Source organism: Peptoanaerobacter stomatis (assembly GCF_000238095.2).
GTDB classification, from domain to species: domain Bacteria; phylum Bacillota; class Clostridia; order Peptostreptococcales; family Filifactoraceae; genus Peptoanaerobacter; species Peptoanaerobacter stomatis_A.
Genome location: NZ_JH815225.1, coordinates 1,465,160 through 1,580,502, shown reverse-complemented (window position 1 = coordinate 1,580,502; position 115,343 = coordinate 1,465,160). Strand labels below are relative to the sequence as shown.

Here is a 115,343-nt window from a genome sequence, read left to right as displayed (position 1 = left end):
ATTTTTTTTAAATTTTTGCCGTTATAGTCTATGGAGTATAATGGTTGACCGCTTACATCGGTAGTTGTAGGTCTGTAAAATATATTATTTTCTGCAAGTACAATTGAACTTGCATTTTTTGCAAGTAATTTTGTTTCTTTGTTTTTCATATTTATTTTGTAAAAATCAGTTTCATATTCTCCTTCGTGATTTTCGTCAAAAGGATATACAGTTACATATATGTATTCATCTCTTACAGCACATATATTCGGATTATTTTTAAACTCTTTTATGGAGATTTTCTTTTTTGTGCTTATATCGAATTGCATAATTTTTTTATTATAGGAATAATATATCTTTTCGTCATTCAAGACGTAATCAAGGATTTCCTGTGAATACGGAATAGAAACAACAGGCTTTGAGTTTCCTTCTACATATAAGTTGAGTCCTTTTTTTGTAGTGTATGATATAGTGTATTTGCCTTTTTTTGTTTTGCAATCAGGATAAATTTTGGAGTACTTGGCGGCTGCATTTGAAGAAGTGGAGCTTAAGATTGTAAGTATAAGCGTAAACAATAACATAAGTTTAAATTTTTTCATAAAATATTCCTCCTTTTCATTTTAAATTTGTAAATCGTTTGCTAAATTTATTTTATCATTTTAAATGGAGCATGTAAAGATTTTCACAGTTTAATTTGTCAAAATTTGCCCTAAAATCGTGTATTTACTTCGTTAGACTTCGTAGAGCTTTCGCTTGTGTAACTACAGTACACGCACTCAAGTTCCACTTGTCCGCCTCGTTCTACACGTTTTATAGAACAAATTTTACTCAAGCGTAATCAAGTATTATAAAAATTAACAATTTATATTGTTTTAATATTAAATTGTTTAGTTTCAATTTATTAAAAATAATTTCTAATTTACATTTATTAGAGAAAGTATAAGTCTCCTTGACGAGTATCTCTCTTTTTAAGTTCTTTATCTATACCGTTTAATACATATCTTTTGTTCAATATCCATTTCGGAGCTATGAGTTCATCTTTTGCACCATCTCCTGTAAGACGGTGTATGACTATGTCATCTCTCAGGTTTTCGATAATATCACATATGAAGGATATATATTCATCTGCATTCATAATATAAAACGGATTTTTTCTATAATAAATCTCTAAATCTGTGTCTTTTAATATATTCAGTTGACTTATTTTTATGCCCCATATATCTTTTGTGTTAAGATATTTATAAGTTTGCATCATTTTGTTTTTGTCTTCTGTGGGGAGTCCTACTATTGTATGTACAACAGTTTTAATATTAAGTTCATTCAATTTTGTGAGTGCATTTTCAAATGTATTGAGATTATAACCACGCCTTATAAAGTTTGCAGTGTCTTCGTGTATGCTTTGTAATCCTACTTCTACAAATAAATATGTATTCTTGTTGAAATAATCAAGCACTTTAAGTACATCATCACCTAAACAATCGGCTCTTGTTGCGACAGATAGGCCTACGACGTCCGGATTGGTTAGTGCAAAGTTATATAATTTCGTAAGTTCATCTGCGTTTTTGTATGTATTGGTAAAGTTTTGAAAATATGCTATATATTTGCAATTTTGCCATTTGTTTGATAATAGTTTTATCTGTTCATCGATTTGTATTTGTATATCTGTGTTAAAATTGGTAAATTCACCTGAACCGTTTTTGGAGCAAAATATGCAACCTCTTGTGTCAATTTTGCCATCTCTTGTCGGACAGGTAAAGCCTCCGTCAAGTGAAAGTTTGATTATTTTTTGTGAAAAATGTTTTTTTAATTCAAAGTTTATATTGTTGTATCGTTTATCATTTACTATCATAAATATCCTTTTCAAAGATTAATTATAATACTATTATTTAAATATAAATATTTTTTAATATATTTAAGAATATTTTAATTTATATCAAAAATTAATAGAATAATGGATATTATTGTTTTTAAGAATTTATTAGATAAATAAAATTAAGTATATTTAAAGTAAATAATTTATATAAATGTATCCATTAATTGAATATATTTTAGTATTATATTATTTTTTAATAAAATTATGTATAAGCTATATAATCATATAAAATTAATATTATAGTCTACCATATAAAAAATACAAAAAACTCCCTATTATAAGGGAGTTATATCCATTGGTTTGTAAAAAGTCCTTCATAAACTTTTTTTTCTTCAAATACATTTTCGCCTATTATTTGTGCCATCCGTGTTAAAAACTCTTCGTCTTCTTGAGAAAATCTGTTTTTTTCAGGTGAATCTATATCTAAAACTCCCCATATTTTACAGTCTTTTTTAAGTGGCAAAACTATCTCACTTTTACTGTCAGAGTCGCACGCAATATGTCCTTCAAAACTGTGTACATCAGATACACGCTGAACGGCATTATCTCTAACGGCTTTACCACATACGCCTTCAGATATTTTTATATTGCTGCAAGCCATTTTGCCTTGGAATGGACCTAAGTATAAATTGTTCCAAGTTTCGTCTAATATATAAAATCCTGCCCAATTAAGTCTGTCCATATATTGATATATAACTGCCGACAGATTTGATAATTTGCTTATAAATCTGTCATCACTATTTGCGATAGATTTTATAGATAATTCTAATAACAAATAATCTTGCATAATACTCCTCCTTTTGTACATTTTTCTATAATACTATTATACAACAACATATGCTGAATTTTTAGTTTTTATTATGTTACAATTTTTAGCTTTGGATTTTTGATGTATTAATATTATTGATTATTCATTTTTAAAATCGGAATTTATTTTCCTATACAAAATTGTGAGAATATGGTATCAAGTAAGCTTTCGCTGACGCTTTCTCCTGTTATCTCTCCCAAATATTGCAGTGCGTCTTTGTAGTCAGTTTCTACTATATCAAGCTCCACATCATTTAATATGGCTGTTTTTGCATCTTTAAGGCTGGATATGGTATTTTGTATAAGTGCATAATGTCTTGAATTTGTGAGTATTACAGAGTTTGTATTTTCATCTTCATATGTTATTGCCATAGAATATATTTTCTCTTTTAATTGCTCTATGCCTTCTTTTTTTTCTGCGGATATGTTCATAATATTGTTTTTATCAATAAAATCAGGTATATGATTTATATTGAGTTTGCTATCCAAATCGGATTTGTTTATCAGTACGATATATTGTTTTTGCTGTAATTTTTCTATAAGATTTATATCATCGTTTGATATTTCAGTTGAATTGTCAAGCATGAGTAAAATTATGTCGGCATTTTCTATTGATGATATTGAACGCTCAACGCCTATTTTTTCAACTACATCTGATGTATCTCTTATTCCTGCTGTATCTACCAAATTTACACATAGACCGTTTATGCTTAAGCTTTCTTGTATTATATCTCTTGTTGTGCCGGCTATATCGGTAACTATGGCTCTGTTTTCTTCCAAGAGTTCGTTTAACAAGGATGATTTTCCTACGTTAGGTCTGCCGATAATTGCTATATTTATTCCGTCAGATATTATTTTTCCGTCCTTGTATGTTTTTTCGAGCTTTTGGAGATTTTCCACGCAATAATCCAAATCTACTGTCAGCTCTTGTCTTGTGACTTCGGGTACGTCTTCTTCAGGAAAATCTATGGCGACTGTTATTTGTGCGAGAGATTTTTTCAAGGTGTTATCTATATCGAAAATGCGTTTTGATAATTTGCCTTGTAATTGTTTTTGTGCATTTTCAAATGCTTTTGAAGATTTTGCATTTATTATATCAATAACTGACTCCGCCTGAGACAAATCTATTCTTCCGTTTAAAAATGCTCTTTTTGTAAACTCTCCGTTTTCTGCAAGTCTTGCACCGCTTGTGAGTATTATGGATATTATTTCTTCAACACTTTTTTTACCGCCGTGACAGTTTATCTCGACAACATCTTCGCAGGTAAATGTGTGTGGAGCGTTCATATAACAAGCCATTACTTCATCTATTATCTTTTCGTTATGTACTATATGACCGTAAATTAATTTTCTCGGATTTTGTGACAGGCTGTTTTTGGCGATTTTAGGTGTAAAAATCTTCTCACCTATATTAACAGCGTCTTTTCCGCTTATTCTTATTATATTTATGCTTGCTGTACCGCTCGCTGTTGCAGGGGCAACTATAGTGTCGAATGTGTACATGGCTATCCTTTCTGTTTTATAAATTTGATTTTATATTTATTTAGCTTGAATATCTAAATAAATATATTTATAAGTTGATATTTTTTAATTAGATAGATTGTTATTGCATTATGAAAAAATTAAATCTGGAATATTTTTATTGAATTAAGTTTTATATATTTTATGATATTTTAAAATAAGTTTAGTATAATATAGAATTTGTTATAGATTTGTTATAAATGTTTTAGCATTGTCAAGATCTTTTGCGCTTGGATGTCCTTTTGCAATTCCGCCTATGAGCTTGAAAGGACCGAAGGTGTCGTATCCTTTACAACAAAATGTATCTGTTATGTTCATACCTTTATCTTTTATAATTTTTTCTAATTTTGAAGTATTTTTTTTGTTAATTACACCACAGGTATAGACTATAAATATTTTTTGATTTTTATTAAAGCAAATGGTTTGTGCCAATTTCAGTATGTCTTTGCTCAAACTTTGGTAGTATATGCCTGACGCAAAGCCTATATATTCATAAGAGGAAAAATCTTGTTCTTTTGCTTGTGTGATTGTAAAAATGTCTATTTCTCTTGCTTTTGCCATTTCATCAACGACTTTTTTTGTGTTGCCATGATGTGTTGAATGGCATATTATAGCTATATTACTCATAATAAGCCCACTTTCTTTGATTTGTTAAGTGTCTGAATATTCATTTTTATACTAAACCTTTTTAAAATAAAATATAGAAATGCCGGCATATTTAAAAAATATATTAAATTGAGCAATGTATATTTAATTAGGCATTAGTATAATTTTTTTATTTTAAAGCTTGATATATTAATAAAATTTATTGAAAATTATATTCTAAGCTATGATTTTTATTACAAGCGGTATTGTTGCTATTGAAAGCACTGTGGACATAAATACATATTTTGATGCGAGCATAATGTCGGAGTCATATTCTGTCGCCATTGATACGCATAGTGTTGCACCTGGCATAGCCATAGTTATTATAATCACATGCAATATCATCTTGTCTGATATTATAGGTGAAAGTATGAAGAAAAACAACACCGGTATTATAATCATTCTTAGGATTGAGAAAATATATATTTTTATGTCTTTTACAACATCTTTCACAGGAATATCCGCAAGTGATACACCTATTACTATCATTGACAGAGGTACTGTTATATTTCCTACTTGTTCGCAGACATCTTTCAACATATTAGGAAGAGTAAAACCTGAAAAATATAGTATTGTGCAGATTACAGATGTAACTATACCGGGGTTTAATATCTTTTTTATGGAGATTTTTTCGGCTTTTTTGTGCTTACTCATAAAATATGTTCCGACCGAAAACATAAACAGAGTGTTTGCTATGCTTAATACAGCAGCATAAAATAAGGCTTCATCTCCAAGCATACTTTGAATAATTGGAAAACCTATGAAGATATTGTTGTTAAAAACTGTACAAAATCTGTAAACTCCGTCTTCCAAATCGTCTGCTTTGAACGCTTTTGATATAAATTTTGCTATAAGTGTCAAAGATCCGTACATACAAAAACCTAATAATAAAATCTGTACAATTTGAAATTTGCCTATTTGTGCACCTGTGCTTAACATAGACGTTATAATCATACAAGGCAAAGTAAAGTTAAGTATAAGCACTGAAAAACCCTTGTTATATATATCGTTTAATATGTTCTTTTTTCTGCCTATATAACCGAGCAATGTTAAAAATAAAAGCATTATAAGTTTGTTAATTACTATATTTATATCCAATTTTTTCACCTTTCCATAGGGAATTACTTTTCATATATTAATCGCTGATAGAATAATAGATAATTTGTATAAAAAATTTATAAACGGTGTTATTAAATTTATACCATTATAATTAAAAATCTATTGAATTTTACTATCATTTGTAAGTTTTTCAAAATATGGTAAATATTTTTCTCTAATTACGCTTGTGTCAGAAAGATAATCTATAAGACTGTGTTTTTTACTTGAAAATACTAAGAAGAAAAATATTATAGGAAGTTTTAACAGGATATATTTTCCTGCTACTTCTCTAACAAAAGTTGTTGAAAAGTCCATATATTCTTTTTTTTCGGGTACAACTTTAATATTTGTAAGTATTTTACCTATGGTATAGCCGTTTGTAATATATACAGATATGAAGTTGTAAAGTACGAATAATATTATCCACATCATATTATTTAATACATAGCCTAAGGTAAATATGTTTGAATAATCAATTATGTTTTTTATTCCGCAGACTAAAAAATAGTCTATCAAAAATGCAAGACCTCTTATCCAAAAACCTGCATACATATTGTTTTTTATATAAATATCTGAGGGTGAGGATTCATCTTGCGCAAATGAAGGGACGGTTTCTTTTACGCCTGTGCTGTTGTATTCTTCATGGTTTTCGTCTTTGTATTCGCTATAAAACTCGTCTACTTTTTTATCCATATCTTGTTTGTTAAAATTTATATTTGTTAAGTTTTCTTCAGTTTCGTCTTCGAGCTTTGTGTTTGCTATGGCAGATTTTTCAAGTATTATAGTATTTGCAGTTTCATCGACCATATCTTTGGCGGTTAATGTTACAGTTTGATTTTTTGATGAATTTTCTTTGTTTGCCATATTTGCTTCATTATTTTCTATAAAATCTGTAACTTTGTCTGTATTTTTATTATTTTTGAATAACATTTTACATACCTCCGTAAAGGTACATAGGTCTGTTTTGATTAGTTGTTTGTAGATTTTTTACAGCATCGATGCTCTTTTGCATTTCTGATTTCATAAGATTGCTATAACTTACTCCTAATAGTGATAATAAACTGTCGATATTTTCTGTATATTCGTATTCTATTATTTTAGGATCGTCTAAGGCTAATGCGTCTATCATGTCATTCAATGCGTCTTCATAATATCCCATTTTGTCTACAAGTCCAAGCTCCAATGCCTGCTGTCCATCATATACTCTTCCGTCAGCTATAGTCTTTACGGTTTCTATAGGCATATTTCTTCCTTCAGATACAACTTTTACAAATCTTTCGTAAGAATTGTCTATCAATTTTTGAAATATTTCTCTATCTTGGTCGCTCATAGGTTTTGTAGATGAGCCGATGTCCTTAAATTCTCCTGATTTTACAACATCAGTTTTCACACCGTATTTTTCAAAAAGTCCTGAAAAATTCGTAGAGGACATTATGACACCTATAGAGCCTGTCATAGTTTCTGGCATTGCATATATTTTATCGGTGCTTGCAGATACATAGTATCCTCCGCTTGCCGCAAGTGAGCCCATAACTGTATAAAAAGGTATGTTTCTTTCGCTTTTTATCTGTTTAATCTTATCCGATATTTGAGCGGATTCATAAACTCCGCCTCCAGGTGTTTCAACATTTAGTATTACACCTTTTATATCTTCGTCATTTCTTATGTTTTCAAGGCTGTTCATAAGTTGTGAGTGTTTATCTCCAAGCTCTATAACATTATATATGCCAAGTACAGCTATTTTTGCCGATGAGTTTGTTCCTGAAATGATATTTTCCGTAATATCCGTCTTAGTCTTTGTAAATTGATTTAATTTATTTACTGTAAAATCTCTGAAGTTTTGCTTGATTATCGCTAAATTTACAGCAAGTATTATCACTGCTATAATTATTGCAATAAGTTTTTTAAAGTTCATATGATACCTCCTAAATTATTTGTGTACTTAATTTTATAACCGTTTATTCAAAATTTATTCATTAAACGGTAAATTATCTGTGCTTATACTAATATTTCACCAAATAGATACCATGTACAAATCCCTTAAAGCTATACTTTTGAGCATATCTTTTTTGAAAGGCATTATATCTTATTTTTCTCTTTTGCACCGTTATTTTATAGAAGTTTAGTATTATTCGGCAAATTTTAAAATCAAAAAAATGGTTATTTTTCAACATTTTAATTTGTTGATAATAACCACTTTTTATATTAATATTCATATACTTTTTGGTAATCGCCTGTATTTTTTTTCATAGAGTATTTTACATTTCCGCCCCACATAGCTGCGTCAAATGTACTGTCTACCACTACCCATGCACCGTTTATCAAAATTTCATTCCAAGCGTGATATCCGTCTACTCCTTTTGCATAACCTTTTACCAGTTTTGTTGGAACACCCAAGCTTCTTAGCATACCGGCTTCCAATGAGGAGTAGTCATAACATATGCCTTTATTTGTTTTGAATGTGTCGTTCAATACAGGGAAGTATCCGGGTTTTACTGTTTTTGCTTTATCGTAGTCATATTTTATATTTTTTATAATATAACCATAAACTCCATCCACATTTTTGAGAGAACTTGCCTTTGATATGGCGGGATCTGACGGTTTCCAATTTATTATTTGTATGGAATGGAGATATACATCATTATTATTGCTTATATTGGCATTTATGCTTTCTGATTTAAGTACAGAATACTTATTGCCTGATACATTTTCAAGCACACTGACTTTATATGAGCCTGAGCCTAATTGCAATGGATAATAATCCGGATTACCGTCATTTCTAAGTGCGTAAGAATATTTTTGTCCGTCCTTTTCTATTATCACTTTCAGGTTTTTGCCTGATGCACTGTGGCTCGCTCCGACAGCTCCTTTGGAGACTTTATCGGTGTGTATTTCGGCTGCATAAGCAATGTTTGCCAATGAAAAAAGCATTAATGATATAAATAAAATCGTAATTTTTTTCATATCAATACCTTCTTTAACATTTTATTATTAACGATTTGAATATTGTAAATAGGAAAATACAGATTATTCAAATCCATCATATCAATTAATATTTTGTACTGTCAAAGCTATATGAGTCTATTTTAATTTAAAATATGGTTGAGTATTATTTGAAATATTTTGATATTGTTTCAGGATTGACAGCATATTTTTTTGCTGTTTCTTCCGTAATCTTGCCTGAATTGTATAAATCTGCTATGGAGCTGTCCATATTTATCATACCTTGTGATTTTCCTGTTTGTATCATTGCATCTATTTGAGGTATCTTTCCTTCTCTTATAAGATTTTTAATAGCTGTATTTACAACCATAACTTCAAATGCAGCATGTCTGCCACCGTCTGTTGAAGGCAACAACTGTTGTGATACAACTCCGTTTAATACGGTTGAAAGCTGTACTCTTACTTGCTGTTGTTGCTCCGGAGGGAACACGTCTATTATTCTATCTACCGTTTTTGATGAACTTGTGGTATGAAGAGTGGATAATACCAAGTGACCTGTTTCAGCTGCTGTCATAGCTATAGACATGGTTTCAAAGTCTCTCATCTCTCCTATGAGTATTACATCAGGGGCTTGTCTTAATGCAGATCTTAGAGCCGAACTGTAACTTTTCGTGTCTATACCTATCTCTCTTTGGTCTACTATACTTTTTTCGTGTCGGAAAAGATATTCTATAGGATCTTCAAGAGTAAGTATATGACAAGAACGGCTTTGATTAATAAGTGTTATCATTGCTGATAAAGTAGTAGACTTACCTGAACCGGTAGGACCTGTTACCAGTATGAGTCCTCTTGTTTTTTTGCTTAAATCAAGTGCCTGCTGAGGTATTCCATAAGCATCTATATCTATATTTCCAAAAGCCAATACTCTTAAAACAGCGGCATACGAGCCTCTTTGTATATATGCCGACACACGAAATCTTCCTGCTCCTGCTAATGAAAAAGAAAAATCTTTTTCTCCGTTTGCTAAAAAGTCATCCATATGTTCTTTTTTCTTAAACATAGATGATACCATTTCTTCAGCGGTATCCGGTATAAGCACTTCATCTCCAACTGTTTCAAGATGTCCGCTTACTTTGAGAGTAGGTTTTATACCAACACTTATAAATATATCGGAAGCTTTTTTTTCTACAGCTAATCTTAATATATCTTCTAATGCTATCATTGGATGATTATCTCCTCTCCTTCACTAAATTCAGGGTTTGTATTGTATTCAAAACTTTCGGAAACTCTATTCCAATAAGATGTTTCATAGGGCTTTTTACCTTTTACTTGAGGGATTTTCAGGTCTATATAAAAGGCTCTTTGACCATCTTCTCCTAAGAAGTACACCCCTACATCTATATAGTTATTTTGTGCTATTTTTTGATTTTTGTCAATAGGTAAATTCAATGTTTTTCCATTTATCAATATTTCTCTGTCATCTGCCATATTTTTTGACAGTTCGTCTAATATATCGCTTTGGTCTATTTGAGAGTTATATGAGTATTTGTCTATCCTCTTTGCAATATTGTTGGCAAAGACTTGAGCTTTTGAGTCAAATTCGTAGTACTGTTTTGTCCATTTTAAATTTTTTTGTGATATTTTGTATGATGTATACACACTCATCATATTCATAACTCCGAACAGTACGACTGTAAGCACTATCAATATTACCAATATTGTGGCGCTTCCTTTGGAGTTTTTTTGTTTTTTATTTAATCTATTCATTATCATCTTCCTATTTTCAATTTATTGAGTAGATTTGTTGTAATTATTGTATTCTTTTTGTAGAGCTTATATTTGATATTTGAATATTTGATTCGTTTTTCATAATATAAGGTTTCAACCTTGTAAATTCTATGTCTATTTGATTAAGCCCGTCTTCTTTTTTTATGCTCATAGTCATAGTGTATAACTTGTTGTTTTCATTTGCTAAATCAAAATTTGAATCAAAATCAAGTTTATATGCACCGTCTTCGAACCTCATCTTAGAGAGCAGTGCATCTTCTGAGTTTTCTATGTCCTGACCTGCGGATATGAGCTCTATTATATTTTTGCTTATCCTTAGAGATTTATCTATTTCGTATGATTTTATGCTGAGATTTTTTGTGGCTAAGAACATTTGCAGTATATATATGCTGACTACGGACAGTATTGCTACTGATATAATCATCTCCGCTAATGTAAAGCCTTTATTTTTATTATTCAATATATACACCTCTTTTAGTTTAGATTTACAATGGTTTGCATATCATAATCCTGTCCATTTGCAGAAGTTGCAAACGAAATATTTAGTGTATTGTTTTGCAATTTTTCTATGTCAAATTTGTCTATTTTTGCTATTTCAAAACCTGAAGTATCTTCTAACTGTGTGCCTTTTTTGATATAGATTTCTCTTAGGGCATTATCTTTGTAGTATATAGCTGTTTGGTATGTGTCGCCTTCAAGCTTTTCTTCTAAAACTATTGCTTTTGACTGTGAGTCAAATATGCTGTCCACTATTTTGACATTATCTTTGTCGGCACTTCTCAATTTTGATTCTATATATGATGATGCCAAACGAAGATTGTCTTTTGCTGTGGTTTCGGCTTGTGTTTTTTCATATGATGTGGCAGTTACTACTACTAAGGTGTATGTTGATATACCGAAAACTATGAGCAGTAACATTACAAGCATAGTTTCAAGCCTTGTTTTTCCGTTAGACTTTTTATTCATTGCTCCACCTTTTCACAACTTTTATATCCGGTATCATATTGGATGCAGTCACTTGATAGTGATAAAAATATGCATCTTCGTTTACTATTAATCCGTAATTTTTCTTAAGGTAATCTACTGACGGAGGGAAACTGCCTTCCAAAGCATAACATTCCAAAGCAGATTTTCTAATCGCATCTTCTATGGCTGTATTTGTATCTTCCTGTCCGTTTTCCCAAAACTTATCTATACTTGATATATACATACTTATATATCCGATTACTATAATTGCAAGTAGAAGACCTATTTTTTTATATTTTTGTTTGCCTTCCATATAATATCTCCTTTTTTAATAAATAAGCTGATTCTTGATTAAAGTGATGATATTATACTGATAAGAGGTGTCATAACCGTAAATAATATAACACCTACAACTAATGATAATATTATTACAAGTGCAGGTTCTATTGATGATGTTACTTTATCCATAGTTTTTTCGACTTCCAATTTATAAACGCTTGCTACTTTTGTAAGAGAGCTTTCCAATTCTCCTGTCTTATATCCTATTGTAAGCATTTTTGTAAATAATGTAGGGAAAAGATTGACTTTGCTTATCTCTTGAGCTACATCTTCGCCTTCCAATATGTTTTTTTGAGCTTTTTTAAGAGCTGATGTTGCATATACTGATTCAATTGAACGGATATATACTTCAAGAGCGTCATCAAAACTGTATCCGCCTTTCATAAGCATTGACATACCTAAGGCAAATTTTTCTGAAAATATCTTCTTGTTGATTTCTCCTATAAACGGTGTGTTGTATCTCCATGCGTCTGATTTTGACTTTGTATAAAAATAAAGTGCAAATCCTAATATTACAAGTACGGCTACGATTATAAGTCCATAATTTCTAAGTGTCATCCCTACATTTATGAGCATATTAGTTGCTTGAGGCATACTTCCGCCTATACTTTGCAGGATATTGTTGAACATAGGTATAACTTTTATCACCAAAAAACCTATAACTATGAACATAAGCCCTGTCAGTATAATAGGGTATGTTATAGCATTTGAAACTTTTTGGTTAAGTCTTTCAAGCTCTTGATAATAATTGGACAGTCTTTCCAATTCTCCTTCTAAGTTTCCTGTATTATAGGCTATTTCTATCATGCCTACCATATACTTAGGAAATTCTTCGTGTTTTCTGATGGCTTCGTGAAGTCCTTCTCCCATGCTGACACTTTCTTTTATGTCTTCTGCGATTTTTTTAAGCACAGGGGTGCTCATCTCATCTGTGAATACCGACATTGCTTCATCAAGCGGTATGCCTGATTTAAATATCAAAGACAGCTGATAGCAAAATAGTGAAAGCTCACTATTTGTAAGCAAGTTACTCTTCATAAAACTAATTCACCTCATCAATATAGAATGTTTAAAAAAAATATTTTAAAAATAAATATTAACAATGTATTTAACATAAACTTTTTTATTAATACCCTAAAAAAATTATGAATAAACTCATAGTTGTAAATCTATTCCATATATAATCTTGAATAGGGTGCTACTTATAAATATATTTTTTGAACTATAATCTTTTATGGCATTTTCCCTATTTATTATTAGTGACTTTTGAGATAAGTCGTAGAGCTTGTCATCATCCTTAGATTTTATCCATATATTTTCAGTTGAACTTACATACAGATTTACTTGTTTTTGGGTTTCTATATAAAAATATTCATCATTCAAATCTTTTATTTCTTGTTTATTGTGTTTTGCAAGCAGTTTGTTTATTTTGGATTTGAGCATTTCTTCATCATATGATACTTCTATGTCAAATTGCTCTCTGTTCAAGAAACAGTTGCATAAGAATACGAGTATATCGTCCTTGCTTTTTGTCCAAGACATAATGTGATACATAAAATAACTGTCATCTGTTTTAAGATAGTCAGATACGGTTATATTTTTTTTAAGTATGAGATTTTTTAGGGCATCATCGCAAAATATTTTTGTTTTTGACACCAATATTTCTTTTACACGTTTAAATATAAGACAAAGACAAATCTCCATATGTCTTTTTGTAGTGTGCTGATATACTTCTTTGTGCATAAAATATCTTGCAAGCACATATTCTTCCAATGTAGACATATATTTTTCGTTTATATATATTCTAAGCTCCAAATTTATCTGTGTAACTCCGAAGGATTTTATTAGTCTTTCTATATCATATCTGCCGTTGGTAACACTTGTAAAGTATGAATCTCTGAGCAGATAATCCATTCTGTCGGCGTCTGTTTGAGAGCTTACAAGTGTTGCAATTATACTGAATATATTGGAAGATTCTTGATTTTTATATGATTTGGACATTACGTCAATCAATTTTTGTAAAAATGCTTTGCCATAAAGTTTTATTATTTTTTTATGGATATGTGTATTTTTATCTTTTATTATTGCCATAGTCCATGCTTCATGAGATTTGAGTGAAAATATTTTTTCAAATGTGTGGGAAAAAGCACCATGTCCTATATCGTGAAGCAGTGCGGCAACATAAGCTAATTGTTTGTCCTCTTTTTTTACTTTATATCCTTTTTCTTCTAATTTTACTGTGAAATGCTCAATGAGTTTTTTCATTACATGATAGGTGCCTATGGAGTGAGAAAATCTGGTATGTGTTGCAGTTGGAAATACGAGATATTCACAGCTTAATTGATGTATTCTGTGAAGTCTTTGAAATTCCGGACAATTAAGTATCTGTTTAATTTTATCGTCAAATTCTATATCGCCGTGTATTACATCTCTTATAATGAACGAACTCATTTAACCCTCCTAATTCAGATTATAAAACTCAATCAATATTCAAATTAATGTAAATATTATACGAATTTTTGTTTAATACTATTACCAAATTAAATATAGATATTTATAAAAGTATGAGCAATTTTGCTTATAAAAAAATTTTAGCCTATATTTAATATAAAAATCAATATTTTATTGTATGAAAAGATAAATTTTCATTTTATATACAGCGATAGTATTAAAGTATGAAATTAATATTTATAAAGTTACATAGTATCATACCATATGTGTTAAAAAAATTTAACAGTTTTTTTCATTTTATATATAAAAAACCTACATTCGATGCGATTAAAATGTAGGCTTTTTTGTCTGATATTTAATTTTTTTCTTCTTGGCTGATCATATAGGATAACACGAATAGAGAGTCGGTAAGGTTTACACTTTCTACCTTTATATCAGCATTTACTGTAAAATCTACCGGTGCAAAATTCCATATGCCCTTTATATTTGTTTTTTCTAATATGCGTGCTACTTTTTTTACAGCTTCTTTAGGTGTACATATTATTGCTATTTCAATATTGTTATCTTTTATGTAATCAGAGATTGTATCTATATCCAAAACATCAAGTGAGTGTATTTTCATTCCGATCAGTTTCGGATTTACGTCAAACAGTGCTTTTATGTCAAGTGCATATTTTTTGAATCCCGGATAATTTGCTATTGCCTGTCCGAGATTGCCGGCACCTATTATTATTGTTTTATAGCTCATATTCAGTCCGAGAATGTCACTTATTTCTTTAAACAACAATTCTACTTCATAACCTGAGCCTTGCTTGCCGAATCCGCCGAAATTATTTAAATCCTGTCTTATTTGAGATGCTGTAAAACCTGTTATTTCACTGAGTTCTCTTGAAGATACTTTTACAACTCCACGTTCCATTAATTCTATAAGATAACTATGATATTTAGGCAATCGCCTTATAACATTCATAGATATTTTTTTTTGATACATATAATCCTCCAAGATTAATAATTTATTAATATATGTAATTTATTAATTAAAAATTTAACTATTGTTATTATACTAAAACTTTAAAAAAAAATCAATTTTTATTATAAACGATTTCTTAATTTATTTTTGTTTTTATATAAATATTATTACTAAAATTTAAAAAAATGATATAATCTTGATATTATATAAAAAGTTTATTCAGGAGTTGCTTATGATTAGTTTAAAAGGAGAAAAAGAAACTGTAGATTTCGGAGAAAAAATATCAAGCTTGTTGAAAGACGGTGTTACTCTTGCACTTGTGGGAGATCTCGGAAGTGGTAAAACCACACTTTCAAAAGCTATAATACATTCACTCACAGGTATAGAGGATATTCCAAGTCCTACATTTAATATAGTCAATGAATATAATGCAAATGCAAAAACAATATATCACTTCGATTTTTACAGATTGGAAGAAGAAAGCGAATTGTACGGTATAGGTTTTGACGATTATCTCTCTAACAAAAAGGCTATAATAATAATAGAATGGGCAGATAAGTTTGAAAGTTCATTGTCGAAAAACTATTTAAAATTTAAATTTACCAAATATGATGATGCACGAGATGTTGAGATAATATCAGTCGGTAAGAAATATATGAGTATTGCAGATGAAATTGAAAATTTGTTGAAATAAAAAGTTGTAAATATCGTCATAAACGGAGATTGCAATGGAGAATATTTATTTAAAAAATAAACGTGCATCAAGAGGATTTGCACTTATAGATACAATTTTATCCATGATATGTATACTTATTTTGTCAATACCCATAATGCAGACTGTAAATGCCGTAAGACAAGATAAAATCAAGTATATACAAGCAAAAAGATTGATTGAAATAATGGAAGATGAAAAAGACTGCATACTCTCATTAAACAGCAATAGCGAGATAACGTCTTATAAAAACATAGACGAATATCAAGTAGAAACGAGTGTATCAGATAAACTATCGGAAAATATCTATAAATACCAAGTTGTAATCAAAAAAGAAGGTGTTATAAAATCGGATTTTTATATAATCAAGGTATATTATTGAATTAATGATTCAAATACTGAGAGTTAGTAAATAATACTAATATTGCCCCAAATAGATACCATGTTAAAATCCCTTAAAGTTATACTTTTGAGCATATCTTTTTTGAAAGACATTATATCTTATTTTTCTATTTTGCACCGTTATTTTATAGAAGTTTAGTATAATGGGTATTTTTGTTGTTAAGACTTTACAAAATCTTAATTTTTTGATTATAAGGAGAGACAGATGTGAAAAAAGTGATTGTATTAGTGATGTGTATTATAGCTGTTATTTTAAGTATTTATACATTGAGTAGAAAAGATATAAAATTGGGGATGTATGCTTATGGTACATTAGAAGATGGCAGTTATTCCTATGTTTTGCTTAAAGAAAATAATGAGTTTGAGTTTGTGAGAAACATAGCTACATCATATGTTCCAATCGGTAAGTATAAAGTAGAGGGAAATATATTGATACTTGATGGTATTAATGATTTATATAAATTTCAAATTGATGGAGATAAGCTGATTTTTTTAAGCTCAAATAAAGATACAGCACTGATTGATAAAGGTACGGTATTTGTGCTTGAGAAAAACTGACTTTTTAATATTATGTACAAGATAGAGAATTTAACTAAAAAATATGATGGCAATGTGATAATAGAGAACCTGACGCTAAATATAAAGAAAAATAAGATTAATTCGATAATAGGACGTTCAGGCATAGGTAAAACCACCTTGCTCAATATATTGTCAGGTTTGGACAAAGAATATTCAGGTGATATAAGTGATTTTCAAGGCAAAAAAATATCATTCATATTTCAAGATGATAGGTTGATAGACTATTTGAGCGTTTTTGACAATCTTAAATTGGTGCTTGATGATGAAAAAAATGCCTACGATATTATAACAACTGCCCTTGAAAAATGCGGTATTAAGGAATACAGCAACTATTATCCGACAAAACTAAGCGGAGGTATGCGTCAAAGAATCAATATATTAAGAGCCTTCATAGTAAAATCTGAAATAATGTTGCTTGACGAGCCTTTTAAATCTATAGATTTGAAACTAAAAGAAGATATAAAAAAATTTTTTGTTTCACTGCATAATGAGACAGGAAATACCTGTATATTGGTAGAGCATGATATAGATACGGTTATAGATATATCGGATAATATAAACCTGATGTCTGATGATAAATTCAAATTGAAAAAGCATTTTGATGATTTATCTGACAAAAAACGCATTGCACAAATGATTAGAGAAGATATATAAAAATTATTAAGACTTTATACAGTTTTATAGGAGATAAAATGCACGACATATGGAATCCATGGCATGGGTGTATTAAATATAGCGAAGGTTGTGACAACTGCTATATGTATTACCTTGATAAAAAAAGAGACAAAAAAGGTTCAGATATATACAAGGTAAAGACCAATTTCAACTATCCGCTACAAAAAAACAGAAACGGTCATTACAAAATAAAAAGTGGAGAGCTTATAAGATTGTGTTTGACATCCGATTTTTTCTTAGAAGAGGCGGACAAGTGGAGAGATGAAGTGTGGGAAATGATGCGTATTAGAAGTGATGTAAAGTTTTTGATACTCACAAAGAGAATACAAAGAGTGGAGCAATGCCTACCTCAATATTGGGGAAACGGATGGGAAAATATATTTTTAAATGTGACTTGTGAAAATCAAAAAAGAGCTGACGAAAGAGTTCCTATATTGTTGAAGTTGCCATTTAAACATAAGGGCATAGTATGTGCCCCGCTTTTAAGTGAAATAAATATAGAATCTTATTTAAAAACAGGAGATATAGAGCAGGTTGTCTGTGGTGGCGAAAACTATGACGGAGCAAGACCATGTGATTTTGATTGGGTAAAATCACTTAGAAATCAATGCGAAAAATATGATATAAATTTTTGCTTTATGGAAACCGGAACAGTTTTTATAAAAGATGGGAAAAGATATAATCTGCCGAGCAAAAAACTTCAAAGTCAAATGGCACATAAGTCAAATATGAATTACGAAGGAAAAGAAATAAAATATAAGTTAGTTGACGGCTTCGGCATAGAAATTCCGAGCGAATATCTGTATAAACCTCATTATAAAGAAAATTGCAAGTATTGCGGTAGCAGAAGTATATGCAATGGATGTTCAGATTGTAACGTATGTATCAGTCAATGATATACGACAAAAAAATATAGTAAAACCTTTTTTTTAAATTTAAAATGTGATATAATAAAACCATAAAACATTTATTTAGGAGGATATCATGAAAAAAGTTCTTGAAACAAAAAATGCACCTGGAGCAATCGGACCATATTCACAAGGAATGGCTTTTAGCGGAGAATTGGTTATAACTTCAGGTCAACTACCATTAGATCCTGCAACAGGAGAATTAAAAACAGATATAAAAGAGGCTACTAAACAAAGTCTTGAAAACTGCAAAGCTATATTGGAAGCAGCAGGAACATCAATGGATAAAGTTGTAAAAACAACAGTATTTTTAAGAGATATAAATGATTTTGCAGCTATGAATGAAGTATATGCTACATTCTTTACAAGCGAACCACCTGCAAGATCAGCCGTACAAGTTGCAAAACTTCCAAAAGACGGTATATTGGAAATAGAAGTTATGGCAGTTAAATAGATATAAACAAGTATTAAAATTCAATATTAATAATAAAAAAGTTTCTGCATTGTTTTGCTTTTGTAGAAACTTTTTAGCTTTTTAATCATATTCTAATACTTATATATTAAGAATGATATATAATTTATATTAGAAGTTCATAAATAGTATTTAATTGATTTACATAATACGAATGTTCGTGTTATTCAGCGGATATTTTTACATATTTTTATTATAGATTTGTAGATATAAAATAATTTATTAACTGTTCAATACAAAAATTTGAAGAGGAAAATTGAGATGAAATACGAATGGAAAAAAATTGAAAAAAATATCTACGGCGTTAAGCAAAAAGCGGAAGTAGTAGATGTTCCAAGTCAAAAATTTATAATGATACAAGGACAAGGCAATCCGAATATGGAAGACTTTTCAAACAGAGTGTCTGCACTTTATTCCCTTGCTTATGGTATAAAGATATTATTTAAGTCTATGATGAAAAATGAAGATGATGAAAAATGAAGATGATGAAAATATTACAGATTTTACTGTTTATCCTTTAGAAGGAATATGGGAAGAATGGGAAGAGGATAAAAAGGATAAGAGTAAGTTAAAATACAATATCATGATAAAACAGCCTGATTTTATAACACAGGATATATTTACGCAGGCATTACAAAATGTAAAAAAGAAAAAGCCGAATGTTTTATATGACGAAATAGTATTTGATGAATTAAAAGGTGGAAAAGCCCTTCAAATTTTACATGTAGGGAGTTATGATAACGAAGTAAAATCTTTTGAAAAAATGGATAAATTTGCAAGTGAAGCAGGATTAAAAAGAGTTTGTAATTCACATAAAGAAATATATTTAAGCAATAAAAACAGGACAGCTGAAGACAAGTTGAAAACAATATTGAGATATTTTGTAATATAGGAGGATATTTTACTATGCCAAGACCTACAACAAAAGATGATTTGATAAGCGCTGCAAGCGAAAATTATAAAAAACTTAATTTACTTATTTCAAATCTGACAGATGAAGAGTTAAATGCACCCTTTGATTTTTCAAAAGACGAAAAAAAGAAAGAGGCTCACTGGAAAAGAGATAAAAACCTTAGAGATATTTTAATTCATCTTTATGAATGGCATCAACTCATATTAAATTGGGTAAATGCAAATCAAAATGGCAAAGCAAAGCCATTTTTACCAAAGCCGTACAACTGGAAAAGCTATGGCGATATGAATGTGGAATTTTGGAAAAAACATCAGGATACTTCTTTAAAAGATGCAAAAGATATGCTGAATAAATCGCATAATGAAGTATTGGAATTGGCAAAAAAATTTACAAATGAAGAGTTGTTTTCAAAAGGTGTATATAAATGGACAGGCGGTACTACATTGGGTTCATACTTTGTGAGCAGTACATCAAGCCATTATGATTGGGCGATAAAAAAACTTAAAGCACATCAAAAGAATTGTAAAAACAAATAATACAGATAAATATATTATAAAATATTTAAACTTTGTATAGTTTGTTGTTTAAAAAACATGAATTTTTAAGTATAAGCTTATAGTGTGCTTGTAATTATACTATTATCTATTTAAAGTAGTATGTATTTTTTATATATGATTTGTTTTTTAGACTTCGTGATTGACCTAATTATTTTTAATTTTATATGGTTTTTAACAGGTTTTAGTATTAGTGTTGATTATAAGTATCAATTATCTGTAAATACTATATTTTTTATAATATAAATATTTTTATTTTAAGAATAATTTAAGAGGGAGGTTGTATAATTAAGACAATCAATAATTATAAGAAAGGATAACCGTTGAGATGCAAAAAATTAAAAGTATAACGATAAAAAAACCAACATTTCTAAAAAAGAAGCTATTGATGGCAATACCTTTCATGTGTGTAAAAGTGATTAAGATAAATTCAAAGACTTTTGAGAGATATGTCGAAAAAATAATATACAAAAGAAGATACAGTTACAGCTTTTAATAGGATTTTCATTTACCCCTTAAATGCTTTACAATATACTATTAGAAAAATACCACCTAAGAAGGTGGTATTTTTTTGTACAAATATTATTCAACAGTTATTTCTACACTGCTTTCCCATAAACCATGGATATTGCAGTAGCTTACAGCCACAAGTGTTCCGCTTTTTGGAAGTTTAACATTTGCTACTAAAGAAGGGGAAGTGAATATTTCCAATTCTCCGTTAGCAGAAAATTCGCTGTGAGCAAGTTCTACAGGTAATTTTCCACCTGAAGGAACGAATAATAGTTTTATCCAAGAGATATGGTGCTCCAATGTGTTAGGATGTGCTATTTCTTGACCGATACAGACTTTAACTTCTGCTACTTCTCCTGCTTTTACTGTTTGAGGAGCAGTTATAGCTGGAACGTGTTTTTCACCTTTCCAATCTCCTGTTTGAATTAATTGACCTAATACTGACATAGTAACCTCCTAAAAATATTATTTTCATATACAAAATTGTACAATATATTGTAGTATATATTATAATAAGCCAAATATCAACATATATGGTTATTTAAGTTAAAAATAAACCGGTAAACTTATATTATCAAATTAAAATCTCACAATTCATAAATATTTAAAAATTTTTATATAGCTTTTAATATTTATAATATATGCTCTATATTAATTCAATAAAAGATTTGTTCATCATAAATAGGTTTGACTTATTGTTTGTAAATACTCATTATAAAACATCTATACCCAATAAAAAAAGATTAAACACCATTTTTTTAAAAATATATAAAAAAAGTATAGATTTGTTTTTATATATTTTTAAATACACTCTTATTTATACTGTTTTTATAATGTATTTGATACTTCTATCTAAATTACACATAGATAATTTTTAAAGAACGGTATTAATTTTAATATAGATTTTGAACAGAAATGTATACAATCTAAAAATCAATGAGTGTAAGCTTGTAGATATGTGAATTGTATAGAAGTAAAGTCTGACAAAGTTGGGTAAATCTATAAAATTATCTTTATCTGAAAATATGAACTTGTATGATTATTTATATAAGTAACAAAATTAAAATTATCTGATCAAGTTTATATTATGTTTATTTTTTATGCTTTATCTTTTGAAATATCACTATTATTATAGTAATAACTATAAATAAACCTGTATAATTTATAAAAATATCTTTATAAGCACTTTTTGCAAGTGGCTCAACAAACTGAGTTGACCATACGGTAAAAAATGCACACGCTAAAGTAACTACATATACAATCACTGTTCTGAGAAATATATTTTTTATAGGCATATGTCTCGCCAGTTCATATGCAATAACACCAATAAGAACAATCAATGCTCTTGTGAGTTCATGCCAATTACCACTTGGATCATATCTAATTCCCTGAATAAGATATGCTATACTATTAACAATTGTTGTAATTGTATAGATAATACTGTAAATAAATACAGCCTCTTTTAGCCAGCTATTCCAGATTTTTTTCATAACCATCTCCATCAATATTTTCATAACGTCAATATCCAAACAGATATGAGCAATCTTATACATTAGTGCTTTTACAAATTGAAATTTATCTTACTTTTCCATAAATGCATAAATCGAATATATTGTTGTTCTTAATAACGGCTTTTTCCATTTTCCCTTCAAGTAAAAAGCCATTTCTTTCTAATACTTTTCTTGATGCGATATTTGGTTCATATACAAGTCCTGTAATATGAATAATGTCTAATGTTTCAAATGCAATTTCACAAATCTGTCTTACTGCTTCACTCATAATGCCTTTTGAATATACTTCCTGCAATAAATAATAACCAATTTCAGAATCCTTTCGATATACATCGTCTTTTTGTTCAACAGATATCGTTCCTACAATTTCACCATCAACAACAATCTCTCGAAAGACACCTTTTTTACCTTCGTTGTCTTTTACCATGTTTAACCACCACTCAGCAGATGCATTTGTATATGGATTAGGTAATCTATCAGATAAAAAACTTCTATCAATTGAATTACACATTTTTATCAACGCTTCTTTATCTTCAATTGACCACTTTCTTAATTCTATATTCATATCTATGTTCTCCTATAAATTAGAATTTACTTTCTTTGCAGATGGGGATTTGTTGTTATTAAAAAAATTTGTTATTTAATTAAGTCAAAGAAAAGCTGTTTTCTATTAATTTCATCACTTCGTTATCGGATAAAGTTTCATTCAAAACTACTGAAATCCAATGCTTGTGGTTCATATGGTATCCGGGATAAATTCCTCTTCTAAATCAATTTAATCCATAAATTTTCTATAATCACTTACTTAGCTCCCAAGGAACCGATAAAAATATCTTCGTTTTTAGATAACAAATTACCGTTTTGATCCAGAATTTCAATAAACTCATTCTTGTGCTGAATGCCATTATATTCTTTTGTTTCTGTTTTGAAAATTATTGTATATCCTTCTTTAAGTGCAATATCTGAAACAGAATAATACTGATATCCTGCAATAATATTTATTATCCAGCTTTCAGCGTCTCTGTTTTCTTGCAAGCTGATTTCTTTTTCTTCATTTACGGGTAGTTTACTGATTGTTGCATTATCCCAAGTGGGCTTCGTGTTTTCTTCAGTTTGAGGGATAATCCAAATATCTGCTTCGTTTACCTCGTTTACAAAAGTGACATTGATTTGTGGAATATATACCATGTTGTTATGAGAGTTTACATTTAAGGTTACATCATGGTCAGGCATAGTAAAAGTTAAGATATATCCATGTTTATCATCATAACTTTGTTTCAGCTCAATGTTCTCATCATCAAGATAGAAATTATAATCTGTGTCTGTACCAATCATAGTATAATATACTTTTACCTTATCTCCGTAGGCATATTCACTTTTTTTGCTTTCAAAACCATAAGAGTCAAAATTCAATTTATGTTTTTGTTTACCGCATCCGAATAAAAAAAACATCAATAGCATAACTGTTAATATCGGAATAATTTTATTAATTTGTTTCATGTAATCACCTCTAATTAATGAAGGGAATTTCTCTATCCAATTTCACAATTTAATGTTCATTAAGCCTTTATAGATTCACTCTATCCTTGCAACCTCAAATTTATTAATCTGTGAATCTTAAAAGATACCCATCTGGATCTTGTATTAAAAATTCTTTTTGAACAATATCTTCATCACCGCTACAATAATGGTTTATATTCATTTCTCTAAATGGTTTAATATGAAAGTCTAAAATTCGTTTATAAAGACCTTCTACATCAGAGACTTTCATTTCAAAATTAATTCCTCGACCATATGGATATTCAAGTTCGCCAACATTCCAATAACCATTATCTTGCTCAAACATCATTTGATTATCTTCCAATGAAAGAAAGATAAATTTATTTTCCGCTCGTTCATACTCAACTATAAAATTCAAAATATTCACATAAAACTCTTTAGTTTTCTCAATATCTGATACTACCAATTCCGGTATTAAAGAATTGAATTTCATAATATTCCTCCCACAAATTTTAATTTACTTTCTTTGCAGATATTTATATCATTACCTAATTAAAAGAACATATATTTTAATAAAAAATGAGATTTATTGCTATACTAAAATCTTATAGAATAATGGAAAATCATAATAGTTAATCTTTCTGATAAACTATTTATATTAAACTTATACAATTGTATAGGTTATCCATAGTTTTATCGGAGAATAGTATTAACTATTATTCTATAAATGTGTTTAAACAGGTCTTTATATTATCGCTCATTAACTATGAGTTCCAATACATCCGGTCTTGCATAATGGCCGATTGCATCATGCTCCATTTTACTTGTAATAGGTAAGTTCATATCCAATTTTGCAAAAATAATTTCTTCCTTATCCCATAACGGTTCTGTAACGTAATGTCCATAGGGGTCAATAATACAACTTCCGCCTCTGCATACTATTTCAGGTAATTGAGCTACAACGTCCTTTTCATTTATATCTAAAGGATACGAAGTTTTTCTTATAATCATATCAGCATTGATAAAATAGCATTTACCTTCAATTGCAATGTGTTGAATTGTTGCTTGCCATTCAGGGTTATCGTTTGTATTAGGAGAAATATAAATTGTAATGCCTTTTTTATATAAGGCCACCCGTGCAAGAGGCATATAACTTTCCCAACATATCAAACTTCCGATTGGTCCCCAAGGTGTTTCTGTGATGGGGAAATAATCCTTATTTGCATCACCCCAAACCATTCTTTCGGAACCTGTTGGTTTTAGTTTGCGATGTATTTTGTAAGAACCGTTCGGCTCAAATATTACATTGCTGTTATAGAGAGTTGCACTAATTGCATCTCTTTCAGAAAACCCGATGCTAATATATGCTTTTGATTTTTTGGCAGCTTCTGCAAGCTCTTTAAATTCGTCATCACCTGGAACTATGGAAGCATCATAATACCTTTTCCAGTCTTTTCTGCCTGCTTGCGTACGTTTACCAATGCTGAATCCAAAGTTCATCCCAACAGGATATCCGGGTATAAACAATTCCGGAAATACAATCAAGTCAGGATTGTGAACGGCAGATTCATTAATGTAATTTAATGCCTTTTTAAGTGATTCCGTTTTATTGAACAAAACAGGCTCAGCTTGAACCAATGCTATTTTACAAAAATTTTCAATTTCTTTCATTTTGATTATACTCCCACAATTTCAAATTTAGATATTAGCCAAAAGTAAAATTACACACATTGCTGTTAATATAATTGCACAAATAGTGCTTACAATATTTATATATTTTATCCAGTTTTCTCTTAAGAGTTTTTCCATAAACATAGAAAAAACAACTCCTATAATACCTCCGGATGTATTTGAAATAATGTCTGTAATATCACTTGCTCCAATAGCAAAAATATATTGTATTAACTCAAATATGAAGCTTGTAGCAAAAATAATCAAAAGTTTTTTTAGTATGGATTTTTCATCCATTAAAATATGTATAAACAGTCCATATGGAATAAATGCCAAGACATTTAAAACAATCTCACTTATATCCGCTTTACCATTTACTATAGCAGGCTGATTAAAAGGGATTAAGTTTATATTCCTTATTTGTGGTAATTCCTTAATAGAAAATTCTAACTTAAAAATAATTACCCATATCAATGCTATCAAGTAAAATATCATTAATATTAAGGTGATTTTTTTTGATTTCATTCAATCATCCCTCCCTTATATAATTGTAGTATATGTTATAATATTTTCTTTGTTAATAACTTTTATTATATATTTAATAATGAGTAAATAGCTTGATTGTATTAATTTTATCATAAATGTTGTATATAATCAATTTTTTGCCGGCTTACAGCTTTTGCTTTATATATCAAAAAGGTTTGAGCTTTCTTACATTTAATATTAAATTTTTTAATATGAAATAATATAAATTTAATATTAAATATGTTATAATCATATAGATTGATAATTCTTATTTACTAAAGTGCATTACAAGAGATAATATAAGTATTTTAATTAAGCTTTATTATAAGTTTTGACAGCAGGAAATATTTTACAAATTTAATATTTGAAATTGGAGAAGAATATGAATTACGAAGAAGCAATGGAGTATATAAAAAGCACATATAAATTCGGCAGTAATTATGGTACCGAGAGAACAAAAAAAATACTGGAGATTTTGGGAAATCCTCAAGATAAAATAAAATGTATACATATAGCCGGCACGAACGGCAAAGGCTCTATGAGTGCGATGACTGCAAAAATACTAATAAGTGCAGGATATAAAGTGGGTATGTATACATCGCCTTTCATAGAGGAATTTGAGGAAAGAATACAGATAAACGGAACAAATATCCAAAAAGACGATTTGGCAAAAGTAATTACAAGAGTGGAAAAAGCTGTAAATGAAGTATTGTCACTTGGATATGACAATCCTACAGAGTTTGAGATAATAACTTGTGCAATGTTTTTGTATTTTTGCGAGCAAGGTGTAGATTTTGCGGTGATAGAAGTGGGGCTTGGAGGCAGACAGGACTCTACAAATGTTATGATACCGATAGCTTGTGTGATAGCATCAATAAGTTTTGACCATATGCAAATATTGGGAGATACTTTGGAAAAAATCGCACTTGAAAAATCCGGAATAATAAAAGAAAATGTGCCTGTAATAATGTATCCACAAGAACAAGAAGCTTTAGACGTATTTAAACGAGTATGCGAAGAAAAAAATGCCAAGTTGATATTGGTAGATAGAAACTCCGTACAAGAAAAAGAAATCATAAAAAATTCCGCTATGCAGGAAATAATTGTAAAAACTCAAGATGACAGTTATGATATATCGTTAAATCTTCTCGGAGTACATCAAAAACTTAATTGTGCTACTGTGATAAATTTGATGGAAGTGCTTATATCGCAAGGTATAGATATAAAAAAGACAGATATATTGAAAGGACTTAGAGAAGTAAAATGGATAGGACGTCTGGAGATTATGAGAAGAGAGCCGATGGTAGTTTTGGACGGTGCGCATAACATAGACGGAATAACTAATCTTACAAACAGCATAAAAAAATATTTCAAATACGATAAAATGGTTTTGATACTTGGAATATTAGCAGATAAACAAGTAGATGACATGATAAAAATGCTGACACCTATTGCAAGTAAAATAATAGCCGTATCTCCGCACAGCGATAGAGCAAAAGGCGCCAAAGAGCTTGCCCAAATAATAAAAAATACAAATCCTAATTGTGAATATGAGGAAGACTATGCAAAGGCATATAAAAAAGCACTTTCTTATTGTGATAAAGACGATTTGCTTATGATAGCAGGTTCATTATATTTGATAGGCGATATGAGAAAAGTTGTAAAAAATAATATAGATTAATAAATTGCATAAAAAATGGATTTCAAAAGATCGAGTATATCTTTTAAAATCCATTTTTTGTTTTATGTAAATATAGTTTAATTAATACTAAAATCTTATAGAACAATGGAAGAACATAATAATTAATTTTTCTGGTAGACTATTTGTATCAATGTTATATAATTATACAAGGTATTCATAATTTTATTAGAAAAGAGTATAAATTTTAAAATATATAAGAATTTTATTTTAAGTAGACATAAATTTACTTAGCTAATAAATTCTTAAAAAATAATATCAATTATTCTATTAACGTTTAGTACGATGTCATTTTTTAGCAATCTTCTTTTTTATAATTGCAAAAACAAGATTTATTATGAGTAATGTAAAAAAACCTAAAAAGCTGATAATTGCCAAGTTTTTGTAATAATCATTATTTTTTGCAATTTTATCCATTAAATTTATAAAAAACAATACAACAAATCCTGATATAACGCTTTTTATCCAAAATAATTTTTTAAAATTCATAATAAAACCTCCATGCTGTTATCTAATTAAATATAGATATCTTTAAAATAGGGTTTAGTATAAAAAAATTATAAATGTATTTTATAGCTTATCCCATTTTATCCTAATATAGTATATAAGGTATACTAATGAACTTAAAGACCATGTAATCGGATATGCCCACGAAATTGTATCTATGCTTGGAAAAATAGGTACAACAATGTTAAGATATGTTACTCTGACTACGCACCAAAATGTGAGCATTATAAACATAGGCACATATGCTTTGCCAAGACCTCTAAGTATTCCGCTCATAATGTGCGAAAAAGCGAGTAAAAAAGCAAAACCTGCACATATTCTTGCCTTACTTACCCCAAAAAATATCACTCTTGCATCATTGCTGAAAAAAGTCATCAGATGAGGTATGAATATATAGACTATAAATCCCATTAATTCAGCTAACGACACTCCTGTAATTATTGCAAATTTTGCACCTTTTTTCATTCTTTCTATATTTCCGGCTCCCAAGTTCTGACTGATAAATGTAGAGATTGCAAGGGAAAAGCAAGTAATCGGTAAAAAAGTGAAGCCTGATATTTTTTCATAAGAGCCGTTTCCTGCTACAGCGTATTCTCCAAAATGATTGACATTGGATTGTACCACTACATTGGCAAGAGATATTATAGAGCCTTGTATTCCGGCAGGAATACCGTTTTTTAATATTTGTTTAAGATAAAATTTTTCTATCTTTATTTTTGAAAAATGCAATTTATAATCAGAGTTTACTTTCATCAGATAATTAATGCATAAAAAAGCACTGATAAATTGTGATGTAATAGTGGCAAAAGCTGCAGCACCTACACCATATCCCATAATACCTACGAGAAAATAATCAAGTATGATATTTGTAATAGATGCAATCATCAAAAATTTGAGAGGAGTAACACTGTCTCCAACAGATCTCAGTATACTCGATGACATATTATAAAGCACAAAAAACATGGAGCCCATAAAATATATTCTGAAATAAGTAATGGATTCAGGTAATACATTCGTAGGTGTATCCATCAATACCAATATGTAAGGCACAAAATAAATTCCAACTGCTGTCAGCACTATGCCGGTTATTAATGCAAAGCCTATACAAGTATGGATTGTTCTTTGCATTTTTTCTATATCTTTGTTACCGTAATACCTTGCAATAACAACGCCTGATCCTATGCTAAGCCCGTCAAAAAATCCTATCATCAACAGAATAAGTGCAGTAGATGAGCTTACTGCGGCAAGTGAGCTACTGCCAAGGTAGTTGCCGACTATTAAAGAGTCTACAATATTATATAATTGTTGAAATAAATTACCTATAAATATGGGTATTACAAAAAGTAAAATACCCTTACTTATAGGACCGTTTAATAATAAATCATTATTTTTTTGTATAAATTGTTTCATAAAATATCTCCTGAAGTTATTTTACAACTTATATATATTAAATTCAAGATATTTTATTATTTGGAAATTATGCTTACATTAAAATTCGCTTATAACAATACTATATCTTATAAACTATTAATATAAAATCCTATAAAAGCAGGATAATATATGCATTTATAGGATTTTATAGATTTGATATTTTATACTTTTATAATTTTAAGAAAGTTTTAAGCAACAATTGGCACAAAAATTATTTTAAGATAATATGCCGAATTTATAGCCTAAAGAGCTGTAATATTCTATTATCTGTGGCAAAGCGTCTACACTTTTTTGTTTTATGTCATGCATAAGAACAACTACTACTTTTGGACTTCCTCCGTACATAGCCATATCTTCTTTTATGTTGTCAAGTGCACCTTGTAAATCTCTTCTTGAGCCTTTTGCCTCGGCATCACCTGTGAGTACGTTCCAATCTATATTGTATATGTTTTGTTGTGCCAATGCTTCGTCTACAGGTGTAAGTCCTTTCCATGACATATGTCCTCCGGGATAACGAAATATCGTAGTTTTAAAGTCTTCGCCGAGGGATTTTCTTATTGCTTTCATATTTTGATCTATTTCAGCAAGTACGTTTTCTACGCTGCCAACTCTGTTCGGATAAAGGTTGGAATACTCATGAGTGTATGAATGCAAGCCTACAGCGTGTCCTTCTTTCATTTCTCTTTCCAGCAAAGGTTTTGCGTAATCCTGGTCGGCGCTTCTTCCTACTATGAAAAATGTTCCGTGTACCCCGTAATTTTTCAATGTGTCCAATACTATTGGAGTAAGAGATGATGAAGGTCCGTCATCAAATGTTAAAAATACAAGTTTGTCTGTACCTGTATAAGTTGACGGATTCAATATCCAGTTATTTACATCTTTACAGCTATATGCCCAAGCTTCAGCCTCATAGTTATGAGATGTACCGGGTTTTTGGGAAGTCGGATCTATTTGAGGCTCTTCTTTAGATTTTTCGTCGACCGCTTCACTATCTTGAGAATTTGAACTTTCGTCAGCTTTTGTTTTATCATTTTCGCCATTTTTTGAAACATCAGTTTCTACTTTAGTGTCATTTTTAGATGTTTTTTTGTTAGAGTTAAATGATTGTACAAATTTGACTGCAAGTAACAATGTTGCGATTATAACTGCTATAATTATTATTAATCGTGTATAAGATTGATTTTTTCTCTTTTTTTTGTAGTTTAAATTGCTCATAAAATACCTCTTTTAAATAAAATTGTAATGAAAGTGTGTGTATTTCTCATTATATCACTAAGCATTTAATATTTCTATATAAAAATATAATTTTTTATTATTTTTTCGGCTATTTTTAAACCGTCTATAGCACTGCTGACTATTCCGCCGGCATATCCGCCACCTTCTCCGCAAGGATATAGATTCGATATGCTTACGCTGTTTAAGTTATCCGGATTTCTTAGTATTCTGACCGGTGAAGAGGTTCTTGTTTCTACTCCGGTTAAAATTGCGTCTTTATCGGCAAATCCTTTTACTTTTTTATCCATGGCTATTATAGATTTTTTTATCGACTCTGTAAGTTCTTTTTTGTATATTTCATTTAAGTTGGATAATTTATAGCCTATTTCATATGTCGGTTTGACTTTTCCTATATGTGTGGAAACTGTATTATTTAGAAAATCTTCTATTCTTTGAACAGGAGCTTTATAGTTTCCTCCTCCTAAGATAAATGCTTTTCTTTCGCATTCTTTTTGAAAGTCAACTCCTCCTAATACATTACTGTTAAAGTCAGTTTCACGCACATTGACGAGTATGGCGCTGTTTGCATTTACTCCATCTCTTGCGTTATAGCTCATACCGTTTACAACTAATTCTTCTTTTGAAGAAGACGAAGGGATAACATATCCGCCTGGACACATACAAAATGTATATACGCTTCTATTTACTTCATTTAGGGCATTTGTCAGGAAGTATTCGCTCGAAGACAATTTTGGGTTGTTGTAATTCTCTTTATATTGTGCTTTATCTATATTTTCTTGTAAATGTTCAATTCTGAATCCTACCGCAAACGGCTTTTTAAGCATTGATATATTGTTTTTATAAAGCATACCAAATGTATCTCTTGCGCTGTGCCCTATTGCAAGAACTACCATGGATACATCTATATTTTCTCCGTTTATAACAGCTGATTTTATGATGTTATTTTCGATTATAAAATCTTCCAATTTGTTTTCAAATCTAACACTTGTGCCCAGCGAAGATATGGCATTTCGCATATTTTTAACCACATTTTTTAATATGTCGGTTCCTATATGGGGTTTTTGTTTATATAATATATTTTCATCAGCACCAAATTTATGGAATGTTTCCAATACTTCAAAGCCTCTTATATCTTTACTTCTTGAAGTGAGTTTGCCGTCTGAAAAAGTGCCTGCGCCTCCCTCTCCAAACTGTACATTGGAATTTTCGTTAATAATGCTTGTTTTCCAAAAGTTTTCGACATCTATGCTACGTTTATCTACATCTTTTCCACGCTCTATCAATATCGTTTTGTACCCATATAGGCTGAGTTTATAAGCACAGAATAAACCGGCAGGTCCACTGCCTACTACCAATATAGGCTTATCAATAGAGACACTGCCTTTTTTTAATATAGGGATATTTTGTTTTATATAAGGTTTTATATCAGCATCATCGAATATATGTTTATTTAATTTTTTTTCATCAGCATCTACTAAGACTTGGTATATAAAATGTATATTATCTCTTTTTCTTGCGTCCAATGACTCTTTTAATATCTTATAGTGTATATCTGTATTTTTCAGTTTTAATTTTTTTGCGATTTTATCCTTTATATTTGCTTCATCTTCATTTAAAGAGATTTTTATATTAGATACGGTAATCATTTTATCTCCTTGTTTTTATAAAATTAATATAGATTAAAAAATTTAAGTATTAATTATAATCGAATTTTTAATAAAAATAAAGACTATATATGATTGTGAATGTTTAAATTAACACAATATATAGTTTTAATATATTTTAATAATTATAGCATAAAAAAAGTATTAATAAAAATGTATAACAAAAATTAAAATTTTTTAAAATCTAAATTGTAATTTATTGATAAATGGTGTACAATTATAAAGGTAGTGTTATCTTATGAGAAAAGAATTTATTTGCTTAAAATTAATTGAATATTCGCTTTACACTAAATTTTATAGAAATGTTTAGATAAACTGCAATCGTTTTTAAGAATTAAAATAATTCTCATTTAAAAAAGAAAAATAGAATGACATACTTTTATAAAGACTGTGGTTATGTTATTTTTTCTGAAGATGAGATATACAAAAATTTGTAATAGCTCTTTTAAAAACATTGGTAAGTTATATGAAAATAGCACTTTTAATGTTTAGCGATATTAAAACTATAATTAACGTAAAGTTTAGTGAAAATGTTTTTTATAATATATCTTAATAGAAATTGAGTGATTATAATTAGTTAAAATTATAGCAAATAACTTATTTTAAACTTGTTTATAATTATATTTAATATATAAATGTTTTTTATTTTTATATTGTAGGAGGGGACAATGCAATTAACGACTTTTAGAGGGGGTATCCACCCTAAACACAACAAGTCTACTACTGAGCATAGTGCAATAGAGTATCTCGATGCACCGGATAAAGTGTATATACCTCTTATCCAAAACATCGGCGCTCCATGTAGCAGCTTGGTAAAGAAGAATGATATTGTAAAAGTGGGACAAAAAATAGGTGAACCACTCGGTTTTGTATCAGCGCCTATACACTCATCCGTTTCAGGAAAAGTTATAGACGTGAAAAAAATATTGGTTAATACAGGAGAAAAAGCTGACTGTGTAATAATAGAAAATGATAAAGAATACACAATTCACGAAGATATAAAACCATACGGAACAATAGAGGAATTGTCAAAAGAAAGACTTTTAGAGATAGTAAAAGAAATAGGTTTGGTTGGTATGGGGGGAGCAACATTCCCTACACATGTAAAACTTAATCCTCCGAAGGATAAGGTGGTAGATGCCATTATATTAAACGGAGCTGAATGTGAACCATATCTTACAGCAGACCACAGATTGATGCTTGAACAGACAAAAGATGTTGTAGACGGTCTGAGAGCCATACTTAAAATAACATCTGTAGAAAATGGTTACATAGGAATAGAAGATAACAAACCTGATTGCATAGAGGCGATAAAAAAAGAGGTTGAAAAATATCCGAATATAAAAGTTGTAACATTAAAAACAAAATATCCGCAAGGAGCGGAAAAACAACTTATAAACGTATGTACAGGTAGAGAAGTGCCATCAGGAGGATTGCCAGCGGATGCCGGAGCAATAGTTGATAATGTTGCAACAGCCGCACAGATAGCAAAATCTTTAAGAACAGGCTTACCTCTTATAGAAAGAATATGTACAGTAACAGGTGGAGCGATAGCAAATCCTAAAAATGTTATGTTTAAGATAGGAACTTTGTACAGCGATATAGTAGAGATGACAGGCGGATTTAAAGAAGAACCTGCAAAAGTTATAAGTGGTGGTCCAATGATGGGCGTTGCCTTAGCTAATATAAATGTACCTGCTAATAAAGGAACATCAGGCATACTATGTTTTACACAAAAAGAGGCTGAAATAGGTGAAACACAAAATTGTATAAGATGTGCAAAATGTGTAGGAGTTTGTCCGGCGGGATTAGAGCCTATTTATATAAGTGCACATACATTAAAAGATAATTTTGAAAAAGCGGAAGAATATAGAGCACTTGACTGTATAGAATGTGGTTCATGTTCTTTTATATGCCCTTCAAAACGTCCTTTACTGCAATCAATAAGAGTTGCTAAGAGAGAAATAATGGCAATGAGAAGAAAGGCGCAGGAAAAAGCCAAAGCAGAGGCAGAAAAAAATGCCAAGTAGCAAAGAATACTTGAATTTGTTTTAGAACAGTTGTCAGATTTGGAGGATATAAATTATCGCAAGATGATGGGAGAGTGTATTTTATACTATAAAGATAAAATTATAGGTGGAGTATATGATGACAGATTGCTTATAAAACAAACCGATAAGGCAAAAGAAATGATAAGAGATGTAGTATATGAATTACTATATACAAAAAGAAAAATAAAAATTAAAATCAGATACACAGGAGGGAACAATGGAAAATAAAGACTTAATAATATCTTCATCTCCCCATATAAGAAGTAACGAAACAGTTTCGTCAGTTATGAGAGATGTGATTATTGCTTTGCTTCCGGCTACCATTGCCAGTATATATTATTTTAGAGCAGGCGCTGCAATCAATATAATATCAGGTGTAGTGGGAGCTGTATTGGCAGAATATGTAATACAAAAACTTATGAAAAAACCTATTACAATAAAAGATTTATCTGCTGTTGTCACAGGATTATTATTAGCATTTAACGTACCGGCTTCAGCACCTTGGTGGCTTACGTTTGTAGGGGCGATATTTGCGATAGTAATTGCGAAACAACTGTTCGGTGGCTTAGGACATAACTTTGTAAATCCGGCGCTTATAGCAAGAGCGATGTTGCTTGCATCTTGGCCTGTACTTATGACATCTTGGACATTACCGTATACAAAATCACCTGATATGGTATCAACAGCTACACCGCTTGCATTTATAAAAAATGCTGCATCAGAAGGAGTGGTAAGAGCGGATTTAATGGATATGTTTTTAGGAAATATACCTGGAACAATAGGAGAAACAAGTGCAATACTTCTAATATTAGGTGGAATTTACTTAATGTACAGAGGAGTAATAACATATGTGATTCCTGTTACTTATATAGCTACAGTTGCAGTACTTACTTATGCTTTTTCAGGATTTGATTCATCAATGATATTATATAATATATTCGGCGGAGGCTTGATGCTCGGAGCGTTCTTTATGGCTACCGACTATGCGACATCGCCTATGACTGTAAAAGGACAAGTCATATATGCTTTCGGATGTGGTCTTTTGACATCTGTTATAAGATATTACGGTGGATATCCAGAAGGAGTATCTTATTCAATATTGCTTATGAACGTGGCAACACCTCTTATAGAAAGACAAGTAAGACCGAGAGTGTTTGGGGAGGTAAATAAAAAATGAAAAACGAAGTAATTAAATTCGGATTGATATTATTTATAATAACAGCGGTATCTACCGGAATAGTATCAACAATATACGGAATAACACAACCTATAATTGAAACACAAAAAATAGAAAAAGACAATAAAGCAAGACAAGAGATACTATCTGTTGCAAAATCTTTTGAAAAAATAGAAAAAGAATTTGGAGAAGATATAGTAGAAGTATATAAAGGAGTAGATGCTGATAACAAGACAGTCGGCTATACAATAAAAAATATATCAAAAGGATACGGCGGAGATATAGAAATAACTACAGGTATAACAGCAGACGGTAAGATAAGCGGAGTAAGCCTTGGAAGTATGTCAGAAACTCCGGGACTTGGAGCAAAATCAAAAGATCCTGCATTCATAGATCAATACAACGATAAAGATGCAAAACAGCTGAAAGTAATTAAAAATGCAGTGCCTAAAGATGATGAAATAGTTGCGATTGCAGGTGCAACAATAACATCAAATGCAGTCACAAAAGGTGTAAATCAATCTATAGAACTCTTTGAAAATGAGTTAAATAAATAGGAGGCTAAAATGGGATTTTTTAAAGCATTAAAAAATGGAATTATAGACGAAAATCCTACTTTCGTCCAAGTACTTGGTATGTGTCCGACGCTTGCCACAACAACATCAGCAATGAACGGACTCGGTATGGGATTATCGGCAACAGTCGTATTGGCGTTATCAAATTTGCTGACATCAATGCTTAGAAAGATAATACCTTCAAAAATAAGAATACCTATATTCGTAGTTGTTATAGCATCTTTCGTTACAGTTGTACAGTTTTGTTTAGAGGCTTTTGTACCTCCGCTATATGATGCACTCGGACTTTTTATACCACTTATAGTTGTTAACTGTATAATACTTGCAAGAGCTGAAGGCTTTGCATATAAAAATCCTCCTCTTGCATCATTCGGTGATGGTTTGGGAAACGGCTTAGGATTTACATTAGCGCTTTCAATATTAGGTGCAGTTAGAGAAATATTGGGAAACGGTTCAATATTTGGAATAGACATATTGGGAAAAATAGGATATCAACCGGCATTAATAATGATACTTCCACCGGGAGCATTCTTGGCACTTGGATTATTATTGGCAGGATTTAATAAAATTAAGAATAAAAAATAACCAATTGAAATATAAAAGGAGAATACGATGAAAAATATACTTTTGATACTCTTAATCTCCATACTTGTTGACAACTTTTGTATGTCGAAGTTTCTCGGTATATGCCCGTTCTTAGGCGTATCAAAAAAAGTTGAAACAGCAATAGGTATGGGTATGGCGGTTACATTCGTAATGGTATTGGCATCAATAATCACATGGCTTGTACAGTTATTATTGAACGCATTAGGTATACAGTTTACACAGACAATAGCTTTCATACTTGTAATAGCTGCACTTGTTCAATTCGTAGAGATGGTAATTCAAAAGACAAGTCCTACTCTATATCAATCATTGGGAGTTTATCTTCCTCTTATAACTACAAACTGTGCAGTGCTTGGGGTAGCTATACTTAACATACAAAATAATTATAACTTGATAGAAACTATATTCAACGGTTTAGGTGGAGCATTAGGCTTTACACTTGCGATAGTATTATTTGCAGGAATAAGAGAGAGATTGGAGCTGTCAGATATACCGAAAACATTTGAAGGTTTTCCGATAGCACTTATATCAGCATCACTTATGGCAATATCATTCCTCGGATTTAGTGGATTAGGAAAGTAGGTGTAATAGATGAGCGTAATAATAAATTCAGTAGTAAGTCTTTCAGTTATGGGATTTGCATTTGCGGCAGGACTTGCTATTGCATCAAAAAAATTTGCTGTTGAAGTAGATCCTAAAGAAGAGGCAATATTAGGAGTATTGCCGGGAGCAAACTGTGGAGGTTGCGGTTTTCCTGGTTGTGGAGGATTGGCAGCCGCTATAGCTTCAGGAAAAGCACCTGTAAATGGATGTCCTGTAGGTGGAGCAGCAGTAGCGGAAAAAGTTGCAGTTATAATGGGAGTTACAGCGGAATCAGGAGTTAGAAAAGTAGCAAATGTAGCTTGTAACGGTACTACTGAAAATGCAGTTCAAAAAGCAAAATATTTAGGGATAATAGATTGTAAAGCGGCAACAATAGCACAAAGCGGACAAAAAGGCTGTACATACGGTTGTATGGGATTTGGAACTTGTGTCAGAGCTTGTAAGTTTGATGCCATATATATAGGTACAGACGGAGTTGCACACGTAGATAGAGAAAAATGTGTTGCTTGCGGTAAATGTATAGAAGTTTGTCCAAAATCTATAATAGATTGGATACCTGAAAATCAACAAGTTTACATATTCTGTCGCTCAAGAGAAAAAGGAAAAGATGTAAAAGATGTATGTTCAGTAGGATGTATAGGCTGTCAACTATGTGTTAAGAGTTGCCCTTTTGGAGCCATGTCTTTTGACAACAACTTGCCTACTATAGATTATGACAAATGTAAACAATGTAATATATGTGTTCAAAAATGCCCTACACATGCAATAAAAGGTAAAGAAATAAAGAAAAAAGAACCTTTGAGTGTGAAACCGGCTGCACCGGATGATAAAAAAGAAACTGATAATAATCCTCCGGCAGAAGCAAAAAATGAACAGGTAAAAGAACAAAAAGAAGTGCAAGAAACAGCATAATATAAAAATACCAATATTAATCATAATAAGATTAGTATTGGTATTTTTATTATAGTATTTTTTAATAAAATTATGGATAACTTATATATTTATATAATATTAACTGAAAAAATTAATTATTATGATTTTCTGTTATCCTATAAGAATATAGTATTAATAGAAATTTAACAATTCATAAGTATTTTTTCAGCGACCAAATCACCGATTGTATCTGTTCCTACATATTTTAAAGAGCTGTCTTTGTTATGAGAAGAAATGCCTGCTCTATAGCCTTGTGCAAGTACACTGTATACAGCCTCATCTATATCGTCAGCCTCATCATTTAAGTTAAAGCCGTATCGAAGCATAAGGCCTGCTGATAATATGCTTGCCATAGGATTGACTATATTTTTGCCGGCTATATCATTTGCGGAGCCGTGAGTAGGGCCGCACATACAGTTATTTTCGCCGATGCTTGCATATGGTATAAGTCCTACAAAACCTGATAATATACCTGCTTCATCAGATATTATATCACCGAACATATTTTCTGATAATATTACATCAAACTCACATGCACGTCTTATGAGTTGCATAGTAGCCGTATCTATATACATACGTTCCACTGTTATGTCAGGGTTTTTCTTTGCATAATCATCGAATATCAATCTCCACAGCTTAGATGTAGCAAGCACATTGGCTTTATCCACCAAGGTTATTTTTTTTCTTCTGCGCCTTGCCATCTCAAACGCTCTTGATGTTATTCTGTCAATTTGCTTAAAATCGTAGTACATTAAATCAGTGGCAAATCTGTTATCGCCTTCTCCTGAGATTTTATGCTCACCTATATAAAGTCCTGCTGTCAATTCTCTTACTATAAGTATATCTACACCATCTTCTATGTATTCGCTTTTTAGCAAGGCTTGATTTGAAAGCCTCTTGTCTATTCTGATAGGTCTTAAATCTGTAAACAAGTCAAGTTCCGTTCTTATGTCAAACAATGCTTTTACAGGCTTTTTTTCTTCATCAAGGTCAAGAGTAGGGCTGCCTACAACTCCGAATAATATATTTTTACATTTTTTGCAGGCATCAAGAGTGCTGTCAGGCAGAGTTTTTTTATAAACCTTATATGCGCTTTCTCCCATTAAATATTCGTTAAAGTTAAATTTATGAGAATATTTTTTTTCGACAGCGTGTATAGCTTTTACAGCTTGATCTACAATTTCAGGGCCTACACCGTCACCCTTTATAAGTACAACATCTGTATTCATAAATAAATCTCCTTTATATAAATTTAAGATGGTTTGTTATAAATTAAAAATATAATGAAAAAATGAAATAATAGAATATTAAAAATGCAAAAATATAATTTTTGAATATATATATTGTTGTTCTTATTATTATATAATTCATAAAATATTAGAGCATATAATAGAATGTAAAAATACAATATAATAATATATATTTTACAAAATGAAATATGATTACATAATTCTATCATTTTTTTGTAAAAAATCAATAGCAGATGAAAAAAATATAAATACATTTGTTTAGATTTTAGACAAATGGAGTATTATAATTAATATAGAATTGGTATGGTTTTAAAAATATAATGCCATATGATGAGGAAGATATGTCAAGTATAGTTAAAAATTCGATTTTGAATCTGAATTTGCCTTATGAAATAGAATATGCGATATTAAATTTGGAAGATGAAGAATTACTCAAGAGCCAACAAGATTTTTTTGGCTTTTTGACAAATAGAAAAAATGACAACTTGATAACATCGCTCGAAAGCGATGATATAAACTCGAGAGTTTTTGCACAAAATGTGCTTGAAGATGCAAAGAGTATAATAGTCATATTGTTTCCCTATCTTACAGATGAGCACAGCAAAAACGGAAATCTATCTATGTATTGTATGGGCGTGGACTATCACATATCTGTGAGGGATATGCTTTGCGAGATTGTAAAATATATCAAAAACTTTCATAAAGATGCAGATTTTTATATTCAGTCTGATACAGGCACGTTAAATGAAAGATTTTTCGCATTTTATAGTGGGGTAGGTAGACTTGGTATAAACTCCATGATTTTTAGCGATATATACGGGAGCTATGTGAATATTGGGCTTATAGTGACAGACTTGCTTTTAGATGAGAAAAAATCCGAGAAAAAATATTGCGACAAATGTATGGCTTGTGTGAAAAGCTGTCCGGGAGGAGCTATAAATGGCGATTTTACTATAAACAGTTATAGATGTGCCTCATATATCACACAGAAAAAAGGAGAGTTAAACGAGCAGGAGCAGAGGATAATTAAAAAGAGCAAAAAAATTTTCGGATGTGATGTATGTCAAAATGTGTGTCATTTTAATAATAATGTAAAAACTATTCCTAAAAATTGTGATATAATTAAGACTATAAAAAATGAAGATATAGATGAGTTGTCAAACAAAAAATTCAAAGAAAAATATATTTTAAGAGCGTTTAATTTTAGAGGAAAATCTGTTATAAAGCGCAATTTGGATATTTTGAAAGATGATTGATACGCTTTTATATTAAAACCTAATAAAAGGAGTAAATTTTGAATAAATACAAGGCTATAATTGAAATCTTAAAAGAGATGTATCCGGATGCTACTTGTGAGCTCAATCACAATACACCTTATGAATTGCTTGTAGCAACAATACTGTCCGCTCAATCTACGGATAAGAGAGTAAACATAGTCACAAAAGACTTGTTCAAAGTGGCTGATACACCTGAAAAGATGGTGAAATTAGGCGAAGAAAAACTTAAAGAATATATAAGGACAATAGGTTTTTTTAATACAAAATCAAAAAATTTAATATCAATGTCGAGAGATTTGATACAAAAATATAATTCTGAAGTGCCAAAGACCATGGAGGAGTTAACATCACTTGCTGGAGTTGGTCGAAAGACTGCAAATGTAGTCATGAGCAACTGTTTCAAAGTGCCGGCGATTGCAGTCGATACGCACGTTTTCAGATTGGCACACAGATTAGGTTTTTCAGCTCAAGAAGATGTCTATAAAGTTGAGATGGATTTGCAAAAAAAGATTGCAAAAAAAGACTGGACTCTCGCACATCATATGCTTATATTTCATGGCAGATATACATGTAAAGCTAAAAATCCTCTATGTGAAGAGTGTAATCTCAAGGAATATTGTTTATATTATAAAAATCTACTTAAAAAGAAGAGTTAATTTTTAAATATATTAGGTTTTACACGAATTTAAAATGTTTTATAAGACTTTTTATAATTTTGGCTAAGTAAAAAATGAATATATAGTGATTTTATTTAAAATAATTGTAATATCAATTTGCTTAAATATATTTAACTTATTTTCGATTACTATATATATTAATTTTTTATATAAATTTTTTGTTATCATAATTTTTTATAATTTTTTAATCAGCAAGAAGGTGATAAAGTGAAAGAAAGAAAAAAAGTAAAGAAAAGATCCGTTTTTCCTAAAATAGCCATAGTATTTGCTGTTGTTCTGATGATTTTTTCAGGAGTTGTAGTATATGCAAATACACTGATGAATACAGGGAACATATACAATAATGTATTTATAAACGGAGTGAACGTGTCTAATCTTTCCGTTAATGAAGCCAAGTCTTTATTAGAAAATAATTTTAAATTTGGAACTCTTACACTTACAAATGAAGACAAACAGTGGGTGCAGGGATTGTCAGATGTAGGTTTTTCATATGATATAGATACGGCTGTGGAAAAAGCCTATGAAATAGGAAGAAAAGGCAATTTTTTGACAAATGCAATAAAAGTTATTACACTGAATTCAGGTGTGGAAGAATTTATTGAGCTTGAAACAAAAGAAGACTATACAAAGCTTGATGAATTTTATAATAAAGTTGCAAGTGAAGTCAACACAAATCCTATAAATGCAACTGTAAGTGCAGACGGAGGAAGTGTAAGCATAATCCCTTCACAAAATGGATATGTGGTGGATATAGAAAAATTAAAAGCTGATGTTGAAAATGCGGTAAAATCAAGTGAAGAAAAGACAGTAAAAGTGGCTATACCTGTAGCTGTAAAAAAGCCTTCAGTAAAAACAGAAGAATTATCATCAATAAACGGAATTATAGCTTCATATACTTCAAAATATTCTACAAGAGAGTCAGAGCGTTCATTTAACGTGGCGCTTGCCGCACAAAAGTTAAACGGACAGTTGCTTATGCCGGGAGAAGAAGTAAGCTTTCTTGGAGTTCTTGGAGATGTATCTACATCAAACGGATTTAGAGCAGCAAAAATTATAGTAAATAATGAATATCAGGACGGAGTCGGAGGCGGAGTATGCCAAGTGAGTTCCACTTTATATAATGCGCTTTTATTAGGCGGGATGGATATAACACAAAGGACAAACCACTCATTTCCGATAGGATATGTTCCGATAGGTAGAGATGCAACAGTTGCAACTTCAGGTCCGGACTTAAAATATAAAAACTCATATCCTTTCCCTGTATATATAAAAACATATGCAGACAGCGGAGTTATGGTTGCACAAATTTATGGTGATACTACAAGAAGTAAACATGTTGACATATATTCTGAAGTTACAAGCACAGTAGAGCCGACATTGGTATATAAAAATGACCCTAATTTACCAAAAGGAAAAGAAGAAATAGAAGATCCGGGACATACAGGATACACTTCGGTGACTTATAGAGTGGTTGACGGACAAAAAACAGTTATATCAAAAGACAGATATACTATGACACCGAAAATAATAAGAACAGGTACAGGACCTGAAGAGGTTAAACCTGCTGAAGATGCTACACAAGCAACAACAATAAATAATGTGAACACGCAACAAAATTCAAACGAAGCTCAAGAAGAACCGTCAATATTTTAAATAAAAAATACCCCTTGATTTTAAAAGGGGTATTTTTTATTTAAAATATTTTTACCAAGTTTGAAAATTTATAATATTGTTAAAAGTAAAGATATTTATACGATTTTCAAAAGTATAAAAATTATTTATTTATATAATTCATTATTTGGTTTGCAAGTGAATCAGCTATATATATTTGAGCTTCTTTTGTTCCTGCTCCTATATGGCAAGTTATGCTGAAATTATCCAATTTGAATAATTTGTTGTCTTTTGCAGGAGGTTCTTGTTCCATAACGTCAAAACCTGCACCTGCTAATTTTCCGGATGTAAGAGCATCATAAAGAGCTTCTTCATCAACTATACCGCCACGTCCTAAATTGAATAAGAAAGAACCGTCTTTCATAAGTGCAAATTGTTCTTTTCCTATCATATGTTTAGTTTCAGGAGTAAGTGGAGTGTGTATTGATACTATGTCAGCTACTTTTAGAACTTCGTCTAAAGGAAGTATTCTTGCACCTATTTTATCAGCTACTTCTTGTTTTAGGTAAGGGTCATAAGTTACGATTTCTTTTGCTCCGAATGCTAAGCATATTTCTGCAACTCTGAATCCTATTCTTCCAAGAGAAAGTATACCTACAGTTTTATTTTTTATTTCATTTCCAGTAAATCCTGTTTTATTCCAGTTTCCTGCTTTTACGAAATTGTTTGCGTTTCCTATTTTTCTAAGTACATTAAGCATAGTGCCTATTGCAAGTTCTGAAACTGCTGTTGTACTTCCATCAGGTACATTAAATACTGCTATTCCTTTGCTTTTTGCATATTCAACGTCTATGTGATTTAATCCTATACCAGCCATACCGATTGCTTTAAGTTTAACACCGGCATCTATCATAGCTTTTTGAACAGGTGTTTCTGCTCTTACTACAAGTATTTCATAATCTTTTACCATATCTGTTATTTCAGGGATAGATTTTCCGTATGCAAGTGTAACTTCTACACCGTTTTTTTCAAATACATCAATACCGGATTGGTTAAAAAGTTCAGTAACAAGACATTTCATAATATAAATCCTCCTTAAAAATTTTAATAGAAATTTTACAACTCATTATGTAATGATATTTTATGTTTATTGTAAAAACCTTTTCTCATATTATACTAAGTTTTATAAATTAAGTCAATATATTTTGCAATTATTCTTTCTTGTAAATTTACTTGAAATAACGATGAAATACAAGCAATATAAATAAAAGAAAGAGGTTTAAAACAAAGTATAAATAATATTAAATTTTGGTTCAATATATATTTTTGCAATATTTTATTCAAAAAATAAAAGTAATTACAGCGAGTATAAAATCTTTGCCATAATTACTTTTATGTGATTATCCTACCAGTTTATCCACTACATCTACCAAGTTTTCTATTTCAGGCTTGCTAAGTTGAGCGTCCACATGTACACTTTCTCCTTTGTGCTTAAGTGTTTCAGTTATAAGTGATGAGAATATTACAACAGGTAGACTTCTCAGTACAGGATTTTCTTTTATTTTTCTTGTTAGGGTATGTCCGTCCATTTGAGGCATTTCTATGTCAGTTATCAGGATATCCACTTCATCTTTAAAGTTTTCGCCTTTTCTTTCAAGCAAGTCTTCAAAATAATTCCATGCTTGTTGTCCGTCATTAAAGAATCTAAGTTGTGAAAAGCCTGCTTTTGTAAGTGCTTCAAATAATACTTTTCTTATTAATGGAGAGTCGTCTGAAAGTACAACTTTTAAGTTGCTTCTGTCTTTTTTTACTATTTTTTCTATACGTTCATCGTTTATTCCGGTTGCCGGTGCTATATCTGATACAACTTTTTCAAAGTCGAGCATCATTACGATTCTGTTGTCGAATGTTATGTTTCCTATAACGAGTGAACCTTTATCATCTATTATTGCATCCGGTTTTTGTATGTTTTTCCAAGGCACTCTTTGAATTCCTTTTACAAAATCTACGCAAAAAGCTACTTGATTTTGGTTGAATTCGCATAACAAAGTCGTAAATCTTGTCTTGTTTGTATGTTCTCCTGTCAAAACAAATTTCATATCTACAAGCGGAATTATAGCGCCTCTCACCATCGTAAGACCTATAACTGAAGCATTTGCTTTTGGAACGGGTGATATGTTGTCTACTTCCAATATTTCTTTTATCTTGATTACGTTTATGGCATAATCACCTTCGCCTACTCTAAATTCAAGTACCTCCGCTTCTCCTGTACCTGTTTCCAACAATATTTCTTTTTTTGTGCTCATCACAATATCCCCTTTATTAAAAATTAAATTTGAAAAACCTAATGCTCTACAATTATGCCGTCTTTGGATTTATTATGGATATTACCATTTGATTTTTGTCAAACATCTTTATAAGTCTTGAATTTATGTCTTCTATTTTAAGCTCGTTCAAGTAGTCGTAATATTCTAAAAGATTTTCATCTTTAAAGTATAGTGACAGATATATGTTTGCCAAACTTTCCACTGAGTCGAAAGTTTTTATAAAAGAGCCTAATTTTTGTTTTTTTACTCTTTCGAATTGTTCTTTTTCCGCTCCATATTTTTTAAAATTTTCTATCTCTTCAATTATTAAATTTTTTGTATTTTCTATATCTTTGCTTTCGCCTTCTATTGTTATATAACCGTAGTCTTTGGCTGATGTGTAATTGGCAGATAATTGTGAGAATATAAGTGAGCTGTTATATAATTTATCGTGCAATTTGGAGCCTTTTTTAAATATGAGCTGATTTATTATGTCCATTTCTATATCTTTTTTTATGCGAGGATAATCTTCGTTTATAGTGTCATTTTTTTCTTTGTATCCTATGCAAAACATAGGTATTGATACTTCCAATTCTTTTTGTATCTCTTTTTTAGCTGTTTCATCTGTTTCTTGTACTTGTATTCTTGTGATTTCACCCTCAAACATATTTGTATCTTTTACGGTATCTTTGATGATTTTCATAGTTTCTTGAATATCTACATCACCTACGACAAATAAAGCCATATTGGACGGAGAATAAAATGAATTATAGCAATCATACAATTCTTGTGGAGTTATCTTGTAGATGCTTTCAACAGTACCTGCTATGTCTATTGAGTTAGGGTGAGTTTTGTACATAGCTTTGAGACAATTAAAAAATAATTGCCAGTCGGGATTGTCGTCATACATTTTGATTTCTTGCGCTATTATACCTTTTTCTTTTTCTATGTTTTCATCTGTAAAATGAGGAGTTTGTACGTAGTGTATGAGGTGCTTTAAAGATTCTTTAAAACCTTGAGTTGCCGAAAATAAGTAGGCTGTCATATTGAAGTTGGTGTATGCATTGGCATCTGCACCGTATTTTGAAAACTCGTCAAATGCGTTGCTGTTATCCGGCATTTCAAACATTTTATGCTCTAAAAAGTGTGCAATTCCTTCGTTTACTCTGATTTGTTTTTTTGTGTGAGGACTTATAAATTCAAGGTCATTTGAGCCGTAATCAGTTGCAAATACGGCGTATTTTTTGCTAAAACCTTCCTTTTTCATTATGAATACTTGCAGATTGTTTGGAAGTTTTTCAGCATATATTTTTTCGTTTAAAATTTTATTTTCGTAAAACATATTTTCTCCGTTATAGTTAATACCGATATCTATTTAAAATATAATATATCGCAATAAAACATTATAAATTGATGTTAGTTTTATTTAATAATATATAATATTAAGCTGATTTTTTAATCAGACTATAATATAAGGTCGGTATTTGATTTATTCATTTTTAGTCAAGAAATATTCTAATTCGCTTTGGCATTTTTGTGCTACCTTTTGAATATCATCTTTGCCTACACGTTCAATTATCGCTATTATTTCATCTATTGTTCGAGGTGTGTCTGATAGACTTTGTGCATAGTAAAAATCTCCAAGTGCGGCAAGAGAGTCTGTAAGTGTAGTAAGTGCGTGTATATAATGTCTTTTTGCACTATCAAGCTCTATATCGGTAATTCTACCGTTTTTCATATCTTCTATCTGTTCATTTATTAGATTTATTGTCTTTTGTTTATTTTCGGGTTCTATTCCGGCAGTTATCATCATAGTGCCTTTTACTTTTTGTAAGGTTGAAGCTATGGAGTAACATAAAGAGTGTTTTTCTCTGACGTTTGCAAACAGTTTGGAAAAAGCACCTCCGCCTAAAATGTTTACGTATGTCACAAAATTGTAGTAATCTTCATCTTTTGGAGATATTCCAAATGTATAGCCCAGTACCAATTTACCTTGAGTGATGTCCATTTTTTCTTCTTTTTGTTTGAATTCTTTCTTTTGGTGTATTTTTTCCTTTTCTATTACGACTGGGTTAATTTTTATATCAAATATCTCTTTTATATAGCTTATCACCTTGTCTTTTTCGAACTGACCGGCGATTACAATGTCTATTGGAGATGTTTTTATAAATTCTTGATAGTATTCGTACAGATTTTTTTCGTCTATACTGTCAAGATCTTGTAAATATCCGTCTTGCCTTATAGAAAAAGGTTCATCTTCAAACATAAGCTCAGTAGCTTTATTAAAAGCATATTTTCCCTTGCTATTTATTTCAGCCTTTATATCTTCTGATAAGACTTGTTTTTCTATATCCACATACTGTTTGATAAAACTCTCATTTTCAACGTTTGGCATAAATATGATTTCTTTTAATAATTCTAAAGCGTCTTGTGTTATGTTCTCCGGTAAAAATCTGTCTGATACCAAAGACAGAGTGAATGATATTATATGTTTTTCGCCTATTTTTTCAACCGAAGCGGATACACTGCTGGAGTATAATTCCTGCATTTTAATATCAAGCTCTAATGGTGTCTTGTAAGTTTTTGTAGATGATTTTAAGACATAAGGAAGCAATGAATTTTTTGTAACTTCCTCTCTTTTTAAGGATCTTTTGAAGTATACTGTTACGACATTGGTTTTGAATTTGTCGTTTTCAATATACATCATATTTACGTTGTCATTGATTTTATATTTATATAGATTGTTCAAATTGTTCTCCTTGAAATTAAAGGTTCAGATTATTTTAAACAAAATTGTGCTATTTCATCCAATTTTGAATAGTTTTTCTTTATATACAGATAACCTATAAGTGCCTCAAAACCTGTGGCATAGTTATATTCCTGAACATTGGCATTTTTTGGAGGATTTGTGGCTGAGTTTCTACCTCTCAGCACAATATCCCACATATTTTCATCAATTATGTTGTTTTCTTTGAGAGTTTTTACCATATCTGCTTGTGCTTTGGCTTTGACGTATTTTGTTGAGAGTAGATGCAGTTTATTTACTTTTGAAAATTTATTTTTTGCAAGTACATAATTTCTGACATATATTTCCCATATGCAGTCGCCTATATATGCAAGTGCAAGCGTATTGATACAGTTTACATCATCTTGAGATAATGCAAGGTCTCCTATATTCTCGACCATTGTACCCCCTGTCTTGTGTCTTTTATTTCTATACCCATTTGTTTAAGTTCATCTCTTATTTCATCGGCTTTTGCAAAATCTTTTGATTTTTTTGCAATATTTCTTTGTTCTATCAATTCTTCTATTTTTGCGACATCGACATCTTCATCTGTTTTGTCCATAGCTATGTTGAGTACACCTGTAAGCTCGTTTAACATATCAAGAGTTTGTTGTACGAATACTTTTGATGAATCTATACTTACATTCGTATTTGCAAATTTTACGAGATCAAATATAGCAGTTATAGCATCTGCTGTGTTTAAATCGTCATTCATCTTATCTATGAAATTTGTCTTGCATTCTTGCAAATATACTACATTTTCTTTTTCCTGCTCGCTCATATCAGTTTTATCTATTTTTGTAAGAATAAAGTTCAGATTATTTTTGCAATTTTTTATTCTTTCCAATGAGTTTTTGGCTTGATTAAGCATATCTTTACTGTAATTTATCGGGCTTCTGTAATGTGCGGACAACATGAAGAATCTAAGTGTATCTCCGTCAAATTCTTTTAATACATCTCTAACTGTAAAGAAATTTCCAAGAGATTTACTCATTTTTTCGTTGTCAACATTTATATAACCGTTGTGCATCCAGTAATTTGCAAATGTGTGTGATGAGCGTGCCTCACTTTGTGCTATTTCGTTTTCGTGATGAGGGAAGATTAAATCTTGACCTCCGGAGTGTATATCTATACTTTCTCCCAAGTATTTGTTACTCATAACAGAGCATTCTATATGCCAACCCGGGCGACCTTGTCCCCAAGGTGAATCCCAACCTATTTCTCCCTCTTTTTTACCTTTCCAAAGAGCAAAATCTATAGGAGCTCTTTTTTCATCGTTTATCTCTATTCTTGCGCCTGATAGCAAATCGTCTATATTTTTGTGTGATAGCTTACCGTATTCTTTGAATTTTTTTACTTCAAAATAAACATCATTGCCAAGTACATATGCGAAACCTTTATCTATCAAATCTTGTATGAAATCAATTATCTCTTTTATGTTTTCTGTAACTCGTGGATGGACGGTTGCTTTTCTTATTCCGATTGCTTTTGCATCTTTGAAATACTCTTCTATATATTTGTCCGCTAACTGTATAGGAGTTATACCTTCTTCGTTAGCCTTGATAATTATTTTATCATCGACATCTGTAAAATTTTGCACAAAAGTAACTTCATATCCGATATATTCCAAATAATTTCTGAGTGTATCAAAAACTATGAAAGGTCTTGCGTTTCCTATATGAAAATAGTTGTAGACTGTAGGTCCGCAAGAGTACATCTTAACCTTGCCTTTTTCAAGTTCTTTGAATTCTTCTTTTTGTGAACTCATAGTGTTATAGATTTTCATAATTCCTCCAAGTCATAGCTGATACCGACTAAAAAATAGGCATTTATGTTATTTATAAATATATATAAATAATTAGCCATTGCTTAATCAGGTAACTATATAAAAAATTAAGTATGTAATTTATAAAACTAAAAAATATGTAACAGTTTTTATATATTATACCATAAAAGCGTATATTTTAACAAAAAATAATTTAATATAACAGAGTGATTATTAATAAAATATGAATATAATATGAATATAATAAATCATTATGGTGTTCATATTTTATAGGATAATAGTATTATTTAAATATTATTTTACATTATATTATTTTAAACAGGTTCAGGTATTGTATATTTGTTGTTTTGAAAAAAGTGTAATAAAGATATGTTTGTGATACAGTTTCAATCAGTTTAAAGTATAAAAGCTTTCGGCATTGATTGCAAACTATATAAGTATTCCGCAGTTCGGGCTTAAAACTTGTCCTGTGTATGACGAGGTATCTTCACTGCATAAAAATAAAATGGTTTTTGCAATTTCCTGAGGATAAGATACTTTATTCAAAGCGGATATTTCTTTAAGAGCGTTAATATCGTCATCGCTGAAATCGCTCATCATATCTGTCATAACCACACCCGGAGCTACAATGTTCACTCTTATATTGCTTGGTCCGAGCTCCTTTGCAAGAGCTTTTGAAAATGATATTATAGCACCTTTTGTTGCAGAATATATAGTTTCGCAAGATGAACCTGTAATCCCCCATATAGATGACAGTGTTACTATGCTACCATATTTTTGAGAAACCATATAAGGAGCTGCTAATTTGCAAGTATTTATGACACCTAAAACATTTATGTCAAAAGCAGTTTTTATTTCGTCAAAACTCATATCAGTTATCGTACCGTAAGGAGATACCGCGGCATTGCATATTAAAGCGTCTATATGTTTGTTACATCTTATAAAGTCTTCAAATACTTTTTGCATTTTATTGAAGTCGGATACGTCCGATTTGTATGGAAAGCATTGTTGTCCCATATTTTCTATTTTATTTTTAAGCTTGTTTGCACCGTCATCGCTTTTTAAGTATGTGAAACCGACATCATAGCCGTTTTGTGCGAATAGCAGTGCGGTTTCGTAGCCTATACCTCGAGAGCCGCCTGTAATTAATACTGATTTTGCCATAGTATCTCCTAAAAATTTAATTATTTTATAAAATTACAGTGAAAACCATAAAATAAATACATAAGTTGATAACGCTATAATAAATGTTGTATTCCAAGAAGTAGTGAAATCGTAAAATAAATATATAACTGATTAAACCTTTATATATGTAAGTAAAGAAAATATTAGAGAAAAAATTTAAAGCAAACACCTAAAAAGTGCTTGATTATATAAGCTACAAGCTTAACATATTTCATAGCCTTAACTTATATATTTTTATAATGATATTCATATTAAAATTATAGAAAAATATATTATGGTAAGCTTAATTTTTATTTCATTAAAACTTTTTCTATTTTCTTATATTTAATTTGGTTTTGTATTAAATAATATAATACCATTAAAATAACGATTTGAACAGATGAGTTAATTTTCCATTCTTTGTTTATTTTATATAATAATTACAGTGTCTATACTAAAGTGCCTTTTGAGGTACTTTGTACATCCATTCGCAGAGGAAAAGCGGAAGTATGATAACTTTGACGAACTGAGACCGACCATCAATGGGTTTGTAGAAAAAATCTTAGTACACGAACTAGATCGAAAAGGCAGTCAAACCGCCAATCAGAAAGTAGAAATCTACTTCAACTTTATCGGCAACTATGAACCGCCAAAAGAAGAATTATATGAAGAAGAAAAGCAGAAATTAACAGAGGAGGAAGAAAAAGAACGAGAAAGAAAAGACAGGCTTCATCAAAACTACCTCAAGCGTAAAGCAAACGGCAAGCAAAAAGAATATGAGGAAAGATATAAGGAGAAGAGGGAGCAACTCAAACAGGAGAAACTTAAAACGCTGAAAAAAGCGGAATACCACTAAATGAATATAAGAGGATAGCAAAAAATTGTCCTGCATAGATGTTTCCTCTCATTGACTACTATAAAATATAGTGATATAATTTATAGTGGTCTTTTTTTGGAGGAGAAAATATGTCAGCAATAGATTTGATTGTTTTAGGAATGATTAAAGAAAAAGAACAAAGTGCTTATGATTTACAAAAAAATGTTGAGTATCGAAATATTTCTAAATGGATCAAAGTAAGTACCCCATCCATTTATAAGAAAGTTGTTCAGTTGGAGGAAAAAGGATATATCAAGGGAAATGTGTCAAAAGAGGGGAATATGCCTGAAAAGTCGATCTATCATATCACAGAGAAAGGAAATAAATATTTTCTTGAGCTGATGAAAAAAATTTCTGCTCAAATGATAAATATATTTTTGGATTTTAATGCTGTCATCATCAATTTGGAAATGGTATCTCCGTTTGAACGAAAGGAACTGACAGAAAATATCGAGTGTCAAATCAGGGAATTTCAAAAAGCGGTATCAGGGTTGGAGGAAGAGAGGACAGATATTCCATTTACGGGCAAGACTATTCTAAAACAACAAGTATTATTATCAGAAGCATTGAATAAGTGGATTGAGAACTTTAGAGAATTGTATTTAGAGGAATAAAAAATGGCAAATAAAAATGAGGATAAAGAAATCCTGAAGGAATTAAGAGAAATAACAAAAACCAAAGAAAACTGGGGAGAAGTGATTGATGATGTTGCAAATAAACTAAATGAAAATCATTCTGTTATTGTAAAAGCAAAAATCTTGTGGCTTCTTGGAGAAATGGGATTAAATTATTCGAAGCAAGTAGAAGCATATATTATAGATATTGCCTTTTGTTTAGAGGACGAGCATCCAAAAATCAGGGAGCGTGCGGTTAATGCTTTAGGAAGAATAGGCAGAGCAGATAAAAACTTGATTATCCCTTATTTAGATAAAATAATGAAAATGAGAAAAGATCAAGCAGACGATGTTAGGCTTGCTTTTGTTTGGGCTTGTGAAAATATTGCAACCAACGCTCCTGAATTATTTTGCGAAAGAATGGATCTGTTTTATAAAATGATACAAGATAAATGCGTGCGAGTGCGGATAGAAGCACCGGAAATGTTTCGAGTAATGGGAAAGAGAAAACCGCAGTATATAAAACCTTATTTAGAAAAATTACAATGGTTTGCAGATAATGACACACACCCTGTTGTTCGTATTCATAGTGCCGGTGCAATACGGATTACCAAAAGAGCATTAAAGGAGAGTGAAGACAATGCCACAGATGACTAAAGGCGGAAAATATATTTTTGGTTGGTCGAGGATAAGAGTAAATGGAGAACTGATCTTTCCGAGAATGGCGGTAGATGAATATAAGCTAAAAGAAGAAAATCACATTTATATTGTTTCAGGAAGTAAGCGAACAGGAGGATTTTGTGTAATGACAGAACCCTTACTTTCCCATTCAAAACTCAAAAATGTTTTGGAAGAAAATCCAAGTTTAGCAGACAGAAGTTTGAGAGAGGGAGAGTTGATTACTTACAAAGGAAGAAAATACGGTTGGCTTGCACTAAATAAAAGTGCAGTATATCTTTCAGATGATTTGATGAAGATGTTAGAAATAAAAGTCGGGGATAAACTCTTAGCTATTCGTAGCAGTGATATTGCTTTTACAATGGGTGTAAAGGGAAGCTTGATAGAGAAAGCGAACGGCTATCGAGGAATTATTGAAGAATTTTGAGGAAGAAATTTACAAGTATATTGAAATAAAATGATATTTTTAAATGATGAAAAATAACAGGTTAATTTTAATAGAAAACTTTTTTTGATACGAGAGGTTTACGCCAAAGTTATGAAAAAAGAAGAGATTTTAAATGAATATATATGAAAAATTGAGACAGTATTTTGAGAATTTAATTGAAGAAAAAAATATACAAAATGATGATATATCAATTTATATAAAAGCTTTAGACAGTAAACAGGCTATAGGTAAGCCTAAAAGACAGGATTATCCGCTATTAAACGGCAAAGAAGTGCTTTTAGAAGCTAATTATAAAAACAGCTTGGGACAGGCATTTACAAGTGCAAGAATCAGTGTAAGTTTAAAACTTCAAGTTTATTGAAAAATAAAAAACCGTTAAACTCACATTATGGGTTTAACGGTTTTTGCATTATATTTTATTAGACCACTGCTTGCAATCTATAATATGGTCCACGAAATCTTCATAAAATTCAGGCTCATGGCATATAAGAAGTACAGTGCCTTTGTATTCTTTTAATGCACGCTTTAATTCATCTTTGGCATATATATCCAAGTGGTTTGTAGGCTCATCGAGTATCAGTACATTTGTAGGTTTGTTCATAAGTTTGCACAATCTTACTTTTGCTTGCTCTCCACCGCTTAACACCATGACTTTACTTTCTATATGTTTTGTTGTAAGACCGCATTTTGCGAGCATAGCTCTTATATCTCTTTGGTCAAGTGATGGAAAATCTTGCCATACTTCTTCTATGCAAGTGTTGTGATTGGCATCTTTTATTTCCTGTTCAAAATATCCTACTTCTAAAAATTCGCCTTTAGTCACAAAACCGCTTATAGGTTTTATAATTCCGAGCAAGCTTTTTATTAGAGTGGTTTTTCCAAGTCCGTTTGCACCGGTTATGGCTATTTTTTGATTTCTTTCCAATCTGAATTCTATCGGCTTTGAAAGTGGGGAGGTATAGCCTATTACAAGATTATTTGTTTCAAAAATCATCCTGCCGGATGTTCTTGCAGTTTTGAAGTTAAATTCCGGTTTCGGCTTTTCTTGTTCAAGCTCTATGATTTCCATTTTATCCAATTTTTTTTGCCTTGACATAGCCATATTTCTCGTGGAAATTCTTGCCTTATTTCTTGCGACAAAATCTTTTAAATCGGCAATTTCCTGTTGTTGTCTTTTATAAGCGGCTTCTATTTGTTGTTTTCTTGCCTCTCTTATTTTTAAAAATTCATCATAACTACAAGAATATCTGTCCAATTTTAAGTTTTCCATATTATATATCAGATTTATTACTTCAGTTAAAAACGGGATGTCATGTGAAATGAGTATAAACGCATTTTCATATTCAGTCAGATATCTTTTAAGCCATGCTATATGCTCAGCGTCAAGATAGTTTGTAGGCTCGTCTAAAAGCAGGATGTCCGGTTTTTCTAAAAGAAGTTTTGTGAGCAGAACTTTTGTTCTTTGCCCTCCGCTTAATTCATCTACTTTTCTGTCGAGACCTATATCAGCCAAACCAAGTCCTCTTGCAGCTTCTTCAACTTTGCTGTCTATTATATAAAAATCGTTGTGCTCGAGTATATCTTGTATTGTGCCTACTTCTTCAAGCATAGCAGTTACTTCATCTTCGCTTGCATCTCCCATTTTCATATAGTATTCGTTCATCTCTTGCTCCAAATCGAATAAGTATGAAAATGCTTTTTTTAGGGCATCTCTAATCGTGTCTGTAGGTTCTAAAACGCTGTGCTGGTCTAAATATCCTACTCTTACCCTTTTTGACCATTCCACTTTTCCTGCGTCAGGCTCCAATTTGCCTGTTATTATATTCATAAATGTGGACTTTCCTTCGCCATTTGCCCCGATAAGTCCTATGTGTTCGCCTTTTAACAATCTGAATGAAACATCGTCAAAAATGGCTCTGTCGCCAAATCCATGACTAAGATGTTCTACATTTAAAATGCTCAAATCTTCTCTCCTTAATTTTATAATTTATTAATGTTTAATATGACTGATTATTTTTTGAAAGGTGCTAATAATTTCAAAGATAACAATATATGATTTATGACTAAACAATTTATAAATAGAGTTATATATTATTGAATTTGCACAAAGCTATTTTTCTATTCATCTGTTTAAATTTAGTATAGAATCAAATATTAAAGTTTATAAACTTATCCAATAGCGGCTAATTATTTCTTCGCCGTCAATTATTTCGTTTTCCAATAAACCTCCGCTTTTCATTATAGTTCTTGCAGAGGCGATATTACTTTTGTCGCAAGTTATAAGGCATTTTTCTATTCCTAAGCTTTTACAAACATCAAGCGCCATAGACAGCATTTTTGTTGCGTAGCCTTTTCGTCTTTGAGATTTTCTGACGCTGTACCCTATATGACCGCCTTGCTTGAACAGAAAATCATTTAATCTGTGCCTTATGTCTATCATACCGACTATTTCATCATTTTCATCTACTGCGATAAATGTGCTTGCAGGCACCAAACCTTTTTTAACAGTATCTTCGCTTGAGTTTTGAAGTATTAATCTATACCATTCTTCAAAATTGTCAATTTTATCAAGACCTGCACTGCCATGTAAGACTTCGTTATTTGCTACAAATTCGGCTTTATAGTCTAAAATTTTGTTCTTATATTGTTCATTGGGTTTTATTAATTGTATATGCATATATATTCGTCCTTTATATAGTTATCTTATATTTATAGTTTAGCAATACTCATCATTTAAAAAATAATTGATGATTTTTTATAAGAATAATGAAATTCTATAATTAACCGTTTTTAAGTGGTTATTTAGCAGGTGTTTAGTATAATCACCATAAACTTTGATTCAATGGATTGTTATATGAAAGTAAAATATTTATAAACAATATAGTTTAACATGCTTTTAAGGATAAATATAAAAAATGGCTATTATTAACAAAATTATGTGTTTGCAATAGCCATTGTTATCAGTATTTATTTATACTTAAAATTAATTATATGAGTTTATTATGTCAAAACCTGTTGCTATAATGGATTTTTTGAAGGAGTTCCTGACTTTCTCGGATATATATCGGGTGTATCGCCTAATTTTTCAACTACTACAATATTGTGATGCAAATCACTGAAAGGTAGCTGTACTTCTTTTTTATCGATTATCTTACATTTCAGTTTTTTCATAGCATTTTGGCAGTTTTTTAGCTCATCGTCTACATTTTGCCCTTTAAGACATAGCAGATGACCGCCTTTTTTTAGAAATGGAGTACAGTATTCTGCAAGAGTGGACATATTTGCAACAGCTCTCGACATACATATATCGTAACTCTGTCTGAATTCTTTTTTATGTGCAAGTTCTTCCGCTCTTGAATGTATTGGAGTAATATTTTTTAAATTCAATTTTTCGATTAAATTTTGCAAAAATATTATTCTTTTGTTGAGAGAGTCGACCAATGTCATATCTATATCTTCTCTCAACAGCTTTACAGGTATTGATGGAAAACCGGCGCCTGTTCCTATATCTATTGATTTGGAATTGGGCTGTATATCAAAATATCCGAGTATACTTATACTGTCCAAGTAGTGCTTGATATAAATATCTTGTTTGTCAGTTATTGCGGTGAGATTTATATTTTTGTTGTATTCGAGCATATAGTCTGTGTATATCTCGAATTTTTCATAAATGTCATCGTTGTGAGATATATTCATAATATCAAGTGCTTCAAAGAAATTTTCTTTTTTCATTAAAATATACCTAATATTTTCTTTTTATAAAAAGGTGCAATATCTTTTGTAGCTTCTTTGCCGAATTTTGTACTGTATTCAAGTTGATCAAGGAACATATCTGTCAGAAACGGCCTTGCGATTTCTGATATTTTGGCAAATGTTGTATCTTTGTCGCCTGTAAAATCGGTGATTAACAAATAGCTGTTATCTCCGTTATGGCTTAAAAATCTTATATATGCACTGTTTATATTTTTTTGTGACTTGAAGTGATTTACAAGTGCATCTATCATATCTTTTGGATATAAATCTCCTTCTAATGATGATATTTCGACAGTTTCTCCTTCTTCTATATTTACAGTGCCATCGCTTTGAGCTTTTGAGCGATTTTCAAGGATATAGTTTATTAATTCGTCTGTTATTATTATATTGTCTGAGTCTCCATTTATTATGAAACCTTTGAATACAGTGGTTTTATCTAATATTACTCCGCTAATTTCATCAAAGTCTAGCAATACCTCTTCAAAGTCATATTTTTCCTTTGCGGATTTCATCTCCTGCATATTTGTAAAAACAGGCAGAAATGTTTCTTTGTTTTCTATTTTTTGCAATAGTGTAAAACCTTGCACTTTATCTTCAGCTTCTTTTGGTATATCAATAAGAGTGTATAAATATGTGTTTAACAATTCATTTATCAATGTATTTTGGTTGTCTTGTGAGTTTTCTGCAACCACATTTTTTATAGCGTATTCTAAAGCTTCATTAGAAAAACTGTCGCTTAAATCTTTTTTTCGTATCATAATTGTTAAGGTTATCCTTTCTTAAAGTATAGACATTGTATAAATACAAAACTGCTATACATTATATTTTACATAAAATATTAAAAAAAAGCAAATTTTATTTTTTATGATTTATACTGATATAATATTTAATGCTAATACTAAACTTCTATAAAATAAAAGTGCAAAAGGGAAAAATAAGATATAATGTCTTTCAAAAAAGATATGCTCAAAAGTATATAACTTTAAGGGATTTGAACATGGTATCTATTTGGGGTAATATTTAGTATAAGCACTTTTACAAATTATAAAATCTCTAAATTCAATTAGATAGAGGTATTGCCTGAAATAAAAAGAGATAGACATCTATCTATTGTATAGAATATCTATCTCTACCGTTTCTCTTTGCCTCGTATAATGCAGAGTCGGCTCTTTTTAAAAAGTGGTCGAATGATTCTCCTGGTTTAATTTTTGTTATACCTGCGCTTATACTCGTCTTTAAAATAGAATTGTCAACGTTTATATTTAATTTTCTAATATCAGACAATACATTTTCAATGATTTTTATAGTTTCGTCCATATCTTTGTATATTATTGCGGCGAACTCTTCTCCGCCCATTCTTGCAAACAAACCGTCAGATGAGATTGATGTGTTTATAGTGTTTGATACGGTGCGAAGAACTATATCTCCTGTATCGTGTCCATAGTTGTCGTTTACAGACTTGAAGTGGTCTATATCAAACATTACCATGCACATAGGATTTGTATTGTTTTTTAATACATCATTAACAGAATCGATGAAATAACGTCTGTTACATACACCTGTTAAATAATCGAAATTTGCCATTAAAAATAGACGTTCTTCATTTTGTTTATCAAGGGTTATGTCTTTTATAGTGGAATAAGAACCTGAATACATATTTTGCTCTATTACGGGAACCATTGTAAATTCCACATATTTAGTGTGACGCCTTTTGGACTGAAATTTTATCATAAAACGTACATATCCGTTTTTAATCATAGAAAACCAATGTTTTTTTATAGTGTCAAAATCAACATCAGCTTTTTTAAATAAAGAGCCTAAACATAAATTTTCTGCATTCAGCTCAAGTATATCATTTACAGCGGAATTATAATTTACAATAGTTTCTTCGTTATATGCAATGATAAAAGACTCATCAGGGTCTAAAGTAGAAATATTTACAGGTTTTTCCAGATTGCTTATTAAAAAACCGTCAACACCCATTTCAAAAAATGTAGCCAATTGTTTCTGAGTTGTATAAAACTTTTTCTCGGCTTCTTTTGCACTTGTAGTGTCATATCCCATAGCTACAAGGGCTATTATATCGCCATCATCGGAATATACAGGTTTTATAGTAACTTCAACATTTTTTATATTATCATTTATATCAGGGTAAGTAGCTTCAAATTTTACCTCTTCGCCCAAATATATAGATTCAATAGAAAACATAATTCTGTTTTGAAGCTCTATACTATGCGACCACAATGGAAGTTCCCAATAAGGAGTATCATAGATATTTACAGCTTCATCATGTATGAGATCAAGCATAGCTTTGTTGGCTACTTTTATTGACATTTGATTGTCCAATATCGCTATAAACTGGTCTGTCAGATTAAAGGTGTCTTTATATATCTCAAGCTCATTATCAAAGTTAAGATAAGTATCTATGACAATCTCTCCTTTCTTTATATATTTATATCTCATTGCGAACATAGTCTAAAAGTAAATATAAAAATATTGAATAAAGCATGTAGAATATATACTTTGATATATATCGGCGATTTAGCAGATTTTTAATAGTATTAAATCCAAATTTTCAATATGTAAAGAATAATGGATACCTTAAAATTATAGAATGAAATGCCAATTTTTTCAATATATTTTTGCTTAATTATGATAAAAAAAATTTGCAAGTTAAATGTTAAAAGAAAATTTATTGAATAAAAACTGTAATAAAAATTTATGTCGATTTTTATCTAAAATTATAGTATAGTGTTATAATCGGTATAGAAGATGAAAAGTTAAGACCGTATTAAATTAAAAAGAGGTGAGATGTTGAAAAGCAGCCTAAAATATAGGATGATAGTGATATATTTCATGCTCGTATTCATAGCTATGGTTATAGTGGGAGTCTTTATAAACAAAGAGTTTGAGCGCTATAACATGGATAATGTAAGGCGAGATATGGTAAACATAAACAAAAATATCATCGAAAATATGACTATACTTACACAAGATGATTTTATGGATCATAAAGAAGAATTGCAAAGAAGTATAACAGATATACCCATATCAAAAGTATATGAAATATCAATAATAGAGCCTAATTTTTTTGAAATATTGGCATCTACAAATTCAACTTATGATTCCCAAAATGCCTTGGATGTATTAGATAGAAATGTTATATTAAGTACAATATCTGAAAATGTTGTAGAAAAAGATATACAAGTAAAGCATACAAACAATATGTACAGCATAAAACATATGGCATTTGTAAACAAAGATAAAGACGGAAATATAAGGTATATCCTTTATGAAAGAAGAAGCCTCGATGATGTAGACAATATGCTCTCAAATGTAACCAATATAATAATAAGAGCCACATTGGTAGCGCTTTTAATAACCATAGTGCTTGGATATTTTGTTTCAAATTCAATAACAGTGCCTATAAAAAAATTGACACAGTCTGCTTTAATATTATCAAGAGGAGATTTTTCCAAAAAAGTTAAAGTTACATCAGATGATGAAATCGGTCAGCTTGGCAACACATTCAACTATCTTTCGCATAATTTGGAAGAAAAGATAAAGGCACTTTCATCAGAAAAAAGTAAGCTCAATGCAATAATATACCATATGCAAAACGGACTTGTTGCCATAGATAATTTTGGCAAAATAATACATTGTAATGCCAATTTTGAAGATATGATAGGCTTAAGCGGAACATATAAGCCTCTTGTGGGGCAAAATTATGATGAAGTTATAAAATTATGTACAAATGATTTGAATTTTTCTAAACTTATAAGAAATTACAGCAACAATAATATACAAGATATAGTCTTTGTGGTGAAAGACAAGTATTATAAAGCCCAATCAGCAGTATTTAAAGAAGAAAACGGAGCATTGGCAGGGATAATAGTAGTTTTTCAGGATATAACAGAAGCAAGAAGGCTTGAAGAATTGAGGCGTGAGTTTGTTGCAAATGTTTCTCATGAACTTAAAACTCCGATAACTTCAATTAAAAGCTATTCGGAAACATTGTTGGATGGAGCGCTTGATGACAAAGATACCGCTTATGAATTCTTGAATGTAATAAAAAATGAATCTGACAGAATGAATAAGATAATAAAAGATTTACTCCAATTATCTCATATAGATTACAAAAAAGAAAGCTGGGATATGACAAAAACAGATATAAATGCAATAGTAAAAGATTGCATAAATAAAATGAAGCTCCATGCAGATAAAAAAAATCAGCAGATAATAGATGAAACCTCCGGCAAATCTGTTATTGCAACAGTAGATAAGAGTAAATTGGAACAAGTTATAATAAATCTAATATCCAATGCGATAAAATATACGCAAGAATTTGGAGTTATACACTTATCCACATTGCTTGTTGATAACTATTGTGAAATAAGCGTAAAAGATAATGGTATAGGCATTCCGCAAAAAGACCTTCCATTCATATTTGACAGATTCTACAGAGTTGACAAGGGTAGGTCGAGAAGCCTTGGAGGAACTGGGCTTGGACTATCCATATGCTGTAGTATAATTGCTGAGCATAAAGGTGAAATTAAAGTAAAATCAGTACAAGGAAAAGGTAGCGAATTTATAGTGAGAATACCTGTGGATAACCTGTGAATAAAAAGTGAATAAGTTTAAATAATTGTACAAAAAATAAAAAAATTAATTGTAAAGAAAAAGAAATATATTTTATACTGAATAGATGTTATAATAAATTAAGAATTTTTATAGATAATATTTTGAAAAGGAGGAGATATGTTGAAAAAGAAATTGCTTTTTTTAGTGCTTTTATTGACATTTATTCTTCCTACATTTGCTTATGCTTCTAACGGAGAAGATAAAAAAAATGCAAAATTAACTGATTTTGAAATAACAAATCCAAAAGAAGAAGCTGCTATTGTACCGAGTGAGAACATAGTATTGACAGGCATTGGAGTAGAGAAAGATAAAATAGATATAGAAGTATATTCTGTAAAAAGGACACTACCTAAAGATAAAGAAAAAGAATCGGTAATCAAAAAACTGAACAACTCATATGTTGTAAATGTAGATGCTTTGAAAGTTTTTGCACAAGAAATAGAATTAAAAGAGGGCGAAAACTTTATAGCAATAACGGTTACAAGAGGTGGAAAGAAATATAATATTAACAAAACGGTAAACTATAACAAGAATATGGAATTAAATAAAATCATAAGACAACTTGAATATAAAGATTCGGTAAATTAAAGGAATTATTATGAAAAAGAACGTCGAAATGATCAAAACTTTGGTGCTGTGGATACTTTTTTTAAGTTCCATGGCACTTGTTATAATAAGATATAATTTAATAGGACATAACGCATATACGGAATCAAAAGCCGGCGTGTCATATGAGGTTGAAAACGAGAATATAACTCCGTCCAATATAATAATAAGAATCAACCAATATTATATGACACAGATATTAAGGGATAAAAATATTTATTATTCAGAGGCGAAAATAAGACTGATAAATGCGCTCTCACAGAAAAATTCTCTTAAAAATATAAAGGAAAGCGACTATACAAATGCGAAAAAACTTCCCAATATAGTGCTGTTATTTGACGCAATACCGGCTGATTATATAGAGAAAATAATAAATTTAAAAGGAACGTCAATATCTGATATAGGCTATATAAAGGAAATCTGTTTTTTACAGGATTCACAGTATGTGTACATCAAAACAACAGAAGATTTTTATGAATTGAAAGGCAAAAATAAAAATACTTTTGAAAGTGTAAAACAGCTATCATCAAAAAATTATACGAGATATTATCCTAAGTTTGAAAACATCAATGACAACGAAAATATATTATTGCCTCTTACTTTTGATATACAGATGAAGGTTGCATGTACAAAAAATATATTAGACGAAGTAAAAATAGCTGATATAGCTGAACATATACTTAAAGACAGGTTTGATTTTACATCATCTTTGATACAAAAAAACGGAGATTATTTTTACAGTTATAATAATGGTCAAGAAATACTTAGAATAACAAGTCAAGGCTTTATAGAGTATAAAAAAGAGGGAATGGAAAATATTCAGGCAGACCTGAAAATATCAACATATGCCATGTTTGAGTTTTTAAATTTGATAGGTATGAACCATAAAAATATAGTGATATCTTCGGTTGAAAAAATGGATAGAAATACAGGAACTATATATAAATTCGATATAAGACAGCAAAAAGATGATATAGAAGTATTTATGCAAGATGATGTATCGGATGGCTATATAGAAGTAAGTGGAGATACGGTTATAGCTGCAAAGCTGTATTTAAGGTATCCGGGTGAATATACAGGTGATGAAAAGATAATAATGGAGCCTGCAAAAGCCCTTAATGTACAAATAGAAGATATACAGGAGATTATGGGCATACAAGATGTTGAACAGGTTATAGCAAAAATACAAGATATAAGGCTTATTTATGCTATGAATACTGATGATAACCTTCAAGCGTCTTGGAGATACAGCATAGGAGAATATATATTTATTATAAACGCATTCACAGGAGATTTAATGAATTATGGAATGGTCAAAATCTAAGACATATCTTATAATAGCTTTTGTAATTACCAATATTGTTCTTCTGATAAGCATATATTTCAACAAATATTATGTCAATGATAATTTTGATAAAAAAAGCCTCATCAATCTATCCAAACTGCTTTCAAGCAAAAATATAACTTATGATGTCAGCTTGAATATACAGACAAGGAAGATGTCACCTATAGAGTTACAATACTCCACAATAAAAGATAAAAATACAAAAAAATTAACATCGAAGTATATAAATATGCTCAAAATTATAGACGATGTGTATATTGAGTTAAATTTGAAATCTGATATATCCTCTAATGATTATGAGAGTATGATGGAGTATTGTGAAAAATTTATTAAAGAAAATTTTGATGAAAAAAAATATAAGCTGAAAGAAACCTATAAAGAAGATAAGATGGCTATGCTTTATTATGAAGAATTATATGATAATATGTTTATTGAGCAGGGATATATAAAATTTATATTTTCAGGAGATGGTGATGTAGATATAAGCATAGTGAAAACAAAAAATATAAATAAAGTCGGTAAGCCGATAGAAATAATTTCAAATGCGGAAGCTATATCAAAGGTAATATCACAGATGAAGGTCGGAGATGAAATACAAGATATAGAAATAGGATATTCAAGACCTCAGGACTGGCAGGATATAGATACAAGGCAGATAAGGCTGATACCGTTTTGGAGAATAAAGCTAAAAGACGGAAATTTTTTGTATACGGAGGCTGTAAAAAACTAATTTAAAAATTGTTACGCTACAATACAATTATGACAAAAGAAGAATAAAACAGCTTGTTGATATAATTATAGGCTGCAAAAAAATAAAAATCTTAAGCTGATTTACAATAATATATAATACTAAAATTTTATTGAATAATAGATATTATTGTTTTTAAGAATTTGTCAGCTAAGTAAATTAAGTATATTTAAGGTAAATAACCTATATAAATCTATCCGTTAATCAAACGAATATTAATATAAACATATCATGGATTATGTGCTAAAAATGCTTGTTTTTTTGCAAGCATTTTTTATTGTGTAAAGAAAACCCCCCGCTATGCGGGGGAGTTCAAAAAAGGCTATGCCTATGAGTGGACAAAAAACTCCCTTTGATTAAAATAGAGTTACTTTGAGAAAATAACAAAATAAAATCAAAGGGAGGTCATTAAAATGAATGACAATAAGAGTTTATCACATACAAAGTAAACTTTTAAATATCATATAGTATTTGCACCAAAATATAGAAGAAAAGTATTCTATGGAGAAAAAAGAAGAGAGATAGGAATAATATTGAGGAAATTGTGTATAAAGTATTGACTGCTAAGTAGCTGTCCACTTAGAAATTGTTACTCTTACTACATCTAACTTTTCTGCTATTTCATTTAATTTCAGCCTTTGCGTTCTTAGTTAAACGGCGTAAATTCTTTTTTCTTCTCTTTTATCTTTTGTATTTTTTCTTGCTTCTTGTAGTTCTTTTAATTCTTCTTGTTTTATTTCATATGTTTTTCCCATTTTCATCACCACATACAATTATATCTTTTTATATTCCTTTTGTGTAGTTATTTAGTGGAAGTTTAGTATGAGGCTTTTTTGTTACGACTTTATTAATTTAGCAGAAAAAATTAATTTAAAAATTTGTTTGTAAAATCTATTCGTTTATGATAAAATTAAGAGTGCTGTTTTTAGGCATATTTTATTCATCTGATTTTATTCTTACGGTATTTGATAGCTTTTGGATTTGTAACTCAATTTATTTTAATATTAATGAGGATTTATAATTTGAAATTTAAACAATATCGATGTATTTTACAGTTGAATAAGATATGAATGTCTTATGATTTTTAGCAGGGGGTGAAATTATTGAAGACTGCTTTAATGGTAATAGAACTTATTATAAGTTTGGTTTTAATATTCAGCATAATGTTGCAATCAGGTAGAGATGCAGGTTTTTCAGGAGCGGTTTCAGGTATGTCTGACAATCTTTCCGGTAATAAGGCTAAAGGGCTTGATGATTTTTATAAAAAAGTGACTTCTGTTATGGCTGTACTGTTTATAATTATATCATTGGCGCTTACAGCGGTGCATTAAATATTGTTGTTTATAAAGCGAAAATAAAAATAGTCTTATTTTGAGATTTTAATTTTCGCTTGAGTTGTCCTGCTCTAAAGCAGGAGTGTACTTATGTATTTTCGGCTTTAAGTTTGTTTGACTGAGTGCCGGATTATTAAAATTTAATTTTTTAAGGAGTGTTTTGATGAGCAATTTATTGGTTATCGCTATAGCATCAGGACTTATAGCTCTTGTCTTTGCTTTATATCTATCAAGCTCTATTGACAAGGTAAGCGTAGGAAATGAGAGAATGAAAGAAATATCATCTTTCATACACGAAGGAGCTATGGCATTTTTGATTAGAGAATACAAGACTCTTGTAATCTTTATAGTGGTATTATTTGCAATATTATCATTCGGAATTAATATTTTAACAGGTCTATGCTTTTTGGTAGGAGCATCTTTCTCTACACTTGCGGGATTTTTCGGTATGAAAGTTGCTACAAAAGCTAATGTTAGAACTGCAAACGCTGCAAGAGAACATGGAATGTCAGGTGCTTTATCAGTGGCATTCTCAGGCGGAGCTGTTATGGGAATGTGCGTTGTAGGACTTGGAATGCTTGGAGTAAGTGCATTATTTTTAGCGATAGTTACAACAGGCAAAAATCCTTCTGAAACAGCAGAAATACTTACAGGATTCGGACTTGGAGCGTCTTCATTGGCGTTGTTTGGTCGTGTTGGCGGTGGTATATATACAAAAGCTGCTGACGTTGGTGCAGACCTTGTAGGTAAAGTAGAAGCAGGAATACCTGAAGATGATCCGAGAAACCCGGCTGTTATAGCTGACAACGTTGGAGATAACGTTGGGGACGTTGCAGGTATGGGAGCAGACCTTTTTGAATCATATGTAGGCTCAATAATATCAGCAATAGCACTTGGTGTAATAGCTACATCTCCATCAGGAGAGTTATATGGTATGAACGGGGTATATTTCCCTCTATTAATATCAGCAGCAGGTGTTGTAGCATCAATAGTAGGCTCAATGATAGTAAAATCAGCAAAAGTTGACGATCCAAGTAAAGCACTTAAAAACGGAACTTATGTAAGTGGTGTAGTAACTATAATAGCTGCATATTTCTTATCAAGTTCATTATTAGGAAACAATACAGGATTTATAGCAGTAGTTATAGGTATAGTAGTAGGAACAATAATAGGACAATTAACAGAGGTATATACATCTGATTCATATGCAAGTGTTAAAAAAATTGCACACGAATCAGAAACAGGACCTGCAACTACAATAATATCAGGTCTTGCTGTGGGTATGATGTCAACAATGTGGCCACTTCTTTTAATAGCAATATCTATTCTTATAACATATATGGTAGCAGGACTTTACGGAATAGCACTTGCATCTGTAGGTATGCTTGCAACTACAGGTATGACAGTTGCAGTTGACGCATACGGACCGATAGCAGATAATGCCGGTGGTATAGCAGAGATGTGCGAACTACCTAAAGAAGTAAGAGCAATAACAGACAAGTTGGATTCAGTAGGTAACACTACAGCAGCTATGGGTAAAGGCTTTGCAATAGGTTCAGCAGCACTTACAGCATTATCATTATTTGCTTCATATACAGCAGCTACAAAATTGGAAGTTATATCGCTTACACAACCGGCAGTAATCGCAGGTATGTTGATAGGTGGTATGTTACCATTCTTATTCTCAGCGCTTACAATGGAATCAGTAGGAAAAGCTGCGTTTGAGATGATAGAAGAAGTTCGTTCACAATTCAGAAACAATCCTGGAATAATGGCAGGTACTCAAAAACCTGATTATGCAAGATGCGTTGAAATATCAACTTCAGCTGCATTAAAACAAATGGTATTGCCTGGAGTAATAGCAGTTGTTTCACCGTTAGTAATAGGATTGTTGCTTGGAACTGAGGCACTTGGAGGAATGTTGTCAGGTGCACTTGTAAGTGGTGTTTTGATGGCTATAATGATGTCAAACTCAGGCGGTGCTTGGGATAATGCTAAAAAATATATAGAATCAGGCGCTCATGGCGGAAAAGGCTCAGATGCACATAAAGCTGCAGTAGTTGGAGATACAGTAGGGGATCCTTTCAAAGATACATCAGGTCCTTCAATAAACATATTGATAAAATTGATGACAATAGTATCATTGGTATTTGCGCCTATATTCTTACAATATGGCGGAATGATAATGAAAATGATGTAATCTTGGATTGAAATATTTACAATAAAAATATTTTAGTAAAATGAATTCATTTTTTAGGCTAAAATAATATATCTAAGACTATTTATTAATTTTAAAATACCATAGTGAAGTTATGCTTTGCTGTGGTATTTTTATAATATAAAAATAGAGTATAATTATACATTTTCTATTGCAATTTAACGGTTAAAGGTGTATTATATAGAAATCAGCGGTAATAATTATAGCATAAGCAATTTTCCTTATAATTACCGAATAAAAACATATGCACGAAAAGTTTAAATGCAAATATGTTTCTAATACAGATAGAGTTTACATATTTTTATAATGAGCATTGATGAATACAATTATTTATATAAAGAAAGGAGAGTATGAGCTCATCATACAAACTGTGAAATGTTAGATATAAAAAGAATAAAAAAAGACAAAGAAGAAATATTAAAGCTGATGGAAAAAAGAGGAGAAAGAGATTTTTCATTAGATGAAGTAATAGGATTAGACGATAGAAGAATAGAGCTTATCCAAGAAGTAGAGCAATTGAAAAATGAGCAAAACACAAAATCAAAACAAATACCTCAGTATAAAAAAGAAGGTAAAAATGTAGATGAGCTTATGAATGAGCTTAAAACCTTATCAGAGAAGATAAAACAATTAGATGAGCAAGTTAAATCTGTAGAAGATGAATTATATGTAAAAATGCTCAACATACCTAATGTTCCGAATAAAGACGTACCTGTAGGAGATACAGATGAAGATAATGTAGAAGTGAGGAAATTTATGGCGCCGCCAAGCTTTGCATTTGAACCTAAGGCTCACTGGGATATAGGTACAAACCTTGATATATTGGACTTCGAAAGAGCGGGAAAGATAACAGGAGCGAGATTTACATTATATAAAGGTTTAGGAGCGAGATTAGAGAGATCTTTAATAGCATTTTTCTTGGATACACATACAGAAAAACATGGATATACAGAAGTTATGCCACCATTTATGGCAAACAGAAACAGCTTTACAGGAACAGGACAGCTACCTAAATTTGAGGAAGATATGTTCAAGTTACAAGGTTTAGAGTATTTCTTGGTACCTACAGCAGAAGTGCCTGTAACTAACATTCACAGAGATGAAATATTGTCAGCAGACGATCTTACAATCAAATACTGTGCATATACTCCTTGTTTCAGAGCTGAAGCAGGTTCAGCAGGTAGAGATACGAGAGGTCTTATAAGACAACATCAGTTCAACAAAGTTGAGCTTGTAAAATTCACAAAACCGGAAGACTCTTATCAAGAGTTGGAAAAGCTTACAAGCGATGCAGAAGAAATATTAAGATTACTTCAAATTCCATATAGAGTAGTTAAAATATGCTCAGGAGATTTAGGATTTACAGCAGCGTTTAAATACGATATAGAAGTGTGGATGCCGAGCTACAACAAATATGTTGAAATATCATCTTGCTCAAACTTTGAAGATTTTCAAGCAAGAAGAGCAAATATAAAATTCAAGAGAGATAAGAGCTCAAAACCTGAATATGTTCATACTTTAAACGGCTCAGGTTTGGCTGTAGGAAGAACAGTTGCAGCTATATTGGAAAATTATCAAAATGCTGATGGTAGCGTAACAGTACCACAAATGTTGGTTAGATATATGGGAGTCAATAAAATTCAATAGTTTTTGACGAATTAAATAAAAAAATATACTTCTTAAAATATTTTTAGGAAGTATATTTTTTATACATTTAGCATTATTTTATAACATCTTTTTTAAATTTTGCCAATTCTTGAACATATTTCTTGCCCAAATCTGATAAAGGCATTCCTTTTCTTGAGATATAGCCTATACTCATATTATCATCTACATCTATAGGTACTGCTGTATATTGGTTTCCATTGAAATCTTCACAAATTATACCGCTACATAAAGTAAAGCCGTATATACCTATCATCAAATTTAAAAGAGTGGCTCTATCATTTGCCATTACTTTCCTTTTATAATTGTATGTGCTGAGAACTTCTTCCGATAAGTAAAATGAGCTGTTTTTTCCCTGATCGAATACAAGGCAAGGAAAATCTTGCAAATCTTCCATTTTTATGATAGTTTTACTTGCTAATGGATGTTTATTCCATACATAAGCGTATATTTTGCAATCAAATAATCTGTTGAAAACAAGTTTGTTTTGAACGAGTATTTTACTTAATATATCCTTGTTGAAGTCATTCATAAATATAACGCCTATCTCACTTCTGCCTATGCTTACATCCTCTATAACTTCATACGTTTTTGTTTCTCTTACTGCAAATTCATAGTCTTCCATATCATAGTGTTTGACAAGCTCTACAAATGCCTTTACAGCAAAAGTATAGTGTTGCATTGATACACTGAATTTTTTTTTGAATTTTTTGTCAACATATCTAAGCTCAAGCAAAGAATACTGATCTATAACCTGTCTTGCATATGACAAAAACTCTTCTCCCTCAGGAGTAACGATTATACCCCTGTTGCTTCTGTTGAATATCTTTATGCCAAGCTCCTCTTCAAGAGCTTTCACGGTTTCGGACATATTAGGCTGAGAGACGAACAGCTCCTTTGCAGCTTTATTCATAGAATTATATTTGGCTATGGTAATCACATATTTCAATTGTTGTAGAGTCATGCAATCCTCCTGATTTATCATATTGGAGATTTGAAAAAACATAATCTCGAATTAATTTGGTTTTATTAAAATATTGCCCCAAATACTAAAATATAAACAAAAGCATGATATTTTTCATATTATTGAAAGTAAAAACTTAAAAAATATTTAAAAGCTGATATAGGTTTTTCAACTATCAAATTAAAAATCTAAGCTCTTTATGTTTATTTATGAAATCAGATTTTAGTTTTTTTATCATATTTATTGATTTTAAGTAATTTTTAAAATCAATCTCGCCATTATTTTTCTGAAATTTTAATTCTTTTTCTTTTGTTAGTATTTTCATCCAGTCAGCAAGTATGGAGAAGTCAAGATTTTCATTTTTACTCCTAAGGTCCAATAAAGAATATACTTCGTCTACATTCAGGTCGAACATTTTTCTTTCAAAGTCAATCGGAGTAAAATAGTGGTTTAGTTTCTCTTTTCCGAATTCTTCTTCGAGTATTTCCCATTCATCAGATTTCAGCAATACAAAGCATAGTGTATCATTGCCAAGGCTCTCTATAAACCATCTGATTTCATATTTGGGCTTAATAAAATCGTTCAGATATTTTATCCTAGTATCTCTATCCATTTCTTCTTCGTAAGGAATTTGAGATTGTTCCTGTCCTTTTATAAGCAAAATATCATTGCCATAAGGCTGATTATTGTTAATTAATCGAATTTCCAACTTTTCTTCCATCATTTCATTAAAATACCTGATGATGTCCTCGTCATATTCTCTCCAGTCAATCCAAACTGTCTCTTTAGAGTACCAAAACTCCTCTAATGTCTCCGGGTTTTCTAAAAATGTTTTTACCTGCTTATAGACTTTATACATATATGTACCGCCTTTATTCTATATGTAGTATTTAAAAAGTAATAATGTAGTAAGCAAAATCTTAGTGGGAAAAAAATATACAAAAAAAGGCTGTTGCTATAGTTTTATAGTTTTTGCAACAACCCCTTTTTCATTTCAGTGCATCCATAAGGATGTAAATTTTATCGAATAGTTTTAATACTAAAAGTTAATAGAATAATGGATTTTCCTGTATTTAAGAATTTATTAGCTGAGTGAATTAAGTATATTTAAAATAAATAACTTACATAGATATATCTGATTAATTAAATATATGTTAGTATAAAATAAAAATGGTGCACCCGAGAGGCCGTAAACTCCATCGAATAGTTTAAGTATAAAATAAAAATGGTGCACCCAAACCGTACCAAGTTGTACACACACTTTTTAAATTTAGTAGATATATAACAGCATAAGAAAATATATAAAAATTTTTAAAAAATTATATAAATTTATTGAATTTTTTTAATAAAAGATATATAATTAATTACCCAAAGGGTAATAATATATTACAGAGGTAAGTTATGGATATTATTTACAAAGATGCCAAAACCGAAAAACTATGCACCAATCTTAAAGAAGCAACAAAAAAACTCAACAAAGATATAGCAATAAAACTAATGGCAACAATAAATTTTATTCAAAGTTCCTCAAATCTTAAAGATATTATATCATATCCACCCTATCATTTCCATAATTTAAGTGGAAAAAGAGAGGGCGAATTTGCAATAGATATAGGTGGAAGAAAAAGCGGATATAGACTAATATTAGAGCCATTAGATAAAAATGGTGAGAGATTTAAACCTTGTGATATAGATAAAGTAACTAATTCTGTAAAAATAATTTTAATTGTGGAGGTGAGCAATCACTATGAGTAGAGTAATAAAAAAATATGAAGATCTGATTGCATTTCATCCAGGTTATTATTTGGACGAGTTGATAGATAGTTTAGATATGACACAAGAAGAATTCGCAAGAAGAATTAAAATTAAAGCTAAAACTATTAGCGAAATTACAAACGGTAATCAAAATATGTCAATTGATGTAGCAAATAAAATATCTAATATGACAGGTACCGGTATAGACCTATGGTTAAATTTACAAAAAGAATATGATAAAAAAGTATTAGAGATAGAGCAGATAGAAGAACTAAAAAAAGAAGAAGAAATATTGAAAGACATAGATTATTCCTATTTTATAAAACTCTTTAAAATAGAAAAAAGCAAAGACACAACATATAAGATAAAAACAATAAGAGAAAAACTAAAAATTGGAAGCTTGACAGTTTTAAAAGAGGAAAACCTAGTTGTTAATTTTAGAAATCCGTCAGGTAAATTTGAAGATAAAAATATAATAAACTCAAATATACTACTACAAATAGCCAAAGAAAAAGCCAAAGATATAGAAGTATCTAAATTCAACAAAAAGAAATTGATATCATCATTAGATAAAATACGAATGATAAATTTAGAAGAGCCGGAACATTTCTATAAAAAACTATTAGCACTATTGAGCGAATGTGGGATAGCTCTAGTATTACTCCCACATCTCAAAAATTCAGGAATTAATGGAGCAGTAACAAAAATAAACAAAGATAAAATTATGCTACTCCTAACAGATAGGAACAAATATTCAGATATTTTTTGGTTTTCCCTATTTCACGAATTAGGACATATAGTAAACGGAGATTTTAAAATAAGTATCACTAATGACCATAAAGACGAATACGAACAAAAAGCCGATGAATTTGCAAGAGATAGACTAATAGACCAAAATAACTTCAAAGCATTTGTAATAAAACAAGATTTTACACAAAAGGCAATATTAGAATTTTCCAAAGATAATGGCATACAAGCAGGAATATTACTAGGAAGATTACAAAAAGAAAAATATATACAATATGGGTATTTAAATAATCTAAAAATTAAATATGAAGTATAGGACAATATCAAACATTCCTACAACATCAAGAGAGCCTAAGCTCTCTTTTTTCATGAAAACTATAACAATTTACTATCTATTCAAAATTCAATATATCATAAAATGTATTCTCACTAATAATTTCTAAGTCTTGCCCCTCTAGTATCAGCTTTTCCGCCTTTTTCTGCTTAGTGCTTTTTCCGTCCTTAATAGTAGAGCAATAATCATTATTTCCTAAAATAAGAAAATTAGTATTCTTAGTAACACTATTTTCACAACGACCGCCCAAATCAACAACAATTTGTCCAGCGTCAGCACGCACCATTTTTTCAAGTTTCCCGGTAAAACAAACATATTTATTAAAAAAGAAATTATCCTCGTCAAATTCTGTTTTTTCCGTCTTTAATTCTCTTAAATCCACAGACCATTTATTTTTAAATAGCTCTTTCAAATCTATATTATTATCTGCTATATGCTGTCTAACACTATCATATATACCTTTTGTTATCTCACAATCCCTAATAGCTCTATGATGATTAGTTAAATCTATATTCAAGAATTTAGCCACCCTTTTTAATCTATGATTAAATAAATCTGGATATATTTTTCTACATAACCTTAATACATCAACATAATTATTTGTAATATATTCATTATAGCAATTTTTATAATTATCATATAAAAAGTTAATATCAAAGTTTACATTATATCCTAACAATAATTCGTTTGATATAAAATTAGTAAATGCAGGAAGTACAGTTTTTATATCTGGGGAATTAGCCACCATTTCATTCGTAATACCTGTAAACTCTTCAATAAAACTATCAATTTCATACTTAGGTTTTACAAGCGTGTTATATGTATCTACTACTTTATTATCCCTTACCTTTAAAGCTCCTATTTCGATTATCTCATTGTATTTACAATCAAGCCCCGTAGTCTCTATATCCACAACAATATAATCTCTTGGCAAATCAATTAAAGATATACCCTTATTTTCCCTAATTGTTTTAGGTATTTTTTTAGAATTCGTTTTTCTAAAACCGTCTAAAGATAAATCGATTTCAAGCATGTACAAACCTCCCTCTAAAATTAATTTTACTTTAGCAAGATTATAAATGCAATGTGAAAAAATATCAAGAAATATAGATAAATTTTATAAAAAATATTTTTAGTTGACCAAACAAGACAAAAAACATACCCTAGTTTCAAAATAAAAATGAAACTAAAATATGCTTTTTTATGTAAAATGTCAACTCAATATATAATTAATAATGCGAAAGGCAAGAAAAACGCATAAATGTAAAAAATTTATGCGTTTTTTTGATTTCCTAAGTTGATAGAGCCTAAATCCTCGTATTTTTCCTTTGCTTTTTTTTCTAGCTCTAATTCTTTTCTTATTTCTTCCAATTCCTTGTCAATTTCTTTTTCTTGCGTAGCTGTTGCAAGCCTATGCAGGTATTTTTTGATGACTGCTCTATCGTCCTTTTCCAGCTCAAGAAAAGTTTGTATTATCTGCAAATCCAACTCATCAAGACTATATTCCAAAGCCAACTTATCTATATAGTCTCCTGCTGTTTCGACGAACATATCGCCGTTGCCGTCGATTAGCCATTCCTCTGACACACCAAAAGTTGAACATATTAATTTTAATAGCGATAATTTTTGGTCGGGTTTTGCTAATAAATTTAACTCTATATTTTTTATAACCGACCTACTAACCCCTAATTTTTCTCCAAATGCGTCTTGTGATAGACTAAAATATTTTCTTACCTGCTTTACTCTTTCAAAAGGTTCCATATCACACCTCCAATCATATTATATTTTATTCATATAACTAGTATATATACATTAAATGGATTAGTCAATACAAAAAAATATTAAAATTTGTATTTGCGGCTTGACAAGTACAAAAATTAAATATATAATGTTCACATAAGGACAATAAAGTGATAAAAAATGGTCTTATAAAACCAAATATAAAAATTTAGTTTACAACAAAAAGGAGCTGATATATGGAGACAATAGCATAGCAGATACAAAAAGAATAATATGACAAGAAGAGTTATAAAAATAGAATTTGTGGAGGTATGAAAATGGAGTTTAATGTAAATGTAGGATTGTCACAAAAAGAATTTGAGCTTATAGCTGATGCTGTAAGGGACAAGGTAAAGACTGAAAAAGTACAAAATGACGCTAATCTTTTATGCGACTATATGAATATATATGACAAAGCGTCAAGTGTTGCTACATTGCTTAAAATAAGCGAGTATGAAAAGGCAAAAAAAATGAATAATGATGAAGAAGATTATGAGGACGATTAATTTTACGCATTATAGATACTAAAAAATTTTTAATAAATTATAAAAATACTAACTACATGTATTATAACACTATAAGAATAAAACTAAAAGCAAAAAGGAGTTGAAAAGAAATGTATATTATTCAAATAGCAACAAATACGAGCAAAGAAGAAGAAATAAAGCAAGAGTTAGCAAAGATATTTGAAGAAGCAGAGCAGAAAAAACAAGAAAGAGTAACAATAATAGAAACAATAAACAGAAAAGATAAAAGGAGCATTATATCCATATATGTAAATATTGACATAAAAAATCATATAGAAAGCATAAAAAATATTAAAGCAGATGATAAAACTCAAATAATTATAGATAAATTAAAAGAGAACGCACCACCTGCAACATTAGAAAATATATTTAATTATTTAGTAAAATAAAAAACTATTTAATATATCTATCGGGGTTATCATTTCTCGCAATACAATATCCCTTGAAAGTCAAATATAGATATTCATTAGAAGCACCGCAATTTTGCCACATAACATAACCGCTATCGTGCAATTCTTGCATATATGTTTCTAGTTCAGAGCGTGTATAGTCAAAAGCATTAGGTATTTCCAAATATTTACTTTCATTTTCGTTATATTGATTACAAAAAGTTTCTAATATATGCCATGCACCATTAGAAAGATTATCAGGACGATTAATTTTATGCATTATAGATACCCCCAAATTTTTAACAAATATAAATAATACTAATTATAACATATAAAGGAGCTGAAAAGAAATGATAAAAAACAAAGAGCAGATACAAGAGCAAGAAAAAGAAGAGATAAAAGGATTGGCAGAAGATTTAAGCAAAGTAAGACTAGAAGAAGCAATAAACAAAATGACAGGAGAAGAAAGACAAAATTTACTATATCTAGTAAAAGGAATGCAATTCGCAAGGCTACAATCAAAGAGAGCATAGAAGCGGAGGGAGTATATGGACGAAGTAAATATACTACAAATACGAATAGATAGGAACACGTTAGAAACCAAAAGTAAAAAAATAGTAAACACAAGAAAACTAACAGAAGAGGAGCAATATAAAAAAAGCTATATGATAAATAACCTGTTAGGCAAATTCATAGAGCAGACAATAGACAAAGAAATAGAAGAAACACTACAAAGACTAAGAAGCTAAATAGATAGTATGGAGGTTTTAATAATGGATATAAAAGAAGTAATAATAAGCATAGATAAGATATATAGCAGATACATTAATTATCTTTAATACAAAGGAGATGATGAAATGGGAAAGAAGAAAGAGTCAACATATATAGGAGCATGGTTTAAGTTTTTTGAAGATCATAGAAAAGATGAAAAAGACACAAAGTTTATTATAGAAGACGACAAGGAAACATATTTAGTATATATGTACCACAAGGGATTGGAATATAGAACAATAATAAAAGCGACTGAAGAGCAGATACAAATATTTAAGAAAAATATAGATGAAGTAATCGGAGTAAAGAAAATGACTATAGAAGAGATAGAAGCAAGTAAAATACTTCAAATGCCAATATATCAGATGTAAGGAGGGATAACAATGCGATTGTTTAGACTATTCAAAATAAAGATAGCACTAAAAAGAGGATTTATCAATCTTATATCATAAAAAAGAAAGGAATATACTATGAAACTCAATAATTGCCAAGAGCTACTTATAAAAATGCAAGAAGTAATAGAAAAAATAGAAGAAATAAGTATAACAGAGATAGAAGTATTAGGAGCACGAATAGATAAATTTAAAAAAGCAACAAGAGCAGAAATACACATACACACCAGTTTATCAACAGCTTTATCAACAATAGAGCAGATAGCAAGAATATGGGGAGAGCATATACAAAAAGAAAATACAGAACATTATATAGAATATTCAATATTGATAGACGAACAAATCAAGATATTCATACTAGAAAAAAGAAGCAAAGACGTATACAAAGAACTACAAGAGCTAAGAGAAGAAAATATAAGGCTAAAGCAAGAGATAGAAGAAAGCAAGGCGAAGAAATGACAACAGAAGAAGTAAAAAAAGCAATCATAAACAAAGAGCAAGTAAGATATACAGACATAACATACACCGTACAAGCTCTGATATACAGATACAGAGGTAACAAGTGGAGAGTAACAGCAGAGCTACTAGATAAAAACAACAATAGCATATCAATAGCAGATATAAAAAAAATAGAAAAGAACGAAAAATGAAAAATAATAAATTATGTATAAAAAACAATTAAAAAAGAGGAGTTATAAAAATCCTCTTTTTTAAAATAGATTTTGTTGCCCATACAAAAATCTAATGAAATATAGATAATTTATTATATCATTTTTTTATATAAAAAGCAAGTAAAAAAGGCTAAAAATCGAGAAAAATAATACATTTTTGGGCTTGTATTATAGGTATTATCTTTTTAACCGTTAATCATAAACTATAAAAATATCTATATTAAAAATATATAAAAAAATAGAGGTAATAAAATTATGCGTAAGAATTATATAAGAGAAAAGAAAATATATTGTTCTAATGATTATATGGAAGTGGATATATACGCACTTAACGGTGAAAGTCGCGACAAAGGAGCGAAACGAAGTAAGAAAGTAAAAGTATCAGAGCCAAAGCAAAAAAATTTGAATGATAAAAACGCAAAAAGATATTTTACACAAAAAGTACATGCTAACTTTAAAGCAGATGATTTATATATCACATTGACATATACAAATAGCACATTACCCAAAACAATAGAAGAAGCAGAAAAGAATATACAAAACTATGTAAGAAGATTAAAAAGAGCAAGAAAAAAACAAGGGCTAGACGAGCTGAAATATATATCAGTAGTGGAGCATAAAAGCGAACAAGAGGGAGACGAAGAAAACATACGAGTACATCATCACATGATAATAAATAGCGGACTAGATAGAGATGTAGTCGAGGAGCTATGGAGACATAGAAAAAAGAAAGGAGAAAAAGAAAAGAAAATAGGATTGGTAAACGCAGTAAGATTACAAGAAGATTATGCAAGCGGTCTTACCGCAATATCAAAATATCTAGTAAAAGACAGCAGAGGGAAAAAACGTTGGACATGCTCAAAAAATCTAAAACAGCCCGTATGCAGAACAAACGACTTTAAATATACATTTAGGAAAATAGAACAGATAGCAAAACAACCTATTGATGTAGCATATTGGGAAAATCAATACAAAGGCTGGACTATAAAAGATAAGATAGGAGGCTATGAGGCAAGATATAACGAATATACAGGTTGGAGTATATATATAAAATTAAGAAGGAAGGAATAAAAATGACACACGCAATAAAAATTGAACAACAATATTTTGAAGCTGTAATTGCAAGAGATAAAACTTTTGAAATTAGATATAATGACAGAGATTATAATGTAGGAGACAAAATAGTATTAGAAGAAATAGACGAAAATAAAGAATATACAGGAAGAAGTGCAGTAGGATTTATAACATATTTAACTGATTTTATGCAACAAGAAGATTATGTAGTATTTAGTTTTAGTATATTTTGATTTTTATAGAAGAGTAATAGTAGCATGAACTAAAAATGGAGGTCATATAATGCCAAATATAGAAATAGTAAACGTAAATATAGACTTATCCACTATGCAAAACGGAGAACTACAAAAGAAATTTAACGAAGAGCTACAAGCAGTAATAAAAAGTTTTTTAGATAAAGATATACCAAGATCCGAGAAGCGAAGCATAGACATAAAAATAACTGCTGAAATGTTAGAGGGAGAAATAGCCCTAAACTCAACAATAGGTAGCAAGATACCAAAAAGAAAAACAAAAAGCACATATTTAACACTACAACAAACCGCATATAGTAGCAAATTTACAGTAAAAGAAAAGAGATTTTTCAAAGCGGAAATCAAAGGGCAAATAGGATTTGATGAATTATTTGGAGATGAAGAGTTTATAACAGAAGAAGACGAAGAAACTGTAGAAGAAGCAAGAGAAAGAGCAAAAAAAGTATATTATGCTACTGTAGAAAAAGACAAAAAATTATTAGGAATACATATATAAAAGGAAAATAGAATATGATAACAAACAGAGCCACAAAACAAGACTATATACAATTACAAAACAAAAAAAGTAATGCACAAGGTAGACATTTTGAAGACTATATAGAAAAAGCATGTAATATATACAGAGAAAAAGGCATAGCAAATATAAAAAAAGTACCCGAGCCATTCAGAGTAACAAAGCTATATCCAAACGGAACATTTACGGGAAGATTTATAGCCAAAGCAGAACCGGACTTCAAAGGCACATTAAAAAATGGACGTTCAATAGTATTTGAAGCAAAAATGACAAGCAAAGATAGAATAATGCAAAATGTACTAACAGACGCACAAGCAAGAGCATTAGAAAATCATAGCATACTGGGAGCATATACAGGAGTATGCGTAAACATACAAGACAGCTATTATTTTATACCTTATGGAATATGGGCTAATATGAAAGAAATATATGGAAGAAAATACCTAACAAGAACGGATATTGAGGTATACGAAGTAGATTTTAATTGTGCTGTAATGTTTCTAAACTATAAGAACAAGGAGTAAATGACATGAAACAATATAAAATCGACTGTTTCGCATATACTAGAAACGGTTGTAGAGCATTAATCGAAATGGATTGTGAAAATTGTAGCTTTTATGAAAAAGCCGAAAATGTACCGCCATTTGATGAAATGATAGAAGATGAAGAATATAGAGCAAGAGTAAATAACATGACATATAAAGATTATCTGGAGCAAGCCAAAAAGAATAATTGTATTTGAACATAATAATATTGGAGGTAATAACTATGGAAATACTAAGTATTATAAATCTTAAAGGCGGAGTAGCCAAAACAATATCAAGCATAAACATAGCCCATATACTAGCCACAGAGCACAACAAAAAAGTATTAATAATAGATAATGACAAACAAGGAAATACAAGCAAGATACTAAATAGATACAAGAGTAACAGCAGAGGAACAAATGAAATACTAACCATATCATACACACAAGAAAACATACTGGAGCTAATACAAAATACAGACTATGAAAACCTAGATATAATAACTGCCAACATGTCCCTATTAAATGCAAATCTACAAACAATATTAGACCAAACAAGACCACAGCATACAAGATTTAAGAAAGCATTAGAGCTGATAGAAAGTAAAAAAGAATATGACTACTGCATTATAGATAACGCACCTGACATAAATATATCCACTATAAACGCTCTAGCATGTAGCACAATTATATTAATACCCGTTATGATAGATGATTTTGCCCTAGACGGATTGAAAGAGTTAGAAGAGCAGATAGAAACAACAAAAAAAGAACTCAACGAAAAAATAAAATATACAGGAGTATTTATAACAAACTATGACAGAAGAAACGAAGCAGATATACAAGGAGCATTATTTTTAGAAAATCTTAACTACAATCTATTCAATACTAAGATAAGACATACTCTAAAGATGAAAGCAAGTACATTTGAAAGAAAAGCAATATTAGATTATTCAAATAGATGTAGTGCAAGCAAAGACTATAAAGAGCTGGTAAAAGAAATATTAAATATACAATAAGTTCAATATGGACTTACTAAAAATATAATAGAATAGGAGACTTTATATGTCAGCATTTAATCTAACAGATTTATTAAACAGCAGGATCAAAGAAGATATACAAAAACAAGACAGCGAAACAGAGTTCAAGTATATAGATATAAAAGACCTGATAGAAAGCAAAGAGAATTTTTACAAAACAAACAAATTAGAAGATATGAAAGAAAGCATTAGAATATTAGGAATAGAACAGCCTTTAAGAGTAGAAGAAGCAGACGCACAAGGCAAGTATAAAATCCTAGCAGGACATACAAGATACAAAGCAAGTGTAGAGCTATCAAAAGAAGATAGCAAATATAGTAAAATACCATGCTATATAAAGAAAAAACAAAGCGATTTATTATCAGAATTAACATTGATATTGACCAACTATACAGCAAGAGAGCCGAGCGAATACGAAAAAATGCAAGAGATACTAAGAATTGAAGAGCTGATAAAAGAATATAAGAAAAATAATAATATCAAAGGCAATACTAGAGATATATTATCAAATGTAATTAATATGTCAAACTCAAATATTGCACGATATAAAGCGATTAATAATAACCTAGATGTAAAACTACTTGAAGAATATAAAAATGAGAAAATAAGTACAAATTTAGCGTATGAGATTAGTATATTAGATAAAGATAATCAAGAAAAACTATATCACGATATACAAGAAAATAAAAACATAACCATACAAGATATAAAAAAAGTAAGAGAAAAAGCAGAACACAAAGAAAAAAATAAAAGTATAAAAGAAAATAAGAGCGTTAATATTTTACAAGATATTATTAATGAAGCAAAGAACAATATAAATATTATATTAGAAAACAATATTAATATAGATATTACAAATATACAAGAGCTGATTAATAAGCAACTAGACTATATGTATAATAGAATATCAAAAAAGGAGTTTATGGAATGAGAAAAATAAAATTCAGAGCTAAAAGAATAGATAACGGGAAATGGGCTTATGGTTTATTAGTTCCTATGTTTGGACAGTTAGGAATTATCAAAGCAAATGACGAAAATACTTTCTATGTAGTAGATACAAAAACCATAGGACAGTATACAGGTCTCAAAGACAGACGAAGAAAAGAAATATACGAGGGCGATATTTTAAAAGGAGTATATTTCTTTTCGGGTGCAGGTTGGTTCGACACGGGAGAGGGAGAGTATACCATAAATGCCAAAGTAATATATGAAGACGGTAAATTCACTTGTAATGGTTTTGATGTAGGAGATATATGCGATAGTGTAAAAGTAAGCAGAAATTAAAATAGGAGCATAACAAATTGGAAAATATACATGTAATTAAGTTATTAGAATACTATTCAAAAATAAATAAATATATTATTCTATGCGAAGAAGATATAAAAGCACTAGAGGAAATGTATTATTTACCGCAAAGCGTAGACGCAGGAGAAGCAAGAGCAGTAAACAAGATTAGTAATATAACGGAAAATCTAGCCTTGAATGTTCCGGAGCAAGTAAAAGAAGATATAGCAGAATTAAAAGCAGATATTCTATTGCATAAACAAGCAAAAGAATTTATAAAAAAATCATTGCAAAAACTAAACTACCAACAATATATGGTAATTAAAAAGTTTTACATCAACAAATACACATGGATAAAAATATCCAAAGAGCTTAATTACAGCGAAAGACAATGCAAGAACATCAGGCAAGACGCAATATCAAGTATAAAGAAAGATTTAGAAGCAATGAAAAAAGATTGCCCGTTATTTCCCTTTTTTTGTGATATTATAGGTATAAGGAAAAATTATTAAAGCCTCCAATTCTATTATATAAAAAGGGAATTCTAAAAAAATATTAGAGTTCCCTTTTGCATTGTACATAAGAGCAAAAGTAAAGGAGAACCAACATGATAGAAGTATTGCAATTTATATTTCAATCCCCGTTGCATTATATTGGAACATGTATACTATTAGCTATTATATTTCCAATAGTTAAGGTTGAGAACAAACAATGCTAACTAAACATTGCAAATGTGGAGCTAAGATACCACAAACACAAAAACAATGTTATAAATGTCAACAAAAAAGCAGAAAAGAAAGAGCAGAATATCATAGATTTTATGATAAAAACTGTAGGAAGAATACAGAAATCTATCACAGTAAAGAGTGGGAAACACTAACAAAGCTATGCAAAAACAAATTTAACGGTTTAGATATTTATGCATACTATAAATATAATAGAATAGTTAAAGGAACACTATCACATCATATCATAGAGATAGAAGAAGATATAAGCAAAGCATACGATATAAACAATCTTATATATCTATCAGAACAAAGTCATAGACTAATACACAAGATATATCGAAGCAATGAAGAAGCTAAAAGAAAATTACAAAAAGAATTAATTAAGTACGTCAATATTTGGGGTGCGGAGGGGCTATAAAAAAAGTTTTTAGGTTTTAGCTCCATACCGCATCCCCTATAAATTTGTCGAGAAAATGCCAGAAATGAAAAATCAAAAGCACTTGTTAAAACGCTAGGAGGTGGTAAACATAGCGGGTAGAGGGCGAAAATCGGTATCTATTTCTAAAGGGAAAATAGGCAAAGCAGAAATCAAGAGAAGATACGAAGAAGAAACAAAAATAAAACTCAACCGTGATAGTTTGGTAGCTCCTGAGTGGTTAAGTGATATGGCAAGAGAAGAATTTACACGAGTAGTAACGGAAGCAGAAGCTATAGGGCTATTAGATAATTTGGATTTGGCTTTTTTGGCGATATATGCGTATGCATATAGTAGCTACATAGAAATATCACAAAAAATCAATAGTAGCTATATCACTACTAAGAAAGTAAAAAAGGGAAAGACACAAACTACCGTAGAAATTATAAATCCTCTTATAGTTGCACAAGAAAAATATATAAAACAAATAATGCAATGCTCAACTAAGCTAGGTTTAGCAACAACGGATAGATTGAAATTAATAGTTCCGGTTAAAGAGGAAAAAGAAACTAATAAGTTTCTTAAATTTCTTAAATAAGGGAGGCGGGACAATGTAAAATATGCCTAAGAAAATAAAGGATAGAACTACTGAATATGCGAAACTTATAGTAAGTGGTTTAAAAATATGTGGTACTACTGAATATTTATGTTGCAAAAGGCACTTAGACGATTTACTAAAAAGCAAAACAAAAGACTTTGAATATAAATTTGATGTAGAAGAAGCAGAAAGACATATAGATATAGCCAACGAGCTTACAATTGCAGAGGGAACAGAGGCACAGAGGTTAGAGACGTACGGTTTCCAAAACTTTATTATAGGTAGTTTGCACGGTTGGAAGCAAAAGCGAAAGAACTTTAGACGCTACAGAGAAGCATATATACAGATAGGTAGACAGAACGGAAAATCATTCATAGCAGGAGAAACCGCAAATGATTTTGCAACTTTTATTAAATATGAGCTAGGCAAAATATATTGTACGGCTACAAAGCAAGAGCAAGCAAATATTGTTTGGGACGAGATTAAGAAGTTCATACAATCGGATATTAGCCTTGATGAACTGTATAAGATAAAGGAACATGAAAAAACTATAACAAGTCTTGTAACAGGCACAATAATAAAAGCTATAGGTAGAGATACAAAAAGTGCGGACGGGTTCAGAAGTATATTAGCTATAATAGACGAATACCACGCACATAAAAACAATCAAATGTATAAGTTAATGCTAGACGGTCAAGCCAATGTTGACGGTGCATTAACACTAGCTATAACAACAGCAGGTTTTAACCTTAATAGTCCTTGCTACAAGCAATACCAAATGTGTAAAAAAATACTAAATGGACTATTAACAAAAGATACTTTGTTAATATATATTACCGAAATGGACGAAGAAGATGACATATATGATTGGAAAAATTGGTTAAAATCTAATCCTATGCGATTATGGAACAAAGATAATACGCCAAATATGGATAAGGTAAAGATAGTTGCAGAAAAAGCAATAGACGCAAAAGAGAAGCAAGGCGAAGATTTGTTGAACTTCCTTACAAAAGACCTTAACAGGTGGGTGACGTATTATGGCGAGGGTTTAGTAGACCTTGAAAAATTGGCATTATGTAAAAGCAAATTAAAAATTCAAGATATGCAAGGAAAAAGAGCATATTTGGGAATAGACTTATCCAGCGGTGGTGACTTAACATCAATAGCATTGATATTTTATTTAGATGATATTGATAAATTTTACGTTTTTTCACATTCTTTTATGCCGGAGCTTAGACTTGCAGAACATGAAAAAACTGACGATGTACCTTACAGATTGTGGGCAAAAAAAGGCTTATTAACCTTAACAAGCGGAAATTATGGCATAAAAACAGACTACAAGGCTATAACGCAGTATCTAAAGAAAATAACAGAAGATTTAAACATAGAAATAATTGAAGTCGGATATGATAGCCACAATGCAAGTGCATATCTTGCGGATTTAGATTTTTTAGCTTGTGATTTAACGGAAGTTAAACAAAGTGCAAGGAGTTTGAACGACGCAACAATGGACTTTAGATTGTCAATTAAGGCATTACAAATGCTGTATGACGAGGATAACGAGCTTATGACGTGGAGTATAGGAAATGCTGTAACTACAAAAAATAGTTTTGGAGAAATAAAGGTAGAAAAAAACCAAGATGAAAACAGAATAGACGTTGTAGACGCTATAATCGACGCTTGGAAGATTATACTAATTGATATGAACAAAAATGGAGCAGACATAAACGAAAGTGTGGACGATTTCTTCGATATGTTAAATTCAATGAAAAAATAATAAGGGGGGTGATATTAAATTGGGAAGATTAGAAAAATTAAGTAATTTTGGTAAAATGGTAAGTCGTTTTTTTAATGAAACGGACACGGATAGCAACGTTAAAACTCTTAGTTTAAGCGAAATTAATGAGTTTTTTAATAAAAATTTTCAGGGTAATTTAGGAAGTGATTTAAGCGAAACGACTTATTTTACTTGTTTAAAAATATTATCGGAAACACTCGGAAAATTAAGCATACATCTAAAAGATAAGGAAAATAACAGAGTATATAAACACGATACTATAGATGTTTTAACTCTTAGAACAAATCAAAGTATGAACCCAAGTACGTTCAAAACGTTAATGGAGTTTAACCGCAATCACTATGGAAATGCTTATGCGTATATGAAACACGACAACAAGGGAAATTTAGTAGCCTTATACCCTCTTGACCCTCGAAGTGTTACAATTTGGGTAGATAATGCACAATTTTTCAATGATATACTTGATGAAAACTCAAAAATATACTATCAATATCAGAGCAATTCAAAGACATATTATCTAAAAAATGATGAAGTATTGCACATTAAAGGACTTACACAAGACGGTATAAGCGGAATGTGTATAAGAGAAATACTTGCAAGAACAATAAAAGGCAGTAAGGAAAGTCAAAAATACCTTAACAATCTTTATGAAAAAGGACTTACAAGCAAGGCAATACTGAAATATACAGGAGATTTGGACACAAGGAAGAAAAAAGAACTTCAAAGGCAGTTAATGGAGTTAGTACACGATGACAATGGCGATGTAATACCTGTACCTATCGGCTTTAATTTAGAGCCTTTAAATGTCAAATTAACAGACAGTCAATTTTTTGAGTTAAGGAAATATACATCATTACAAATAGCAAGTGCGTTTGGAATTAAACCAACTCAAATTAACGACTTCGATAAATCATCTTATGCTAATAGTGAAATGCAGAATTTGACTTTTTATATGGACACATTGCTATATATATTAACCATATATGAAGAAGAATTCAACTACAAGCTATTGACAAAGGAAGATAGACAAAAAGGCTATAAGTATGAATTTAATGTTGCTAAGATACTTCGTGGCGATTTGAAATCTCAGGCGGAGGCACTAACAACATATACTACAGGATCAATATACACCGTAAACGAGGCAAGAGAGCGAGCAGGAGTACCCAAAATTGACGGTGGAGATAAAATTATGGTTAATGGCTCGTATGTCGGCTTGGATAATTTGGGAATGGCTTATAAAAAGGAGTGATAAGGAAATATGAAGTTTTTGAAGATTAAAAACAGTGAAAATAAGGCAGAAATCTATATAAACGGAGATATTGTAGATGATAGTTGGAACTATAATTGGGACGATGACCCGAGTATTTATCCGCTGGACATCAAAAAGGCGTTAGATGACTACAAAGATAAAGATATTGACGTGCATATAAACAGTGGCGGAGGCGATGTATTCGCTGGTATAGGTATATCAAATATGTTAAAACAGCACAAAGGTAAGACTACAGCATATATAGACGGTATAGCTGGAAGTATAGCAAGTGTAATTGCGTTTGGATGTAACAAAATAGTAATGCCAAGTAATGCGTTTTTAATGGTGCATAAACCATATACATTTGCAATGGGTAATGCAAACGACTTGGCAAAGGTCATTGAAACGTTGGACACAATCCAACAAGGAATTGTAAATACTTACTTAGACCACACGAAAGAAGACTACAAATACGAAGACATCAATAAATTAGTAGATGATGAAACGTGGTTAACTGGAGATAAGGCAAGTGAGTATTTCGATATAATATTAATAGATAGTTTGAAAGTTGTAAATTGCACTTCAAACTTATATAAAAACTTCAAATCAGTACCAAAGGGAATATTTCAAGAAGAAACATCAAAAGAGGACGAAAATACAGTAGATTTGGAGTTGTTAAATAAAAAAATTGACTTAAGTTTAGCACTTTAAGTCTTTTTTTATACAATAAATCATTTAATTTTTAAAAATATTATTAAAAGAGAGGTAAAAATAATGAAAAGAAGTGTTGCATTAAGAAAAAAATTAGAAAATTTGAAAAATCAAATTAAGACGTTACAAGATGAAAACAAGATAACAGAGGCTCATAATATGTTAAACGAGCTAAACGAAGTCAAAAAAGAATTAGAAGTTACGGAAATGTTGGAAGAAGAAGAGAACAAAAGTATCCAAGATAATCAAGGTCTAAAGGCGGTAAATCAAAAAGTTGATAAAAGAATAATCTTCAATAAACTTGTACTCGGAAAAGAACTAACACAAGCAGAATTAGACTTCCAAAATCAAGTTGGAGCAACTGGACAGGTAGAAAGCGTAGACGCAAGGGGAGGATATTTAGTACCAGTAGAGCAAGCAGAAGAAATAAAGATATATATGAGAGGCTTGGGACAATTAAAAGACTATTGTAATGTAGTAAAAGTAACTTCAAAGACTGGTACAATGCCTATAGAAGTTGAGGGAGCGGAAGAACTTATTAACTTCGACGAAATATCCGAAATCAATCAATCTGATTTCAAATTTGCACAAGTTAAGTGGAATGTAGGAGATTATGGAGATATAGTGCCAATCTCAAATACACTACTTGACGATATAAACGTAGATTTAGTAGGATATGTAAAACATAAATTCGGAAGAAAAGCTACAAAGACAGAAAATAAAAAGATATTGGAAATAATAAAAGGCGTTTCAACAACTGTTACAGGCAAAGACCACAAGGCAATAACAACAGCCTTGAACACTAAGTTAAATAGTGCTATATCTGAACAAGCGGTTATATTGTGCAACCAAACATCATTTGACTTCCTTGACAACCTTGAAGATAAAAACGGCAGACCGATACTATCTGTTGACATACAAGATGAAACAAAGAGAAAATACAAAGGTAGAAAAATCATTGTAGTTGATGACGCAGATTTAACAGGCGGAGCAACAAAAGATTTCTATGTTGGCTCAATTGAAGAGCTTATTTCATTTTTTGATAGAGAACAAATAACTATGGCAATATCAAAAGAGGCAGGCTTTACAAAAAATGTAACATACATCAAAGTTATAGAAAGATTTGATGTTAAAAAAGTTGATGATAAAGCTATGGTAAAAGTTGCGATTACACCAACAGCGTAATTTTAAATGATGATAATTTAAGGGGTACTACTGATATTTGGTAGTATCCTTTTTTAAAGGTGGTTGAATTATGGATTTGGCAAGTATTAAAGAGTATTTAAGGGTTGACAATTCAAATCAAGATAACTATATAGACGTTTTGATAAAAATATCTGATGACTATATGGAAAATGCTATAGATAACTATAGAGAAAAAATGAAAGATGACAAATTCAAAATGAAATCGGAAATATGTCAAAAAGCTATAATTCAAGATATGTTTGACAATAGAACATTAATCAACAAAGATAGCGAAATGACATATATAATACGTTCTATGATTACACAATTACAAACATAAATGGAGAGTGATTAAATGAACATTACTTCAATGTTAAATAATACTGTAGATATATACGAATTTGTCTTAGAAAAAAACGAATTAAATGAGCATGAAAAAAAAGAAAAATATTTAAAAACTTGTTATTGCAACATTATTCCGATGAACTCTAAAGAAGTCAAATCAATAGCTGATACAAATGCGAATATTCAGACACATAAATTTAAATTTAGATATGACAGCGTATCGGACATAAAAAAAGACTGGATTTTTAAGTTTGAAAACAAGGTTTTTAGTGTAAGTAGCTGGGATATTGATTACAAAAATCGTGAATATATTGATGTATATACTTCGCTACGCCAAGAATAAGGAGAATATAATGGCTGATGATGGCTTAAACGTGGAGGAATTGACAGACTTTGCGAGGAATTTCATAGAAAGAACAAGCAGGCAATATCCTAACGAGGTCAAAAAATTTCTTAGAACAGAGGGAAATAAGTTAAAAAGGCGTATAAAATCTAACGCAAAAGGTAAATTTAACACAAAAACAGGAAATTATATGAGTGGGTTTAAACGTGGAAAGCCGTACAAATACAATTCAGACGAAGACGCTATAAGGGTTTATAATTCACAACCTCACGCACATTTATTAGAAAAAGGTCATAGAATTATAGATAAACATGGTAATGAACACGGTTTTAAACAAGGTGTTAATGTTGTTGACAGCACAAGCGGAGAGTTTAAGGACGAATTTGCAAGAGATATTGAAAATTGGGTTGATGATATGTTAAACAAAGGGATTGATTAAAAATGATTAGTCTTAAAGATATAATGTATGCTATAAATACTCTTATTTCTAATCATTTACAAATGGATGTAGATAGTAAAAACTTAGACGAAGTATTCGAAAGACCGAGCATAAGAACATCATTAGATGATGTGAGAACAAGTGCATTTATGCAGTCTATGAAAAAAAGAGAATTTACAATAAGAGTATACTATTTTCCAAGAGAAATTAAGAAAAATAAGATAGAAATACTTGAAATTACAGAGAAATTGGAAAGAATTTTTTTTGATAATATTTATATAAAAGATGATTTTTTTATATATATTGATGATGTGTTCTTCGAAACAGTGGACGGCGTGTTGGTCGCAACAATGAATTTCTTGACTATGGAAGAATTGCCAATCCCAAGCGAAGATGAATTCATAGAATATATGGAAGAATTAAGTATCTCATATATAAAATAAATATTTATGAAAGGAAGGTACAAAATGGGTTTACCAAAAATAGAAATAATCTTCAAACAAAAGGCTATTACAGCAATTAAAAGAAGTGCATTAGGCGTTGTAGCTTTGATTGTAAAAGATGATACTAACAAGACTTTTACAACAAGAGAATACAAGAACATCACTGATATTGTAGATGAAGAATATACAGCTGAAAACCTAAAGCTAATTAAGGACACATTTACATTTACTCCAGCAAAAGTCATTGTTGTTAGGATTGATTTAAACGGCAAAATAACAGACGCTTTAAAACTTATACAAAGTTTAAAAGTAAATTGGTTAGGACTTGCAAAGGGAATAAAATCAGAGCAACAAGAAGTGGCGACGTGGATAAAATCAATGGAAAAGATAGGAAAGACATTTAAGGCTATTGTATTTAACGCAGATACGACAGAGTGCAAGCATATAGTAAACTTTGCAACCGAAAAAGTAATATTCAAAGACGAAAGAGCGGAGCAAACAGGAGATAAATATATACCTACTTTGCTTGGACTATTTGCCGGATTGCCACTTACACGCAGTGGGACATATTATAATTGTTCTAATTTGGCTAAGGTATCACAAGTTGACAATGTAGATGAACTTATCGACAAGGGCAAATTGTTACTTATAAACGATGAGGGAGATGTAAGGATAGCAAGAGCTGTAAACTCTATATCAGAGCTTACACAAGATATTACGGAAGATATGAAAGATATCATAATTATAGAAAGTATGGATATGATGACAGAGGACATCAGAGAAACATTTAAAACTTGGATTGGTAAGTATAAAAACAAATACGAAAATCAAGTATTGTTCATATCTTCTGTAAATTCATATTTTAGGCAGCTTATGAAAGAGGATGTACTCGACAATGAATATCATAACCACGCTGATGTAGATGTAGACGCTCAAAGGTTGGCGTGGTTATCTGTAGGTAAGACAGAGGCGGAGCAGTGGGATATACAAAAAGTAAAAACTATGTCATTTAAAAAGACAGTGTTCCTACTTGGAGATATAAAGATATTAAATGCGGTGGAAGATTTCAAATTCCATATTAATTTATTTTAATAAGGAGCGATATAAATGAGTAAAGCGATGAACCATAATAAAATACTTCGTGGGAGTTATGGCAAGGTATGGATTGACGGAGAACTATTCGCAAATATAAAGAAATTTGAGGCAAAAGTCGAGGCTAAGTATGAAGATGTAGAGATAGCTGGACAACTCGGAAAAAAAAGAAGATATGTAGGATTTGAGGGTAAAGGAACAGCAACACTACACAAAATAGATAGTGCTATGGCTAAAAAACTAGCAGAGCAATTTAAAACGGGAGATGTAGTAGATAGTAAAATTATATGTGCTTTAGATGATCCAACGGCTTATGGAGCAGAAAGAGTAGAAATATTTGACGTAACATTTGATGAACTAATGTTAATGAGTTTTGAGCAAAAAAATATAATAGAGGAAGAAGTACCATTTGAATTTGGCGACTATAATTTTATAGATTTTATATAGAGGTGCATTATGGATAATAAAAGAATAACGCTTGATGACTTGCTAAGAAGAAAGGAGCAATCCCAAGATGACAAGCTAAAAATAGTATTTATACACTCAAATTATCTTAACGGAGATTTGGAAGTAAGAAAAATGAGGTCTATTGACTTAATGAAATCACTAGACAGATTAGAGGATATTAATTCGTCTGTGGAAAATCTTGAATTTTCTGTTAATTTGATATACAATCATTGCCCTTTATTCAAGGATAAGAGCTTGCAAGATGAGTATGAGTGCGTAGAACCAACGGACATAATATACAAGGTATTTGATGATAATATAGGAGAGATTGGAGAGTTAGCAAATTCCATAATGGGACTATATGGAATTAATGATAACGTGCAAAATAAACTAAAAAACTAATTATGCAAGATGACGACATGTTTATCTTGCATTTTTACGTGCAAAAAGGCTTTACATTAGATTATTTATTAAATCTATCAATGGTAGAAAAACTGTTTTTTAAAGCTAGTTTAGAACTTGAGCTTGAAAGACAAGAAAAATTAGGGGGTGTTATGATTGGCTAAGGCTATTAATGCTATTCTTAATTTAAAGGATAAATTCTCTAAACCAATCCAAAATGCCACAAAGCAGACGAAAGAAATGGAAAGGCGTACCAAACAGCTAAACAATAGTATTAAAAAAATGGGTTCGTCTTTAAAAAATGCTACTGTTAATGCTGTGAAATGGGGTGCAGTTGGTGCAGTAGCAGTAGGTACGAAGTTTTTAAAAGATAGTGTTGACGCATATAAAGAGAGCTTAGAGCAAGAAACAAAACTACAAGCGGTATTAATGAATACAAAGGGAATGACGCTTGAAAAAATAGAAGCTATAAAGGCATATACAGGAGAATTGCAAAAAGTCGGTGTAGTTGAAGATGATGTAATAACAGCAGGTACGCAACAGCTAGGGACATATCAGCTACAAGCTGAAACACTAAAGCAATTAATGCCGGGAATGGCAGACTTAATAGCACAAACTAAAGGATATAATGCTACAGCAGGAGACGCAGTAAGTGTAGGAAATATGCTAGGCAAAGTAATGGCAGGGCAAACTGGAGCATTAACAAGAGCAGGAATAATATTCAGCAAGGCAGAAGAAGAGGTATTGAAATTCGGTACTGAGCAGGAAAAAGCAACTACACTGGCAAAAGTATTACAAGCTAATGTAGGCGGTGTTAATAAGGCTCTTGCAGAAACAGACTATGGAAAGATAATACAAGCTAAAAATGCTTTTGGAGATATGCAAGAAGAAGTAGGAGCTAGAGTAATGCCTATACTTGGAAAAGTCGCAACATTTGTTGTTGAGAAATTACCAGTGATAGAAGCATTTGCGTACAAAACATTTGATGTAGTAGGGAAATTATATAATACTATAAGCCCTCAATTTGCTAATCTAAAGCAGACTTTGAGTATTGTTGCAGGTTTTATATTATCGACTATAGAAAAGTTAAAACAATGGTCACCAGTTCTTATACCCCTTATTTCTGCTATAGCGATATATAACGGTGTATTATTGACAGCTAAAGCAATAACAACGGCAGTAACATTTGCACAAACATTGTTTAATGCGGTATTAATGGCTAGTCCTTTTATTATGGTAATAGGTCTTATATCTGGCTTAGTTGCTTGGCTAATACATTTATATAATACTAATGAAAATGTTAGAAATGTAATAAATAATTTTTGGAATGCACTAAAAAAACTATTCCCGCCACTTGAAAAGTTAGAACAGATAGGACGAAAAGTAGTTGATACGTTCGGGTGGATAGCTGAAAAAGTACAAGGGGCTTTATCTTGGATAAAAGATTGGAATAATACCGATGTACAAAGTAAAGATTTTGATGTAAATGTAAATGGAAACTACAATACAAGCTCTAGTCCAAAAGTAAATAAAAATATTCCTAGACATGCATTAGGAACTAGATATTTTCAAGGCGGTATAACAAGCATTTCAGAGGGTGGAAGAAGCGAAACGGCAATACTTCCAAGTGGAACAAAAATACTATCACATAATGCAAGCGAAAGATTGGGAAATAACAATAATAGAGCCGTTGTAAATGTAACTATACAAGGCAATGTTATTGGTAATAGACAATATATGGAAGAAGTCGGACAATACGTTGGAAATAAAGTTATTTTAGCATTAGATAATATGTAAGGGGGACAATATGCAGATATATTTTTCGGCAAATAATAGAGAAGAAGTCATACAAATACCTGTAGTACCTTATCTTGATTTAATAGAATGCGAAACAAAAGACGAAGAATTCGAAACAGTAAACGGCGTTTTGTTGCTGATAGGCAAAAAAGGGCTTAGAACATTTTCTTTTTCTTCTTTTTTCCCTAATAAGTCATATTCATTTATAAGTGGGAATTACAAAAACGGAGAACATTATAAAAAATTCTTCGAAAAATGGAGAGATAAGAGTGTTCCGATTAGAGTAATTATCATTGACAAAGGTAAGGAAATGTTAAATATATCTTGTAGGTATGAGTTTAATGTCGGAATTAAAGACCGTGCAGGAGATATCCCATATTCTTTAAGTGTAAAAGAATATATTTTTGCAAAAGCTAAAGGGTTTGGTAAAAATGGATGATTATAAGATAATTCACATCAAGGACAGTAAAAAGAACGATATTACTGATTATATAGGTGCATTGACTTGGAAAGACAGCATTGACACTCTTGGAATGGAATTATCTTTTACAATGATAGATAGTCATACTGATAAGTATATGAACTGGACAAAAAAGGTCACGTTGGGAGATTTCATAGTGCTTTTGAACAAAAACAAGGAAAGATTTAGGGGTTTGATTGTGACTGAAAACTATAACATTAATACAAGGAACATAACAGCTTTTGACTTCGCTTTTTGGTTAAATAAATCTATGATTATAAAGCAATTTACAAAAATGAAGTCAGACAAGGCGATAATGGAGCTTTGTAAAGACTTTAATATCAAGGTTAGTGTAAAAGGTATGACATCTACCATTACTAAAATATATAAAAATTCGGTAATATCAGACATTATAAAAGATATAATTGAAAATGAAGAAAATACAACAGGTAAAAAATTTAGAATGGAAATGCGAAACGGAATTCTGACAATAGAGCCTTACAAGGAATTAATAGTACAGGCTTTATATAAACAAGCGGTCAATATAGGGCGTATAAATTCTTTAAATTACGCAAGTGATGTAAATATAAGTCGCAGTATTGAAAATATGCGTAATTCAATTTTAATTACTTCCGGCGATGAAAAAACTATAAATGTTATGGCTAAAAGTGAAGACAAAGCAAACATCAAAAAATACGGTCTATTAACTCACGTTGAAAGTGTAGACGATAAAAGCAAAGCTCAAGCATCAAATATAGCTAAAAATAAGCTAAAAGAACTTAATAAAATTGGCGAAGACATATCATTAACCTTGTTAGGCTCTGATGAACTTAGAGCAGGAAGAATATTAATATTCAATAATGAAATAAACGGACTAAAAGGGAAATACTTAATAAAAGATTGTGAACATAAATTCGAAAATAAAAATCACAAATGTAATATAACAATCGAGGTGGTAGCATGAGTTGGGAAAATCTAATTGCAAAAGAATTAAAATCAAGGGACAATCCCGAACTTATAGGAGCTTGTATTGGGACTGTAATAAGTCCACTACCAAATCTAAAAATATCAATATTAAACGGAGCTGTCATATTAAATAGCGAGCAACTATATATAACGGCAGGACTTAAAGAAAAGCTATTTAAAACGGAAGTCAGAGGATATAAAAGCGGAGATATTACAATCCGCCCATTAACTTACGCAGTTAATAAGGAAGTTATGGACGATGACAATTTTCCAAAATCAAGAGAAAAAATAATTGCAGAAACAGGCGAAAACAAGCTATACGAGATAACTAATTTAGAATTATTTGACAAAAATAATATAAAAATCAAATTGTGGTTTGAACTAAAAAAAGGCGATGAAGTGTTGATATTGCCTACAGTTAGCGAACAACAATTTTTTGTTATTGATAAGGTTGAAAAAGTGGGTGGTTAAGATGTTTCCATTGTTTGAAGAAAATATAGAAGAAATAGCAGTAGAAGAAAACAATAGTCCAAAATGGACTTTTTTAGTCGATTTCAAAGAAAAAAAGTTTTTGAAAAAAAATGGAAAACTAATCAAATCTAATGATGTAAGAACAGCTAGAATGTGGATTGAAAAAATCTTACTCACTTTTAAAGATAAATACAAGATATATGAAGATTATGGAATGTCATACTATGATTTAATTATAGGGCGAAGATTTCCTATAGGCTTTTTATATGCAGAATTAAAGCGAGAGATTGAAGAAACTATGCTATCAAATCCACAGATTATAAGCATTGAAAATTTCAATGCTGAATTAATTAAACATTCATTATATGTAACCTTTGATGTGTATTTGGTAGACGGGAGTAATTTTAGTTGGGAGGCGTATTTGTGATAAATGAACATTTACAAAATATGATAAATAATGTTGATAGTCAGTATGACAAGTCGGAGGGTTCGTTATTTTATGATGTGTTAGCTCCAGCAAGTATCGAAATTGACGAAACTTACAAAAAAGCTAAGTATCTTTTTGATATGTCAAATCCTCTTACAGCTAAAGGCGAATACTTAGACTTAGCGGTCAAAGGTAGAATTGGAGATAGAGTAGCAAGGAAACAAGCTACAAAGAGCATAGGAAAGGTTGAAATCAAAGGTAAAAATAATGTAGTTATTGAAAAAGGCACAAAGGTAGCTTGTGAAGATATTGTATTTGAAACATTGAACAGAGTTGTAATAATTGATAATAAAGCTATATGTGATGTGGAATGTATACAAGATGGGACTATTGGAAATCTTCCAGCTAAAACGATTAAAGACTTCCCCATCACAATACAAGGTTTGGAAGAAGTCATCAACAATGAGGCAACAAAAGGCGGATATGAAACAGAAACAGACGAGAGCTTTTTGGAAAGATATTTAATAGCGATAAGAGAGCCAGCCACGAGTGGAAACATATATCATTATAAACGCTGGGCGTTAGAAGTGCAGGGAGTTGGAGCGGTCAAGGTATTTCCACTTTGGAACGGCAATGGAACGGTAAAGGTAGTCGTTACAAATAATGAAATGGGAGTTGCAACGACTGAACTTATATCATCAGTAGCAAACCACATTGAAACAGTTAGACCGATTGGAGCAACTGTAACAGTGGAAAGTGCAAAACAAAAAGAAGTTATTGTAAAAGCAACTATAACATTATTGAACGGATATGATTTGCAAACTGTAAACGTTGAATTTCTAAGCAGATTAAAAGATTTATATAAACAAATCAGCTTTAAACAAAACTATGTAAGTTTTGGGAAAGTTGGCGAACTATTGCTAAATACCAACGGAGTTGCGGAGTACGAAAATCTATTACTAAATGAAAAAGCCTTTAATTTCAAATTAGAAGAAAATGAAATACCTTATTGCCAATCTGTTTTACTATCTCAAAGGATATAATGAGGTGGGACGATGTTTGAAGAATTTAACTTAAATCAAAATTTGGACTTGATGTCATATTTGCCTTTTTATTGGAAAGACATCAAGGAAATGATAGAACTTCAAGAAGTATTAGGTGTAGAAGTAAAAGACCTACAAGCAAAGTTAAAAGATTTATTTTCACAGTGTTTTATAGAAACGGCAACGTGGGGACTTGACTTGTGGGAAAAAGAATTGGGACTAAAAACTAATTATAAAAACTCTTATACACATAGACGTGAAATGATTAAGGCTAAGTTTAGAAGTGCAGGAACGACAACAAAAGAAATGATTGAAAATGTAGCAAGAGCTTTTTCTAATGGCGAAGTTGAGGTAATGGAGCATAACGAGGAGTATTTTTTTTCTATTAAATTTGTCGGAACTCGTGGAATTCCGAGCAATATGGACGGATTGAAAAATACGCTTAATGAGATTAAACCTGCTCATCTTGGTATTGAGTATATATTTACACAGTTAACGTGGGATGACTTCGACAAATATAATAAAACTTGGGATATGTGGGATAGTCTTAATTTAACTTGGGATGAATTTAATGTATATAATGAGTAAAGGAGTGATTAAATGCCAGCTGAGAAAAAAACGGATTTCGCAAAACTCAATGATTGGAAAGGTAATGAGTATCCTAAAAGGCAGGATTTTTGCGAAGACAATATAAAAATTGATACACTTTTAAAAAATTTATCAGATAAAATAAATTCTGTATTAACAAAAGAACAAACAGATTTATTATATGCGGCTCTATCTCACAGACACAGCACTTCAGATATTAATAATTTAATAAGTACTATAGTAAGCACAAAAGTAAATGGTGCTATAAATTCAGATAAACTGAATAATATGATTTTCAACTGGAGTGGGCAAGGTGGGCAACCATCATGGCTATGGGGTGGAAGTGATGGAACAAATATGTATGTATATAATCCATCGAATTTTAACGTAAATTATGCAAATACATCAGGAAACGCAAACAATGTTCAGGGATTTCAATTTAGAAATAACAACGGAAGATTAGAAGTATTAATAAATGGAGTGTGGTTGAGTGTGGGAGGCAGACAATATACAGTAGTAAGACAAGGGAAATTAAACAATAACAGGTTTGATTATTCAGGAGGTGCTGGAATAATCAGATATGCACAATCGAGTTATAAATACGGGAAAACAGGATATGCAAGAGTAATTGTAGACGGTGTAGATATTGAACAGTCAATTAGCAATGTGGGATTACAGGTGATACAAGATGTAGAGTTTAAAAATTCTGTAAGCATTATAACAACTACTGGAGACATTGATTATTTAATACAAACGGAAAAATAGAAAGGAGATATTTATGAAAGTATTATTGCGATTTAATAAAAAAGATAACAGTTTTGTAGATATGCAATCAGCAGTAGATGAGTATGTATTTAAGTATCAAGATGTAGAAGAACTACCTAATAAGGACGGATACTACACAAGGCTTGAATATGATGAAAAGGCGAAAAAGGCAGTAATGAAATACATTGAAATACCTAAGACAGAGGAACAAATACTTAAAGAAGAGCTAAAAGCTATGAAAGAACAATTAGAACAAACAAATAGAGCAGTAGAAGATTTAGCAATGCAAAATGCAGGTGTGTAGGTGATATTAATGATTACCTATTTTGATTTGAAAATAAAGCAATTAAGCTTTATTATATATAATATTTTTTTATATCTGAAAGGAGATATTTTTATGTATGAATTCTTAGCTTATCGTGTTATTACAGGTCATTTAACTTGTATACCTGAGAAAGCAACAAAGACAAAAAGATTAATACCTGAAAGACTGAGACCAAAAGTTCTTGAGATACTGGCTGAAAGTGGTTTTGACGGTGATGGTCAACCACTTGAAAAAGAAGTTGGTCAAGAGTAATTAAAAACAAGGCAATAAATAAGGACTGATAAGGTCTTTTTTTATTGCCTTACAAATTATAACTTAAATAGAGGTGTATTTATGACTGTGGAATTGAGTATACTAATATCTGTTGTATCGGTCAGTTTTGCTATATATGCGGGATTGTCAAACCTGAAAAGGAATCAGACGCAGGATGATAAAAATAACGCAAGTCAGATGACTACCGTTATAGTGAAATTAGAAAATATAGGCAATGGCATAGCAGAAATCAAATCTGAAATGTCTAATGCGAAAGAAGATATACGAGAAAACAGAGAGAGGATTGTAAAAGTTGAAGAAAGCGCAAAGCAATCACATAAAAGGCTTGACAGCCTTGAAAGCCAATTGCGAGGTGTATATGAAAAAGAGAATTGAATTTAGCAAGATGATATTTTTCTTTGTGACATTTTTCATAATAGCATTAACGATTTTTTGTTTTGTGATGATATTTAAAACTAACGACTTAAGCCCATTGGCATATCTCATACCCGCTTGGTTTAGTGAGCTTGGGATAACGACAGGCTTTTATTACAGCAAGGCGAAAGCGGAGAATTTAATAAAATTAAGAAAACTTTATAAACTTGATAATGAAACTATTCAAACGATAAAGGAGTAGAGAGATGAAACAAGAATATTTTGAGATATTAATATCTGCATTAAAGATTATACTAATGCTAATCACTATATTTATAGTGCCGAAGTTGAAAGCACTTATTGAACAAAATACCACAGCAAAACAAAGACAAGAGCTGATAAACTTTGCGAACATAGCTATTAAGATAGCAGAAGAGTATTACAAAGATAAAAATAAAGGCAAGGAAAAGAAAGATTTTGTCATCGAATGGCTCAACAAATCAGGAATAAAAGCAACTGATGAACAGATTAATAACATAATAGATATGATAGTAGCATGGTATAACGCTAACGGTTGGAACAAAACTATATCAAAGGAAGTGATATAGTTGAAAACAAGAGCTGATATATTAAAATATGCTGAATCTCTAATAGGATACACAAACTATAAACTGGGAGCTAAGTATTACAATTATAATAACGATGTGAATAAACCTAAATTGCTTGACTGTAGCGGTTTTGTTGTATGGGCATATAAAATGGCTGGATTTAACGTACCGGACGGAACATATCATCAATGGAATAATTCTCAAGAGGTATCTACTAAAAATTTAAAAATTGGAGATATAGGTATCAAAGATAAAGACGGACTAGGAACCTATAATCATATCGGAATATACGCAGGAAATGGCTATTGGATACATTGCAACTATAGCAGAAACGGAGTAACATTAGAGAAAACAAACATGTTTAAATTCTATAGAAGATTTAACATTATGAAAGATGTAAAAGAAGATGTTATTCCTGCAACAAATAATACGGTATCAAGCAAATCCACGGTAAAAGGAGATGATGAAGTGGTAACAAAAGGCAAATTCAACGTGAACGGGAAAGAATTAGAAATGGATAGAATACTAAAAGAGGGACACAATTATATTAAAGTAAAAGACTTAGAAAAAGCAGGTTTTAAAATAAACTATATCCAAGAAACAAAAACAGTAAAGATAGATAGTAACTAGAGGGTAAACAACCCTCTTTTTTTTATTAAAAAAAATTAAATAAAATAACAAAAACTATTGACTGTCGAACGACTATATAGTATAATAAATATATAATAAATAAGGGGGTAGAATAAATGCCGGAGATTACAAGATTTTATGGAATACTAATCAAAATATTTTTTGTAAGAGAACACAATCCACCACACTTTCACGCAGTATACGGAGAATATAACGGAACATTTGACATAGCAACACTTGAAATGCTAGAGGGCGATTTACCAATAAAAGCACAAAAATTAATACAAGAATGGGCTAGTCAATATCAAGATAGATTAATGAATATGTGGAATACAAAAACACTAGAAAAACTACCACCGCTTGTATAGGGTGGTTTTTTACAAAATAAAAAAGGAGAATATATAATGTCTGCTATCAAAGTAAAATCAGTTAAACCGCTTAAAAATCAAATACTAGAAGTAGAATTTGTCAATAAAGAAGTAAAACTATATGATGTTAAACAATTATTTGAAGAGTTTGAAGATTACAAATTACTAATGAATGATGATATATTTAACCTAGTTCATGTTGATTGTGGAGGTAGTGCCATAGTATTTAATGAAGATTTAGACATAACAGAACACGAACTATATGAAAATGGAGTATCACAAACAAAAATAGTAAATAAAACACTATATAAAAACGGTCAAGGACGCATTGGCTCAAAAATAAACATACCTCTAGGGTGGATCCAACATTTAGGAGTAACAGAAGAAGACCAAGAAATACAATTAACATTCTTAGGAGATAAAATAATAATACAAAAATAATACAAAGTAAAAAAGGAAATATAGATATGAAAGTAGTAGCTTATGCCCGTTATTCATCAGATAACCAACGTGAAGAAAGTATAGACGCTCAAATAAGAGCCATAAAAAAATATTGCAAAGAAAACAAATATATATTATTAAATATTTATATAGACGAAGCAAGAACAGGAACGAACCAAAATAGACCACAGTTTCAACAAATGCTAAAATCTGCCAAAAACAAAGAATTTGAAGCAGTAGTAGTACACAAATTCGACCGTTTCTCACGCAATAAAATGGACGCAGTAAGAATAAAATACGAGCTTAAACAACAAGGAGTAAAAGTATTAAGCATATTAGAGCCACTTAACGGAACTCCGGAAGATGTAATTATAGAAAGTTTATATGAGGGAATGGCGGAATATTACAGCCTAAACCTAGCAAGAGAAGTAAGAAAAGGAATGATAGAAAATGCAGAAAAAGGACTAACAACAGGCGGAACAGCACCGCTAGGATTGGATATTGTAGATAAAAAATATGTTATTAATGAGTATGAAGCAGGAGCAGTAAGACTAATTTTTGATATGTATGCTAGTGGCAACACATATCTAACTATAATTAATACACTTAACAAAAAAGGATATGTAACAAAAAAAGGTAAAGACTTTGGCAAAAATAGTTTATATGAAATTTTGCGAAACGAAAAATATATAGGGAATTATATATATAATACAAATCTAAACAAAAGAAAAGGCAAAACTAATCATCATGCAAAAGTAAAAGAAGAAGATATTATAAGAAAAAACGGAATAATACCTGCTATCATAGATAACGATACATGGAACATAGTCCAAAAGAAAATGGAGGAGAAAAAGAAAATGGGAAGACGTAGCACTGGAAAATCAATAGAGCCTTATATATTATCAGGAATATTAATATGTGGTGCTTGTGGTTCAGTAATGCACGGAAACAGAAGAAACAACGGAAAAGGCAAAGAAAATATATATTCAAGCTATGTATGTTCAAACAGAAATTGCAAAGCAAAAAGCATAAAAAAAGAAACCATAGAAAAAGCCGTTATATCACAGTTAAAAGGCTATTTTACAGAAGACACAAAAAAAGAGCTACATAAAATGCTAGAAGAAAAACTAATAGAAAGCCAAAAAAACTATGTAGACAAAACAAACATATACAAAAAAGAGCTTAGAGAAACAGAACAAAAAATAGATAATATAGTGGAAGCAATCGCCAACGGACTATACAATCCAAAAATGAAGAAAAAAATGGAGCAATTAGAAAATAAAAAAAGCGAGTTAAACTCACTTATAGAAAACAATTATATATATACAGCTCCAACATACGAACAATTCAAAGAATATTTAGAAATGGTATTAAATTTTGCGAATAAGGACGATTTAAACGCATATAAAAATATAATAGATTACTTTGTGGAGAATGTAATACTTACCGAAGATGACATAATAGTAAACGTAAAAATACAAAATATAGGTGTGGGAACAAATGGTGCACCCAAGAGGACTCGAACCTCCGACTCACAGTTTAGGAAACTGCAGCTCTATCCAACTGAGCTATGGATGCACATAATAGATATAAATATTATAAAAATATACCCTTTACAATACCATAAAATCAAAATAATTACAATAAATTTCAAAAAATATTAATAAAAATTTATACTAATACTATTATCTAATTAAATAGGTATATAATAAAAATGATGAATTGAATGTATTTGATTAGATAAGTACTTTTTAATCAAATACATTCAGATACATTTTATATATTTTAGTGTTAGACTATTATTGAAATATATTTTAGTATAATTTTATTACTAAATTTGTCCTTGTTTTAGAAATTTGACAATAATTAAAAAAATAATATTAATTTATTTCTACTAATCCATACGGTAACAATGTTTCATCATCAATATAAAATCCGTTTTGAATATTAGTATTTTCATCAAGTTTAGATAGACTACCCAAAATTCCCTTATATCCGCCTAAAAAAATCATTTTCTTGTCACTATTAAGCAGTTCGTTAATATTATTTTTAATTGTCTGTAGTTTTTCTATATAATTTTCATCACTAACTTCCGACTTTTCTAACTTTCCGTCCTCTATCCATGACTCAATTTCTTGCACTCTATTTTCAATTTCTTTAACATAATTATTCAACTTTTCTTTAGTAATGTCAAAGCTTTTATAAATTTTATCTTTTAATACAACTTCAGTTATTTCCGATTTGAATAAGATTTCACATTCAAATTCATTCCCAACATCCATCATCTCTATTGCTACACTCGGGAAAAATACATCATATTTTAGAGTTTTATATTTATTTGCTTGATTCACATTTTTAGTTTTATTTCCTTGATTTTCTTCTTTGTCATCTTGTTTATTTTTTTGGTATAAATATTGAAATTTATATAAATTCCTTAGCTCTATATGAGAATTTTTAATTTTGACGTCTTGAAATAAGATTTTTCTTCTTAGACTATCCTCTTCATCACTTTTTTTATTTCCTAATAATGCTACCTTTAACGAAGATGCCGGAATATAGTATTCTTTTGCATACAATAAACAATCTTCAATTAATAAATCTCTATCTTCATAACTATAAAAAGGATAGACAATATTGATACTGTCAATATTTTTTACTTTTAAATTTCTTATGCCCTTATTAACTTCTTTGAAGTCAATACCTTTATACAAAGCTTTCTTCATTCTTGGAGATAAAATTATTGGTGAAATAGTTTTAAATTTAAGCTTCATCATCTACCTCCAATTTCAAAAGATAAGAATTTCCGAAAATAATGGCATTTTTCTTATACATGGGATTGTATTTACTGTTATCTATACTTTTTCCAACTGTATATGGAACTATTCCACAATCATTTACTTTAATAACACTGCCGGCAGTTACAAAGCTGATTACCTTAGATACTTCATTTTCTATTTCAAAAGGTTTCCTGTCAGATGTATATATATCAACAACTGAATTTTCAATATCAACATTTTCAAAATTTGGCAATAGTACTCCCAAGTTTAAATATCTTGTACAGGTATTTGACCTTTCTTCTTCACCGTCATATGAGTTTTCAACTGCGTAGATATTATACTCGTTATACCCTGAGCTCCCTTTTCCGCCTAAAAAACATGGAATTATTTTATTTTCTTTAAGAATTTTTTTTATGCCTTCCAAAGCTTTTGAAATACAACTATCTTGTGACACTTTTACAAAAAAACTGAACTCCTTTTGAATATCATCTGCTTGATTTACAAAAGAAAGAATCGGTAGTGAATATGCTACATTTGGCATTCCTGGAAGTTGTTTAATCTGATTTTCCAAGCGAAACTTTTGTATGAAATTTTGATTTTTATTTACACTCCCTATTATAGGCTTTGTGTCAAAAATGTTTGACTTTTTACAATTCATAAGGTTTTTTTGAAAGTTTTAAATCTTGCCCTATCTTTGTTAAATAAACATTTTTTTAAGAAAATTTCTATAAAGCATAGTTGATATCACCATGCAAGTTTATTTTTTACATTTCACTGACTTCCAAAAACAATAAAATATTAGAAATGTGATCAGGAAAATCATTAATAACTCACACTTTATCAATTTAAATTGTTCACAGAATTTTATGTTAAAATCCCTCCCAAGTATAAAGTTCATTAGGTCTAAAAGTATGGATAAAATAGCAATACATCCGATAAATAGTCCAAATAGATTAAACTTATTCCCATAATCCACATTATTTTTTTCATATAAGATCTCTAAATTTTTTTCTAAGGCTTCCATTTCTTTCTTGATATACAATTGTTTTCGGATAAGCTCATATAACTCAATTCCTTGCTCTTGTGAACTTACTTCAAAAAAATGAAGCTGATTACGATAATCAATATATTTAGATTGAAGTTTCTGAATCTTTTTATTATCCATATTACTCTGTATTTGTTTTTGAAATCGCAAAATAGATGCTCTTTGAACCAAAACTAAAATAGTAATTTCTACATATTGTGTTAAAAAGGGCCAAGTAATAATAGTGTCCAAGAATTCACCTTCTCCTGTAATTGCAACAAAAGAAGTATGAGAAGCTCCATAAATTGTACCAATTTCTGTCCAACGATGATACAATGAATTGTTTAAAATATTTTTTCTAAAACTGAATGTAGCTGCTGTGCAGCTATCATCTTTATCAATATAAATATATTCATATAAGCATTTAGATAACTTTTCGAATTGTGCATCATCATCTTTTTGTGCGGTATAATCTCGTGAATACTCTCTGGCAAGTCCATCATCTTGAATTAAACAACAAGTGAACATTCGATCATCTAAAGATGGCTTAAAATCATGATGCGATCGATGTTCCTTTTTAAGGATTATATTTTTCAAAAAATCCACCATGTAAGTTTTTTCTTTTGGTGATTTTTCGTTCAGAAAGCATTCATTTTTTTCGCCAAAATTATATTCTTTTTCATCCGAATGTAAAAAATCCCATATTAATATTTGAGCAGATGCAATGTTTTTGCTTTCCAGTGCAATATATGGCAAACTAATATGCCTTCCAAGTTCATTAATATCTTTAACACTTTTGAAGCTTCTATATAAATCATTACATAATTCTAAAATTAAAATTCCGATTCCTGTATTAAAAAGTTTAAGACGAACATTTGACACCTTTAAAACATATTCATTATTATCATCGGTGTTTTTATTTTCGTTGGTACTTTCATCATTAGTGTTTATGTTTTCTTTTATATTCTCACAAAACTTTTTAAGTATTACACGCTTGGTGTTTTTTTCATCAAATTGAAAAACATATTCTGATACTATTCCACTTCTTCCATCATCGTGAATCGCCTTTTTGACATTGCTATGAAAATACTGTTCTTGACTATACTCTACTAACCGTGCTACATACTCAGTTAGATTATTATTATTTTTCTTGTGGTCATCTTTTTTTATTCCGTTTATTGGGATGACAGAATCGAATGCCGAAAGATGATCTCCTGACAACCGTTTCCAATACTCCTGATTCAAAACACTTTCTATCTCTTCTTTACTGCATAGAGTTTCGTGGTCGCTTTTTAGAATTTCAAAAGGAAGCAAAAAAGTATGATAGCTATAGACTCTTTCATTTTTATCTTTGATTTCCATTATTCTTCTCCTTTTTATTAAACTTCTTTCAAACTTCCATATCCAGTATTCGTTTTTGCACCAATACCCAAATCCAAAATTAAACCCTTATAAAGTTTAAATCTTTGTTCCCGATTCATTTTTGCAATTATCTTTTCTCTTAATAAAAAGTGAAATTCAAGTTTTACTTCCGGTTTAATTGCCAATATTCGAATTGGTATTGGATTTTTGAACATAGATGAATGCGGCGTGATATAATCCGATTTTAAAATTTTATCGTTCGATCCATCAATAATAATGGCATCCAAAAACACATCTCTCTCCAACACATTAGTGTTATTCTGCATTTTATCGTCATTTACTTCATTATTCTCGTCTCCAAACATTTCATATATTATTTCTTTAAACAGTCTTTCATCAGCCAAAATACCTATGTTATCCTCAAGCCACTGACAAACATCTGTTTTATACTTCTCAATGGAAGCTCTCAACATCCCCTTAATTGAAGATCCCGGAATATAAGGTAAGCCTGTTACATAGTCAAAACTAAAACCAGTTTTAAACGCACTGTCTTGCCCTTCCTCATCCGATCCCTGTTTCAAACTCGACATTACAGGATTTGACATGCCGACCAACAACCCTGGATAACTCACACAAGCTTGAAAACAGCCTATATCAAGCTTGGAAGTCTCGCCTTTTACCAATTTTTGCAATTCCTTTTGTCGATTTTTAATCATTTCCTTTGTTTTATCATCCAATGTAAAATCAACGATTCTTTTTACATCCTCTTCGACCTTCTCTGTTTGCATATAATAATCTTGTGTTTGAAACGCATACCCCAAATTTGTAATCTTATTTTCTCCTGAATTTTTTATTTTTTCCTCTAGTTTTTGCAACTCATTTCTCCAATCACCATTCATCTTCCATTCTCACCTTCATTTTCTTTTGCTTTTGGAAAAAAGTTAATTGCTAATTTCACTGCTATTGCTGCATTTAAAATATCTTGCTGAAGCTGACCATAATCCAGTAAGGAACTTGCATCTCCTTTTTGACTATGAGTTTGTTCGTATTTTTTCTTAATATAGGATAGTAAAACTGCCTTAGAATTGTTAGCGTCATTTACACTTGCACTTTCTCCCGTAATTATTTCGTAAATTACATTCATTAGCTCCTGACGCTCAACAGATGATTGTTTCTTTTCACTAAAAAATGCGACGGCAGATAGTAAACTTCCTGTGGACACTACAACTGAAAAGGTAGCAATTTGACCTGCAAATCCACTTTTAATTTCTCCATTTATCACTATTTTTTTATTTTTGGAAAGACTGTCAATCGCCTTAGGAATGTATTCATCAATTTTTCTCTTATTCTCCATCATTCTCCTCCCACTCTTTATTCATCGGAGTAATAGTGCAATAACCATAGCCAACAGAATTATTTCCGCCAAAAGCAATCGGTTGTTTACTAATTTTTTTAATAAAATCTGAAAAAACTTTAGCCTCTTCTTTTTCCCATAATACAGGAAAATAAAAATAACTTTGATGAGGAACAAATTCTTCATACCATAAGTTTGTGCTTTTTCCATCTTTCAAATAATTTCTGGCAATAATCGGCAAATCGATCATCCGAAAAAAATCCGTTCTCATAATAACAACGGGAACACCATCGCTAATTTCCAGCAAAATTTTATATAGGATATTCTCTTCGTTTTGTATTTCTTTTACATCATATCCTTCAACTTCCATGATGGCATGGTCATCTTTGTTTACAATTCCCGCTACGACTTGCCCTATCTTTTCGTTTAGCTCCTTTTTTATGTCATTAAGAGCTTTTTCGAAATCTTCAGCACTTTTTGCAGATTGGAGATTTAATTTAATTTGAAAGGAGTCAATAGTATTAATCATTACTTGAAGTAACTCAGGTGTCGTCACCAAACAATAGGCACGATCTCCTTTTGATACCCTCATCGGTCTAAACAGCAGTTGTCCGCTTAGAAATTTACAGTTTCCTTTTCTATTTTGATTTTCTTCTTCAGCATCGGATCCAAAAATAGTAACAGAAGTTCCTGTAGTCCCATTTGCTCTCCAAAAGTCTCGAAAAGCCCCTTTGATACCTGAAGAGGGCATAATCGGCGTTGCTAAAACAGCATCCTTCTCCACCTCGCTTTTTATGTCTCCATAAACATTTCCACTTGTGCCAATATGCAGATTAGTAATGCACTTTGCTTTTAATAATGCGACTTTCATATTTCTCCTCCTAAGTAATAATGATTGTATCCTATTTGCTGTAATCCATCTTTCTGGAATTCTTTTATAATTTCATTCATATGACTCGTAATTAAGACACTTCCTGAATCCATCATACAATATAAAGCTTTTGTCTTTCTCCACGCATCATCGATATTGCCACCATTCATCGGACGATTGGACACTGTATCCAATGAAGCAAATTCACTTTTCATCAAAATGTCTTGTGGATTGCTTACATAGCACGGAGATATACAATACAAAATATTTTCTTTCTTTACATGGTTCTCAAAAATTTTGCCCACATTTAATACCAATCCATTTTTTAATCTTTTTTTCTCTATTTCTTCTATTTTTGATGTTCTTACAGAAAACAGAGAACCTCCCAATCCAATTCCGACAACTCGGTTCATTCTTTTTGTTACTTCCTCTTCCTCATCATTTTCTATCTCTACATAAACTCCAAACGAGTATTCCACTTCACCTGATTCTTGTTTCAATCGGACATATTCTTTTTTGAATAAAGAACTCATGGGATCTTGAGTATTGGTCAAATCTACCATATCCTTCGGTTTATTCATTTTTCTATTGATTTTTAATCCTGTTTTTAAAACATATTCAAATGGAGGTTCTATAACCGACAACTCATTTTGTAACAGCTCTCCGGCATCGGAAATTCCTGCATCAATACTGATAAATCCAATTTCCAACCCCTCTTTCACATTATACTTTTGAGGCATCATTTTTTTTCCATTTGAAGTCACTACCGATTCTTCCCCTTCATCAAAAATGGAAGTGTAGCTCTTATCTATCTCCGGCTGCTTTTTTGCGTCTTTAGGAAGTGTTACATAAACTCGATTCACTTTATCCTCTACATCATATCTATGAAGAAAAACTCCGCTCATACCCTTTATGATTCCAAAATTCTGAACTTCACTGTTAGAATCGATGGCTGATTCGATAGAAAATCCTTTTTTCCCGACAGTCTTATTATTCAGTTTCTTTTCTTCCTGCAAATATGATCCTTTGTCTTTTAGACATAATAAATTTAAATATCGAATAATTCCGAATACAGTCGTTTGGCTCGGAAAAAATCTGGAAGTAATAAAATATTCCGCATTGCTTACTCCTTCACGAAAAGAACCGTCTTCTCCAAAAAAGTATTCTTCCAGTGGATGAAATAAAACTTTATATATCGCCATTTATTTTATCTCCTTTTCATTATAAAACTTCAATAACCCTATAACTGTCTCTATTTCCTGTAAACTATCCAAAGCTGCTTGCCGTTTTGTTTTTTCTGTTTTATCTTGAATCAGAGATAATTTCATGTAAAAAATTTCTTCCAACAAATCAACTATCCTTTCAATATAATTTGCTTCTTCGCTTTTCTCCTCCTTTGTCTTAGTTTCATCAAAAATTCCGGGGTATTCTTCAAAAAGGTTTTTAAAAACTTCATTTAAATAGTTCCTCTTTGCTGCACCATCTTTTACCATGGCAATCAAAAAGACATTTCGATAATCTTGTAACTTCGTACCAAGCGACCTTAAAAAATCTTTCGAATTATTTAATTGCCCGTTTTGTTTTCCATATTCTTCCAACAAGTCTAAAAACATAGTATAAATTTTATTATTTTCACAGTTATTGAAAAAATTTATAAATTGAATTCCATGTTGTTTTCCTGAATGCTTTTCAAAATGAACGCTAATTGTATTTTTGGTTTTGATTTTTTTAGATTTATCCAATTGATCTAAAACGCTGATTAAAGCTTCCTTCAAAGGGTATTTATAATAGCAAATCATAACGCCTGCTGAAAATCCCATCTTTTTTTCCTGTCCTTCTTCCTTGAAAGAAAACCCAAAGAAACAATTTATAAATTCATCATTTAAAGTAGATAGTAAATGAAAAATCGTTTCTTCATGATTTTTTACAGGAGCGATGAATAGTAAGTCATCGCCTCCTGCATAAATCATCTTTCCACCATATTTTTCCACTTTTTCAAAAGCTCTTCTTGCATAATCAAAGCATTTTTCTGAAAAACCTTTGATTTCTTCTATCACTTGATTTCCTTGAGTATCTTCCATACTTTTTAGAACTTTCCCCAAATTATCTCCATCAGCGTTTACCAATGCAAAATAATTTTTGGTTTGAGTATTTACACCAATTTTATTTCCGCTAACGCCTGCTATATCATCAATTGTAATGATATGTTCCTCTTCAAGAAAATGCCATTTCATCAACTGTTGTGTTTTTTCTATTTTTTGAGTGAATCTTTTTATATTTTGATTTCTATTTTCCGGTTTCTTCTGCTCCAAACTATCTCTATTTTCTAAAAAATCTAACAAATAATTTTTATCTTCCTTCGGAATATAGCTTTGTCCCAATTCCAAAATATCCAAATTTGGACTCAAAGCTAATATCGGATTCTTTCCCTTTTCTACTTCTTTTTCAATTACATGAACTTGCAAATAATCTTCTATGAATTTCTTCGCTCTCTCAATATCCTCATTTTCTGTTAAACAAATGGTCAGAATTTCCTTGGATAGATCTTCCTTACATTTTTTTATGCATTGGTCGATTTTGGTTAAAGGAATAGAAGGATCTGTCTGAAAAATAATTCTGTCATGAAACAGTCCTGCCCATGGACAATCCTTGATGATAGTCTCAACCTCATTATTTCTTACAGGAACCAAAAAAGACTCCTTTGAAATCCCCAAAATTTGTTCTAATTGGTCGATTAAATTTTTTGTAAAATACGAAAAAATATAACTTGCCCCCCACAAACCTGCAGGGGTCGTTGTTAACATCAATGTTTTTACAATCGGTCCGATTGTTATTCCGATATATTTCTTGTTCATAGCCCACCTACCCTATTTTTATATCAGAAATTACACTATATTGCCATTTCCTAGTTTTTTTTGTTATCTCACTTTCAAACTCTTTTATTCCGTTTTCTATTACACCATTTATTTTGAATAATTGATAAATACTGTATTGATCTTCATTTGGTATTTGTAAATTGATTTTTGAAGATAATTCCCTCTTGAATCCATTTAAAGAAAAAACGACTGAATGTATTTTATCGCCCTTTTTTCGAAATTCTTCAATTTTACTATAGTCTACAAGAATAATGATTTCTTCATATGAAACTGGAAGATATTTAATAGGTGATGGAAATCTCTCCACTTCCTTTATTTTGATATTAAATCTTGCTGTAAATTTTGGCTGGTCTCCTTTTTTTACATTTCTGAACTCGTAAAATGGAGCCAATCCTAAAAGCCCTCTTACATAGTACAATTCTTGATTATTCAATTCATCTTTTTTATCTTTTTTAATAACATCATCTTTTTTAGAAGACTCTTTTATATTATAGCCCTCTTGTTTTAAAAATAATTTTAGTGATTTTTTTTCAAAAAGCACTCTTTCCTGTTTTTTATATTTTTTTAGCATAAATGATGGAATATATACATCGTTCTTAGAATTATAGTTACGCTCTTTGTCAAAATTCAAACCGGACTTTAATATTTGATGGAAAAATTTAATATCCTCCAATAAGTTTTGAACTTTCTTAGGCATTGAACCGGCTTTATTTTCAATTTGTAATTTATAAACTCCCACACCTTTTTCTTTATCTTTTGCTTTTAATTGTTCTATATATTTGTTTTCCAAACTTTGATACTTTTGTATATCTTCTAATATTCTTTCCTTTGTATTTCCTTTCAGTTTGAAATATCCATATCCTTTATTATTTCTCAAGCCAAAGCCGTTGACAGCTAAAAAAACGGGAAACAACCCTTGTATTTGATTTCTTAAATCTTGATGTGGCGAGAGAAATAAAACCTTAATTTCATTGTAAAAAGAAAATTTATTATCTTCTAATTTCCCGTAAAATGAGCCATAAAATGAATTTTTACCATTTTTTTTCTCTTTATAAAAGGTCATATTAGAGTTTTTACAACCGTTGTTAAAGATTTTGACCTTGTAATCAAACGAAACTCTCTTTTTTTCATCTAAAGAATTGTTTTCGAATTCTTCCTCATTTTGTTTTAAAATACAGCTTTCTATTTCCGTTTTTTCTCTTTTTGTCTTCAAGTCATACCAATATCTTTTTAAAAAAACATCAAACCGAGGTTTCAAATCACTTGCTCGTATTCCTGCTGATTTCTCTTCTCCTTGAAAATGAATCATAGGTGTTACCTGCTCCAAACAAAACTCCATTATTGATTTCTTTAAAATATTCATCTTTTCTCATGTGTTAAATATATTTATAACACAATTCCTCCTTTCTTTTAGAGCATAGATAATTTATTTGACGAATATACCCTGACTTCCTTAATAACTTATCACTCTCATTCTGAGTTCCATATTTATATTTCCGTTTGGTTCTATTATAAGAACGATTTTATCGCTCTTATACACAATTTACATTTCAATATAGTTATTTTATAGTATAACACAAAAAGAGCAAGAGTTACAAACTAAATAACATTTACATTCCAATATGGTTATTTTATAGTGACCAATAGGGATTGTAATAGCTCTAATAACAGCATTATTTACATTCCAATATGGTTATTTTATAGTTGATGGTATTTTCTTTTTTTATGTTTATTGCAAGTCGATTTACATTCCAATATGGTTATTTTATA

At 30.5% G+C, this 115,343-nt stretch carries 135 protein-coding genes, 1 tRNA gene and 3 pseudogenes (1 of these 139 cut by a window edge); 82 read left to right on the top strand and 57 right to left on the bottom strand.

The genetic code is table 11. From position 1 onward, the window contains the following. The 17 genes from HMPREF9630_RS06955 to HMPREF9630_RS06870 all read right to left on the bottom strand — a co-directional run. Positions 1-578, bottom strand: the 5' portion of a protein-coding gene (locus tag HMPREF9630_RS06955; RefSeq protein WP_009527800.1) for a DUF5050 domain-containing protein. 283 nt of this gene lie to the left of the window's left edge; 578 of the gene's 861 nt are visible here — the first part of the coding sequence; the start codon lies at positions 576-578; its stop codon lies off the left edge, out of view. Positions 579-907: 329 nt separating this feature from the next. Next, complete coding sequence (mnmL, locus tag HMPREF9630_RS06950; RefSeq protein WP_009527799.1) at positions 908-1,828, bottom strand: tRNA modification radical SAM protein MnmL/YtqA; 921 nt, start codon at positions 1,826-1,828, stop codon at positions 908-910. Positions 1,829-2,138: 310 nt separating this feature from the next. Beyond that, entirely contained in the window at positions 2,139-2,639 is a 501-nt protein-coding gene (locus HMPREF9630_RS06945) for a GAF domain-containing protein (RefSeq protein ID WP_009527798.1), read from the bottom strand. Positions 2,640-2,782: 143 nt separating this feature from the next. Beyond that, complete coding sequence (gene mnmE / locus HMPREF9630_RS06940) at positions 2,783-4,162, bottom strand: tRNA uridine-5-carboxymethylaminomethyl(34) synthesis GTPase MnmE (RefSeq protein WP_009527797.1); 1,380 nt, start codon at positions 4,160-4,162, stop codon at positions 2,783-2,785. A 201-nt stretch (positions 4,163-4,363) separates the two neighbouring features. Beyond that, on the bottom strand, positions 4,364-4,807 hold the full coding sequence (locus tag HMPREF9630_RS06935; protein WP_009527796.1) for a flavodoxin family protein: 444 nt from the start codon (positions 4,805-4,807) through the stop codon (positions 4,364-4,366). Positions 4,808-5,002: 195 nt separating this feature from the next. Further along, positions 5,003-5,932 (bottom strand): AEC family transporter, encoded by a 930-nt coding sequence (locus HMPREF9630_RS06930; protein WP_242824690.1) that lies wholly within the window; start codon positions 5,930-5,932, stop codon positions 5,003-5,005. 111 nt (positions 5,933-6,043) lie between these two features. Further along, the gene (locus HMPREF9630_RS06925; protein ID WP_009527794.1) at positions 6,044-6,853 is read right to left on the bottom strand and encodes an RDD family protein; all 810 of its coding nucleotides are present in this window, start codon (positions 6,851-6,853) and stop codon (positions 6,044-6,046) included. A 1-nt stretch (position 6,854) separates the two neighbouring features. Further along, a complete protein-coding gene (sppA, locus tag HMPREF9630_RS06920; RefSeq protein ID WP_009527793.1) occupies positions 6,855-7,838 on the bottom strand; it encodes a signal peptide peptidase SppA in 984 nt (327 codons plus the stop codon). 290 nt (positions 7,839-8,128) lie between these two features. Beyond that, entirely contained in the window at positions 8,129-8,887 is a 759-nt protein-coding gene (locus HMPREF9630_RS06910; protein WP_009527792.1) for a transglutaminase-like domain-containing protein, read from the bottom strand. Between the two features lie 145 nt (positions 8,888-9,032). After that, a complete protein-coding gene (locus HMPREF9630_RS06905; RefSeq protein WP_009527791.1) occupies positions 9,033-10,088 on the bottom strand; it encodes a type IV pilus twitching motility protein PilT in 1,056 nt (351 codons plus the stop codon). Beyond that, a complete protein-coding gene (locus HMPREF9630_RS06900; protein WP_009527790.1) occupies positions 10,085-10,633 on the bottom strand; it encodes a hypothetical protein in 549 nt (182 codons plus the stop codon). The genes HMPREF9630_RS06905 and HMPREF9630_RS06900 overlap by 4 nt, the downstream gene beginning before the upstream one ends. A 43-nt stretch (positions 10,634-10,676) precedes the next feature. Continuing rightward, positions 10,677-11,123: a prepilin-type N-terminal cleavage/methylation domain-containing protein gene (locus HMPREF9630_RS06895; RefSeq protein WP_242824689.1), complete on the bottom strand. Its 447-nt coding sequence runs from the start codon at positions 11,121-11,123 to the stop codon at positions 10,677-10,679. Between the two features lie 5 nt (positions 11,124-11,128). Next, positions 11,129-11,620, bottom strand: coding sequence for a DUF4860 domain-containing protein (locus HMPREF9630_RS06890; protein ID WP_009527788.1), 492 nt, complete (start codon positions 11,618-11,620; stop codon positions 11,129-11,131). Beyond that, complete coding sequence (locus HMPREF9630_RS06885; RefSeq protein WP_009525454.1) at positions 11,613-11,933, bottom strand: hypothetical protein; 321 nt, start codon at positions 11,931-11,933, stop codon at positions 11,613-11,615. The genes HMPREF9630_RS06890 and HMPREF9630_RS06885 overlap by 8 nt, the downstream gene beginning before the upstream one ends. A gap of 38 nt (positions 11,934-11,971) precedes the next feature. Next, positions 11,972-12,997 (bottom strand): type II secretion system F family protein, encoded by a 1,026-nt coding sequence (locus HMPREF9630_RS06880; protein WP_009527787.1) that lies wholly within the window; start codon positions 12,995-12,997, stop codon positions 11,972-11,974. A 117-nt stretch (positions 12,998-13,114) separates the two neighbouring features. Next, positions 13,115-14,410: an HD domain-containing protein gene (locus tag HMPREF9630_RS06875; RefSeq protein ID WP_009527786.1), complete on the bottom strand. Its 1,296-nt coding sequence runs from the start codon at positions 14,408-14,410 to the stop codon at positions 13,115-13,117. 355 nt (positions 14,411-14,765) lie between these two features. Then, positions 14,766-15,401: a redox-sensing transcriptional repressor Rex gene (locus HMPREF9630_RS06870; RefSeq protein ID WP_009525457.1), complete on the bottom strand. Its 636-nt coding sequence runs from the start codon at positions 15,399-15,401 to the stop codon at positions 14,766-14,768. A gap of 211 nt (positions 15,402-15,612) precedes the next feature. Here HMPREF9630_RS06870 and tsaE point away from each other — a divergent pair, with 211 nt between their 5' ends. The 9 genes from tsaE (at position 15,613) to HMPREF9630_RS06830 (ending at position 20,577) form a co-directional block, all read left to right on the top strand. Further along, a complete protein-coding gene (tsaE, locus tag HMPREF9630_RS06865; RefSeq protein WP_009527785.1) occupies positions 15,613-16,074 on the top strand; it encodes a tRNA (adenosine(37)-N6)-threonylcarbamoyltransferase complex ATPase subunit type 1 TsaE in 462 nt (153 codons plus the stop codon). Positions 16,075-16,108: 34 nt separating this feature from the next. Next, the gene (locus tag HMPREF9630_RS06860; RefSeq protein WP_009527784.1) at positions 16,109-16,474 is read left to right on the top strand and encodes a hypothetical protein; all 366 of its coding nucleotides are present in this window, start codon (positions 16,109-16,111) and stop codon (positions 16,472-16,474) included. A 227-nt stretch (positions 16,475-16,701) separates the two neighbouring features. Further along, positions 16,702-17,052: a hypothetical protein gene (locus tag HMPREF9630_RS06855; protein WP_009527783.1), complete on the top strand. Its 351-nt coding sequence runs from the start codon at positions 16,702-16,704 to the stop codon at positions 17,050-17,052. A gap of 54 nt (positions 17,053-17,106) precedes the next feature. After that, positions 17,107-17,727 carry an ATP-binding cassette domain-containing protein gene (locus tag HMPREF9630_RS06850; RefSeq protein WP_242824688.1) on the top strand — a complete coding sequence of 207 codons (621 nt, stop codon included), beginning with the start codon at positions 17,107-17,109 and terminating at the stop codon, positions 17,725-17,727. Positions 17,728-17,765: 38 nt separating this feature from the next. Continuing rightward, complete coding sequence (locus HMPREF9630_RS06845) at positions 17,766-18,644, top strand: DUF5131 family protein (protein WP_009527781.1); 879 nt, start codon at positions 17,766-17,768, stop codon at positions 18,642-18,644. A gap of 88 nt (positions 18,645-18,732) precedes the next feature. Beyond that, positions 18,733-19,110 (top strand): RidA family protein, encoded by a 378-nt coding sequence (locus HMPREF9630_RS06840; protein ID WP_009527780.1) that lies wholly within the window; start codon positions 18,733-18,735, stop codon positions 19,108-19,110. A 279-nt stretch (positions 19,111-19,389) separates the two neighbouring features. Beyond that, on the top strand, positions 19,390-19,608 hold the full coding sequence (locus HMPREF9630_RS10650; RefSeq protein WP_009527779.1) for a hypothetical protein: 219 nt from the start codon (positions 19,390-19,392) through the stop codon (positions 19,606-19,608). Further along, the gene (locus HMPREF9630_RS06835; protein ID WP_330364360.1) at positions 19,589-20,020 is read left to right on the top strand and encodes a GyrI-like domain-containing protein; all 432 of its coding nucleotides are present in this window, start codon (positions 19,589-19,591) and stop codon (positions 20,018-20,020) included. Before HMPREF9630_RS10650 ends, HMPREF9630_RS06835 begins: the two co-directional genes overlap by 20 nt. Before the next feature lie 14 nt (positions 20,021-20,034). Next, positions 20,035-20,577 (top strand): ClbS/DfsB family four-helix bundle protein, encoded by a 543-nt coding sequence (locus tag HMPREF9630_RS06830; protein WP_009527777.1) that lies wholly within the window; start codon positions 20,035-20,037, stop codon positions 20,575-20,577. 600 nt (positions 20,578-21,177) lie between these two features. Here the strand turns inward: HMPREF9630_RS06830 and HMPREF9630_RS06825 are convergent. The 8 genes from HMPREF9630_RS06825 to HMPREF9630_RS06795 form a co-directional block, all read right to left on the bottom strand. Beyond that, on the bottom strand, positions 21,178-21,552 hold the full coding sequence (locus HMPREF9630_RS06825) for a class II SORL domain-containing protein (protein ID WP_009527776.1): 375 nt from the start codon (positions 21,550-21,552) through the stop codon (positions 21,178-21,180). A gap of 644 nt (positions 21,553-22,196) precedes the next feature. Next, positions 22,197-22,595, bottom strand: coding sequence for a DUF6608 family protein (locus tag HMPREF9630_RS06820; protein ID WP_009527775.1), 399 nt, complete (start codon positions 22,593-22,595; stop codon positions 22,197-22,199). An 85-nt stretch (positions 22,596-22,680) separates the two neighbouring features. After that, on the bottom strand, positions 22,681-23,181 hold the full coding sequence (locus tag HMPREF9630_RS06815; RefSeq protein ID WP_009527774.1) for a GNAT family N-acetyltransferase: 501 nt from the start codon (positions 23,179-23,181) through the stop codon (positions 22,681-22,683). Positions 23,182-23,260: 79 nt separating this feature from the next. After that, positions 23,261-23,374, bottom strand: coding sequence for an MmcQ/YjbR family DNA-binding protein (locus HMPREF9630_RS10740; RefSeq protein ID WP_278197983.1), 114 nt, complete (start codon positions 23,372-23,374; stop codon positions 23,261-23,263). A gap of 43 nt (positions 23,375-23,417) precedes the next feature. Then, the gene (locus HMPREF9630_RS06810; RefSeq protein WP_009527773.1) at positions 23,418-24,116 is read right to left on the bottom strand and encodes a hypothetical protein; all 699 of its coding nucleotides are present in this window, start codon (positions 24,114-24,116) and stop codon (positions 23,418-23,420) included. 103 nt (positions 24,117-24,219) lie between these two features. After that, positions 24,220-24,609: a bleomycin resistance protein gene (locus HMPREF9630_RS06805; RefSeq protein ID WP_009527772.1), complete on the bottom strand. Its 390-nt coding sequence runs from the start codon at positions 24,607-24,609 to the stop codon at positions 24,220-24,222. 257 nt (positions 24,610-24,866) lie between these two features. Next, positions 24,867-25,787 (bottom strand): carbon-nitrogen hydrolase family protein, encoded by a 921-nt coding sequence (locus tag HMPREF9630_RS06800; protein ID WP_009527771.1) that lies wholly within the window; start codon positions 25,785-25,787, stop codon positions 24,867-24,869. A gap of 27 nt (positions 25,788-25,814) precedes the next feature. Continuing rightward, the gene (locus tag HMPREF9630_RS06795; protein WP_009527770.1) at positions 25,815-26,312 is read right to left on the bottom strand and encodes a VanZ family protein; all 498 of its coding nucleotides are present in this window, start codon (positions 26,310-26,312) and stop codon (positions 25,815-25,817) included. A 382-nt stretch (positions 26,313-26,694) separates the two neighbouring features. Between HMPREF9630_RS06795 and HMPREF9630_RS06790 the strand changes: the two genes are divergently transcribed. Beyond that, positions 26,695-27,993, top strand: a complete 1,299-nt coding sequence (locus tag HMPREF9630_RS06790; RefSeq protein WP_009527769.1) for a bifunctional folylpolyglutamate synthase/dihydrofolate synthase — start codon at positions 26,695-26,697, stop codon at positions 27,991-27,993. Between the two features lie 306 nt (positions 27,994-28,299). On the opposite strand, the gene HMPREF9630_RS06785 is transcribed toward HMPREF9630_RS06790, so the two are convergent. From HMPREF9630_RS06785 to HMPREF9630_RS06770, 4 genes are all read right to left on the bottom strand, one after another. Beyond that, complete coding sequence (locus HMPREF9630_RS06785; protein ID WP_009525477.1) at positions 28,300-28,500, bottom strand: hypothetical protein; 201 nt, start codon at positions 28,498-28,500, stop codon at positions 28,300-28,302. Positions 28,501-28,581: 81 nt separating this feature from the next. Next, positions 28,582-29,928 (bottom strand): MATE family efflux transporter, encoded by a 1,347-nt coding sequence (locus HMPREF9630_RS06780; protein ID WP_009527768.1) that lies wholly within the window; start codon positions 29,926-29,928, stop codon positions 28,582-28,584. 237 nt (positions 29,929-30,165) lie between these two features. Further along, positions 30,166-31,164 carry a polysaccharide deacetylase family protein gene (locus tag HMPREF9630_RS06775; RefSeq protein WP_009527767.1) on the bottom strand — a complete coding sequence of 333 codons (999 nt, stop codon included), beginning with the start codon at positions 31,162-31,164 and terminating at the stop codon, positions 30,166-30,168. 74 nt (positions 31,165-31,238) lie between these two features. Next, on the bottom strand, positions 31,239-32,831 hold the full coding sequence (locus HMPREF9630_RS06770) for an NAD(P)/FAD-dependent oxidoreductase (protein ID WP_009527766.1): 1,593 nt from the start codon (positions 32,829-32,831) through the stop codon (positions 31,239-31,241). 686 nt (positions 32,832-33,517) lie between these two features. On the opposite strand from HMPREF9630_RS06770, the gene rsxC reads away from it, so the two are divergent. Genes rsxC through rnfB form a run of 7 tightly spaced genes read left to right on the top strand, consistent with a single transcriptional unit; the run spans position 33,518 to position 38,773 of the window. Continuing rightward, positions 33,518-34,879 carry an electron transport complex subunit RsxC gene (rsxC, locus tag HMPREF9630_RS06765; RefSeq protein ID WP_009527765.1) on the top strand — a complete coding sequence of 454 codons (1,362 nt, stop codon included), beginning with the start codon at positions 33,518-33,520 and terminating at the stop codon, positions 34,877-34,879. A 39-nt stretch (positions 34,880-34,918) separates the two neighbouring features. Then, on the top strand, positions 34,919-35,128 hold the full coding sequence (locus HMPREF9630_RS10735) for a TfoX/Sxy family protein (protein ID WP_242824687.1): 210 nt from the start codon (positions 34,919-34,921) through the stop codon (positions 35,126-35,128). Beyond that, positions 35,118-36,077 (top strand): RnfABCDGE type electron transport complex subunit D, encoded by a 960-nt coding sequence (locus HMPREF9630_RS06755; protein WP_009527763.1) that lies wholly within the window; start codon positions 35,118-35,120, stop codon positions 36,075-36,077. Before HMPREF9630_RS10735 ends, HMPREF9630_RS06755 begins: the two co-directional genes overlap by 11 nt. After that, positions 36,074-36,634, top strand: coding sequence for an RnfABCDGE type electron transport complex subunit G (locus HMPREF9630_RS06750; RefSeq protein WP_009527762.1), 561 nt, complete (start codon positions 36,074-36,076; stop codon positions 36,632-36,634). The genes HMPREF9630_RS06755 and HMPREF9630_RS06750 overlap by 4 nt, the downstream gene beginning before the upstream one ends. A gap of 9 nt (positions 36,635-36,643) precedes the next feature. Continuing rightward, complete coding sequence (rsxE, locus tag HMPREF9630_RS06745) at positions 36,644-37,237, top strand: electron transport complex subunit RsxE (protein ID WP_009527761.1); 594 nt, start codon at positions 36,644-36,646, stop codon at positions 37,235-37,237. A gap of 27 nt (positions 37,238-37,264) precedes the next feature. Beyond that, positions 37,265-37,840, top strand: coding sequence for an electron transport complex subunit RsxA (gene rsxA, locus HMPREF9630_RS06740; protein WP_009525486.1), 576 nt, complete (start codon positions 37,265-37,267; stop codon positions 37,838-37,840). Positions 37,841-37,849: 9 nt separating this feature from the next. After that, positions 37,850-38,773, top strand: coding sequence for an RnfABCDGE type electron transport complex subunit B (rnfB, locus tag HMPREF9630_RS06735; protein ID WP_009527760.1), 924 nt, complete (start codon positions 37,850-37,852; stop codon positions 38,771-38,773). A 164-nt stretch (positions 38,774-38,937) separates the two neighbouring features. On the opposite strand, the gene leuB is transcribed toward rnfB, so the two are convergent. After that, a complete protein-coding gene (leuB, locus tag HMPREF9630_RS06730) occupies positions 38,938-40,023 on the bottom strand; it encodes a 3-isopropylmalate dehydrogenase (protein WP_009527759.1) in 1,086 nt (361 codons plus the stop codon). A gap of 362 nt (positions 40,024-40,385) precedes the next feature. Here leuB and HMPREF9630_RS06725 point away from each other — a divergent pair, with 362 nt between their 5' ends. The 3 genes from HMPREF9630_RS06725 (at position 40,386) to HMPREF9630_RS06715 (ending at position 43,651) form a co-directional block, all read left to right on the top strand. After that, positions 40,386-41,300: an epoxyqueuosine reductase gene (locus HMPREF9630_RS06725; RefSeq protein ID WP_009527758.1), complete on the top strand. Its 915-nt coding sequence runs from the start codon at positions 40,386-40,388 to the stop codon at positions 41,298-41,300. A gap of 38 nt (positions 41,301-41,338) precedes the next feature. Then, on the top strand, positions 41,339-41,977 hold the full coding sequence (nth, locus tag HMPREF9630_RS06720; protein WP_009527757.1) for an endonuclease III: 639 nt from the start codon (positions 41,339-41,341) through the stop codon (positions 41,975-41,977). 228 nt (positions 41,978-42,205) lie between these two features. Beyond that, positions 42,206-43,651 carry a VanW family protein gene (locus HMPREF9630_RS06715; RefSeq protein ID WP_009527756.1) on the top strand — a complete coding sequence of 482 codons (1,446 nt, stop codon included), beginning with the start codon at positions 42,206-42,208 and terminating at the stop codon, positions 43,649-43,651. A 121-nt stretch (positions 43,652-43,772) separates the two neighbouring features. Here HMPREF9630_RS06715 and HMPREF9630_RS06710 read toward each other — a convergent pair whose 3' ends face one another. The 7 genes from HMPREF9630_RS06710 to HMPREF9630_RS06680 all read right to left on the bottom strand — a co-directional run bounded on the left by HMPREF9630_RS06710 (position 43,773) and on the right by HMPREF9630_RS06680 (position 51,650). Next, positions 43,773-44,690, bottom strand: coding sequence for a hydroxyacid dehydrogenase (locus HMPREF9630_RS06710; protein ID WP_009527755.1), 918 nt, complete (start codon positions 44,688-44,690; stop codon positions 43,773-43,775). Positions 44,691-45,009: 319 nt separating this feature from the next. Next, the gene (locus tag HMPREF9630_RS06705) at positions 45,010-45,915 is read right to left on the bottom strand and encodes a chemotaxis protein (protein WP_009527754.1); all 906 of its coding nucleotides are present in this window, start codon (positions 45,913-45,915) and stop codon (positions 45,010-45,012) included. Between the two features lie 52 nt (positions 45,916-45,967). Further along, positions 45,968-47,257, bottom strand: coding sequence for an EF-P 5-aminopentanol modification-associated protein YfmH (gene yfmH, locus HMPREF9630_RS06700; protein ID WP_009527753.1), 1,290 nt, complete (start codon positions 47,255-47,257; stop codon positions 45,968-45,970). 147 nt (positions 47,258-47,404) lie between these two features. Continuing rightward, positions 47,405-48,664 (bottom strand): EF-P 5-aminopentanol modification-associated protein YfmF, encoded by a 1,260-nt coding sequence (gene yfmF / locus HMPREF9630_RS06695; protein ID WP_009527752.1) that lies wholly within the window; start codon positions 48,662-48,664, stop codon positions 47,405-47,407. A gap of 29 nt (positions 48,665-48,693) precedes the next feature. Continuing rightward, positions 48,694-49,101 carry a Mini-ribonuclease 3 gene (locus HMPREF9630_RS06690; protein ID WP_009527751.1) on the bottom strand — a complete coding sequence of 136 codons (408 nt, stop codon included), beginning with the start codon at positions 49,099-49,101 and terminating at the stop codon, positions 48,694-48,696. Beyond that, the gene (cysS, locus tag HMPREF9630_RS06685) at positions 49,086-50,486 is read right to left on the bottom strand and encodes a cysteine--tRNA ligase (protein ID WP_009527750.1); all 1,401 of its coding nucleotides are present in this window, start codon (positions 50,484-50,486) and stop codon (positions 49,086-49,088) included. The genes HMPREF9630_RS06690 and cysS overlap by 16 nt, the downstream gene beginning before the upstream one ends. A gap of 429 nt (positions 50,487-50,915) precedes the next feature. Further along, positions 50,916-51,650: an SDR family oxidoreductase gene (locus HMPREF9630_RS06680; RefSeq protein WP_009527749.1), complete on the bottom strand. Its 735-nt coding sequence runs from the start codon at positions 51,648-51,650 to the stop codon at positions 50,916-50,918. A gap of 505 nt (positions 51,651-52,155) precedes the next feature. Here HMPREF9630_RS06680 and HMPREF9630_RS06675 point away from each other — a divergent pair. The 5 genes and pseudogenes from HMPREF9630_RS06675 to HMPREF9630_RS06655 form a co-directional block, all read left to right on the top strand. Continuing rightward, positions 52,156-52,544 (top strand): annotated as a pseudogene (locus HMPREF9630_RS06675) (DUF4368 domain-containing protein); the annotation flags it as partial. A gap of 72 nt (positions 52,545-52,616) precedes the next feature. Beyond that, positions 52,617-53,141, top strand: a complete 525-nt coding sequence (locus tag HMPREF9630_RS06670; protein WP_009527748.1) for a PadR family transcriptional regulator — start codon at positions 52,617-52,619, stop codon at positions 53,139-53,141. 3 nt (positions 53,142-53,144) lie between these two features. Continuing rightward, the gene (locus tag HMPREF9630_RS06665) at positions 53,145-53,798 is read left to right on the top strand and encodes a HEAT repeat domain-containing protein (RefSeq protein WP_009527747.1); all 654 of its coding nucleotides are present in this window, start codon (positions 53,145-53,147) and stop codon (positions 53,796-53,798) included. Continuing rightward, complete coding sequence (locus HMPREF9630_RS06660; protein ID WP_009527746.1) at positions 53,782-54,246, top strand: hypothetical protein; 465 nt, start codon at positions 53,782-53,784, stop codon at positions 54,244-54,246. The genes HMPREF9630_RS06665 and HMPREF9630_RS06660 overlap by 17 nt, the downstream gene beginning before the upstream one ends. Positions 54,247-54,379: 133 nt before the next feature. Beyond that, positions 54,380-54,628 carry a hypothetical protein gene (locus tag HMPREF9630_RS06655; RefSeq protein WP_009527745.1) on the top strand — a complete coding sequence of 83 codons (249 nt, stop codon included), beginning with the start codon at positions 54,380-54,382 and terminating at the stop codon, positions 54,626-54,628. A gap of 48 nt (positions 54,629-54,676) precedes the next feature. Here HMPREF9630_RS06655 and HMPREF9630_RS06650 read toward each other — a convergent pair whose 3' ends face one another. The 5 genes from HMPREF9630_RS06650 to HMPREF9630_RS06630 all read right to left on the bottom strand — a co-directional run bounded on the left by HMPREF9630_RS06650 (position 54,677) and on the right by HMPREF9630_RS06630 (position 60,483). Beyond that, a complete protein-coding gene (locus tag HMPREF9630_RS06650) occupies positions 54,677-56,230 on the bottom strand; it encodes an ABC-F family ATP-binding cassette domain-containing protein (RefSeq protein ID WP_009527744.1) in 1,554 nt (517 codons plus the stop codon). A 198-nt stretch (positions 56,231-56,428) separates the two neighbouring features. Continuing rightward, on the bottom strand, positions 56,429-56,944 hold the full coding sequence (locus tag HMPREF9630_RS06645; RefSeq protein WP_009525504.1) for a GNAT family N-acetyltransferase: 516 nt from the start codon (positions 56,942-56,944) through the stop codon (positions 56,429-56,431). Between the two features lie 341 nt (positions 56,945-57,285). Then, the gene (rsmG, locus tag HMPREF9630_RS06640) at positions 57,286-57,999 is read right to left on the bottom strand and encodes a 16S rRNA (guanine(527)-N(7))-methyltransferase RsmG (RefSeq protein ID WP_009527743.1); all 714 of its coding nucleotides are present in this window, start codon (positions 57,997-57,999) and stop codon (positions 57,286-57,288) included. Further along, entirely contained in the window at positions 57,999-58,778 is a 780-nt protein-coding gene (locus HMPREF9630_RS06635) for an enhanced serine sensitivity protein SseB C-terminal domain-containing protein (protein WP_009527742.1), read from the bottom strand. The genes rsmG and HMPREF9630_RS06635 overlap by 1 nt, the downstream gene beginning before the upstream one ends. Before the next feature lie 349 nt (positions 58,779-59,127). Continuing rightward, positions 59,128-60,483: a sensor domain-containing diguanylate cyclase gene (locus tag HMPREF9630_RS06630; protein ID WP_141567350.1), complete on the bottom strand. Its 1,356-nt coding sequence runs from the start codon at positions 60,481-60,483 to the stop codon at positions 59,128-59,130. Positions 60,484-60,831: 348 nt separating this feature from the next. Here HMPREF9630_RS06630 and HMPREF9630_RS06625 point away from each other — a divergent pair, with 348 nt between their 5' ends. The 8 genes and pseudogenes from HMPREF9630_RS06625 to serS all read left to right on the top strand — a co-directional run bounded on the left by HMPREF9630_RS06625 (position 60,832) and on the right by serS (position 70,559). Further along, positions 60,832-62,640, top strand: a complete 1,809-nt coding sequence (locus HMPREF9630_RS06625) for an ATP-binding protein (RefSeq protein WP_009527740.1) — start codon at positions 60,832-60,834, stop codon at positions 62,638-62,640. A 138-nt stretch (positions 62,641-62,778) separates the two neighbouring features. Next, on the top strand, positions 62,779-63,249 hold the full coding sequence (locus HMPREF9630_RS06620; RefSeq protein ID WP_009527739.1) for a hypothetical protein: 471 nt from the start codon (positions 62,779-62,781) through the stop codon (positions 63,247-63,249). 10 nt (positions 63,250-63,259) lie between these two features. Beyond that, the gene (locus HMPREF9630_RS06615; RefSeq protein WP_009527738.1) at positions 63,260-64,591 is read left to right on the top strand and encodes a hypothetical protein; all 1,332 of its coding nucleotides are present in this window, start codon (positions 63,260-63,262) and stop codon (positions 64,589-64,591) included. Continuing rightward, positions 64,572-65,342, top strand: coding sequence for a two-component system regulatory protein YycI (locus tag HMPREF9630_RS06610; protein WP_009527737.1), 771 nt, complete (start codon positions 64,572-64,574; stop codon positions 65,340-65,342). The genes HMPREF9630_RS06615 and HMPREF9630_RS06610 overlap by 20 nt, the downstream gene beginning before the upstream one ends. 431 nt (positions 65,343-65,773) lie before the next feature. Further along, positions 65,774-65,908, top strand: a pseudogene (locus HMPREF9630_RS10760) (transposase); the annotation flags it as partial. 555 nt (positions 65,909-66,463) lie between these two features. Then, the gene (secG, locus tag HMPREF9630_RS06605) at positions 66,464-66,691 is read left to right on the top strand and encodes a preprotein translocase subunit SecG (protein ID WP_009527736.1); all 228 of its coding nucleotides are present in this window, start codon (positions 66,464-66,466) and stop codon (positions 66,689-66,691) included. 166 nt (positions 66,692-66,857) lie between these two features. Next, positions 66,858-68,894 carry a sodium-translocating pyrophosphatase gene (locus tag HMPREF9630_RS06600; RefSeq protein WP_009527735.1) on the top strand — a complete coding sequence of 679 codons (2,037 nt, stop codon included), beginning with the start codon at positions 66,858-66,860 and terminating at the stop codon, positions 68,892-68,894. A gap of 393 nt (positions 68,895-69,287) precedes the next feature. Further along, complete coding sequence (gene serS / locus HMPREF9630_RS06595) at positions 69,288-70,559, top strand: serine--tRNA ligase (RefSeq protein WP_009527734.1); 1,272 nt, start codon at positions 69,288-69,290, stop codon at positions 70,557-70,559. A gap of 73 nt (positions 70,560-70,632) precedes the next feature. On the opposite strand, the gene HMPREF9630_RS06590 is transcribed toward serS, so the two are convergent. Together HMPREF9630_RS06590 and HMPREF9630_RS10440 are read right to left on the bottom strand one after the other, a co-directional pair. After that, entirely contained in the window at positions 70,633-71,541 is a 909-nt protein-coding gene (locus HMPREF9630_RS06590) for a LysR family transcriptional regulator (protein ID WP_009527733.1), read from the bottom strand. A gap of 175 nt (positions 71,542-71,716) precedes the next feature. Beyond that, the gene (locus HMPREF9630_RS10440) at positions 71,717-72,400 is read right to left on the bottom strand and encodes a hypothetical protein (protein WP_009527732.1); all 684 of its coding nucleotides are present in this window, start codon (positions 72,398-72,400) and stop codon (positions 71,717-71,719) included. Between the two features lie 542 nt (positions 72,401-72,942). On the opposite strand from HMPREF9630_RS10440, the gene HMPREF9630_RS06580 reads away from it, so the two are divergent. Together HMPREF9630_RS06580 and HMPREF9630_RS06575 are read left to right on the top strand one after the other, a co-directional pair. Beyond that, positions 72,943-73,296, top strand: coding sequence for a hypothetical protein (locus tag HMPREF9630_RS06580; RefSeq protein WP_009527731.1), 354 nt, complete (start codon positions 72,943-72,945; stop codon positions 73,294-73,296). Next, entirely contained in the window at positions 73,289-74,359 is a 1,071-nt protein-coding gene (locus HMPREF9630_RS06575; RefSeq protein ID WP_009527730.1) for a HigA family addiction module antitoxin, read from the top strand. Before HMPREF9630_RS06580 ends, HMPREF9630_RS06575 begins: the two co-directional genes overlap by 8 nt. Positions 74,360-74,435: 76 nt before the next feature. Here the strand turns inward: HMPREF9630_RS06575 and HMPREF9630_RS06570 are convergent, their stop codons facing one another. Both HMPREF9630_RS06570 and HMPREF9630_RS06565 read right to left on the bottom strand, forming a co-directional pair. Further along, positions 74,436-75,410, bottom strand: a complete 975-nt coding sequence (locus HMPREF9630_RS06570) for a BRCT domain-containing protein (RefSeq protein WP_009527729.1) — start codon at positions 75,408-75,410, stop codon at positions 74,436-74,438. 239 nt (positions 75,411-75,649) lie between these two features. Beyond that, a complete protein-coding gene (locus HMPREF9630_RS06565; protein ID WP_009527728.1) occupies positions 75,650-76,138 on the bottom strand; it encodes a helix-turn-helix transcriptional regulator in 489 nt (162 codons plus the stop codon). Positions 76,139-76,434: 296 nt separating this feature from the next. Here HMPREF9630_RS06565 and HMPREF9630_RS06560 point away from each other — a divergent pair, with 296 nt between their 5' ends. Together HMPREF9630_RS06560 and HMPREF9630_RS06555 are read left to right on the top strand one after the other, a co-directional pair. After that, the gene (locus HMPREF9630_RS06560; RefSeq protein WP_009527727.1) at positions 76,435-76,662 is read left to right on the top strand and encodes a hypothetical protein; all 228 of its coding nucleotides are present in this window, start codon (positions 76,435-76,437) and stop codon (positions 76,660-76,662) included. A 110-nt stretch (positions 76,663-76,772) separates the two neighbouring features. Continuing rightward, positions 76,773-77,072: a hypothetical protein gene (locus HMPREF9630_RS06555; RefSeq protein ID WP_009527726.1), complete on the top strand. Its 300-nt coding sequence runs from the start codon at positions 76,773-76,775 to the stop codon at positions 77,070-77,072. Positions 77,073-77,076: 4 nt separating this feature from the next. Here HMPREF9630_RS06555 and HMPREF9630_RS06550 read toward each other — a convergent pair whose 3' ends face one another. Beyond that, positions 77,077-77,352: a hypothetical protein gene (locus HMPREF9630_RS06550; protein ID WP_009527725.1), complete on the bottom strand. Its 276-nt coding sequence runs from the start codon at positions 77,350-77,352 to the stop codon at positions 77,077-77,079. A gap of 70 nt (positions 77,353-77,422) precedes the next feature. On the opposite strand from HMPREF9630_RS06550, the gene HMPREF9630_RS06545 reads away from it, so the two are divergent. The 45 genes and pseudogenes from HMPREF9630_RS06545 to HMPREF9630_RS10725 form a co-directional block, all read left to right on the top strand. Further along, positions 77,423-77,605: a hypothetical protein gene (locus HMPREF9630_RS06545; protein ID WP_009527724.1), complete on the top strand. Its 183-nt coding sequence runs from the start codon at positions 77,423-77,425 to the stop codon at positions 77,603-77,605. 15 nt (positions 77,606-77,620) lie between these two features. Then, positions 77,621-77,821 (top strand): hypothetical protein, encoded by a 201-nt coding sequence (locus HMPREF9630_RS06540; protein WP_009527723.1) that lies wholly within the window; start codon positions 77,621-77,623, stop codon positions 77,819-77,821. A gap of 108 nt (positions 77,822-77,929) precedes the next feature. Beyond that, positions 77,930-78,214: a hypothetical protein gene (locus HMPREF9630_RS06535; RefSeq protein ID WP_009527722.1), complete on the top strand. Its 285-nt coding sequence runs from the start codon at positions 77,930-77,932 to the stop codon at positions 78,212-78,214. A gap of 99 nt (positions 78,215-78,313) precedes the next feature. Continuing rightward, a complete protein-coding gene (locus HMPREF9630_RS06530; RefSeq protein WP_009527721.1) occupies positions 78,314-78,694 on the top strand; it encodes a hypothetical protein in 381 nt (126 codons plus the stop codon). Further along, positions 78,691-78,885 (top strand): hypothetical protein, encoded by a 195-nt coding sequence (locus HMPREF9630_RS06525; protein ID WP_009527720.1) that lies wholly within the window; start codon positions 78,691-78,693, stop codon positions 78,883-78,885. The genes HMPREF9630_RS06530 and HMPREF9630_RS06525 overlap by 4 nt, the downstream gene beginning before the upstream one ends. A gap of 276 nt (positions 78,886-79,161) precedes the next feature. Then, on the top strand, positions 79,162-79,977 hold the full coding sequence (locus HMPREF9630_RS06520) for a rolling circle replication-associated protein (protein ID WP_009527719.1): 816 nt from the start codon (positions 79,162-79,164) through the stop codon (positions 79,975-79,977). 2 nt (positions 79,978-79,979) lie between these two features. Further along, positions 79,980-80,213, top strand: a complete 234-nt coding sequence (locus HMPREF9630_RS06515) for a DUF3850 domain-containing protein (RefSeq protein ID WP_009527718.1) — start codon at positions 79,980-79,982, stop codon at positions 80,211-80,213. 49 nt (positions 80,214-80,262) lie between these two features. Then, on the top strand, positions 80,263-80,730 hold the full coding sequence (locus HMPREF9630_RS06510) for a hypothetical protein (protein ID WP_009527717.1): 468 nt from the start codon (positions 80,263-80,265) through the stop codon (positions 80,728-80,730). 14 nt (positions 80,731-80,744) lie between these two features. After that, the gene (locus HMPREF9630_RS06505; RefSeq protein WP_009527716.1) at positions 80,745-81,272 is read left to right on the top strand and encodes a Holliday junction resolvase RecU; all 528 of its coding nucleotides are present in this window, start codon (positions 80,745-80,747) and stop codon (positions 81,270-81,272) included. A gap of 5 nt (positions 81,273-81,277) precedes the next feature. Beyond that, positions 81,278-81,490, top strand: a complete 213-nt coding sequence (locus HMPREF9630_RS06500) for a hypothetical protein (RefSeq protein ID WP_009527715.1) — start codon at positions 81,278-81,280, stop codon at positions 81,488-81,490. A 26-nt stretch (positions 81,491-81,516) separates the two neighbouring features. After that, the gene (locus tag HMPREF9630_RS06495; RefSeq protein ID WP_009527714.1) at positions 81,517-82,293 is read left to right on the top strand and encodes a ParA family protein; all 777 of its coding nucleotides are present in this window, start codon (positions 81,517-81,519) and stop codon (positions 82,291-82,293) included. Between the two features lie 46 nt (positions 82,294-82,339). Continuing rightward, positions 82,340-83,245 carry a ParB/RepB/Spo0J family partition protein gene (locus tag HMPREF9630_RS06490; protein WP_009527713.1) on the top strand — a complete coding sequence of 302 codons (906 nt, stop codon included), beginning with the start codon at positions 82,340-82,342 and terminating at the stop codon, positions 83,243-83,245. Next, complete coding sequence (locus tag HMPREF9630_RS10090) at positions 83,242-83,598, top strand: YopX family protein (protein WP_009527712.1); 357 nt, start codon at positions 83,242-83,244, stop codon at positions 83,596-83,598. The genes HMPREF9630_RS06490 and HMPREF9630_RS10090 overlap by 4 nt, the downstream gene beginning before the upstream one ends. A gap of 17 nt (positions 83,599-83,615) precedes the next feature. Continuing rightward, positions 83,616-84,110, top strand: a complete 495-nt coding sequence (locus tag HMPREF9630_RS06480) for a hypothetical protein (protein ID WP_009527711.1) — start codon at positions 83,616-83,618, stop codon at positions 84,108-84,110. Positions 84,111-84,309: 199 nt separating this feature from the next. Further along, positions 84,310-84,744, top strand: coding sequence for a hypothetical protein (locus tag HMPREF9630_RS06475; RefSeq protein ID WP_009527710.1), 435 nt, complete (start codon positions 84,310-84,312; stop codon positions 84,742-84,744). Positions 84,745-84,844: 100 nt separating this feature from the next. Then, positions 84,845-85,339, top strand: a complete 495-nt coding sequence (locus HMPREF9630_RS06470) for a phage terminase small subunit P27 family (protein WP_009527709.1) — start codon at positions 84,845-84,847, stop codon at positions 85,337-85,339. A gap of 22 nt (positions 85,340-85,361) precedes the next feature. Beyond that, the gene (locus HMPREF9630_RS06465; RefSeq protein ID WP_009527708.1) at positions 85,362-87,116 is read left to right on the top strand and encodes a terminase large subunit; all 1,755 of its coding nucleotides are present in this window, start codon (positions 85,362-85,364) and stop codon (positions 87,114-87,116) included. Between the two features lie 19 nt (positions 87,117-87,135). Beyond that, positions 87,136-88,386, top strand: a complete 1,251-nt coding sequence (locus HMPREF9630_RS06460; RefSeq protein ID WP_009527707.1) for a phage portal protein — start codon at positions 87,136-87,138, stop codon at positions 88,384-88,386. Positions 88,387-88,395: 9 nt separating this feature from the next. After that, complete coding sequence (locus HMPREF9630_RS06455; protein WP_009527706.1) at positions 88,396-89,097, top strand: head maturation protease, ClpP-related; 702 nt, start codon at positions 88,396-88,398, stop codon at positions 89,095-89,097. 63 nt (positions 89,098-89,160) lie between these two features. After that, positions 89,161-90,282, top strand: a complete 1,122-nt coding sequence (locus HMPREF9630_RS06450; protein WP_009527705.1) for a phage major capsid protein — start codon at positions 89,161-89,163, stop codon at positions 90,280-90,282. A 70-nt stretch (positions 90,283-90,352) separates the two neighbouring features. After that, positions 90,353-90,622: a head-tail connector protein gene (locus tag HMPREF9630_RS06445; protein ID WP_009527704.1), complete on the top strand. Its 270-nt coding sequence runs from the start codon at positions 90,353-90,355 to the stop codon at positions 90,620-90,622. 15 nt (positions 90,623-90,637) lie between these two features. Then, positions 90,638-90,970: a head-tail adaptor protein gene (locus HMPREF9630_RS06440; RefSeq protein WP_009527703.1), complete on the top strand. Its 333-nt coding sequence runs from the start codon at positions 90,638-90,640 to the stop codon at positions 90,968-90,970. Between the two features lie 10 nt (positions 90,971-90,980). Continuing rightward, positions 90,981-91,409: an HK97 gp10 family phage protein gene (locus tag HMPREF9630_RS06435; protein ID WP_009527702.1), complete on the top strand. Its 429-nt coding sequence runs from the start codon at positions 90,981-90,983 to the stop codon at positions 91,407-91,409. Positions 91,410-91,411: 2 nt separating this feature from the next. Beyond that, positions 91,412-91,852 (top strand): phage tail terminator family protein, encoded by a 441-nt coding sequence (locus HMPREF9630_RS06430; RefSeq protein ID WP_009527701.1) that lies wholly within the window; start codon positions 91,412-91,414, stop codon positions 91,850-91,852. A gap of 24 nt (positions 91,853-91,876) precedes the next feature. Further along, on the top strand, positions 91,877-92,944 hold the full coding sequence (locus tag HMPREF9630_RS06425) for a phage tail sheath C-terminal domain-containing protein (RefSeq protein ID WP_009527700.1): 1,068 nt from the start codon (positions 91,877-91,879) through the stop codon (positions 92,942-92,944). 15 nt (positions 92,945-92,959) lie between these two features. Then, on the top strand, positions 92,960-93,391 hold the full coding sequence (locus tag HMPREF9630_RS06420; protein WP_009527699.1) for a phage tail tube protein: 432 nt from the start codon (positions 92,960-92,962) through the stop codon (positions 93,389-93,391). Positions 93,392-93,400: 9 nt separating this feature from the next. Continuing rightward, positions 93,401-93,793: a hypothetical protein gene (locus HMPREF9630_RS06415; RefSeq protein WP_009527698.1), complete on the top strand. Its 393-nt coding sequence runs from the start codon at positions 93,401-93,403 to the stop codon at positions 93,791-93,793. 2 nt (positions 93,794-93,795) lie between these two features. Further along, positions 93,796-93,957 (top strand): hypothetical protein, encoded by a 162-nt coding sequence (locus HMPREF9630_RS10435; RefSeq protein ID WP_176662118.1) that lies wholly within the window; start codon positions 93,796-93,798, stop codon positions 93,955-93,957. After that, complete coding sequence (locus HMPREF9630_RS10085) at positions 93,950-95,590, top strand: phage tail tape measure protein (RefSeq protein ID WP_009527697.1); 1,641 nt, start codon at positions 93,950-93,952, stop codon at positions 95,588-95,590. Before HMPREF9630_RS10435 ends, HMPREF9630_RS10085 begins: the two co-directional genes overlap by 8 nt. Before the next feature lie 10 nt (positions 95,591-95,600). After that, entirely contained in the window at positions 95,601-96,029 is a 429-nt protein-coding gene (locus tag HMPREF9630_RS06405; RefSeq protein WP_009527696.1) for a hypothetical protein, read from the top strand. Continuing rightward, positions 95,995-97,014 carry an XkdQ/YqbQ family protein gene (locus HMPREF9630_RS06400; RefSeq protein WP_176662122.1) on the top strand — a complete coding sequence of 340 codons (1,020 nt, stop codon included), beginning with the start codon at positions 95,995-95,997 and terminating at the stop codon, positions 97,012-97,014. Before HMPREF9630_RS06405 ends, HMPREF9630_RS06400 begins: the two co-directional genes overlap by 35 nt. After that, positions 97,011-97,487 carry a DUF2577 family protein gene (locus HMPREF9630_RS06395; protein ID WP_009527694.1) on the top strand — a complete coding sequence of 159 codons (477 nt, stop codon included), beginning with the start codon at positions 97,011-97,013 and terminating at the stop codon, positions 97,485-97,487. Before HMPREF9630_RS06400 ends, HMPREF9630_RS06395 begins: the two co-directional genes overlap by 4 nt. A 1-nt stretch (position 97,488) precedes the next feature. Further along, positions 97,489-97,914 (top strand): DUF2634 domain-containing protein, encoded by a 426-nt coding sequence (locus tag HMPREF9630_RS06390; RefSeq protein WP_009527693.1) that lies wholly within the window; start codon positions 97,489-97,491, stop codon positions 97,912-97,914. Next, positions 97,911-98,957 carry a baseplate J/gp47 family protein gene (locus HMPREF9630_RS06385; RefSeq protein ID WP_009527692.1) on the top strand — a complete coding sequence of 349 codons (1,047 nt, stop codon included), beginning with the start codon at positions 97,911-97,913 and terminating at the stop codon, positions 98,955-98,957. Before HMPREF9630_RS06390 ends, HMPREF9630_RS06385 begins: the two co-directional genes overlap by 4 nt. A 12-nt stretch (positions 98,958-98,969) precedes the next feature. Next, entirely contained in the window at positions 98,970-99,545 is a 576-nt protein-coding gene (locus HMPREF9630_RS06380) for a putative phage tail protein (RefSeq protein ID WP_009527691.1), read from the top strand. Positions 99,546-99,557: 12 nt separating this feature from the next. After that, positions 99,558-100,310 (top strand): hypothetical protein, encoded by a 753-nt coding sequence (locus HMPREF9630_RS06375; protein WP_009527690.1) that lies wholly within the window; start codon positions 99,558-99,560, stop codon positions 100,308-100,310. A gap of 13 nt (positions 100,311-100,323) precedes the next feature. Further along, positions 100,324-100,614 (top strand): hypothetical protein, encoded by a 291-nt coding sequence (locus tag HMPREF9630_RS06370; protein ID WP_009527689.1) that lies wholly within the window; start codon positions 100,324-100,326, stop codon positions 100,612-100,614. A gap of 9 nt (positions 100,615-100,623) precedes the next feature. After that, positions 100,624-100,887 (top strand): hypothetical protein, encoded by a 264-nt coding sequence (locus HMPREF9630_RS06365; RefSeq protein ID WP_242824686.1) that lies wholly within the window; start codon positions 100,624-100,626, stop codon positions 100,885-100,887. Positions 100,888-100,968: 81 nt separating this feature from the next. After that, on the top strand, positions 100,969-101,283 hold the full coding sequence (locus HMPREF9630_RS06360; RefSeq protein WP_009527687.1) for a hypothetical protein: 315 nt from the start codon (positions 100,969-100,971) through the stop codon (positions 101,281-101,283). After that, positions 101,267-101,524 (top strand): hypothetical protein, encoded by a 258-nt coding sequence (locus HMPREF9630_RS06355; protein WP_009527686.1) that lies wholly within the window; start codon positions 101,267-101,269, stop codon positions 101,522-101,524. Before HMPREF9630_RS06360 ends, HMPREF9630_RS06355 begins: the two co-directional genes overlap by 17 nt. A gap of 4 nt (positions 101,525-101,528) precedes the next feature. Then, positions 101,529-101,870 (top strand): phage holin, LLH family, encoded by a 342-nt coding sequence (locus HMPREF9630_RS06350; RefSeq protein ID WP_009527685.1) that lies wholly within the window; start codon positions 101,529-101,531, stop codon positions 101,868-101,870. Beyond that, positions 101,871-102,500 carry a C40 family peptidase gene (locus HMPREF9630_RS06345; protein WP_009527684.1) on the top strand — a complete coding sequence of 210 codons (630 nt, stop codon included), beginning with the start codon at positions 101,871-101,873 and terminating at the stop codon, positions 102,498-102,500. Positions 102,501-102,616: 116 nt separating this feature from the next. Continuing rightward, positions 102,617-102,868 carry a DUF4160 domain-containing protein gene (locus HMPREF9630_RS06340; RefSeq protein ID WP_009527683.1) on the top strand — a complete coding sequence of 84 codons (252 nt, stop codon included), beginning with the start codon at positions 102,617-102,619 and terminating at the stop codon, positions 102,866-102,868. A 36-nt stretch (positions 102,869-102,904) separates the two neighbouring features. After that, positions 102,905-103,309, top strand: a complete 405-nt coding sequence (locus HMPREF9630_RS10080; protein ID WP_009527682.1) for a DUF2442 domain-containing protein — start codon at positions 102,905-102,907, stop codon at positions 103,307-103,309. Positions 103,310-103,335: 26 nt separating this feature from the next. Beyond that, positions 103,336-104,370, top strand: a pseudogene (locus tag HMPREF9630_RS10725) (recombinase family protein); the annotation flags it as partial. Positions 104,371-104,810: 440 nt separating this feature from the next. On the opposite strand, the gene HMPREF9630_RS06330 reads toward HMPREF9630_RS10725, so the two are convergent. The 10 genes from HMPREF9630_RS06330 to HMPREF9630_RS06285 form a co-directional block, all read right to left on the bottom strand. Beyond that, a tRNA-Arg gene (locus tag HMPREF9630_RS06330) sits at positions 104,811-104,887 on the bottom strand. A 302-nt stretch (positions 104,888-105,189) separates the two neighbouring features. Continuing rightward, positions 105,190-106,080 carry a hypothetical protein gene (locus HMPREF9630_RS06325; RefSeq protein WP_009527681.1) on the bottom strand — a complete coding sequence of 297 codons (891 nt, stop codon included), beginning with the start codon at positions 106,078-106,080 and terminating at the stop codon, positions 105,190-105,192. Further along, on the bottom strand, positions 106,070-106,744 hold the full coding sequence (locus HMPREF9630_RS06320; protein WP_009527680.1) for a hypothetical protein: 675 nt from the start codon (positions 106,742-106,744) through the stop codon (positions 106,070-106,072). Before HMPREF9630_RS06320 ends, HMPREF9630_RS06325 begins: the two co-directional genes overlap by 11 nt. A gap of 99 nt (positions 106,745-106,843) precedes the next feature. Beyond that, a complete protein-coding gene (locus HMPREF9630_RS06315) occupies positions 106,844-108,472 on the bottom strand; it encodes a hypothetical protein (protein WP_009527679.1) in 1,629 nt (542 codons plus the stop codon). Between the two features lie 17 nt (positions 108,473-108,489). Then, a complete protein-coding gene (gene cmr6, locus HMPREF9630_RS06310; protein WP_009527678.1) occupies positions 108,490-109,371 on the bottom strand; it encodes a type III-B CRISPR module RAMP protein Cmr6 in 882 nt (293 codons plus the stop codon). After that, positions 109,368-109,826, bottom strand: a complete 459-nt coding sequence (locus tag HMPREF9630_RS06305) for a hypothetical protein (RefSeq protein WP_009527677.1) — start codon at positions 109,824-109,826, stop codon at positions 109,368-109,370. The genes cmr6 and HMPREF9630_RS06305 overlap by 4 nt, the downstream gene beginning before the upstream one ends. Next, positions 109,816-110,697, bottom strand: coding sequence for a type III-B CRISPR module RAMP protein Cmr4 (gene cmr4, locus HMPREF9630_RS06300; protein WP_009527676.1), 882 nt, complete (start codon positions 110,695-110,697; stop codon positions 109,816-109,818). The genes HMPREF9630_RS06305 and cmr4 overlap by 11 nt, the downstream gene beginning before the upstream one ends. Next, complete coding sequence (locus HMPREF9630_RS06295; protein WP_009527675.1) at positions 110,694-111,899, bottom strand: type III-B CRISPR module-associated Cmr3 family protein; 1,206 nt, start codon at positions 111,897-111,899, stop codon at positions 110,694-110,696. The genes cmr4 and HMPREF9630_RS06295 overlap by 4 nt, the downstream gene beginning before the upstream one ends. Beyond that, a complete protein-coding gene (gene cas10 / locus HMPREF9630_RS06290; protein ID WP_009527674.1) occupies positions 111,900-113,552 on the bottom strand; it encodes a type III-B CRISPR-associated protein Cas10/Cmr2 in 1,653 nt (550 codons plus the stop codon). It abuts the gene before it with no gap. A 7-nt stretch (positions 113,553-113,559) separates the two neighbouring features. Then, complete coding sequence (locus tag HMPREF9630_RS06285) at positions 113,560-114,936, bottom strand: hypothetical protein (RefSeq protein ID WP_009527673.1); 1,377 nt, start codon at positions 114,934-114,936, stop codon at positions 113,560-113,562. Positions 114,937-115,343 lie beyond the last annotated feature (407 nt).

Excerpts from the sequence above, each read along its gene's own strand:
- HMPREF9630_RS10090 (WP_009527712.1), top strand. The coding sequence starts at position 83,242 with ATGAGAAAAATAAAATTCAGAGCTAAAAGAATAGATAACGGGAAATGG.
- HMPREF9630_RS06830 (WP_009527777.1), top strand. The coding sequence starts at position 20,035 with ATGCCAAGACCTACAACAAAAGATGATTTGATAAGCGCTGCAAGCGAA.
- HMPREF9630_RS06935 (WP_009527796.1), bottom strand. The coding sequence starts at position 4,807 with ATGAGTAATATAGCTATAATATGCCATTCAACACATCATGGCAACACA.
- HMPREF9630_RS06490 (WP_009527713.1), top strand. The coding sequence starts at position 82,340 with ATGTCAGCATTTAATCTAACAGATTTATTAAACAGCAGGATCAAAGAA.
- HMPREF9630_RS06320 (WP_009527680.1), bottom strand. The coding sequence starts at position 106,744 with ATGAATTGTAAAAAGTCAAACATTTTTGACACAAAGCCTATAATAGGG.
- cmr4 (WP_009527676.1), bottom strand. The coding sequence starts at position 110,697 with ATGAAAGTCGCATTATTAAAAGCAAAGTGCATTACTAATCTGCATATT.
- HMPREF9630_RS06880 (WP_009527787.1), bottom strand. The coding sequence starts at position 12,997 with ATGAAGAGTAACTTGCTTACAAATAGTGAGCTTTCACTATTTTGCTAT.
- sppA (WP_009527793.1), bottom strand. The coding sequence starts at position 7,838 with ATGAACTTTAAAAAACTTATTGCAATAATTATAGCAGTGATAATACTT.
- HMPREF9630_RS06580 (WP_009527731.1), top strand. The coding sequence starts at position 72,943 with ATGGATATTATTTACAAAGATGCCAAAACCGAAAAACTATGCACCAAT.
- HMPREF9630_RS06530 (WP_009527721.1), top strand. The coding sequence starts at position 78,314 with ATGAAACTCAATAATTGCCAAGAGCTACTTATAAAAATGCAAGAAGTA.
- HMPREF9630_RS06495 (WP_009527714.1), top strand. The coding sequence starts at position 81,517 with ATGGAAATACTAAGTATTATAAATCTTAAAGGCGGAGTAGCCAAAACA.
- HMPREF9630_RS06325 (WP_009527681.1), bottom strand. The coding sequence starts at position 106,080 with ATGAAGCTTAAATTTAAAACTATTTCACCAATAATTTTATCTCCAAGA.
- HMPREF9630_RS06315 (WP_009527679.1), bottom strand. The coding sequence starts at position 108,472 with ATGGAAATCAAAGATAAAAATGAAAGAGTCTATAGCTATCATACTTTT.
- HMPREF9630_RS06375 (WP_009527690.1), top strand. The coding sequence starts at position 99,558 with ATGCCAGCTGAGAAAAAAACGGATTTCGCAAAACTCAATGATTGGAAA.
- HMPREF9630_RS06905 (WP_009527791.1), bottom strand. The coding sequence starts at position 10,088 with ATGATAGCATTAGAAGATATATTAAGATTAGCTGTAGAAAAAAAAGCT.
- HMPREF9630_RS06415 (WP_009527698.1), top strand. The coding sequence starts at position 93,401 with ATGGATAATAAAAGAATAACGCTTGATGACTTGCTAAGAAGAAAGGAG.
- HMPREF9630_RS06295 (WP_009527675.1), bottom strand. The coding sequence starts at position 111,899 with ATGGCGATATATAAAGTTTTATTTCATCCACTGGAAGAATACTTTTTT.
- mnmE (WP_009527797.1), bottom strand. The coding sequence starts at position 4,162 with ATGTACACATTCGACACTATAGTTGCCCCTGCAACAGCGAGCGGTACA.
- HMPREF9630_RS06440 (WP_009527703.1), top strand. The coding sequence starts at position 90,638 with ATGAACATTACTTCAATGTTAAATAATACTGTAGATATATACGAATTT.
- HMPREF9630_RS06565 (WP_009527728.1), bottom strand. The coding sequence starts at position 76,138 with ATGGAACCTTTTGAAAGAGTAAAGCAGGTAAGAAAATATTTTAGTCTA.
- HMPREF9630_RS06875 (WP_009527786.1), bottom strand. The coding sequence starts at position 14,410 with ATGAGTTCGTTCATTATAAGAGATGTAATACACGGCGATATAGAATTT.
- HMPREF9630_RS06430 (WP_009527701.1), top strand. The coding sequence starts at position 91,412 with ATGATTAGTCTTAAAGATATAATGTATGCTATAAATACTCTTATTTCT.
- HMPREF9630_RS06505 (WP_009527716.1), top strand. The coding sequence starts at position 80,745 with ATGATAACAAACAGAGCCACAAAACAAGACTATATACAATTACAAAAC.
- HMPREF9630_RS06560 (WP_009527727.1), top strand. The coding sequence starts at position 76,435 with ATGGAGTTTAATGTAAATGTAGGATTGTCACAAAAAGAATTTGAGCTT.
- HMPREF9630_RS06815 (WP_009527774.1), bottom strand. The coding sequence starts at position 23,181 with ATGAATATAGAATTAAGAAAGTGGTCAATTGAAGATAAAGAAGCGTTG.
- HMPREF9630_RS06340 (WP_009527683.1), top strand. The coding sequence starts at position 102,617 with ATGCCGGAGATTACAAGATTTTATGGAATACTAATCAAAATATTTTTT.
- HMPREF9630_RS06870 (WP_009525457.1), bottom strand. The coding sequence starts at position 15,401 with ATGTATCAAAAAAAAATATCTATGAATGTTATAAGGCGATTGCCTAAA.
- HMPREF9630_RS06800 (WP_009527771.1), bottom strand. The coding sequence starts at position 25,787 with ATGAAAGAAATTGAAAATTTTTGTAAAATAGCATTGGTTCAAGCTGAG.
- HMPREF9630_RS06625 (WP_009527740.1), top strand. The coding sequence starts at position 60,832 with ATGTTGAAAAGCAGCCTAAAATATAGGATGATAGTGATATATTTCATG.
- HMPREF9630_RS06610 (WP_009527737.1), top strand. The coding sequence starts at position 64,572 with ATGGAATGGTCAAAATCTAAGACATATCTTATAATAGCTTTTGTAATT.
- HMPREF9630_RS06655 (WP_009527745.1), top strand. The coding sequence starts at position 54,380 with ATGAATATATATGAAAAATTGAGACAGTATTTTGAGAATTTAATTGAA.
- mnmL (WP_009527799.1), bottom strand. The coding sequence starts at position 1,828 with ATGATAGTAAATGATAAACGATACAACAATATAAACTTTGAATTAAAA.
- HMPREF9630_RS06365 (WP_242824686.1), top strand. The coding sequence starts at position 100,624 with ATGATTACCTATTTTGATTTGAAAATAAAGCAATTAAGCTTTATTATA.
- cas10 (WP_009527674.1), bottom strand. The coding sequence starts at position 113,552 with ATGAACAAGAAATATATCGGAATAACAATCGGACCGATTGTAAAAACA.
- HMPREF9630_RS06690 (WP_009527751.1), bottom strand. The coding sequence starts at position 49,101 with ATGGTCGAGAATATAGGAGACCTTGCATTATCTCAAGATGATGTAAAC.
- HMPREF9630_RS06475 (WP_009527710.1), top strand. The coding sequence starts at position 84,310 with ATGCTAACTAAACATTGCAAATGTGGAGCTAAGATACCACAAACACAA.
- HMPREF9630_RS06820 (WP_009527775.1), bottom strand. The coding sequence starts at position 22,595 with ATGAAAAAAATCTGGAATAGCTGGCTAAAAGAGGCTGTATTTATTTAC.
- HMPREF9630_RS06600 (WP_009527735.1), top strand. The coding sequence starts at position 66,858 with ATGAGCAATTTATTGGTTATCGCTATAGCATCAGGACTTATAGCTCTT.
- HMPREF9630_RS06450 (WP_009527705.1), top strand. The coding sequence starts at position 89,161 with ATGAAAAGAAGTGTTGCATTAAGAAAAAAATTAGAAAATTTGAAAAAT.
- HMPREF9630_RS06945 (WP_009527798.1), bottom strand. The coding sequence starts at position 2,639 with ATGCAAGATTATTTGTTATTAGAATTATCTATAAAATCTATCGCAAAT.
- HMPREF9630_RS06900 (WP_009527790.1), bottom strand. The coding sequence starts at position 10,633 with ATGAATAGATTAAATAAAAAACAAAAAAACTCCAAAGGAAGCGCCACA.
- HMPREF9630_RS06370 (WP_009527689.1), top strand. The coding sequence starts at position 100,324 with ATGAAAGTATTATTGCGATTTAATAAAAAAGATAACAGTTTTGTAGAT.
- cmr6 (WP_009527678.1), bottom strand. The coding sequence starts at position 109,371 with ATGAATGGTGATTGGAGAAATGAGTTGCAAAAACTAGAGGAAAAAATA.
- HMPREF9630_RS06615 (WP_009527738.1), top strand. The coding sequence starts at position 63,260 with ATGAAAAAGAACGTCGAAATGATCAAAACTTTGGTGCTGTGGATACTT.
- HMPREF9630_RS06835 (WP_330364360.1), top strand. The coding sequence starts at position 19,589 with ATGAAGATGATGAAAAATGAAGATGATGAAAATATTACAGATTTTACT.
- HMPREF9630_RS06860 (WP_009527784.1), top strand. The coding sequence starts at position 16,109 with ATGGAGAATATTTATTTAAAAAATAAACGTGCATCAAGAGGATTTGCA.
- rsmG (WP_009527743.1), bottom strand. The coding sequence starts at position 57,999 with ATGAAAAAAGAAAATTTCTTTGAAGCACTTGATATTATGAATATATCT.
- HMPREF9630_RS06575 (WP_009527730.1), top strand. The coding sequence starts at position 73,289 with ATGAGTAGAGTAATAAAAAAATATGAAGATCTGATTGCATTTCATCCA.
- HMPREF9630_RS06805 (WP_009527772.1), bottom strand. The coding sequence starts at position 24,609 with ATGAAATTCAATTCTTTAATACCGGAATTGGTAGTATCAGATATTGAG.
- HMPREF9630_RS06590 (WP_009527733.1), bottom strand. The coding sequence starts at position 71,541 with ATGACTCTACAACAATTGAAATATGTGATTACCATAGCCAAATATAAT.
- yfmH (WP_009527753.1), bottom strand. The coding sequence starts at position 47,257 with ATGTTTTACGAAAATAAAATTTTAAACGAAAAAATATATGCTGAAAAA.
- HMPREF9630_RS06670 (WP_009527748.1), top strand. The coding sequence starts at position 52,617 with ATGTCAGCAATAGATTTGATTGTTTTAGGAATGATTAAAGAAAAAGAA.
- HMPREF9630_RS06770 (WP_009527766.1), bottom strand. The coding sequence starts at position 32,831 with ATGATTACCGTATCTAATATAAAAATCTCTTTAAATGAAGATGAAGCA.
- HMPREF9630_RS06535 (WP_009527722.1), top strand. The coding sequence starts at position 77,930 with ATGGGAAAGAAGAAAGAGTCAACATATATAGGAGCATGGTTTAAGTTT.
- HMPREF9630_RS06405 (WP_009527696.1), top strand. The coding sequence starts at position 95,601 with ATGCAGATATATTTTTCGGCAAATAATAGAGAAGAAGTCATACAAATA.
- HMPREF9630_RS06465 (WP_009527708.1), top strand. The coding sequence starts at position 85,362 with ATGCCTAAGAAAATAAAGGATAGAACTACTGAATATGCGAAACTTATA.
- HMPREF9630_RS06445 (WP_009527704.1), top strand. The coding sequence starts at position 90,353 with ATGGATTTGGCAAGTATTAAAGAGTATTTAAGGGTTGACAATTCAAAT.
- HMPREF9630_RS06570 (WP_009527729.1), bottom strand. The coding sequence starts at position 75,410 with ATGCTTGAAATCGATTTATCTTTAGACGGTTTTAGAAAAACGAATTCT.
- HMPREF9630_RS06910 (WP_009527792.1), bottom strand. The coding sequence starts at position 8,887 with ATGAAAAAAATTACGATTTTATTTATATCATTAATGCTTTTTTCATTG.
- HMPREF9630_RS06525 (WP_009527720.1), top strand. The coding sequence starts at position 78,691 with ATGACAACAGAAGAAGTAAAAAAAGCAATCATAAACAAAGAGCAAGTA.
- HMPREF9630_RS06500 (WP_009527715.1), top strand. The coding sequence starts at position 81,278 with ATGAAACAATATAAAATCGACTGTTTCGCATATACTAGAAACGGTTGT.
- HMPREF9630_RS10650 (WP_009527779.1), top strand. The coding sequence starts at position 19,390 with ATGAAATACGAATGGAAAAAAATTGAAAAAAATATCTACGGCGTTAAG.
- HMPREF9630_RS06665 (WP_009527747.1), top strand. The coding sequence starts at position 53,145 with ATGGCAAATAAAAATGAGGATAAAGAAATCCTGAAGGAATTAAGAGAA.
- HMPREF9630_RS06550 (WP_009527725.1), bottom strand. The coding sequence starts at position 77,352 with ATGCATAAAATTAATCGTCCTGATAATCTTTCTAATGGTGCATGGCAT.
- HMPREF9630_RS06545 (WP_009527724.1), top strand. The coding sequence starts at position 77,423 with ATGATAAAAAACAAAGAGCAGATACAAGAGCAAGAAAAAGAAGAGATA.
- HMPREF9630_RS06645 (WP_009525504.1), bottom strand. The coding sequence starts at position 56,944 with ATGCATATACAATTAATAAAACCCAATGAACAATATAAGAACAAAATT.
- HMPREF9630_RS06780 (WP_009527768.1), bottom strand. The coding sequence starts at position 29,928 with ATGAAACAATTTATACAAAAAAATAATGATTTATTATTAAACGGTCCT.
- HMPREF9630_RS06520 (WP_009527719.1), top strand. The coding sequence starts at position 79,162 with ATGCGTAAGAATTATATAAGAGAAAAGAAAATATATTGTTCTAATGAT.
- HMPREF9630_RS06305 (WP_009527677.1), bottom strand. The coding sequence starts at position 109,826 with ATGGAGAATAAGAGAAAAATTGATGAATACATTCCTAAGGCGATTGAC.
- HMPREF9630_RS06810 (WP_009527773.1), bottom strand. The coding sequence starts at position 24,116 with ATGAAACAAATTAATAAAATTATTCCGATATTAACAGTTATGCTATTG.
- HMPREF9630_RS06455 (WP_009527706.1), top strand. The coding sequence starts at position 88,396 with ATGAAGTTTTTGAAGATTAAAAACAGTGAAAATAAGGCAGAAATCTAT.
- HMPREF9630_RS06510 (WP_009527717.1), top strand. The coding sequence starts at position 80,263 with ATGCCAAATATAGAAATAGTAAACGTAAATATAGACTTATCCACTATG.
- HMPREF9630_RS10435 (WP_176662118.1), top strand. The coding sequence starts at position 93,796 with ATGCAAGATGACGACATGTTTATCTTGCATTTTTACGTGCAAAAAGGC.
- tsaE (WP_009527785.1), top strand. The coding sequence starts at position 15,613 with ATGATTAGTTTAAAAGGAGAAAAAGAAACTGTAGATTTCGGAGAAAAA.
- HMPREF9630_RS06380 (WP_009527691.1), top strand. The coding sequence starts at position 98,970 with ATGTTTGAAGAATTTAACTTAAATCAAAATTTGGACTTGATGTCATAT.
- HMPREF9630_RS06680 (WP_009527749.1), bottom strand. The coding sequence starts at position 51,650 with ATGGCAAAATCAGTATTAATTACAGGCGGCTCTCGAGGTATAGGCTAC.
- HMPREF9630_RS06425 (WP_009527700.1), top strand. The coding sequence starts at position 91,877 with ATGGGTTTACCAAAAATAGAAATAATCTTCAAACAAAAGGCTATTACA.
- HMPREF9630_RS06705 (WP_009527754.1), bottom strand. The coding sequence starts at position 45,915 with ATGAGCACAAAAAAAGAAATATTGTTGGAAACAGGTACAGGAGAAGCG.
- HMPREF9630_RS06360 (WP_009527687.1), top strand. The coding sequence starts at position 100,969 with ATGACTGTGGAATTGAGTATACTAATATCTGTTGTATCGGTCAGTTTT.
- HMPREF9630_RS06620 (WP_009527739.1), top strand. The coding sequence starts at position 62,779 with ATGTTGAAAAAGAAATTGCTTTTTTTAGTGCTTTTATTGACATTTATT.
- HMPREF9630_RS06795 (WP_009527770.1), bottom strand. The coding sequence starts at position 26,312 with ATGAAATCAAAAAAAATCACCTTAATATTAATGATATTTTACTTGATA.
- HMPREF9630_RS06890 (WP_009527788.1), bottom strand. The coding sequence starts at position 11,620 with ATGAATAAAAAGTCTAACGGAAAAACAAGGCTTGAAACTATGCTTGTA.
- HMPREF9630_RS10440 (WP_009527732.1), bottom strand. The coding sequence starts at position 72,400 with ATGTATAAAGTCTATAAGCAGGTAAAAACATTTTTAGAAAACCCGGAG.
- HMPREF9630_RS06630 (WP_141567350.1), bottom strand. The coding sequence starts at position 60,483 with ATGAGATATAAATATATAAAGAAAGGAGAGATTGTCATAGATACTTAT.
- HMPREF9630_RS06390 (WP_009527693.1), top strand. The coding sequence starts at position 97,489 with ATGTTTCCATTGTTTGAAGAAAATATAGAAGAAATAGCAGTAGAAGAA.
- HMPREF9630_RS06635 (WP_009527742.1), bottom strand. The coding sequence starts at position 58,778 with ATGATACGAAAAAAAGATTTAAGCGACAGTTTTTCTAATGAAGCTTTA.
- rsxC (WP_009527765.1), top strand. The coding sequence starts at position 33,518 with ATGCAATTAACGACTTTTAGAGGGGGTATCCACCCTAAACACAACAAG.
- rsxA (WP_009525486.1), top strand. The coding sequence starts at position 37,265 with ATGAAAAATATACTTTTGATACTCTTAATCTCCATACTTGTTGACAAC.
- HMPREF9630_RS06840 (WP_009527780.1), top strand. The coding sequence starts at position 18,733 with ATGAAAAAAGTTCTTGAAACAAAAAATGCACCTGGAGCAATCGGACCA.
- HMPREF9630_RS06515 (WP_009527718.1), top strand. The coding sequence starts at position 79,980 with ATGACACACGCAATAAAAATTGAACAACAATATTTTGAAGCTGTAATT.
- HMPREF9630_RS06285 (WP_009527673.1), bottom strand. The coding sequence starts at position 114,936 with ATGAATATTTTAAAGAAATCAATAATGGAGTTTTGTTTGGAGCAGGTA.
- HMPREF9630_RS06785 (WP_009525477.1), bottom strand. The coding sequence starts at position 28,500 with ATGAATTTTAAAAAATTATTTTGGATAAAAAGCGTTATATCAGGATTT.
- HMPREF9630_RS06555 (WP_009527726.1), top strand. The coding sequence starts at position 76,773 with ATGTATATTATTCAAATAGCAACAAATACGAGCAAAGAAGAAGAAATA.
- HMPREF9630_RS06925 (WP_009527794.1), bottom strand. The coding sequence starts at position 6,853 with ATGTTATTCAAAAATAATAAAAATACAGACAAAGTTACAGATTTTATA.
- HMPREF9630_RS06395 (WP_009527694.1), top strand. The coding sequence starts at position 97,011 with ATGAGTTGGGAAAATCTAATTGCAAAAGAATTAAAATCAAGGGACAAT.
- HMPREF9630_RS06825 (WP_009527776.1), bottom strand. The coding sequence starts at position 21,552 with ATGTCAGTATTAGGTCAATTAATTCAAACAGGAGATTGGAAAGGTGAA.
- HMPREF9630_RS06710 (WP_009527755.1), bottom strand. The coding sequence starts at position 44,690 with ATGAAATGTCTTGTTACTGAACTTTTTAACCAATCCGGTATTGATGTA.
- HMPREF9630_RS06755 (WP_009527763.1), top strand. The coding sequence starts at position 35,118 with ATGGAAAATAAAGACTTAATAATATCTTCATCTCCCCATATAAGAAGT.
- HMPREF9630_RS06435 (WP_009527702.1), top strand. The coding sequence starts at position 90,981 with ATGGCTGATGATGGCTTAAACGTGGAGGAATTGACAGACTTTGCGAGG.
- rnfB (WP_009527760.1), top strand. The coding sequence starts at position 37,850 with ATGAGCGTAATAATAAATTCAGTAGTAAGTCTTTCAGTTATGGGATTT.
- HMPREF9630_RS10080 (WP_009527682.1), top strand. The coding sequence starts at position 102,905 with ATGTCTGCTATCAAAGTAAAATCAGTTAAACCGCTTAAAAATCAAATA.
- HMPREF9630_RS06355 (WP_009527686.1), top strand. The coding sequence starts at position 101,267 with ATGAAAAAGAGAATTGAATTTAGCAAGATGATATTTTTCTTTGTGACA.
- HMPREF9630_RS06540 (WP_009527723.1), top strand. The coding sequence starts at position 77,621 with ATGGACGAAGTAAATATACTACAAATACGAATAGATAGGAACACGTTA.
- serS (WP_009527734.1), top strand. The coding sequence starts at position 69,288 with ATGTTAGATATAAAAAGAATAAAAAAAGACAAAGAAGAAATATTAAAG.
- HMPREF9630_RS06775 (WP_009527767.1), bottom strand. The coding sequence starts at position 31,164 with ATGAGCAATTTAAACTACAAAAAAAAGAGAAAAAATCAATCTTATACA.
- HMPREF9630_RS06845 (WP_009527781.1), top strand. The coding sequence starts at position 17,766 with ATGCACGACATATGGAATCCATGGCATGGGTGTATTAAATATAGCGAA.
- HMPREF9630_RS06750 (WP_009527762.1), top strand. The coding sequence starts at position 36,074 with ATGAAAAACGAAGTAATTAAATTCGGATTGATATTATTTATAATAACA.
- leuB (WP_009527759.1), bottom strand. The coding sequence starts at position 40,023 with ATGAATACAGATGTTGTACTTATAAAGGGTGACGGTGTAGGCCCTGAA.
- HMPREF9630_RS06420 (WP_009527699.1), top strand. The coding sequence starts at position 92,960 with ATGAGTAAAGCGATGAACCATAATAAAATACTTCGTGGGAGTTATGGC.
- HMPREF9630_RS06350 (WP_009527685.1), top strand. The coding sequence starts at position 101,529 with ATGAAACAAGAATATTTTGAGATATTAATATCTGCATTAAAGATTATA.
- cysS (WP_009527750.1), bottom strand. The coding sequence starts at position 50,486 with ATGAAAATCTATAACACTATGAGTTCACAAAAAGAAGAATTCAAAGAA.
- HMPREF9630_RS06660 (WP_009527746.1), top strand. The coding sequence starts at position 53,782 with ATGCCACAGATGACTAAAGGCGGAAAATATATTTTTGGTTGGTCGAGG.
- rsxE (WP_009527761.1), top strand. The coding sequence starts at position 36,644 with ATGGGATTTTTTAAAGCATTAAAAAATGGAATTATAGACGAAAATCCT.
- HMPREF9630_RS06725 (WP_009527758.1), top strand. The coding sequence starts at position 40,386 with ATGTCAAGTATAGTTAAAAATTCGATTTTGAATCTGAATTTGCCTTAT.
- HMPREF9630_RS06790 (WP_009527769.1), top strand. The coding sequence starts at position 26,695 with ATGAATTACGAAGAAGCAATGGAGTATATAAAAAGCACATATAAATTC.
- HMPREF9630_RS06885 (WP_009525454.1), bottom strand. The coding sequence starts at position 11,933 with ATGGAAGGCAAACAAAAATATAAAAAAATAGGTCTTCTACTTGCAATT.